The organism is Kribbella polygonati, from assembly GCF_050320105.1.
GTDB lineage: Bacteria > Actinomycetota > Actinomycetes > Propionibacteriales > Kribbellaceae > Kribbella.
On record NZ_CP190129.1, the window covers coordinates 7,034,499 to 7,147,995 of the forward strand.

108 protein-coding genes and 1 pseudogene (2 of these 109 only partly in view) are annotated in these 113,497 nt (G+C 69.9%); 57 read left to right on the forward strand and 52 right to left on the reverse strand.

Annotated elements, in window-relative coordinates:
* A protein-coding gene (locus ACQHIV_RS33605; protein WP_427888097.1) for a Gfo/Idh/MocA family protein crosses the window boundary here: on the reverse strand, positions 1-1,072 show its 5' portion. It extends 26 nt beyond the left edge of the window; the window shows 1,072 of its 1,098 coding nt (coding positions 1-1,072); it begins with the start codon at positions 1,070-1,072; its stop codon lies beyond the left edge, outside the window.
* Positions 1,069-1,818: a sugar phosphate isomerase/epimerase family protein gene (locus tag ACQHIV_RS33610; RefSeq protein ID WP_427888099.1), complete on the reverse strand. Its 750-nt coding sequence runs from the start codon at positions 1,816-1,818 to the stop codon at positions 1,069-1,071. The genes ACQHIV_RS33605 and ACQHIV_RS33610 overlap by 4 nt, the downstream gene beginning before the upstream one ends.
* Positions 1,819-2,018: 200 nt before the next feature.
* Between ACQHIV_RS33610 and ACQHIV_RS33615 the strand changes: the two genes are divergently transcribed.
* A complete protein-coding gene (locus ACQHIV_RS33615) occupies positions 2,019-3,101 on the forward strand; it encodes a LacI family DNA-binding transcriptional regulator (protein WP_427888101.1) in 1,083 nt (360 codons plus the stop codon).
* Here the strand turns inward: ACQHIV_RS33615 and ACQHIV_RS33620 are convergent.
* The 3 genes from ACQHIV_RS33620 to ACQHIV_RS33630 all read right to left on the reverse strand — a co-directional run bounded on the left by ACQHIV_RS33620 (position 3,067) and on the right by ACQHIV_RS33630 (position 6,394).
* The gene (locus ACQHIV_RS33620) at positions 3,067-5,175 is read right to left on the reverse strand and encodes a molybdopterin-dependent oxidoreductase (protein WP_427888102.1); all 2,109 of its coding nucleotides are present in this window, start codon (positions 5,173-5,175) and stop codon (positions 3,067-3,069) included. The genes ACQHIV_RS33615 and ACQHIV_RS33620 overlap by 35 nt on opposite strands.
* Positions 5,176-5,207: 32 nt before the next feature.
* A complete protein-coding gene (locus tag ACQHIV_RS33625) occupies positions 5,208-5,723 on the reverse strand; it encodes an AAA family ATPase (RefSeq protein WP_427888104.1) in 516 nt (171 codons plus the stop codon).
* Positions 5,724-5,794: 71 nt separating this feature from the next.
* The gene (locus ACQHIV_RS33630) at positions 5,795-6,394 is read right to left on the reverse strand and encodes a TetR/AcrR family transcriptional regulator (protein ID WP_427888106.1); all 600 of its coding nucleotides are present in this window, start codon (positions 6,392-6,394) and stop codon (positions 5,795-5,797) included.
* 78 nt (positions 6,395-6,472) lie between these two features.
* Between ACQHIV_RS33630 and ACQHIV_RS33635 the strand changes: the two genes are divergently transcribed.
* The 3 genes from ACQHIV_RS33635 to ACQHIV_RS33645 are packed head-to-tail and all read left to right on the forward strand — an operon-like array spanning position 6,473 to position 8,346.
* On the forward strand, positions 6,473-7,009 hold the full coding sequence (locus ACQHIV_RS33635) for a 2TM domain-containing protein (protein WP_427888108.1): 537 nt from the start codon (positions 6,473-6,475) through the stop codon (positions 7,007-7,009).
* Between the two features lie 40 nt (positions 7,010-7,049).
* The gene (locus tag ACQHIV_RS33640; RefSeq protein WP_427888109.1) at positions 7,050-7,691 is read left to right on the forward strand and encodes a Pr6Pr family membrane protein; all 642 of its coding nucleotides are present in this window, start codon (positions 7,050-7,052) and stop codon (positions 7,689-7,691) included.
* A 4-nt stretch (positions 7,692-7,695) separates the two neighbouring features.
* Positions 7,696-8,346: a class I SAM-dependent methyltransferase gene (locus ACQHIV_RS33645; protein ID WP_427888111.1), complete on the forward strand. Its 651-nt coding sequence runs from the start codon at positions 7,696-7,698 to the stop codon at positions 8,344-8,346.
* A gap of 70 nt (positions 8,347-8,416) precedes the next feature.
* Here the strand turns inward: ACQHIV_RS33645 and ACQHIV_RS33650 are convergent, their stop codons facing one another.
* Together ACQHIV_RS33650 and ACQHIV_RS33655 are read right to left on the reverse strand one after the other, a co-directional pair.
* Positions 8,417-9,040: a transglycosylase family protein gene (locus tag ACQHIV_RS33650; RefSeq protein ID WP_427888113.1), complete on the reverse strand. Its 624-nt coding sequence runs from the start codon at positions 9,038-9,040 to the stop codon at positions 8,417-8,419.
* A gap of 330 nt (positions 9,041-9,370) precedes the next feature.
* Positions 9,371-9,910: a DUF5946 family protein gene (locus ACQHIV_RS33655; RefSeq protein WP_427888115.1), complete on the reverse strand. Its 540-nt coding sequence runs from the start codon at positions 9,908-9,910 to the stop codon at positions 9,371-9,373.
* 91 nt (positions 9,911-10,001) lie between these two features.
* Here ACQHIV_RS33655 and ACQHIV_RS33660 point away from each other — a divergent pair, with 91 nt between their 5' ends.
* The gene (locus ACQHIV_RS33660) at positions 10,002-10,601 is read left to right on the forward strand and encodes a response regulator transcription factor (RefSeq protein WP_427888117.1); all 600 of its coding nucleotides are present in this window, start codon (positions 10,002-10,004) and stop codon (positions 10,599-10,601) included.
* Here ACQHIV_RS33660 and ACQHIV_RS33665 read toward each other — a convergent pair.
* From ACQHIV_RS33665 to ACQHIV_RS33705, 9 genes are all read right to left on the reverse strand, one after another.
* Positions 10,580-12,265, reverse strand: coding sequence for an ABC transporter ATP-binding protein (locus ACQHIV_RS33665; RefSeq protein ID WP_427888119.1), 1,686 nt, complete (start codon positions 12,263-12,265; stop codon positions 10,580-10,582). The two genes, ACQHIV_RS33660 and ACQHIV_RS33665, sit on opposite strands and share 22 nt — an antisense overlap.
* Positions 12,262-13,914: an ABC transporter ATP-binding protein gene (locus tag ACQHIV_RS33670; protein WP_427888121.1), complete on the reverse strand. Its 1,653-nt coding sequence runs from the start codon at positions 13,912-13,914 to the stop codon at positions 12,262-12,264. Before ACQHIV_RS33670 ends, ACQHIV_RS33665 begins: the two co-directional genes overlap by 4 nt.
* Positions 13,911-15,680 (reverse strand): prolyl oligopeptidase family serine peptidase, encoded by a 1,770-nt coding sequence (locus ACQHIV_RS33675; RefSeq protein WP_427888123.1) that lies wholly within the window; start codon positions 15,678-15,680, stop codon positions 13,911-13,913. The genes ACQHIV_RS33670 and ACQHIV_RS33675 overlap by 4 nt, the downstream gene beginning before the upstream one ends.
* A 126-nt stretch (positions 15,681-15,806) precedes the next feature.
* Positions 15,807-15,944, reverse strand: coding sequence for a SapB/AmfS family lanthipeptide (locus tag ACQHIV_RS33680; RefSeq protein WP_184839847.1), 138 nt, complete (start codon positions 15,942-15,944; stop codon positions 15,807-15,809).
* Between the two features lie 4 nt (positions 15,945-15,948).
* Positions 15,949-18,504 (reverse strand): class III lanthionine synthetase LanKC, encoded by a 2,556-nt coding sequence (gene lanKC, locus ACQHIV_RS33685; RefSeq protein ID WP_427888124.1) that lies wholly within the window; start codon positions 18,502-18,504, stop codon positions 15,949-15,951.
* Positions 18,505-18,716: 212 nt separating this feature from the next.
* The gene (locus ACQHIV_RS33690; RefSeq protein ID WP_427888125.1) at positions 18,717-19,790 is read right to left on the reverse strand and encodes an ABC transporter ATP-binding protein; all 1,074 of its coding nucleotides are present in this window, start codon (positions 19,788-19,790) and stop codon (positions 18,717-18,719) included.
* Entirely contained in the window at positions 19,787-20,593 is an 807-nt protein-coding gene (modB, locus tag ACQHIV_RS33695; protein WP_427888127.1) for a molybdate ABC transporter permease subunit, read from the reverse strand. Before modB ends, ACQHIV_RS33690 begins: the two co-directional genes overlap by 4 nt.
* Positions 20,590-21,372, reverse strand: coding sequence for a molybdate ABC transporter substrate-binding protein (gene modA / locus ACQHIV_RS33700; RefSeq protein ID WP_427888129.1), 783 nt, complete (start codon positions 21,370-21,372; stop codon positions 20,590-20,592). Before modA ends, modB begins: the two co-directional genes overlap by 4 nt.
* Positions 21,372-21,767, reverse strand: coding sequence for a TOBE domain-containing protein (locus ACQHIV_RS33705; protein ID WP_380195018.1), 396 nt, complete (start codon positions 21,765-21,767; stop codon positions 21,372-21,374). The genes modA and ACQHIV_RS33705 overlap by 1 nt, the downstream gene beginning before the upstream one ends.
* A 100-nt stretch (positions 21,768-21,867) precedes the next feature.
* Between ACQHIV_RS33705 and ACQHIV_RS33710 the strand changes: the two genes are divergently transcribed.
* Together ACQHIV_RS33710 and ACQHIV_RS33715 are read left to right on the forward strand one after the other, a co-directional pair.
* Positions 21,868-23,802 (forward strand): acyl-CoA dehydrogenase, encoded by a 1,935-nt coding sequence (locus ACQHIV_RS33710; RefSeq protein WP_427888131.1) that lies wholly within the window; start codon positions 21,868-21,870, stop codon positions 23,800-23,802.
* Positions 23,795-24,433: a hypothetical protein gene (locus tag ACQHIV_RS33715; RefSeq protein ID WP_427888133.1), complete on the forward strand. Its 639-nt coding sequence runs from the start codon at positions 23,795-23,797 to the stop codon at positions 24,431-24,433. Before ACQHIV_RS33710 ends, ACQHIV_RS33715 begins: the two co-directional genes overlap by 8 nt.
* A 451-nt stretch (positions 24,434-24,884) precedes the next feature.
* On the opposite strand, the gene ACQHIV_RS33720 is transcribed toward ACQHIV_RS33715, so the two are convergent.
* A complete protein-coding gene (locus ACQHIV_RS33720) occupies positions 24,885-25,523 on the reverse strand; it encodes a response regulator transcription factor (RefSeq protein WP_427888135.1) in 639 nt (212 codons plus the stop codon).
* On the reverse strand, positions 25,511-27,397 hold the full coding sequence (locus ACQHIV_RS33725) for a sensor histidine kinase (RefSeq protein WP_427888137.1): 1,887 nt from the start codon (positions 27,395-27,397) through the stop codon (positions 25,511-25,513). The genes ACQHIV_RS33720 and ACQHIV_RS33725 overlap by 13 nt, the downstream gene beginning before the upstream one ends.
* Before the next feature lie 148 nt (positions 27,398-27,545).
* Between ACQHIV_RS33725 and ACQHIV_RS33730 the strand changes: the two genes are divergently transcribed.
* Positions 27,546-27,851 carry a hypothetical protein gene (locus ACQHIV_RS33730; protein WP_427888139.1) on the forward strand — a complete coding sequence of 102 codons (306 nt, stop codon included), beginning with the start codon at positions 27,546-27,548 and terminating at the stop codon, positions 27,849-27,851.
* Positions 27,852-27,883: 32 nt separating this feature from the next.
* On the opposite strand, the gene ACQHIV_RS33735 is transcribed toward ACQHIV_RS33730, so the two are convergent.
* On the reverse strand, positions 27,884-30,535 hold the full coding sequence (locus ACQHIV_RS33735; RefSeq protein ID WP_427888141.1) for a bifunctional FO biosynthesis protein CofGH: 2,652 nt from the start codon (positions 30,533-30,535) through the stop codon (positions 27,884-27,886).
* Between the two features lie 91 nt (positions 30,536-30,626).
* On the opposite strand from ACQHIV_RS33735, the gene ACQHIV_RS33740 reads away from it, so the two are divergent.
* Together ACQHIV_RS33740 and ACQHIV_RS33745 are read left to right on the forward strand one after the other, a co-directional pair.
* Entirely contained in the window at positions 30,627-31,181 is a 555-nt protein-coding gene (locus ACQHIV_RS33740) for a TetR/AcrR family transcriptional regulator (protein WP_427888143.1), read from the forward strand.
* Between the two features lie 69 nt (positions 31,182-31,250).
* Positions 31,251-33,083, forward strand: a complete 1,833-nt coding sequence (locus tag ACQHIV_RS33745; protein ID WP_427888145.1) for an ABC transporter permease — start codon at positions 31,251-31,253, stop codon at positions 33,081-33,083.
* Here the strand turns inward: ACQHIV_RS33745 and ACQHIV_RS33750 are convergent.
* The 5 genes from ACQHIV_RS33750 to ACQHIV_RS33770 all read right to left on the reverse strand — a co-directional run bounded on the left by ACQHIV_RS33750 (position 33,034) and on the right by ACQHIV_RS33770 (position 38,198).
* Positions 33,034-33,531, reverse strand: a complete 498-nt coding sequence (locus ACQHIV_RS33750; RefSeq protein ID WP_427888147.1) for a DUF2867 domain-containing protein — start codon at positions 33,529-33,531, stop codon at positions 33,034-33,036. The genes ACQHIV_RS33745 and ACQHIV_RS33750 overlap by 50 nt on opposite strands.
* A 10-nt stretch (positions 33,532-33,541) precedes the next feature.
* A complete protein-coding gene (locus ACQHIV_RS33755) occupies positions 33,542-34,069 on the reverse strand; it encodes a TetR/AcrR family transcriptional regulator (RefSeq protein ID WP_427888149.1) in 528 nt (175 codons plus the stop codon).
* 30 nt (positions 34,070-34,099) lie between these two features.
* Entirely contained in the window at positions 34,100-36,475 is a 2,376-nt protein-coding gene (locus ACQHIV_RS33760; protein WP_427888151.1) for a GH116 family glycosyl-hydrolase, read from the reverse strand.
* Between the two features lie 65 nt (positions 36,476-36,540).
* Positions 36,541-37,755 carry an MFS transporter gene (locus tag ACQHIV_RS33765; RefSeq protein ID WP_427888153.1) on the reverse strand — a complete coding sequence of 405 codons (1,215 nt, stop codon included), beginning with the start codon at positions 37,753-37,755 and terminating at the stop codon, positions 36,541-36,543.
* Positions 37,752-38,198 carry a MarR family winged helix-turn-helix transcriptional regulator gene (locus ACQHIV_RS33770; protein WP_427888155.1) on the reverse strand — a complete coding sequence of 149 codons (447 nt, stop codon included), beginning with the start codon at positions 38,196-38,198 and terminating at the stop codon, positions 37,752-37,754. Before ACQHIV_RS33770 ends, ACQHIV_RS33765 begins: the two co-directional genes overlap by 4 nt.
* A gap of 148 nt (positions 38,199-38,346) precedes the next feature.
* Between ACQHIV_RS33770 and ACQHIV_RS33775 the strand changes: the two genes are divergently transcribed.
* Entirely contained in the window at positions 38,347-40,287 is a 1,941-nt protein-coding gene (locus tag ACQHIV_RS33775; protein ID WP_427888156.1) for a hypothetical protein, read from the forward strand.
* A gap of 3 nt (positions 40,288-40,290) precedes the next feature.
* On the opposite strand, the gene ACQHIV_RS33780 is transcribed toward ACQHIV_RS33775, so the two are convergent.
* From ACQHIV_RS33780 to ACQHIV_RS33790, 3 genes are read right to left on the reverse strand one after another with little or no spacing between them, the layout of a single operon-like run.
* Positions 40,291-40,650, reverse strand: a complete 360-nt coding sequence (locus ACQHIV_RS33780) for a VOC family protein (RefSeq protein ID WP_427888158.1) — start codon at positions 40,648-40,650, stop codon at positions 40,291-40,293.
* 52 nt (positions 40,651-40,702) lie between these two features.
* Positions 40,703-41,242: a hypothetical protein gene (locus ACQHIV_RS33785; protein ID WP_427888160.1), complete on the reverse strand. Its 540-nt coding sequence runs from the start codon at positions 41,240-41,242 to the stop codon at positions 40,703-40,705.
* A gap of 43 nt (positions 41,243-41,285) precedes the next feature.
* A complete protein-coding gene (locus ACQHIV_RS33790; protein WP_427888162.1) occupies positions 41,286-42,230 on the reverse strand; it encodes a winged helix-turn-helix domain-containing protein in 945 nt (314 codons plus the stop codon).
* A gap of 58 nt (positions 42,231-42,288) precedes the next feature.
* Between ACQHIV_RS33790 and ACQHIV_RS33795 the strand changes: the two genes are divergently transcribed.
* Positions 42,289-43,506, forward strand: coding sequence for an MFS transporter (locus ACQHIV_RS33795; protein ID WP_427888164.1), 1,218 nt, complete (start codon positions 42,289-42,291; stop codon positions 43,504-43,506).
* Here the strand turns inward: ACQHIV_RS33795 and ACQHIV_RS33800 are convergent.
* Together ACQHIV_RS33800 and ACQHIV_RS33805 are read right to left on the reverse strand one after the other, a co-directional pair.
* The gene (locus ACQHIV_RS33800; protein ID WP_427888166.1) at positions 43,424-44,386 is read right to left on the reverse strand and encodes a fumarylacetoacetate hydrolase family protein; all 963 of its coding nucleotides are present in this window, start codon (positions 44,384-44,386) and stop codon (positions 43,424-43,426) included. The genes ACQHIV_RS33795 and ACQHIV_RS33800 overlap by 83 nt on opposite strands.
* Positions 44,383-45,111, reverse strand: a complete 729-nt coding sequence (locus ACQHIV_RS33805; RefSeq protein ID WP_427888168.1) for a maleate cis-trans isomerase family protein — start codon at positions 45,109-45,111, stop codon at positions 44,383-44,385. The genes ACQHIV_RS33800 and ACQHIV_RS33805 overlap by 4 nt, the downstream gene beginning before the upstream one ends.
* 105 nt (positions 45,112-45,216) lie before the next feature.
* Here ACQHIV_RS33805 and ACQHIV_RS33810 point away from each other — a divergent pair, with 105 nt between their 5' ends.
* The 3 genes from ACQHIV_RS33810 (at position 45,217) to ACQHIV_RS33820 (ending at position 47,648) form a co-directional block, all read left to right on the forward strand.
* Entirely contained in the window at positions 45,217-45,924 is a 708-nt protein-coding gene (locus ACQHIV_RS33810; protein WP_427888169.1) for a GntR family transcriptional regulator, read from the forward strand.
* A gap of 96 nt (positions 45,925-46,020) precedes the next feature.
* On the forward strand, positions 46,021-46,932 hold the full coding sequence (locus ACQHIV_RS33815; protein ID WP_427888171.1) for a polysaccharide deacetylase family protein: 912 nt from the start codon (positions 46,021-46,023) through the stop codon (positions 46,930-46,932).
* Positions 46,932-47,648 (forward strand): 2,3-bisphosphoglycerate-dependent phosphoglycerate mutase, encoded by a 717-nt coding sequence (locus ACQHIV_RS33820; RefSeq protein ID WP_427888173.1) that lies wholly within the window; start codon positions 46,932-46,934, stop codon positions 47,646-47,648. The genes ACQHIV_RS33815 and ACQHIV_RS33820 overlap by 1 nt, the downstream gene beginning before the upstream one ends.
* A gap of 4 nt (positions 47,649-47,652) precedes the next feature.
* Here ACQHIV_RS33820 and uraD read toward each other — a convergent pair whose 3' ends face one another.
* On the reverse strand, positions 47,653-48,183 hold the full coding sequence (gene uraD / locus ACQHIV_RS33825; RefSeq protein ID WP_427888175.1) for a 2-oxo-4-hydroxy-4-carboxy-5-ureidoimidazoline decarboxylase: 531 nt from the start codon (positions 48,181-48,183) through the stop codon (positions 47,653-47,655).
* Positions 48,184-48,207: 24 nt separating this feature from the next.
* On the opposite strand from uraD, the gene ACQHIV_RS33830 reads away from it, so the two are divergent.
* Positions 48,208-48,840 carry a YczE/YyaS/YitT family protein gene (locus ACQHIV_RS33830; RefSeq protein WP_427888177.1) on the forward strand — a complete coding sequence of 211 codons (633 nt, stop codon included), beginning with the start codon at positions 48,208-48,210 and terminating at the stop codon, positions 48,838-48,840.
* A gap of 44 nt (positions 48,841-48,884) precedes the next feature.
* On the opposite strand, the gene ACQHIV_RS33835 is transcribed toward ACQHIV_RS33830, so the two are convergent.
* From ACQHIV_RS33835 to ACQHIV_RS33880, 10 genes are all read right to left on the reverse strand, one after another.
* Positions 48,885-50,084 (reverse strand): M24 family metallopeptidase, encoded by a 1,200-nt coding sequence (locus ACQHIV_RS33835; protein ID WP_427888179.1) that lies wholly within the window; start codon positions 50,082-50,084, stop codon positions 48,885-48,887.
* 19 nt (positions 50,085-50,103) lie between these two features.
* Entirely contained in the window at positions 50,104-51,177 is a 1,074-nt protein-coding gene (locus ACQHIV_RS33840) for a sugar phosphate isomerase/epimerase family protein (RefSeq protein WP_427888181.1), read from the reverse strand.
* A gap of 1 nt (position 51,178) precedes the next feature.
* Positions 51,179-51,991, reverse strand: a complete 813-nt coding sequence (locus tag ACQHIV_RS33845; RefSeq protein ID WP_427888183.1) for an ATP-binding cassette domain-containing protein — start codon at positions 51,989-51,991, stop codon at positions 51,179-51,181.
* Positions 51,988-52,989, reverse strand: coding sequence for an ABC transporter ATP-binding protein (locus ACQHIV_RS33850; RefSeq protein WP_427888184.1), 1,002 nt, complete (start codon positions 52,987-52,989; stop codon positions 51,988-51,990). The genes ACQHIV_RS33845 and ACQHIV_RS33850 overlap by 4 nt, the downstream gene beginning before the upstream one ends.
* A 37-nt stretch (positions 52,990-53,026) precedes the next feature.
* On the reverse strand, positions 53,027-54,307 hold the full coding sequence (locus tag ACQHIV_RS33855; RefSeq protein ID WP_427888186.1) for a hypothetical protein: 1,281 nt from the start codon (positions 54,305-54,307) through the stop codon (positions 53,027-53,029).
* Positions 54,308-54,316: 9 nt separating this feature from the next.
* Positions 54,317-55,411 (reverse strand): sugar phosphate isomerase/epimerase family protein, encoded by a 1,095-nt coding sequence (locus tag ACQHIV_RS33860; protein ID WP_427888188.1) that lies wholly within the window; start codon positions 55,409-55,411, stop codon positions 54,317-54,319.
* A 28-nt stretch (positions 55,412-55,439) separates the two neighbouring features.
* Positions 55,440-56,297, reverse strand: a complete 858-nt coding sequence (locus tag ACQHIV_RS33865) for an ABC transporter permease (protein ID WP_427888190.1) — start codon at positions 56,295-56,297, stop codon at positions 55,440-55,442.
* A 1-nt stretch (position 56,298) separates the two neighbouring features.
* Entirely contained in the window at positions 56,299-57,345 is a 1,047-nt protein-coding gene (locus tag ACQHIV_RS33870) for an ABC transporter permease (RefSeq protein WP_427888192.1), read from the reverse strand.
* On the reverse strand, positions 57,342-58,907 hold the full coding sequence (locus tag ACQHIV_RS33875; protein WP_427888194.1) for an ABC transporter substrate-binding protein: 1,566 nt from the start codon (positions 58,905-58,907) through the stop codon (positions 57,342-57,344). Before ACQHIV_RS33875 ends, ACQHIV_RS33870 begins: the two co-directional genes overlap by 4 nt.
* Positions 58,908-59,028: 121 nt before the next feature.
* A complete protein-coding gene (locus tag ACQHIV_RS33880; protein ID WP_427888196.1) occupies positions 59,029-60,015 on the reverse strand; it encodes a sugar phosphate isomerase/epimerase family protein in 987 nt (328 codons plus the stop codon).
* Between the two features lie 100 nt (positions 60,016-60,115).
* Here ACQHIV_RS33880 and ACQHIV_RS33885 point away from each other — a divergent pair, with 100 nt between their 5' ends.
* The 5 genes from ACQHIV_RS33885 to ACQHIV_RS33905 all read left to right on the forward strand — a co-directional run bounded on the left by ACQHIV_RS33885 (position 60,116) and on the right by ACQHIV_RS33905 (position 66,084).
* Complete coding sequence (locus ACQHIV_RS33885) at positions 60,116-61,204, forward strand: sugar phosphate isomerase/epimerase family protein (protein WP_427888198.1); 1,089 nt, start codon at positions 60,116-60,118, stop codon at positions 61,202-61,204.
* Positions 61,201-62,622, forward strand: a complete 1,422-nt coding sequence (locus ACQHIV_RS33890) for an amidase (protein ID WP_427888200.1) — start codon at positions 61,201-61,203, stop codon at positions 62,620-62,622. Before ACQHIV_RS33885 ends, ACQHIV_RS33890 begins: the two co-directional genes overlap by 4 nt.
* 21 nt (positions 62,623-62,643) lie before the next feature.
* Complete coding sequence (locus ACQHIV_RS33895) at positions 62,644-63,870, forward strand: amidohydrolase family protein (protein ID WP_427888202.1); 1,227 nt, start codon at positions 62,644-62,646, stop codon at positions 63,868-63,870.
* Positions 63,871-63,878: 8 nt separating this feature from the next.
* Complete coding sequence (locus ACQHIV_RS33900) at positions 63,879-65,336, forward strand: chlorohydrolase family protein (protein ID WP_427888204.1); 1,458 nt, start codon at positions 63,879-63,881, stop codon at positions 65,334-65,336.
* Between the two features lie 73 nt (positions 65,337-65,409).
* A complete protein-coding gene (locus ACQHIV_RS33905) occupies positions 65,410-66,084 on the forward strand; it encodes a GntR family transcriptional regulator (RefSeq protein ID WP_427888206.1) in 675 nt (224 codons plus the stop codon).
* A 3-nt stretch (positions 66,085-66,087) separates the two neighbouring features.
* On the opposite strand, the gene ACQHIV_RS33910 is transcribed toward ACQHIV_RS33905, so the two are convergent.
* A complete protein-coding gene (locus ACQHIV_RS33910) occupies positions 66,088-67,698 on the reverse strand; it encodes a GMC oxidoreductase (RefSeq protein ID WP_427888208.1) in 1,611 nt (536 codons plus the stop codon).
* Between the two features lie 122 nt (positions 67,699-67,820).
* Here ACQHIV_RS33910 and ACQHIV_RS33915 point away from each other — a divergent pair, with 122 nt between their 5' ends.
* Genes ACQHIV_RS33915 through ACQHIV_RS33925 form a run of 3 tightly spaced genes read left to right on the forward strand, consistent with a single transcriptional unit; the run spans position 67,821 to position 70,278 of the window.
* Positions 67,821-68,441 (forward strand): TetR family transcriptional regulator, encoded by a 621-nt coding sequence (locus ACQHIV_RS33915; protein ID WP_427888209.1) that lies wholly within the window; start codon positions 67,821-67,823, stop codon positions 68,439-68,441.
* Positions 68,438-69,982 carry an MDR family MFS transporter gene (locus ACQHIV_RS33920; protein WP_427888211.1) on the forward strand — a complete coding sequence of 515 codons (1,545 nt, stop codon included), beginning with the start codon at positions 68,438-68,440 and terminating at the stop codon, positions 69,980-69,982. The genes ACQHIV_RS33915 and ACQHIV_RS33920 overlap by 4 nt, the downstream gene beginning before the upstream one ends.
* Entirely contained in the window at positions 69,979-70,278 is a 300-nt protein-coding gene (locus tag ACQHIV_RS33925; protein ID WP_209692498.1) for a thiamine-binding protein, read from the forward strand. Before ACQHIV_RS33920 ends, ACQHIV_RS33925 begins: the two co-directional genes overlap by 4 nt.
* Here ACQHIV_RS33925 and ACQHIV_RS33930 read toward each other — a convergent pair.
* Positions 70,267-70,998, reverse strand: a complete 732-nt coding sequence (locus tag ACQHIV_RS33930; protein WP_427888213.1) for an SDR family oxidoreductase — start codon at positions 70,996-70,998, stop codon at positions 70,267-70,269. The two genes, ACQHIV_RS33925 and ACQHIV_RS33930, sit on opposite strands and share 12 nt — an antisense overlap.
* Before the next feature lie 99 nt (positions 70,999-71,097).
* Between ACQHIV_RS33930 and ACQHIV_RS33935 the strand changes: the two genes are divergently transcribed.
* The 4 genes from ACQHIV_RS33935 (at position 71,098) to ACQHIV_RS33950 (ending at position 75,573) form a co-directional block, all read left to right on the forward strand.
* Positions 71,098-71,940 carry a helix-turn-helix transcriptional regulator gene (locus ACQHIV_RS33935; RefSeq protein ID WP_427888215.1) on the forward strand — a complete coding sequence of 281 codons (843 nt, stop codon included), beginning with the start codon at positions 71,098-71,100 and terminating at the stop codon, positions 71,938-71,940.
* A 10-nt stretch (positions 71,941-71,950) separates the two neighbouring features.
* The gene (locus tag ACQHIV_RS33940) at positions 71,951-73,021 is read left to right on the forward strand and encodes a WD40/YVTN/BNR-like repeat-containing protein (RefSeq protein ID WP_427888216.1); all 1,071 of its coding nucleotides are present in this window, start codon (positions 71,951-71,953) and stop codon (positions 73,019-73,021) included.
* A 63-nt stretch (positions 73,022-73,084) separates the two neighbouring features.
* The gene (locus ACQHIV_RS33945; RefSeq protein ID WP_427888217.1) at positions 73,085-73,897 is read left to right on the forward strand and encodes an endonuclease/exonuclease/phosphatase family protein; all 813 of its coding nucleotides are present in this window, start codon (positions 73,085-73,087) and stop codon (positions 73,895-73,897) included.
* 245 nt (positions 73,898-74,142) lie between these two features.
* Positions 74,143-75,573 carry an NlpC/P60 family protein gene (locus tag ACQHIV_RS33950; RefSeq protein ID WP_427888219.1) on the forward strand — a complete coding sequence of 477 codons (1,431 nt, stop codon included), beginning with the start codon at positions 74,143-74,145 and terminating at the stop codon, positions 75,571-75,573.
* Between the two features lie 51 nt (positions 75,574-75,624).
* Here ACQHIV_RS33950 and ACQHIV_RS33955 read toward each other — a convergent pair whose 3' ends face one another.
* The gene (locus ACQHIV_RS33955; RefSeq protein ID WP_427888221.1) at positions 75,625-76,590 is read right to left on the reverse strand and encodes a quinone oxidoreductase family protein; all 966 of its coding nucleotides are present in this window, start codon (positions 76,588-76,590) and stop codon (positions 75,625-75,627) included.
* A gap of 88 nt (positions 76,591-76,678) precedes the next feature.
* On the opposite strand from ACQHIV_RS33955, the gene ACQHIV_RS33960 reads away from it, so the two are divergent.
* Entirely contained in the window at positions 76,679-77,110 is a 432-nt protein-coding gene (locus ACQHIV_RS33960; RefSeq protein ID WP_427888223.1) for a MarR family winged helix-turn-helix transcriptional regulator, read from the forward strand.
* 27 nt (positions 77,111-77,137) lie between these two features.
* Here ACQHIV_RS33960 and ACQHIV_RS33965 read toward each other — a convergent pair whose 3' ends face one another.
* Positions 77,138-77,629, reverse strand: coding sequence for an inorganic diphosphatase (locus ACQHIV_RS33965; RefSeq protein ID WP_344197419.1), 492 nt, complete (start codon positions 77,627-77,629; stop codon positions 77,138-77,140).
* A gap of 50 nt (positions 77,630-77,679) precedes the next feature.
* On the opposite strand from ACQHIV_RS33965, the gene dacB reads away from it, so the two are divergent.
* From dacB to ACQHIV_RS34035, 14 genes are all read left to right on the forward strand, one after another.
* On the forward strand, positions 77,680-79,026 hold the full coding sequence (gene dacB / locus ACQHIV_RS33970) for a D-alanyl-D-alanine carboxypeptidase/D-alanyl-D-alanine endopeptidase (protein WP_427888226.1): 1,347 nt from the start codon (positions 77,680-77,682) through the stop codon (positions 79,024-79,026).
* 29 nt (positions 79,027-79,055) lie between these two features.
* A complete protein-coding gene (locus tag ACQHIV_RS33975; protein WP_427888228.1) occupies positions 79,056-80,147 on the forward strand; it encodes a zinc-dependent metalloprotease in 1,092 nt (363 codons plus the stop codon).
* Positions 80,119-81,159 carry a tRNA lysidine(34) synthetase TilS gene (gene tilS / locus ACQHIV_RS33980; RefSeq protein WP_427888230.1) on the forward strand — a complete coding sequence of 347 codons (1,041 nt, stop codon included), beginning with the start codon at positions 80,119-80,121 and terminating at the stop codon, positions 81,157-81,159. Before ACQHIV_RS33975 ends, tilS begins: the two co-directional genes overlap by 29 nt.
* Before the next feature lie 4 nt (positions 81,160-81,163).
* On the forward strand, positions 81,164-81,718 hold the full coding sequence (gene hpt, locus ACQHIV_RS33985) for a hypoxanthine phosphoribosyltransferase (RefSeq protein ID WP_427888232.1): 555 nt from the start codon (positions 81,164-81,166) through the stop codon (positions 81,716-81,718).
* 174 nt (positions 81,719-81,892) lie between these two features.
* A complete protein-coding gene (ftsH, locus tag ACQHIV_RS33990) occupies positions 81,893-83,947 on the forward strand; it encodes an ATP-dependent zinc metalloprotease FtsH (protein WP_427888234.1) in 2,055 nt (684 codons plus the stop codon).
* A 68-nt stretch (positions 83,948-84,015) separates the two neighbouring features.
* Entirely contained in the window at positions 84,016-84,588 is a 573-nt protein-coding gene (gene folE, locus ACQHIV_RS33995; RefSeq protein WP_427888236.1) for a GTP cyclohydrolase I FolE, read from the forward strand.
* A gap of 135 nt (positions 84,589-84,723) precedes the next feature.
* Positions 84,724-85,854: a S1 family peptidase gene (locus ACQHIV_RS34000; protein WP_427888238.1), complete on the forward strand. Its 1,131-nt coding sequence runs from the start codon at positions 84,724-84,726 to the stop codon at positions 85,852-85,854.
* Between the two features lie 103 nt (positions 85,855-85,957).
* Positions 85,958-86,755 carry a dihydropteroate synthase gene (gene folP, locus ACQHIV_RS34005; protein WP_427896622.1) on the forward strand — a complete coding sequence of 266 codons (798 nt, stop codon included), beginning with the start codon at positions 85,958-85,960 and terminating at the stop codon, positions 86,753-86,755.
* A complete protein-coding gene (locus ACQHIV_RS34010; protein ID WP_427888240.1) occupies positions 86,752-87,225 on the forward strand; it encodes a nuclear transport factor 2 family protein in 474 nt (157 codons plus the stop codon). Before folP ends, ACQHIV_RS34010 begins: the two co-directional genes overlap by 4 nt.
* On the forward strand, positions 87,222-87,611 hold the full coding sequence (folB, locus tag ACQHIV_RS34015; RefSeq protein ID WP_427888242.1) for a dihydroneopterin aldolase: 390 nt from the start codon (positions 87,222-87,224) through the stop codon (positions 87,609-87,611). The genes ACQHIV_RS34010 and folB overlap by 4 nt, the downstream gene beginning before the upstream one ends.
* Positions 87,608-88,165: a 2-amino-4-hydroxy-6-hydroxymethyldihydropteridine diphosphokinase gene (gene folK, locus ACQHIV_RS34020; protein ID WP_427888244.1), complete on the forward strand. Its 558-nt coding sequence runs from the start codon at positions 87,608-87,610 to the stop codon at positions 88,163-88,165. The genes folB and folK overlap by 4 nt, the downstream gene beginning before the upstream one ends.
* A 2-nt stretch (positions 88,166-88,167) precedes the next feature.
* Complete coding sequence (locus tag ACQHIV_RS34025; protein WP_380195132.1) at positions 88,168-88,677, forward strand: DUF3180 domain-containing protein; 510 nt, start codon at positions 88,168-88,170, stop codon at positions 88,675-88,677.
* Positions 88,678-88,688: 11 nt separating this feature from the next.
* Complete coding sequence (locus ACQHIV_RS34030) at positions 88,689-89,129, forward strand: hypothetical protein (protein WP_380195133.1); 441 nt, start codon at positions 88,689-88,691, stop codon at positions 89,127-89,129.
* A 20-nt stretch (positions 89,130-89,149) separates the two neighbouring features.
* Positions 89,150-89,998: an inositol monophosphatase family protein gene (locus tag ACQHIV_RS34035; RefSeq protein ID WP_427888247.1), complete on the forward strand. Its 849-nt coding sequence runs from the start codon at positions 89,150-89,152 to the stop codon at positions 89,996-89,998.
* Here the strand turns inward: ACQHIV_RS34035 and ACQHIV_RS34040 are convergent.
* Complete coding sequence (locus ACQHIV_RS34040) at positions 89,909-91,102, reverse strand: NADH-quinone oxidoreductase subunit D (protein ID WP_427888249.1); 1,194 nt, start codon at positions 91,100-91,102, stop codon at positions 89,909-89,911. The two genes, ACQHIV_RS34035 and ACQHIV_RS34040, sit on opposite strands and share 90 nt — an antisense overlap.
* Before the next feature lie 26 nt (positions 91,103-91,128).
* On the opposite strand from ACQHIV_RS34040, the gene ACQHIV_RS34045 reads away from it, so the two are divergent.
* Together ACQHIV_RS34045 and ACQHIV_RS34050 are read left to right on the forward strand one after the other, a co-directional pair.
* Positions 91,129-91,617, forward strand: coding sequence for a PH domain-containing protein (locus ACQHIV_RS34045; protein WP_380195137.1), 489 nt, complete (start codon positions 91,129-91,131; stop codon positions 91,615-91,617).
* Positions 91,614-93,020, forward strand: a complete 1,407-nt coding sequence (locus ACQHIV_RS34050) for a PH domain-containing protein (RefSeq protein ID WP_427888252.1) — start codon at positions 91,614-91,616, stop codon at positions 93,018-93,020. The genes ACQHIV_RS34045 and ACQHIV_RS34050 overlap by 4 nt, the downstream gene beginning before the upstream one ends.
* 101 nt (positions 93,021-93,121) lie before the next feature.
* Here the strand turns inward: ACQHIV_RS34050 and ACQHIV_RS34055 are convergent.
* Both ACQHIV_RS34055 and ACQHIV_RS34060 read right to left on the reverse strand, forming a co-directional pair.
* Positions 93,122-93,784, reverse strand: a pseudogene (locus ACQHIV_RS34055) (SAM-dependent methyltransferase); the annotation flags it as partial.
* A complete protein-coding gene (locus ACQHIV_RS34060) occupies positions 93,781-94,338 on the reverse strand; it encodes a 2'-5' RNA ligase family protein (protein WP_427888254.1) in 558 nt (185 codons plus the stop codon). The pseudogene ACQHIV_RS34055 and the gene ACQHIV_RS34060, both read right to left, overlap by 4 nt.
* A gap of 82 nt (positions 94,339-94,420) precedes the next feature.
* On the opposite strand from ACQHIV_RS34060, the gene ACQHIV_RS34065 reads away from it, so the two are divergent.
* The 6 genes from ACQHIV_RS34065 to ACQHIV_RS34090 all read left to right on the forward strand — a co-directional run bounded on the left by ACQHIV_RS34065 (position 94,421) and on the right by ACQHIV_RS34090 (position 99,963).
* Positions 94,421-95,248, forward strand: coding sequence for a Rossmann-like and DUF2520 domain-containing protein (locus ACQHIV_RS34065; protein ID WP_427888255.1), 828 nt, complete (start codon positions 94,421-94,423; stop codon positions 95,246-95,248).
* Positions 95,245-96,072 (forward strand): pantoate--beta-alanine ligase, encoded by an 828-nt coding sequence (gene panC / locus ACQHIV_RS34070; protein WP_427888257.1) that lies wholly within the window; start codon positions 95,245-95,247, stop codon positions 96,070-96,072. The genes ACQHIV_RS34065 and panC overlap by 4 nt, the downstream gene beginning before the upstream one ends.
* A 123-nt stretch (positions 96,073-96,195) precedes the next feature.
* On the forward strand, positions 96,196-97,854 hold the full coding sequence (locus ACQHIV_RS34075) for an L-aspartate oxidase (protein ID WP_427888259.1): 1,659 nt from the start codon (positions 96,196-96,198) through the stop codon (positions 97,852-97,854).
* Positions 97,847-98,701, forward strand: coding sequence for a carboxylating nicotinate-nucleotide diphosphorylase (nadC, locus tag ACQHIV_RS34080; protein WP_427888262.1), 855 nt, complete (start codon positions 97,847-97,849; stop codon positions 98,699-98,701). The genes ACQHIV_RS34075 and nadC overlap by 8 nt, the downstream gene beginning before the upstream one ends.
* A complete protein-coding gene (locus ACQHIV_RS34085; protein WP_427888264.1) occupies positions 98,701-99,465 on the forward strand; it encodes a type III pantothenate kinase in 765 nt (254 codons plus the stop codon). The genes nadC and ACQHIV_RS34085 overlap by 1 nt, the downstream gene beginning before the upstream one ends.
* Before the next feature lie 60 nt (positions 99,466-99,525).
* The gene (locus ACQHIV_RS34090; RefSeq protein ID WP_427888266.1) at positions 99,526-99,963 is read left to right on the forward strand and encodes a DUF6220 domain-containing protein; all 438 of its coding nucleotides are present in this window, start codon (positions 99,526-99,528) and stop codon (positions 99,961-99,963) included.
* 186 nt (positions 99,964-100,149) lie between these two features.
* Here ACQHIV_RS34090 and ACQHIV_RS34095 read toward each other — a convergent pair whose 3' ends face one another.
* Complete coding sequence (locus ACQHIV_RS34095) at positions 100,150-100,710, reverse strand: carboxymuconolactone decarboxylase family protein (protein ID WP_427888268.1); 561 nt, start codon at positions 100,708-100,710, stop codon at positions 100,150-100,152.
* Between the two features lie 127 nt (positions 100,711-100,837).
* On the opposite strand from ACQHIV_RS34095, the gene ACQHIV_RS34100 reads away from it, so the two are divergent.
* Positions 100,838-102,136 carry a hypothetical protein gene (locus ACQHIV_RS34100; protein WP_427888270.1) on the forward strand — a complete coding sequence of 433 codons (1,299 nt, stop codon included), beginning with the start codon at positions 100,838-100,840 and terminating at the stop codon, positions 102,134-102,136.
* Here ACQHIV_RS34100 and ACQHIV_RS34105 read toward each other — a convergent pair.
* Genes ACQHIV_RS34105 through ACQHIV_RS34120 form a run of 4 tightly spaced genes read right to left on the reverse strand, consistent with a single transcriptional unit; the run spans position 102,122 to position 104,775 of the window.
* Entirely contained in the window at positions 102,122-102,784 is a 663-nt protein-coding gene (locus ACQHIV_RS34105) for a DedA family protein (protein ID WP_427888272.1), read from the reverse strand. The two genes, ACQHIV_RS34100 and ACQHIV_RS34105, sit on opposite strands and share 15 nt — an antisense overlap.
* Before the next feature lie 46 nt (positions 102,785-102,830).
* Positions 102,831-103,727: an SPFH domain-containing protein gene (locus tag ACQHIV_RS34110; RefSeq protein WP_427888275.1), complete on the reverse strand. Its 897-nt coding sequence runs from the start codon at positions 103,725-103,727 to the stop codon at positions 102,831-102,833.
* The gene (locus tag ACQHIV_RS34115) at positions 103,715-104,161 is read right to left on the reverse strand and encodes an NfeD family protein (RefSeq protein ID WP_427888277.1); all 447 of its coding nucleotides are present in this window, start codon (positions 104,159-104,161) and stop codon (positions 103,715-103,717) included. Before ACQHIV_RS34115 ends, ACQHIV_RS34110 begins: the two co-directional genes overlap by 13 nt.
* Before the next feature lie 56 nt (positions 104,162-104,217).
* Entirely contained in the window at positions 104,218-104,775 is a 558-nt protein-coding gene (locus ACQHIV_RS34120; protein WP_427888279.1) for an ArsR/SmtB family transcription factor, read from the reverse strand.
* Positions 104,776-104,833: 58 nt separating this feature from the next.
* Here ACQHIV_RS34120 and ACQHIV_RS34125 point away from each other — a divergent pair, with 58 nt between their 5' ends.
* The 5 genes from ACQHIV_RS34125 to ACQHIV_RS34145 all read left to right on the forward strand — a co-directional run.
* Complete coding sequence (locus ACQHIV_RS34125; RefSeq protein WP_427888281.1) at positions 104,834-106,045, forward strand: MFS transporter; 1,212 nt, start codon at positions 104,834-104,836, stop codon at positions 106,043-106,045.
* A gap of 9 nt (positions 106,046-106,054) precedes the next feature.
* On the forward strand, positions 106,055-107,575 hold the full coding sequence (gene lysS, locus ACQHIV_RS34130) for a lysine--tRNA ligase (RefSeq protein WP_427888283.1): 1,521 nt from the start codon (positions 106,055-106,057) through the stop codon (positions 107,573-107,575).
* Between the two features lie 189 nt (positions 107,576-107,764).
* Positions 107,765-108,097, forward strand: a complete 333-nt coding sequence (locus ACQHIV_RS34135; protein ID WP_427888285.1) for a histone-like nucleoid-structuring protein Lsr2 — start codon at positions 107,765-107,767, stop codon at positions 108,095-108,097.
* A gap of 416 nt (positions 108,098-108,513) precedes the next feature.
* Complete coding sequence (locus ACQHIV_RS34140) at positions 108,514-111,057, forward strand: ATP-dependent Clp protease ATP-binding subunit (RefSeq protein ID WP_427888288.1); 2,544 nt, start codon at positions 108,514-108,516, stop codon at positions 111,055-111,057.
* Between the two features lie 350 nt (positions 111,058-111,407).
* Positions 111,408-113,497, forward strand: the 5' portion of a protein-coding gene (locus tag ACQHIV_RS34145; RefSeq protein ID WP_427888290.1) for a kinetoplast-associated-like protein. It continues 190 nt past the right edge of the window; the window shows 2,090 of its 2,280 coding nt (coding positions 1-2,090); the start codon lies at positions 111,408-111,410; the stop codon falls past the right edge of the window.

Consider the following 113,497-nt stretch of genomic DNA (forward strand, 5'->3'; position numbering starts at 1 on the left):
AGTCGTCCGGGAGGATCGGCGCCACCTCGACGGTGCTCTGCACGTCGACGAACGCGCCGGTGTCGATCGAGTCGGTGATCGAGGCCATCACGTCGACGATGTGGAACGCCAGCGCCCCGGTCGCCCGGTGCGGCCGGCCGGCCCGGATGGCGCGCGCCATCTCGAGTACGCCGGTACCGCGCTGCGCGACCGCCTTCGTCTCCGCGATGGTCTCCCAGTCCTCGGCGCCGCGACGGCGGATCTTGATCGCACCGTCGAACCCGTTCGGGTCCGGTACGGCGAGCGTCGCCTCCGCGCCGGTGATCTCGACGAACCCGCCCCGCGACAGCGGCGAGTCGAAGCTGAAGATGCTCTGCGACGACTGGCCGGACTCGAAGCGAGCGATCGTGCTGACGTGCGTCGGCACGGTCACGTCGAAGTCGGTCCCCGCCAGCGGACCGGATCCGATCGTACGCTTCTCCTTCGACTTCGAGCCGATCCCCGCGACCGCGGCGACCGGACCGAGCAGCTGCACCAGCGTGGTCAGGTAGTACGGACCGATGTCCCAGAGCGGGCCCGCGCCCTCCTGGAACAGGAACGCCGGGTTCGGGTGCCAGGACTCCGGGCCGGGCGACTGGAACAGCGTCAGCGCGGTCAGCGGCGTACCGATGTCACCGCGCTCGATGATCCGCCGGGACTCCTGCAGCCCCGGGCCGAGGATGGTGTCCGGCGCGCAGCCGAGCCGGACGCCCGCGTCCTTCGCCGTGGCCAGCAGCTTGAGGCCGCTGTCCTGGTCCAGGGAGAACGGCTTCTCGCTCCACACGTGCTTGCCGGCGGCAACGGCTGCGAGGGCCACCTCGACGTGAGCGACCGGGATGGTCAGGTTGACCACGATCTCGACGTCGGGGTTGTCCAGCACCACCTCGGGGCCCCCGTGGGCCTCGATGCCGTACTCCTTGGCCTTCGCCTCGGCCGCCTCCGGGCGCAGGTCGCCGATCGCGACGACCTTCAGGTCCGGGAAGCTCTGCATGCTCTTGATGTAGGCGTCGGAGATCACTCCGGCGCCGATCACACCTACGCCGACCGCGGTCATTCAGGTGCACCCTCTCCGGTGAGGAAGGCGTACGAGCCCTCGACCGCGTCGAAGATCTCGCCGGTGAAGTCGTCCAGTTCGACGACCCGCAGGGCCTGCGGCGCCGCGGCCAGGATGTCCCGGACCGCGATGGTGCCGTCGCCGACCGCGACCTGCGCCTTGTTGTTCAGCGTCCCGTCGCCGTCCTTGACGTGGATCGCGGTGACCCGCTCGCCGAACTTCTTCAGCAGCGCCGGTACGTCGGCACCGCCGACCGCGGCCCAGTACGTGTCGACCTCGAGGATCACGTTGTCGGCGAGGCTGTCGGCCAGGATCTCCAGGCCGTGCGCACCACCGATCTTCGCCTCGAGCTCGAACTGGTGGTTGTGGTAGCCGACCGTGATGCCGTGGTCGGCGGCCTCGGCGGCGGCCTTGTTCAGCCCGTCGGCGATCTCCTTGATGCCGTCGGCCGTCTGCCAGCGCGCCGGGTCGGTGTGCGGGTCGATCACCGTGGTGATGCCGAGCCGCTGCGCCGCCGCGTAGATCGGGGCGCTGTCCTCGCGGAGCAGGCCGGCGTGCGTGGTCGGGGCCGAGAGACCGTGCTTGGGCAGCGCCTCGGCGAGGCGATCGGCGAAGGCCGTCACCCCGAAGGGCTCGACCTTGGTGTAGCCGATCTCCGCGATCCGGGCCAGGGTGCCGTCGAAGTCTTCCTCGAGCTTGCCCCGGACCGTGTACAGCTGGAGGGACAGGTGGTCCTTTGCGACCATGGTTTCTCCTTGTCGGCGGCGCGTCGCCCGCTGCCCTGGGGGTTTGCGCCGTCTGATAAGCCGAACCGGTTAAGTAACGAAGGAAACCGTATCCCACGGCGGCCCGTCCACACCACCCTCCGCCCAACGACTGGGCGGTCACCTGAGAGCTTCCCCAGAGGATGGGGTTTGATCAAATGATCACCTGCTGTGGTTGCTTGATGACAGAGAGTCCGATCGGCGCGCACACTGGAGGTCTGGACCGGTTCGTCCGGGCGCCCGGTGAGGAGGGTGTCGTGGCTCATGTGACGATCAAGGAGATCGCGCGCAGGTGCGGGGTCTCGCAAGGGGCGGTGTCGTACGCCCTGAACAACCGGCCCGGCGTCTCCGCGGCCACCCGGGCCCGGGTGCTGCGGGTCGCCGCCGAGCTGGAGTGGGTGCCGAACACGGCCGCCCGGCAGCTGTCCGCGGCGCGCAGCGAGACGTTCGGGCTGGTGCTCGCGCGGACCCCGCAGACGCTCGTCGAGGAGCCGTACTTCATGGGCTTTGTCGGCGGCGTCGAGTCGGTCCTCGCGGAGCACTCGTACGCGCTGTCCCTGCAGGTGGTGGCCGACCTCGGCGCGGAGCTCGCGACGTACCGGAAATGGGCCGCCGAACGGCGCGTGGACGGCGTGATCGTGGTCGATCCGCGGGTCGGCGACCCGCGGATCCCGGTACTGCGCAAACTCGGGCTGCCGGCCGTCCTGGTCGGGGATCCGGCGCTGGCGGACGGGATGCCGTGCGTGTGGACGGACAGTACGGCGGCGATGACCGCGGCGCTCGACCACGTCGCGTCGCTCGGGCACACGGTGATCGCGCGGATCGCCGGACCGCCCGAGTTCGGCGACGTGTGGATCCGCGACCAGGCCTTCGGCACCGCCGTACGCCGGCTCGGCCTGACCGCGGTCACGCGGCACACCGACTACTCGGCGGCGGCCGGAGCCGACGCGACCCGGGAGGTACTGGCCGGCCGGCCGACCGCGATCGTCTACGACAACGACCTGATGGCGGTCGCCGGACTCGCGGTCGTGCAGGCACTCGGCCTGCACATCCCGGACGACGTCACGCTGGTCGCCTGGGACGACTCGACGCTGTGCCGGATCACCCACCCGACACTGACCGCCCTCAGCCACAACGTCGTCGGCTACGGCGCCGAGGTCGCACGCCGCCTGTTCGACGTACTGGCCGGCACCCAGCCGCAGGCACACCTCTACTCGACGCCCCTCCTGATCATCCGCGAGAGCTCGGCGCGGTGCAGGGCGTGACGGTGACCGGTACGCCGTTGACCGCGGCGGTGCCGGCCGTCGGATCGATGAGCGCGCTGTCGGTGATGTCGTTGATGCTCGGGCCGGCGACCTGATTCGCAACGGTCAGCCGGGCGCCGTCGCGGTTGTGGCCGAAGCCGTGGGGCAGGCTGACCACGCCGGGCATGATGTCGTTGCTGGCGGCAACTTCTACGGAGATCGAGCCGGCGGCTGAGGTGATCGTGACGAGCTGGCCGTCGGTCAGGTCGCGGTCGGCGAGGTCGTGTGGGTGCATCAGCAGGTGGTGCCGGGGCCGGCCCTTCACCAGGCGGGCGGAGTTGTGCATCCAGGAGTTGTTGTTCCGCAGGTGGCGGCGGCCGATCAGCAGCAGCTCGTCCGCGGACAACGGCTGCAGCGCGTCCAGCCGCGGGAGGTCGTCGAGGATCATCCGCTGCGCGAGATCGATCCGCTTCGAGGTCTTGTGCAGTGCTCCGGGCAACGCGGGTTGCAACGGGCCGAGGTCGATCCCGCCCGGCGAGCGGCGCAGCTTGCCGACCGACAACCGGTAAGGGCCGATCCGCAGCCCGGCGTCGACGATCCAGCGCGGCGGGACCCGTAGCCGTGCCGTCGCCTCGGCACGACGCCGGCTCCACGGAGTACGTCGTACCAGCGCGAGCCCGAGGTCGCGGAAGATCTCCCAGTCGTGCCGCGCCGCCGCGGGCTTCGGGAGGACGGCGTCGTTCCAGCGGGCCGTGTTCCGGACCGCGAGCTGGTGGAAGACGAGGTCGTAGTGGTCGCGCTCGAGCGGCGGCGCCGGCGGGAGGATGACGTCGGCGTGCCGGGTCGTCTCGTTGATGTACGGATCGACCGCGACCATGAAGTCCAGCGACCCGAGCGCCTCGTCCAGCCGGCGCCCGTCCGGGGTCGACAGCACCGGGTTGCCGGCCACCGTCACCATGGCCCGGATCTGCCCGTCGCCTGGTGTCAGGATCTCCTCGGCCATCGTCGATACCGGCAGCTCGCCGCCGAACTCGGGCAGCCCGCGGACCCGGCTCTTCCACACGCCGACGTGCCCGCGGCCGAGGCCGAGCAGCGTGTTCACCGCCGGCCGCGGGAACATCGTGCCGCCCGGCCGGTCGAGGTTCCCGGTGATGATGTTGAGCACCTGGATCGCCCACTGGCAGATCGCCCCGAACTGCTGCGTCGACACCCCGACCCGCCCGTAGCAGGCGGCCCGTTCGGCCGTCCCGAACTCGGTCGCCACCCGCTGGATCACCGCGGCCGGGATGCCGGTGATCGCGGCGCTGCGTTCCGGCGTCCACTTCTCCACCGCGGCCTCGACCGTCGCCAGGCCGTCGACGTACGCCGCGGGCCGCGCGAATCCCTGCGCGATCACCTCGTGGACCAAAGCCAGCAGGAATGCCGCGTCGGTGCCCGGACGGACGAAATGGTGTTCGTCGGAAACCGCCGCGGTCTCGGTTCGGCGCGGGTCGACGACGACCACCTTTCCGCCGCGTTTCCGCAATTCCTTCAGGCGTTTCCCGAAACCCGGCGCGGTCATCATGCTGCCGTTCGACGCGAGCGGATTCGCGCCGAGCATCAACAGGTACGACGTACGGTCGATGTCCGGGACGGGGACCATCAACTGGTGCCCGTAGAGCAGGTACGACGACAGCATCTGCGGCAGCTGGTCGATCGACGTCGCGCTGAACTTGTTCCGGGTCCGCAGCTGCCGGACCATCGTCGGCATGTGGGTGAGCGCGCCGAGACTGTGCACGTTCGGGTTGCCCAGGTAGACGCCGACGGCGTTCCGTCCGTGCTCGCGCTGGATCCCGGTCAGCCGCTCGGCGATCAGCTCGTACGCCGCGTCCCAGCCGATCGGCTGCCACCCGTCGGCGGTCCGGCGTACCGGCGTCGTCAACCGGTCCGGGTCCTCCTGGAGGTCGCGGAGCGCGACCGCCTTCGGGCAGATGTGACCGCGGGACAGCGGATCCGCCTCGTCGCCGCGGATGTCGGTGACCCGGCCGTCCTCGACCGTCACCAGCACACCGCAGATCGCTTCGCACAGGTTGCAGGACGTCCGCCGTACGGTCATCCATTCAAACTACCCTCGGGTAGCCGCGGCCGCTACGAGTCGAAGCGTGCCTCGTCGAGCCGGCCGAGGATCGCGTCCACGGTCTCGCCGACCGACAGGTCCGAGTTGTCCAGCCACAACCCGCGCCGCGGACTGAACGCGTGCAGTTCGTAGTCGAGCTCGTCGACCAGGTGATGCGCCCCGCCGAGCCGGCTGGAGATCACCTCCGGCCGCGGCGTCAGGACGACGAGGTACCGCGGCCTGGTCCGGATCCCGTCCAGGAACTCGCGCAGCAACTCGCCGATCACCACGTCCTGCAGTACGACGGTGAACCCGGCGCGCGCGTACTCGTCGGCGGCCAGGCAGGCCAGCCGGTAGCGCAGCTGCAACTGGCGCTGCGCCGTGATCACGTCGTCGGCCATCGAGGCCTGCCCACTCACGATCATCCGCCGGAAAACGTCCCCCCGCAGATGCACGCCGTACTGGAACCTCTCGGCGAGCATCTGGGACACCGACGACTTCCCCGCCGCCATGATTCCGCTGACGACGATCACCCCCTCGGACTCCATGCGGCGATCGTGCCACGTGCCGCCGCGGTTCAGGCCCGGCGATCGGCGATTCTTGTCGAAAACAAGGGGGATCAGGCCAGCAGTGACTCGATGTGGTGCCGCATCAACTGACGGACACGAGTCGGTGTGGTCCGTTCGGGCTGGATCGCCGCGTGCAGGGCGAGCCCGTCGAGCAGGGCGTGCAACCGCTCGACCTCACGGCGTACGTCGAGACCGTCCTGCAGGAAACCCTCGTCCGCCAGCGCGCGGATCAGCGACGTGCACAGTTCGCGGAGCTGGTTGTGCACGTTCTCGGTATGGGTGTGCAGTGTGCCCGCGCCGGTCTCGGCCTGGGCCTGCGCCATGAACGCGAGCCAGATGTCGAACTCCGCGCGCCGCTCCTCGTCCAGCGGCAGCACCTCCTCGAGGTAGCGCAGCACGATGTTCGGCACGCTGCCCTTCGGCGCGATCGCGCCGATCCGCTCGGTCACCCGGCGCGACACCAGGTCCATCGCGAAGCTGAGCAGCCCGTCCTGGTCGGGGAAGTAGTAGCGCACCGCGCCCGCGGACCAGCCGGCCTCGGCCGCGATCGTGCGCACCGACGCGGCCCGGATCCCGTCCCGGCGGACCACCCGCCAGAGCGCTTCGGCGATCTCCTCGCGGCGGGCGGCGTGGTCGACCATCTTCGGCATGGAATCCTTTTTAGCACACCTGTGTTAGTCTCGTTGACAACACAGTCGTACTGAAAAAAATCTCGGGAGGGGAAGACCGTGCTGCTCGCAGTGATCGCCGCGTGTGAGATCGGCTTCTGGGTGTTGCTCGCCGCCGGCCTGGTGACGCGGTACCTGTTGCGGCTGCGGCGGACCGGGATGGTGCTGCTCGCCGCCGTACCGCTGGTCGACGTGGTGCTGCTGGTCGCGAGCGTCGTGGACATCCACCGCGGTGCGGCGCCGTCGTTCAAGCACTCGCTGGCCGCGATCTTCGTCGGCGTCAGTGTCGGCTTCGGCCACCAGACGCTGAAGTGGGCGGACAAGTGGGCGGCGCACTTCATGGCGGGTGCGCCGCGGCCGCCGAAGTTGCCGAAGAAGGGACCGGAGCGCGCGCGGCACGAACGCGCCGGCTGGCTGCGGCACCTGATCTCGTACGTCGTCGGCGTCGGCATCATGCTGCTCCTCGGCCTGCTCTCCGGCCGCGGCTGGGACGCCCTGCTCGGGCCGGCCGGACCGTGGACGCTGGTGCTGGTGATCGACGCGATCGTGTCGTTCAGCTACTCGTTCGGCCGCACCGAGGAAAAGCAGTCGGTCTGACCTCCACGGTTCGCGCGGTCACTCGTCGTACATTTCCGGCATGACAACGGTTGGGCGGATCTGGGCTGCGGTGACCGGGCTGATCGTCGTGCTGGGGATCGTCATCCAGCTGCTCGTCACCGCGAACGGGCACGAGGGGTTCTTCCCGGACAACCCGGAGCGCGTCTTCAACGTGTTCGCGTACTTCACCATCCAGTCGAACCTGCTGCTCGGCGGTACGGCGCTGACGCTCGCGGCGCAGCCGGACCGCCCGGAAAGCACGCTGTTCCGGACGCTGCGGCTGAACGGCGTGCTCTGTATCGCGGTCACCGGCATCGTCTACCACGCGGTGCTCGCCGGCCTGGGCGAGCTGCACGGGTGGGCGGAGGTCGCGAACTTCCTGCTGCACACCGCCGCCCCGGTGGCCGGCGTACTGGGCTGGTTGCTGTTCGGCCCGCGCGGCACGATCGACTGGCGGATCGTCGGCTGGTCGGTCGTGTACCCGCTGCTCTGGCTGGTGTTCACGCTGGTCCGCGGCGCGTTCGTGCACTTCTACCCGTACCCGTTCGTCGACGTCGACGAGCACGGGTACGGACGGGTACTGCTGAACTGTCTGCTGGTGGCGGTACTGTTCCTGGCTCTGGCGGCCGGGGCGAACGCCCTCGACGGCCGCCTGCACCGGAAGAGAACCGTCGAAAGGTAGACCCGTGCTGGTGACCTCGCGCTCGTACGCCGAGTACGAAGCGATGTTCGACCTGAAGGAACTCCCCGACTCCGTGCTCGACTGCTGCGCGGGAGGCGCCGGCTTCACCGCCGAGGCCGCGGCCCGCGGGGTGGACGCGATCGCCGCCGATCCGGCGTACGAGCTGGATCATCCCGAGCTCGTCGACAGCGTCCGGAAGAGCCTGCCGGCGACGTCCGGGATCGTGGACGAGCACCAGGGGAGTTTCGTCTGGCACTGGTACGGATCACCGGAGCGGAAGGACCAGTACCGGATCGAGGCCGCCGACCGGTTCCTGCAGGACGTCGCGGCGGCGCCGGAGCGGTACGTCGCCGCCGGGCTGCCGGAGCTGCCGTTCGGCGACCGCCGGTTCGAGCTGGTGCTCTGCTCGCACCTGCTGTTCACCTGGGCCGACAAGTACGACCGGGACTGGCACGAGGCCGCGTTGCGGGAGCTGATCCGGGTCAGCAATGCCGAGGTACGGATCTTCCCGCTGGTGCAGCAGGGTGCCGGCGAGCCGATCGGCTGGCTGCCGGAGCTGCTGGCGTCGCTCGAGGGCGTGACCTGCGAGATCCGCAAGGTCCCCTACGAGTTCCAGGCCGGCGCGAACGAGATGCTCGTGATCACGCGCGACTGACGCGGTTCCGGAGTGCCGGGCAGGCGGTGGGAGGACGGTCGACCTACCGCCCGCCCGGCATCACCGGGTGTCAGCGAAGGAACCGGCCGCAGACCGGCCACGGGGAGGCGCCGCGCTGCGAGTACAGCTTCTTCGCCCGCATCAGCTGCTCGGCGGCCGACGCGTTCGTCGGGTTGCCGGAGCCGCCGACGCTGCGCCACGTCTGCAGGTCGAACTGGAACAGGCCGTAGTAGCCGCCGGAGTTCACCGCGCGCGGGTTGCCGCTGGACTCACAGTTCGCGACCTTGGCCCAGGCGCCGCTGAGGTTCGCCTTGCCGCCGCCGTTGCTCGCCTGCGGGCGGTCCGCGGAACGGCTGGTCCGGTTCGAGTCGGACTTGTTCGTCTTCGAGTCGCCGGAGTCCGCCGAATTGTTCGAACGCTGCCGGGTTTCTGCCTTCGGGGTGACCCGGGGGGTCTGGTCCTCGGCGGCGGAGGGGGTGCCGTCGAGGGTCAGCGTCTGGCCGATCAGGATCAGGTTCGGGTCCTGAAGGTGGTTCAGGCGGGCCAGCTGGTGCCAGTCGGCGCCGTTGGCCTGGGCGATCTGCGAGAGCGTGTCGCCGGCCTTGACCGTGTAGTTGTCGGCCGCGAAGGCCGAGGCCGCTCCCACGGCGGTGATACCGGCTCCCAGACCGGCGATGGAGATGGTTCGGGCCACCCGGCGAGTGCTTCGCCGGGCGCGCGCATGTCGAGCCTTGGACATCAGAGAACTGCTCCTTGTTGATTGGGCATGGTGGAGCACACCAGGCCCCCCGTGCAGGGGTGGGGGCAATCGGACCCGTTTCACTGCAGGTAACAGGACAGCGTCCGAATGGTCACGCCCCGGTAACGGCGCGACCTGAGCCATCCTCGGTGAGGTTCTCCGGAAACGCAACCCCAGATCGGAATTTGGCCGAACTTTTTCCGTCCGCTGATGTTCCGAAACCCCAACAACAGAACGGCTTCCGGCCCCGACACGCCGATGCGGCAACGATCAAAACCGATCGGTTTATGGGTGTCCGAAATAGCGTTCCGGGACCAGTTCCGCGGTCAGATCGCGGACGGTTTCACGCTCGGTATCCGGCCATGAATCCCAGACCTCGCGGGCCCACCTGAGCAGGGTCGACTCAACTTCGTCGACCCCGCCGGCGGTGAGTACGTCGTACGCCGTCAGCTCGCCGGCCCGGGCCGGCGGGACGAGCCGCGGCCAGTCGTCGTACGAGTTCGCCATGATGCCGTGCGCGGTCCGGACCGCGAGGTTCCCGGAGCCGCGTTCGAGGAACATGTAGAGGCCGTTCAGGGCGAACACCGGGCCGATCGGCGGGGCGTCCGGGTGCACGTGCTGGGCGCCGTACGCGTCGATCCGGAGCTGGTGCAGGTAGCCGAGCCGGGCGGCGTTCTCGACCTCGAAGCCGAGCAGCTCGCCGGCGACCTCCGCGCACTCCGGGGTCGCGTTGTACTTCGTGGTCCCCGGCCAGCCGGAACGGGGCAGTACGGCGCGGCAGCCTGGACAAACTGTTGACGTGTGCGTGTCATCCGGGACGTTCACTCGTTGATCGAAGCACGGGCACCGCCGCCCGGCATGTGAGTTTCGTCGCTGGGGGCGGCTGAGGCAGACAGATGTGATGGGGGCAGTAGCGGTGATCCGAGTGGCGCTCGGCCATCGAGGCACGTTGGTGCGTGGCGCGCTGGCCGCGGTGCTGGCACGGGAGAACGACCTCGACGTGGTGGCGGACGTGGACCGCGCCGAGGACGTGCTCCAGGTGGCCGGCCGGCGCCCGGACGTGTTCCTGCTCGACCCGCAGCTGCCCGGCCGGATCCGGATCGAGGAGCTCTGCCGCAAGCTCGCCGGGCGCGGCGTGCTCGTGCTGATCGACCACGAGGCGATCCCGGCGACCAGCCTCGCCCTGGTCAAGCAGGCGCCGCGGATCGGGCTGATCGCCACGGACGCGACCACCGACCAGCTGGTGCAGGCGGTCCGCGACGTCGCGAAGGGGCTGCCCGTGGTCGACGTACGGCTGGCTGTGGCCGCTCTGAAGGCCGGGGACAACCCGCTGACGGATCGCGAGTGCGAGGTGCTGCGGCAGGTCACGACCGGCGCGACGGCGCAGGAGGTGGCGCGCACGCTCAGCCTGAGCACGGGCACGGTCCGCAACTACCTGTCACGGATCCTCGCCAAGACCGGTTCACGGAGCCGGATCGAGGCTATCCGGAAAGCCTACGAGGCCGGCTGGATCTGAGTGCTGGGGCTCCAGTTACCGTGCAGGTCGCGGTACATCCGGGACGTTCGCATGAGCGCGGCGTGGGTGCCGAGCGTGGCCTGGTTTCCGTCCAGGACGAGGATGCGGCGGGCACGCAGCGCGGAGCTGATCCGGTGCGCGATCACGATCAACGTACCGGGGCGCTTGGCGAACGCCTCCTCGGCCTGACGTTCCGCCTCCGGGTCGAGGAAACAGGTCGCCTCGTCGAGGACGACGAGCGGCGCCGGCGAGAGGTACGCGCGGACCAGCGCGAGCAGTTGCTTCTCACCGGCGGACAGTTCGGCCGGTTTGACCTCGGCGTGCAGTCCGCCGATCCGTTCGACGAGCTCGTCGGCGCCGACGGTCTTCGCGGCGACCTCGAGCTGGTGGTCCGTTGCGTCAGGCAACAAGTAGGACAGGTTGTCGCGGACCGTGCCGCTGAAGACGTACGCCTCCTGCGGGATCAGCACCCTGGCCTGCGCGAGTCGGTCGGTGGACACCTCGGTGGGTGCCGCGCCGCCGAGCAGCACCTGCCCGCCCGTGGGCGTGAGCATCCCGCAGACCAGCCCGGCAAGCGTCGACTTGCCGATACCGCTCGGCCCGACGACGGCGAGATGCTCGCCTTCGGGGATCGTCAGCTCGAGCTTGTCGAGCACCGGCTCGGCCTTCGGCCCGTATGCGAAGGTGAGCCCGCGGAGTCGGACCTGGTAGCCGCTCAGTTCGTGGATGTGACGCGGCTTCTCGACGGGCGCCGACGTGTCGAGGATCCGGCCGAGCGTGATGACGTACCGCAGACCGCTGTCGCCGAGCGCGTTCATCACCGTGTTCAACGCGGGCTGCAATCCGATCAGTACGTAGGTCAGCCCGCCGAGCAACGTCCCCGTACTGACACCCCGCCCGACCAGCCACGGCCCGGCCGCGAGCAGGATCAGCAACGGCAGCCACCCGCCGACCGCGAAGCACAACGTCCGCAATGCCGACACCTTCGCCAGCGCCCGCTCGGCCGCCGCGTGCGCCTGGATCGGCTGCTCCGCAAGCCATTCGGCGTACTCCTCGGTCCCGGTCGCGGTGATGTCCCGCACCCCGCCGAACACCATGCCCGCCGACGCTGCCAGCTCCTCGTCTGCCGCCAGCGAGGCCCGCACCCGGTCCGCCGCCATCCCGAGCACGGCCAGCGACAATCCGACCCCGAGCAGGAACGGCGGTACGACGAACGCCGCGACGATCGGCGCCAGCGACAACAATCCCGTGAGTACGCCGAACAGCGTCACCGCGAAGCTCCGCAGCACGAGGACCAGCCCGGCGAACGTGTCGCGGACGATCTCGACCTGCCGGTTCAGCCGCGCCACCGCGCCGTCGTCGCCGGTGCGGAGCGCGCCGCCGACGACCCGCTGGACCAGATCGTCGCGCAACGGCTCGACCAGCTCGCCGAGCCGCCCGTACACCTGCCGCGCTCCGGCCGCGCCGAGGCCGGCCGTCGCGACCAGCCCACCGAGCCACGCGATCCCCTGCCAGGCGTGCCCGGCGAGGAAGCTGTCCGTCGCCCGCGCCACCGCGATCCCGTACACCGCCGTCGGCAGGATCTCCGGAACCGACCACCCGATCAACCGGAGCGTGGCCTTCTTCCGGAGCGCGCTCGCGCCGTGCGACAGTTCTCGTTTCATCCGAAGACAGCTCGGTACGACGTGTGCTGCCAGAGGTCGGCGTGTGGGGCCAGGGCGCGGACGCGGCCGTGGTCCATCCAGAGGACCAGGTCCGCGCGGGCCGCGGTGGCGGGGCGGTGGGTGACGATCAGGCGGGTGCGGTGCCGGCGGTCCTCGGTGAGGGTGCGGCTGATCTGGCGTTCGGTCGCGGTGTCCAGGCTGGATGTGGCGTCGTCGAGGACCAGCAGCCGCCGGGCCGGCCAGGCGCGGGCCAGGCCGAGGCGCTGACGTTCGCCGCCGGACATCGGGGCCTTCCGCAACGAGGTGAAGTACCCGTCGGGCAGCCGGCTGACGAAGTCGTGCGCGTGGGTGGCGCGGGCCGCGGCCAGCGTACTGATCGGGCTCACGGCGTGCGGGTCGATCGACTCACCGACGGTACGGCCGATCAGCTGCGGGCGCTCGAACGCGCAGCCGACCGCGTGCCGCAGCACGCTCCGGCTGACGGCCTGCAGCGGTACGCCGTCCAGCGAGACCTGTCCGGTCGACGGATCCCGCAACCGGGCCGCGACCGCCGCGAGGACGGACTTGCCGGCGCCGCTCGGGCCGACGACCGCGATCGTGACGCCGCCGGGCAGGTCGAGATTCACGTTGTCCAGCAGGAGATTCCCGTTCGCGACGACGCTGACGCCGTCGAACGTCAGCTGCCCGGAACCGCGCGGCAGCGACAGGGTGCCGTGGGCGACCGGCTCGATCGCGATCACCTCGGCGGACCGCCGGACGCCTGCCTTCGCGCGGGCCAGTTCGCCGAGGACGCCGGTCAGGTTACCGAGCCCGGCGCCGAGGACGGCGTACTGCGAGGCCGCGAACAGCTCGCCCGCGGTGACGTTGCCGGCCACCAGTTGCAGGCCGCCGACGGCCAGTACGGCGACGAGGACGAGCGGGCCGACGACCGCGGCCTGGGCGCCGGAACGGGCCAGGATCCGCCAGGTGACGACGCCGTGCCGGTGCAGCTCGGGGAGCAGCCCGAGGATGCGGCGCTCCTCGCGGTCCGTCGTACCGGCGGATTGGATCGTGCGGATGCCGGTCAGCGACTCCGACAGTAGCGCGGCGATCCGGCCCTGGGTCTCCTGGTAGGCGAGGCTGACGCCCGCGGTGCGCTTCGCGAAGGTCCAGAGCACCAGGATCACCAGCAGGACGCCGCCGAAGAACGCGGCCGCGAGCCACGGGTCGATGACGGCCAGCAGGATCAGGCTGCCGAGTGGGGGAGCGATCGCGGCGATCGCCGTCACCAGGGCCGGTCCGGCCTGGGCGGCGTCGGTCGCGTTCGCCGAGACCCGGGTGACCAGGTCGCCGGTCTCGAACTCGCGGGAGCCGTCGGGGCCGCCGCGGACGACGTGCCTGACCAGGCGGTTCCGCAGCCAGGCGGTCGTTTCCGCGACACAGGCCGCGCCCGCGAACGCGTCGACGATGCTGGCCGCGATCCCGAGCCCGATCAGCGAGGCCGCGGCGATCAGCCAGCGGGCATAGCCGTCCCCGGCCACGATCGAGTCGACCGAACGGCCGAGAACCGTGGGCAGCGCCAACGTGATGCCGCTGCCGATCAGGGCATTCAACCCGATCAGCGGAAGCCACCCGCGCCCGTGCTTGGCCACCTCGTTGAAGGTGATCATGCTCGGAGCCCGGTCTGGTCGGCGACGAAGGCGAGGATGTCGGCGGCGAGGCCGATGCCGCCGGTGGTGTGGCCGGCGTCCGGCTCGAAGCGGAACAGGATCGGACGCGGGCCGGCGGTCGCGTGCTGCAGGGCCGCGGTCAGCTTCCTTGCGTGCAAGGGATCCACGCGAGTGTCGTTCCCGAACGCGGTCAGCAGCACGGCCGGATACCTCACCCCGTCGACGACCCGGTGGTACGGCGAGTACGCGAGCAGGCTCCGGAAGTCGTCGGCGTCCCGCACCGTCCCGTACTCCGCGGTCCAGCGCTCGCCGAGACCGGACAGCTCGTAGCGGACCATGTCGGTCAACGGCGCCGAGCAGACCGCGGCGGCGAACAGTTCCGGGCGCTGGGTGACCGCGGCGGCGGTGAGCAGTCCGCCGTTCGACTCGCCGCAGATCGCGAGCTGGTCCGCGGTGGTCCAGCCGTCGGCGATCAGCCGCTCGGCCGCGCCGATGAAGTCGTCGATGACGCGCTGCTTGTCGTGCCGGGTGCCCGCGGCGAGGTTCACGGTGACGAAGCAGCCGCCCGCTTCGACCCAGGCCAGCGCGAACGCGGAGTACGTCGGGGTCAGCTCCTGCCCGAAACCGCCGTACCCGTAGAGGATCGTGGGACCTGGCTTGCCGATGATGGTGAGGTCGGTCGTCAGGGCCCGGGCTTCGGTCGGCCGGTCGGTGCCGGGGTCGTAGCAGCGGACGGCCGGCGGGGTCACGCTGTCCGTGTAGGTGTACCAGGCGCGGTTGCCGTCGGCGCTGAGCGACCCGACCGACCCGTACCCCGGGAGTCCGACCGTGCCGCGGCTCTCGCCGGTCAGCCGGTCGTGCACGGTGATCTCGGCGGCCGTGCCGACCAGTACGACGTCGTCCAGGACGGCCAGGCCGGTCAGCGGCCGCTCCGGCGCGAGGTAGTCGTGCCAGACCGTCGGCGCGGCCGGGTCGCCGACGCGGATCCGCCCGGGCGTCACGACGTACAGCCGGCCGTCCGGACCCACCGACATGACCGTGGTGTCCGTGGTCGGGATGTGCTTCGGCGCCGGATCGGTCGCCAGGTCCTGGAACCACAGGCCGGTCGGCGTACAGATCGTCAGCCAGCGGCCCGCGCTGAGCTCCAGCCCGTACGTCGCCTCGTCGGCGAGGATCGTGGCGTCATCCGGATCGCCCAGCGAGTGCCGGCGTACCTGCCGGAAGCGGACGTAGTAGAAGGTGCGGTTGTCCGGGAGCCAGGCCACGGGGGAGTACCGGCAGCCGTCGATCGGGCCGTCGACCAGCTGACCGCTGCCGACGTCGAGGACGGACAGCGTCGACTCCTCGGTGCCACCTCTGGACAGCTGGAACGCGACCTTGCTGCCGTCCGGCGATGGTTGCCACCCGTCGAGCGTGGTCAGCCCGCTCGGATCCAGCTGCCGTACGTCGATCAGCGGCGTCTCGTCGGCGAACAGTACGGCGTGCCGCCCGGCCTCGCGGCGCAGCGTGAAACAGCGGTCGCCGCGGCGGACCGGTGTGGACACGCTGCTGACGGCGGACAGCGCGCGGACCCGGTTCTTCCAGCCGAACCTGGTGCTCAGCGAAGCGGCGTACGTCAGCCACAACTCGTCCTGGTCCCGCTGCCACGCCTCGGCGGCGGACGGGTCCTCGAGCCGGCGGTACGGATCCGCAACGGTAGTGCCGTGCACCTGCTCCACGAGCGTCAGACGCTCGGCGCATGGGTAGGACTGCACGGAATCGATCACCTCACTTCTCCCCTCTCCCACCAACACAACGAGCGCACCGGCCCGGAGCTACCCCGGACACAGGTCGGCCCTGGGCAGGGGTTCCCCGCCCAGGGCCTCACTACCTGGCATAACAGGTGCCGTGAATCAGTGGCAGAGCAGCAGGCTCAGGTTGCTCGGGGTCTGCGAAGCGCAGCCCAGCACGGTCAGCGTGGAGCCGCCGTGGTGGTGGCCGTGGTGGCCGTAACCCGGGGTCTCGAGGCCCTGAAGGTCGAGAAGTGCCATGTGTTTACACCTCCTTCGGTGCGGTTCGTCGGGATGTTGGCTCGGACCACTGGGGAGGTCCGAGGAACGGGAGGGACACCGGCGTGCCGTGCAGCGCCGTGCCCAGGGCCAGCAGGACGCCGGCCGATCCGGTCGCCAGGTCCATCGAGAGCCGGAGCAACTGGTTGCCCGGGTACGCGAGGCCGCCCGCGTACGGCATCGCGTGCCAGCCGAGCCCGTGCACCAGGTCGTCGACCCGATCACCTAGCGCTGCGGCGGTCAGAAGTACGCCGGCGCGCCCCATGAACAGGCCGGGCTGGACGTAGTACGAACAGTGGGTGACCCGCTGGAGCTCGGCGAGGACCGTGCCGAGCTCGGCGGACGGGCGGTGCCGCAGGTAGCGCTCGAGGACGAGCGCGATCCCGGCCGAACCTTCTTCGAGGTACGGCAGCGTCCGCCAGCCCTGGTTGACCTGCCGCATCCCGTCCTCGGTGAGCACGGTCCGCTTGAGGTCCTGCCGGAGCGCGATCTCCGCGAGGTCGAGCAACCCGGTGTCACCGAGTCGCTCGAACGCCTCCAGAAACAGCAGCGCCGGCCCGGACGACCCGTACATCAGCCCGGCCCGCGCGTACTGACCGCCGCTGATCTCCGGTACGTCGGCCTCGAGACGGTCCGCCACCAGGTCGAGGACCCGGACGGCCTGCGCCCGGAGCGCCGGCTCGGTGTCGAAGTGCAGGAGGTTCAACCCGATCCCGGCCAGGCCGGAATGCAGCCCGAGCTCGCGGGTGGTCCAGTCGTCGGCGAGCGTGCGCTCGACCAGGTCCAGCGCGTCCTGGCGGTGCCCGAGCTCGTCGAGTACGTGCGCGACACCGTGCAGCCCGTCGTACAGCCCCGGCCCGGCCGCGGTGTCGAACGCCCGCTGCCGGAGCCAGTCGTCGTACTCCGGGAACCGTCCGGCGCCGGTCTTCGCGAGCGCGTACAGCACACCGGCCGCACCGGTCGCCAGGTCGATCCCGCCGCCGTCGCGGAACTGCGCGATGTCGCCGGGGAACAATCGGTCCGTGCGTTCCGGCGTCGCGCTCGCGACGATCGAGGTGGTGAGGGCCGCCCGTACGTCGGTCCACGCGGCCTTGCCGGGCAGGGCGACGTCGTCGAGGTCGTTGGTCGTGCTGGTACCGACGATCGTCCGGACCGCGTCGTCGAGCGTCGCGCGCGGCACCGGGAAGGTCTCCGCGATCATGTCGGCGAGCTGGAACGCCTTGCCCGGATGGAGATTCAGCAGGATGGTTGCCTGCGGCGCATAAACACCGAGCGCGATACAGGCGAGCGCGTACCGGTCGACGTCGACGCCCTGCCGGTCCGGCGGCGCGGCGTACCCGGGGTGCGCCAGCGTCGAGCGGGCCTGGTCCTCCGCCTTGGTCGCGACCTCGAAGTCGATCAGCGTGAGCTTGCCGTTCACGTCGAGCAGCAGGTTGTCCGGGTGCAGGTCGCAGAACACCACGCCGCGGTCGTGCAGTTGCCCGACGGCCTCGCCGACCTTGGCGACCATCGCGGTCGCCCACTCGGCGTACTCGGCCTTCTGAGTGTCCGTCGCGTCCGGATGCGTCAGCGGGTACCGGCGGACCAGCTCACGTTGCAGCGACACCGAGTCGATGTGCTCCTGGACGAGGAAATGGTGCTCGCCGAGCTGTAGGTAGTCGTGGATCTTCGGCACCGCGTCGAGACCGTCGAGCTGCCGCAGGATGTCGCGCTCGTGGGAGATCCGCGCCACGGCGTCCCGGCCGGCCAGGTCCAGTCCGGCGTACGGGCGGCCTTCCTTGAGTACGACGCGGTCGCCGGTCTCGTTGTGGTGGCCGACGTACACGCCGCCGCCGTTCGAGAACTGGATGACGCCGTCGATCGTGTACGCCAGGTCGTTCGTGGTGACGGCGTTGCGGGCGTCCAGGTGCGGCTGCAGGAAGTCCGGGAGCTGGACCCAGGGCGGCGTGACGAACGTCGGGCCGCGATGGTCCGGGACGAGGTTGCCGTGCACGTCCTCGATCGCCAGCACGCGCTCGCCGGCCGGGGACAGGCAGTAGCGGCTGACGAAGGCGCCGTACCGGACGAACAGCGGGCCGTCGGCGTAGCGCAGATCGCTCAGGATATAAGGGCCTTCGACGCCGCGCAGTACGTCGTCGAGCTCCTTGAGGACCAGCTCGAGCTGCGCGTCGTCGGTCGGGTAGATCGTCACCAGCTTGCCGCTCGACCCGCGGGGAGCGGCCTTCGAGTTCGTCATCACCAGGACGGCCTCGTTGCGCAGGAACTTGAACGCGATGCCGCGCGGGACGCAGTAGTCCCAGACCGCGGCGAGGGTCCGCTCGACGTCCTGCAGACGCGCGGACACGTGGATCTTCCAGCCCTGCGCGGGCAGCCGGAGGCCGGCGGGTGCGTAGTGCATCCACTGCTCGCCCGGCACGTGCTGCCAGCCGTCCGGAACCGGCCGCCGCGTGATCGCGAAGTCCGGATGCGCGGCACCGCGGTTGGCCGGCGTCTCGTAGAACCGACGATCCGCAAGGCAGTAGAACTCGTAGCTCTCGTGCATGACTGTCCGCCCCCCCTTCGTGGTGCCCCACAAATCCTGAAGGTCTTTCAGTGGCGGACGTAGTGCACGATGTCATCACTCTGATGTGAAGAACGCACATACTACGAGTGAGTAAGTAAACACTCTTCGTTACGATGACGGCTCGGCTGAGCGTGAAACCGGTCGTAACAACATGTCAATCCGTCCCGAACCCGTCACGGCCCGTAACTTCGTCAGGTGTGTGTCGTGGACGGGTAAGTGCGGACCTCGGTGGCCTTGAGCGTCGCGTGCAGCGAGAGGCCTGGCTGCAGTTGGAGGTCGGCCACGGCGGCCGGAGTGATGTCCGCGAGGAGGTCGGCTGGTCCGGTAGGCGAGGCCTTCAGACGGACCCGCACGGTGTAGGCGTGCTGTTCGATGCCGGTGACAACGGCCGGCCAGGTGTTACGAGGGCTGCCGGCGGGTGCGGTGGGGTAAAGGCTCACCGCGGTCGGCGGGAAGGCGACGTGGACCTTGCCTGTTGCCGGTTCCGCGAGGGTGATCGAGCCGCCCTCAGCCAGCGTGACTGTCGTACCTGCTGCGGTGCCCTGGTAGAGGTTGAGGCCTACGAGCTGGGCCACGTAGTCGGTGCGTGGGCGGTGGGCTACCTCGGTCGGTTTACCTTCCTGGACGACCTGGCCGTTCTCGATGATGATCAGGCGGTCGGCCAGCACCATGGCGTCCAGCGGGTCGTGTGTGACCAGCAGCGTACGGCCCTCGAAGCGGGAGAGGTGCTGGCCGAGCTCCGCGCGGACGTGCAGCGTCGTACTGGCGTCAAGCGCGGCCAGGGGCTCGTCCAGCAGCAGTACTTCGGGTTCTGTGGCGAGGGCTCGCGCAAGGGCGACGCGTTGGGCCTGGCCGCCGGACAGTGCGCGGGGTTTCGTACGCGCGTACTCCGAGAGACCCACGATGTTCAGCCAGCGGCCGGCCTCGGTGCGGGCTGCTTGCTTCTCCACGCCGCGCGCACGGAGCCCGAACGCCACGTTCTCCAGGCAGCTCAGGTTGTTGAACAGCAGGTAGTCCTGGAACACCACACCGATCGGACGGTGGTCCGGCGTACGGAAGGTCCGTGGCGGCTCGTCCCAGACCGTGGAGTTCAGCGCGATGCGTCCACCGTCCAGTGCGAGCAGTCCAGAGATGGCGCGCAGCGCGGTGGTCTTACCGGCACCGTTGGGTCCGAGAAGCGCGACGACCTCGCCTGGCTCGACAGCCAGGTCCAGTGCGAGGCTGAAGGCGCCGCGGCGTACCTGCAGGTCTGCGTGCAGGGTCATCGCAGCCCACTGATCCAGCGTTCGCGCAATGAGGCCAGTACGACGACCGAGACGAGCAGGAGCACCAGACTGAGTACGACGGCGATGTCCGGGTCGGTCTCCAGCGCCAGGTAGACGGCCAGCGGCATGGTCGTCGTACGCCCCGGGAAGTTGCCCGCGAACGTGATGGTGGCGCCGAACTCGCCCAGTGCCCGCGCCCAGCACAACACCATCCCGGCCACCACGCCTGGCGCGATCGACGGCAGTGTCACGCGCCGGAACGTCGTCCAGCGACCGGCTCCGAGTGTCGCCGCCGCCTCTTCGTACCGCGGATCCGCAGCGCGCAGCGCGCCTTCCACCGAGATCACCAGGAACGGCATGGCCACGAACGCCTCCGCCACGATCACACCGGCTGTTGTGAACGGCAAGGAGATGCCGAACCACGAGTCGAGGTACTGACCGACCAGCCCGCGTCGTCCCAGTACCAGCAGGAGGGCGACGCCGCCGACCACGGGTGGCAGAACCAAGGGCACTGTTACGAAGGCTCTGATGACGCTGCGCCCCGGCAACCCGCCTCTTGCGAGCAGCCACGCCAGCGGGACGCCCAGCAGAACGCACAACACAGTGGCCGAGGTAGCGCACACAAGTGACAGCCGTAGCGCCTGCCAGACGTCAGCGCTGAACAGCCGTGCCGGGAGCGTCGACCACGGAGCCTGGGTGAGCAGGCCGATCAGCGGGACGAGAAGGAACGCCAGTCCGAGCAGTGCAGGCAGCAGGAGTACGAGGGGCAGCCGCCCGCTCGTACGCCTGCCACGGCGGCTCACGGTGCGTCGAAGCCCGCGGCGGTCAGGACCGCCTTGCCCTTGTCCGACAGCACGTAGTCGACGAACGCCTTGGCGCCGTTGGGGTTCGGCGCCTTGGTCAGTGTGGCGATCGGGTACTCGTTGACGGCCTTGCTCGCCTCCGGGAACTCGATGCCCTCGACCTTGTCCTTCGCGGACAGTACGTCGGTCTTGTAGACCAGCGCCGCGTCGACCTCATCGAGGCTGACCTTGGTGAGCGCCGCCTTCACGTCCTTCTCCAGAGTGTCCGGCTGCGCGGTGAGGCCCGCGGCCTTGAACACCTTCTGCGCGGCTGCACCGCACGGCACCTCAGGGGCGCACAGCGCGATCTTCTTGCTCTTGTCGGTGAAGTCCTTCAGGCCGGTGATGTGCCCCGGGTTGCCCTTCGGTACGGCGATCTCGAGGGTGTTCTTCACGAAGTTGGTCGGGGTGCCCTTGTCGGTCACCTGGTCCATGTTCTTCGGCGCCGCGGAGGCGAACACGTCGGCCGGCGCACCCTTGTTGATCTGCTGCGCGAGCGCCGAGCTCGCGTCGAAGTTGAAGTTCACCTTCACGCCGGGGTGCACGGCCTCGAAGTCCTTGCCCAGCTGGGTGAACGTCCCGGTCAGCGACGCCGCCGCGAACACGTTGATCTCGCCGGACAACGACGACGTACCGGAGGACGACGGCGAGCCGGAGGAGGCCGGGGTGTCACTCCCGCAGCCGGCGAGGGCGAAGGCGGCGACTGCGGCCAGGGCGGCGAACGCGGTACGGCGGAACATCAGGCCTCCGGGATCTCGACGACGACATGGGTGGACTTGATCGAGGCGACCGCGACCACGCCGGGCTCCAGCCCGAGCTCGTCGGCGGCCTCGCGGCTCATCAGCGACACCACCCGGAACGGCCCGGCCTGCATCTCGACCTGCGCCATCACGCCGTCCTTGAGGACCCGGGTGACGATCCCGCGCATCCGGTTCCGGGCCGAGGCGGCGGTGGTGTTCCCGGGCTCCGGCGAGTCCGCCAGTTCCTGGGCGAACGCGGCGAGCGCTTGCCCGGCGATCGCCATCCGGCCGTTCTCCTGCTGCGACGGCAGCCGGCCCTGATCGATCCAGCGGCGGACCGTGTCGTCGCTGACGCCCAGCAGCGCCGCCGCCTCACTTACCCGCAAACTCGGCACGGTAGACAGCATACTTCCGCACCTACGGATTGATGCCAGCTTTTCCACAGTCACGGATCGGTGACGGAAACCGGGGCCCGATCCTCGTATGTTGATGGGCATGAGCACAACGGCGATGCGTGACTACCTGGACGGGCCGCACAAGGCGGCGCGGGACGCCGTGCGGGCCGCGCTGGCCGAGCACGCCGATCTGAAGGACCTCGCGGTGGAACTGCCGCGCGACGAGTACCGGGACCGGGTTCTCGGCCTGCTGCTGGAGTCGGCCGCGGCCGGGCTGCCCGCGCGCGGCTACCCGAAGGAGTACGGCGGGGCGGCGGACCTCGGCGGCTTCATCGCGGCCTTCGAGACGCTGGCCTTCGGCGACCTCTCGGTGATGGTCAAGGCCGGCGTGCAGTTCGGGCTGTTCGCCGGCGCGATCCTGCATCTCGGCACCGAGCGGCACCACGAGCGGTATCTGGCGGACGCGATCAGCGGGCGACTGCTCGGCTGCTTCGCGATGACCGAGACCGGCCACGGGTCGAACGTGCAGGCCCTCGGCACGACCGCGACGTACGACGCTGCGACGGACGAGTTCGTCGTGCACACGCCGACCCCGGCGGCACGCAAGGACTACATCGGGAACGCGGCCCGGCACGGGCGGATGGCGGCCGTGTTCGCGCAGCTCGTGGTCGGCGGGGACAGCCACGGCGTGCACTGCCTGCTGGTGCCGATCCGGGACGCCGACGGCGCGGCGCTGCCCGGTGTGACGCTGTCGGACTGCGGGCCGAAGCTCGGGCTGAACGGCGTGGACAACGGGCGGATCGTCTTCGACCAGGTCCGGGTGCCGCGGGAGGCTCTGCTGGACAGGTATGCCCAGGTCGATGCTGACGGCAACTACACCAGCGCGATCGAGAACCCGGACCGCCGGTTCTTCACGATGCTCGGGACCCTGGTCCAGGGCCGGGTGTCGGTCGGCGGCGCGGCGATCAACGCGAGCAAGGTCGCGCTCACGATCGCGGTCCGGTACGGCGACCGACGCAGGCAGTTCGGGGCGCCCGGGAGCAGCGAGGAGACCGTGCTGCTCGACTACCGGATGCACCAGCGCCGGTTGCTGCCGCTGCTGGCCCGGACGTATGCGCTGCACTTCGCACAGGCCGAGCTGGTCGAGGAGTTCGCGCGGGTGTTCGGTGCCGAGAGAACCGACGACCGGGACGAGCACGACCGGCGGGCGCTGGAGGCACAGGCCGCCGGGACGAAGGCGCTCGGCACCTGGCACGCGACCGAGACGATCCAGCTCTGCCGCGAGGCCTGTGGTGGCGCGGGGTACCTCTCGGAGAACCGGTTGGCCACGTTGAAGGCGGACACGGACGTCTTCACCACGTTCGAGGGCGACAACACCGTCCTCCTGCAACTGGTCGCGAAGGGCCTGCTGACCGACTACCGCCGGTCGTTCGGCGAGCTGGACCCCTTGGGTACGGCGCGCTTCGTGGCGGCACAGGCAGTGGAGATCGCGGTCGAGAAGGCGGCGCTCCGCCCGCTGATCGAGCGGCTGCGCGACGTCGTACCGAACCGGAGCGACGCCGGCGACCCCGATGCCGGATTGCGGGACGACGCGTATCACTCCGGGCTGCTCCGGTACCGCGAGGAGCACATGCTGTCCGGGGTGGCGCGGCGGCTGAAGGGTGGGGTGGACGCCGGCGACGACGCGTTCGACGTGTTCAACCGGTGCCAGGACCACGTGATCGCGGCCGGGCGGGCGCACGTCGACCGGGTGGTGCTGGAGGCGTTCCAGGCCGCCGTACAGGACGCGCCGGACGAGATCCGGCCGGTGCTGCAGGACCTGTACGACCTGCACGCGCTGGTGACGATCGAAGCCGAGCGTGCCTGGTACCTCGAGCACGGGCGGTTGTCACCGGGCCGTTCGAAGGCGATCACCGCCTTGGTGAACGACCTCTGCGCGACCGTCCGCCCGGCGGCGGTCGCCCTGGTCGACGCGTTCGGCGTACCGGGCGCGGCGGTCGACGTGCCCATCGTTGTACCGTCACAGCATGAGTGAGTCGATCGAACCCGCGTCGGCCGCCGAGGCCGCCCGTGAGCTCGCCCGGGTGTTGCTGGAGCAGGCGGACGCTCTGGACCTGCACGACCTGCGGGCGACCGCCGCGATCGAGAACGTCCGGGTGCAGGCCCGGGCGCTGGCGGACGCCGTGCACGAGCGTGGCTGGGGCGACATCTTCCTCGGGATCGACTCGTACGACCCCGACGAGCTGGACGACCTGCCGCTCGGCCCGGACGACTTCGACGATCCCGCCGACTACCGGGAGATCGTCGAGGGCGGCGCGCTGGACGACCTGGACGACCTCGATGAGCCGATGCTCCCGGAGAACGGGCTGCGGCTCAGCTACCAGGCCCGCTACGACTACGTGGTCACCGACCCGGAAGCCTTCGTGCGGTACGTGCGCAGCCGGGCGGAGGACGCCCCGGACGACGCGCTGACCGACGACGCGATCGACGACATCGAGGACGCCCAGACCGCGTTCGAGCTGCTCTGCTACCTGGACGGCATGGGCTCGAAGGCGTACGAGTCGTTCGGCCTGGTCCCGGGCGGCGGCGAGGAGTCGCACAAGATCGTCCGGTTCTCGCTCTGGGACCTGGACCCGACCCGGCGCGACGACACCTACCCGTACTAGCACCCGTATCAGCACCCGTAGCAGCAAGAGACCGCCCGCCGTACTGGTCCCCAGCAGCACCAGTACCGCGGACGGCCTCCAGAAAGAAACGCCGACCGCGTCGGGTGTTGGTCGCCACCTCACTGGCGACCAACACCCCACCGACACGGCCGGCGTCCTGCTGTTGCCCCGAGAGGGCAGTGGCCCGAAGGAGGGCGGGCCCGAGACCCATTCCGCGGCCGGCAGGGGAGGTACAGTCCGGTCGCGGACGGGAGTACATCGGAACCACCTGGACCCGGTGCCGGTGACCCGTCCGTCACCGACAAGAGAAAACTGTCACGCGGCCCGGGGTACCGGGAATCCTCCGGTTCAAACATTTGCATTGCCTTTGAAGTAAGCAACGCTCAGTAAAACTTCCTTCACTTTCCGTAGAGATGTTGCCTGCTGCAACAACTATGATCTGGGCAAGTGGTCAGATTTTCAGCAGTTTGACGACCGCCAGCACCCGGCGATGGGTGTCCGGGGCGTCGTCGATCCGGAGCTTCTGGAAGATGCTCCGCATGTGACTCTCGACGGTCCGCTCGGCGAGCACCAGGTGGGCCGCGATCGCGCTGTTCGAGCGCCCCTCGGCGACCAGCGCGAGCACCTCGCGTTCCCGGGCGGACAGTGCGGACAGCGGGTCGTCGGCGCGGGTCGGCGTGACCAGCGCGGCGACGATCTCCGGATCGAGCGCCGACCCGCCGGCTTCGACCCGGCGCATCGCGTCGAGGAAGTCGCCGACCCGCAGCACCCGGTCCTTCAGCAGGTACCCGAAGCCGCCCGTACCGACCAGTCCCACCACGTGCCGGGTCTCGATGTGTTGCGACAGCATCAGGATCGGCCGGTCCGGCCGCTCGGCACGCAGCGTGACCGCGGCCCGCGCGCCGTCGTCGGTCAGCGTCGGCGGCATCCGTACGTCGATGATCGTCAGGTCCGGGTCCACCGCGCGGACGACGTCGAGCAGCACGTCCGCGGAGTCCGCCGTACCGGCGACGTCGTGACCGTTCTCGGTCAGCAGCCGGCTCAGACCCTCGCGGAACAGGGCGGAGTCCTCGCCAATCACGATGCGCACGGGATCTCCACGGTGATCGCGGTTCCCGCGCCGGGCGGGCTGTCGACCGTGAACGCGCCGCCCACCGACGCGACCCGGTCCCGCAGCGACGTCAGCCCGAACCCTTCGCGGGCCCCGCCGACGCCGTCGTCGCGGACGACGGCCCGCAGTACCTGACCGCTGACGCCGACCGAGACCGAGAGCCGGGTCGCCCGCGCGTGCTTGAGCGCGTTCGTGATCGCCTCGCCGACCGTGAAGTACACCGCGGTCGCGGCGCTCTCTCCGACCTCCAGCTCGGGTACGACGAGATCGACCGGCAACGTGCTGTCCGCGACCAGGTGCCGCAGCGCGACCGCGAGCCCGTCGTCGAGCCGGCTCGGCCGGACGCCGTGCGCGATCCGCCGGAGCTCCGCGACCGTGTGCTCGACCGTCTCCACCACCTCGTCGAGCTCCCGGTGCGCCGGGTCGCCGGGCGTGAGCTGGTACTGCACCGACCGCAGCCGCATCCCGATCGCGACCAGCCGCTGCTGCGCGCCGTCGTGCAGGTCCCGCTCGAGCCGCAGCCGTTCCGCGGTCACCTCGCCCATCAGCCGCGCCCTGCTGGTCCGTACCTCGGCCAGCACCTCGCGGAGTTCCAGCCGCAACCGGCTGACCTCGATCGGCAGCCGCGCCTCGACGGCCGCCTCGCGGGCGCGGCGGACGCGGCGCGCGGACGTCGTACCGAGGACCAGCGCGCCGACGACCGAGTCGCCGGTCCGCAACGGGATCGCGCCGGCCGGTACATCGAGCTCCGCACCCGGGCGGCGGAGCAGCACGCGGAGCGCCGGGTCGTCGAGGGCGGAACGCAGTACGGACTCGATCTGTTCGGGCTCGGCCTCGCCGTCGCGGACCCGGCGGACGAACGAGCGGATCCGTTCCAGGACAACCGTGCGGTCCGGGTCGACCAGCCGGCCGATCGCGCGGTGGATCCACTGGTACAGCGGGAGCAGCACGAGGGCGGTGCCGAAGGCGGCGGCCGTGACGCCGACGCGGTCCGGGAAGTACCCGCCGATCACAGCCACCAGGGCGGCGAACACGCCCGCGGAGATCAGCGTGGTGACGATCCAGCTGACGGTCGTGCCGAGCAGGCGGTCGATGTCGAACAGGTCGTGCCGCAGGATCGCGACTGCGATCGCGCCCGGCACCAGGACCAGCATCGCGACCAGGAACCACGTGTAGGCAAGCGTTCCGGGGACACCCAGCGCGGTGGCCACCCAGCTGGCAGCCAGCAGGATCGGTACGGCGAGAGCCGCGGCCATCAACCAGCGCAGCCTCAGCCGCGTGAGCTGATCGCCGCGCCGGTAGCGGACGACGAGGCTGGACGCGGCCGCGAGCAGGACACCGAGGAAGACCACGAACGTGACGACGACCAGCGCCACCCGCAGGGGACCCGACTGGTCCGAGGAGACCGTGAAGTTCACAAGCGCGGCCGACAGTGGTACGGCCGCCCAGAGCAGCTTCCACCGGCGGCCGGGCAGTAGACCGTCCGGGAACAGCAGGACCAACGTCACGAACCCGAGGAACAGCCACGCCCACACGCCCGCGCCGATCACGTCGACCACGCGGGCCGCCGGCCAAGGGTGGGCAGTTCGGGCCGTGGAGCCCCAGTCCTCCACGGTGAAGACGATCGCGGGCATCGTCGCCGTCAACGCGAGCGCCGGCCCGATCGGGCTTGCCGGAACGCGGACGGCCACCAGGCAGCCCAGCGCCAACGCAGGCAACAGCAGGGCGGTCGACGTCGGCCACTCGGCCGGTCCGCCGATCGACGGCGGTCCGTAGGCGAGCACCGCGCGTACGGCGGCGGCCGCGACGAACACGACCGCCGCGGCGACGACGAGACGCCGGGGCCGGACCACAACCACATGATGACCGCAGAACGTGTCGTACGCACCCGTGCCAGCACGTAGTGGCCGGCCCGGGGTCAGGACCGGCGGCAGCACCGATGCGGCGCGCCCGGCGCTGCGGCGATCGTGGAGGAGTCAGCTACTCGAGGAGGGGATTCCCGTGATCGCCATCGCCACCGTCCTGTTCGCCTTCCCGCTCGGCTTCTTCCTGCGGAACCGGCTCGTTGCCCACATCACGTACATCGCGATCTACGGCTACTGCTTCACGTTTCAGACGCTGTACCTGATGAGGTCCTGGGTCGGCGGGAGCCATGAGGCGTTCCCCGCCGACCCGAACCAGTTGCCGATCGCGTACGGCGTGGTCACCGGCGGGATCTATCTCGTCGGCAACCTGCTCGTCGCGCTCGGGTACCGCGTCGGCAGCCGGCGCCGTACCCGGGCGGTGGACCTCGACCCGGTCAAGTGACCAGTCGCCTGGCCCTCTCGGAGGGAGGAGGGTCAGGCGAGTTCCAGTTCGGTCGCCGGGCGGGCCGGGACCTCGCCGTACGTCGTGGTGCGCTGCCGCGCCGGGCGTCCGGCGGCGTCGGCCATCGCGGTCAGCTCGGCGATCGACTTGCGGCTGCCGTGCTTGGAGCCGGCCATCCGGCTGATGGTCTCCTCCATCAGCGTGCCGCCGATGTCGTTCACGCCGCCGTTCAGCACCGCGACGCAGCCGTCGACGCCGAGCTTCACCCAGGAGCACTGGATGTTGTCGATCCGGCCGTGCAGCATGATCCGCGCCATCGCGTGCACCGCCCGGTTCTCGTCGTACGTCGGGCCGGGGCGGGCGATGCCGGCCAGGTAGATCGGCGAGTTCTGGTGGATGAACGGCAGCAGCACGAACTCGGTGAAGCCGCCGGTCTCGTCCTGCACCGCGGCGATCGTGCGCAGGTGCTGGACCCAGTGGTGCGGGGCGTCGACGTGGCCGTACATCATCGTCGAGCTGGACGGCAGGCCGACCCGGTGCGCGGTGCTGATCACCTCGATCCAGCTTGCCGTCGGCAACTTTCCCTTGGTGAGGATCCAGCGCACGTCGTCGTCGAGGATCTCCGCGGCGGTGCCGGGGATGCTGTCCAGGCCGGCCTCCTTCACCGAGATCAGGAACTCCTCGATGGACAGACCGGTCCGCACCGAGCCGTTGATGATCTCCATCGGGGAGTAGGCGTGTACGTGCATGTCCGGGACCCGGTCCTTCACCGCGCGGACGAGGTCGGCGTACGCCGTACCCGGGAGGTCGGGGTGGATGCCGCCCTGCATGCACACCTCGGTCGCACCGATCACCCAGGCTTCCTCGGCCCGCTGCCCGACCTCGTCCATCGACAGCGAGTACGCGTCCGCATCACTCCGCCGCTGCGCGAACGCACAGAACCGGCAGCCGGTGTAACAGACGTTGGTGAAGTTGATGTTCCGATTCACCACATACGTGACGTCGTCCCCGACCGTCGCCTTCCGCAACCCATCGGCAATCCGGGCCAGCTCGTCCAATGCCGGCCCCGTAACCGTCATCAACGTCAACGCCTGCTCGTCGGACAACCCCGCCGGATCCCGCTCCGCGGCAGCCAGCGCCGCCTTCACCTCCGCGGAGATCCGCTCCGGCGAGGACCCGCCCGCAAGCGATCCTCCTGTGGGGGAGGAGAGGGCGTCGCCCGACCCCTCACCCCAGCCACCGGAAGCAGCCCCTGCGTCGGGGAAGGCGGCATCCCCCGTCCCACCGCCGGAGGCGGCGGCTTCTGCGGCGCGGCGGGCGGCGACCTGCTCGCGGAGGGTGTCCCAGTCGCCGTAGGCGGCGTTGAAGTCGGAGCGGGTTTCGGTGCGGCGGCCTTCGGTGTCGATGGCGGTGTGCAGGTCGGTGCGGCCGACGCTGTCCCAGCCGCCGTCGGGTTCCTGCCACGGGAGGCCGACCGGCATCGCGGACTCGTTGGCCAGCCCGGTCGCGGGATCGACGAGCGCCTCGACGTGCGAGATCAGCCGCGGGTCGAGCCACGGCTCCCGCAGGTATTCCGGATGCGCCGTCAGCCGCTCCCGCAACACGAACCCCGCATCCGCGGTCACCTTCGCCAGGTCGTCGATCTGCGGCCACGGCCGCTCCGGGTTCACGTGGTCCGGCGTCAACGGCGACACCCCACCGAAGTCGTCCACCCCGGCGTCCAGCAGCTTCCGGCACTCGTCCAGGTCGACCAGGTTCGGCGGCGCCTGCACCCGCACCCGCGGCCCGAGCACGATCCGGGTCGCGGCGATCGCCGCCAGCCACTCGTCCAGCGGTACGTCGGCGTCGTTGCGCATCGCCGTGTCCGGCTTCACCCGGAACCCCTGGATGATGATCTCCTGCAACCCGTTGTACTGCCGCGCGATCTTCCGCAGCGCGAAAACGGAGTCCGCACGCTCCGCCAGTGTCTCCCCGATCCCGATCAGCAGCCCGGTCGTGAACGGCACGTTCGACCGCCCCGCGTCCTCGAGCACCCGCAACCGAACAGCAGGGTCCTTGTCCGGCGACCCGAAGTGCGGCTGGCCCTTCTCCTCGAACAGCCGCCGCGACGTGGTCTCGAGCATCATCCCCATGCTCGGTGCGACCGGCTTCAGCCGCTGCAGGTCCTGCCACGACATCACGCCCGGGTTCAGGTGCGGCAGCAGCCCGGTCTCCTCGAGTACCCGGATCGCCATCGCCCGTACGTAGTCCAGCGTGCTGTCGTACCCGGCCTCCTCCAGCCAGGTCCGGGCCGCGTCCCACCGCTGCTCCGGCGCGTCCCCGAGCGTGAACAGCGCCTCCTTGCAGCCCATCGCCGCACCCTGCCGCGCGATCTCCAGCACCTCGTCCGGCGACAGGTACGGCGCGTGCACGCGCCCCGGCGTGGTCGCGAACGTGCAGTAGTGGCAGCGGTCCCGGCACAGCCGCGTGAGCGGGATGAAGACCTTCTTCGAGTACGTGATCACGCCGGTCCGGCCGGCGTCGGCCAGGCCCTGGTCGCGGACCCGGGCCGCGGTCGCCATCAGCGCGGTGAGGGCGTCGCCGGTCGCGCCGAGCAGCACCTCCACCTCCGCGGGGTCGAGGGTCTTGCCGTCGTCCGCACGCTTCAGTGCGCGTCGCATCGCAGTCGTCAGTTCAGTGGCCACGGAATCCGAGAATAAGTTGCCGAAAACGGTTGATCCCGCGATTCCGGGAACCAAAATCAATCCGTACGGACGTCCTGATAGTTTGCTGTTCGTGCAGGTCAAGCAGGGTGTCGACGGTCGCCGAAGGCGCGGTGAGCAGCGCCGGAGCGAGCTGCTGACGGCAACTCTGGCCGTGATAGAACGCGACGGAGTCGCAGGTGTGAGCCATCGCGCGGTGGCCGCCGAGGCCGATGTGTCGCTCGCCTCGATCACCTACCACTTCCCGACCCTGGACGCCCTGCTGGTCGCGGCGCTGCAGTCGGCCGCGGAGGATCTCGCCGTCGAGCTGGACGGCCGCGGGACCGAGCTCGGCGCCCGCCCGGCCGACGAGTTGGCTCGCCTGATCGAGCACAGCGTCGTACGCCGTCGCGGCCGGACGCTGGCGCTGTACGAGCTGTACCTGTACGCCGCCCGGCGGCCCGAGCTGCGGGAGTCGGCGCAGGCCTGGCTGGAGCCGCTGACCGAGATCGCGCGGACCTTCACGGCCGATCCAGAGAAGGCGCGGCTGCTGGTCGCGGCCCTCGACGGCCTGCTGATGCAAGCGCTGATCGGGGCGCGGAAGGTGGACCGACGGGACTTCGCCGCCCTGCTCGAGGTGCTGAGGTAGCGCGGGAGCTACCCGCGGTCGGGTGCGTAGGCCAACGTACGGCGAGGGTCCGGGCGGTTGGCTGGACGAATGCTGAGGTTGTCTGTCGGAGCGCTGCGCACCAGGTGGCAGCTGTTCGCCGGCGCGATGGTGGCCGTCGCACTCGGAGTCGGACTGGTGCAGTCGGACCTCCAGATGCTGGCGGCCACCGATCACCCGGTACTCCCGTCCGGACTGTCGGCGTACCAGCGGGCACAGGTCCGCGAGGGGTACGTCGGTGCCGCGACACTGCTCGGGATGTCGGTCATGCTCGCCGTTTTCCTGAGCGTGTTCATCGTGAGTACGACGTTCGGGTTCATGACCGTGCAGCGTCGCCGCGAGTTCGGGCTGCTCCGGCTGGTCGGGGCGCAGCGCGGCTACCTGTGCGTGATGGTGGTGGTCGAGGCCGCACTGCTCGGGGCAGCCGGCAGCGTGCTCGGCGTACCGGTCGGAGCCGTCGCGACCTGGGCGCAGGCGTGGTTGCTGGTCGAGCTGGGGATGCTGCCGTCCTGGTTCGACGCACCGTGGGACGCCGGCGCGGTGTGGGTGGCGATGATCATCGGCATCTGTACGGCGTTGGCCGGCGTACTCGCGGCGGCCTGGCGGGCGTCGCGGATCCGGCCGCTCGAGGCCATCGTCGAGGGGCGCGCGGCACGCCGGGTGATGACGGGGTGGCGCTGGTTCTGGGGGTTGTCGGCCGCGTTTTGCACCGTACTGCTGGTGGTCGCCGCGCAGGCGGCACGGGACCTCGTCGCCGGGTTGATGATCGGGCTGGTCGTGATGATCAGCGGGTCCGTCGCGCTGAGCCAGCTGAGCCCGGTCGTCGTACCGCTGGCCGGCCGGCTCCCCGCGATCGTTGTCCGCGGCAACCTGATCGCGGACCTCGCCCGGGCCGGCGTGCTGCATGCGGTCCGCCGGAGCGCGGCGACCGCGGCGCCGTTGATCGTGCTGGTCGGTCTGGTGGTCGGGATGTGGGGCACGTTCGGTTCGCTCGCGAAGGCGGTCGGCGTCGAGCAGCAACGGCTGATCACCGCCGACGTGGTCCTCGACCACCCGGTCGCGGCCGGTCCGGGGATCGCGGCCGCGTCGGTGCAGACCGCCGTACCGATCGTCGTCACGCGCGGCCGGAACACGGTGTACTCCGAGGCGATCGGGATCGATCCGGCGGCGTACCAGGCGACCCACAGGCTGCGACCGCGAAAGGGATCGCTGGACCGGCTGACCGGGAACACGATCGCGATCGGGCCGGGAATGGCGGTCGAGGGGTACAAGCTCGGGTCGACCTTCAAGGTTGCGCTCGGCAACAAACGGACGACCGTCCGGGTGGTCGCGATCATGCCGGAAACGCTGGATGTCAGCGAAAACTTCTTCATTCCGCGGACCTTGCTGCCGGCCGGCGGGCGGACCGAAACGCTGGTGAAGCTCGCCCCGGGCGGAACGCTGGACGGGCAGCCGGTGAAGAAGTGGGCGGTCGCGCGAGGGGAGGCGCAGCAGCGCAGCAACGCCGACCTGTTCGCCGCGCTGATGGGACTGGCCGGGATCTTCACGGCGGTGGCGGTCGTCAACGCGGTCGTGATGTCGACGGCCGACCGGCGGCAGGAGTTCACGCTGTCGCGGCTCGCGGGGTTGACCCGCGGACAGGTCGTCACGGTCGCGGTCGTCGAGTCGGCCACCGTTGTCGTGGTCGGCGTACTGCTCGGTTCCGTGGTCGCGGCGGCCGCGCTCGCGGGGATCGCGGCCGGGCCTTACGGCCTGGCCGTGTTGGCGATTCCGTGGCGGCTGCTCGGGCTGATCTTCGGGGTCGCGCTGGTGGTGGTCGGCGGTACGGCGGCGCTCACCGCTTCGCGCGCGACGTCTCGCCCGCTCGGCACATCCCGAGGATGATGACGTGGTGGAACGGCCGGACCAGGTTGTAGTAGAACCGCCCGGCCGGCCGTAGGAACTTCACCAGCGTGACGACCTTGAAGGTCGCGGGCCGCTCGTTGTCGGTGATGAACGCGAGGTACCCGACGAGGTGGTTGTCGGTCACCTCGAGCAGCAGGTAGCGGTCCTCCTCGCCGCGCTTCACGGTGAAGAACGCGTCCTTCTCGCCCGGCGTGAAGCTCACCGTCTCCGGCCGCAGCCGGCGCGAGTCCGGGATGCCGGTGGTTTCCAGCCGGAGTACTGCGGCGACGGCCATCCGGGCGGCGAACAACCCCTTGACCCACAAGGGGCTGTAGGTCAACGCGCCCGCGACGAACTCCCGCAGCGTGAGGTCGCCGCGCGCCGTCTTCACGTCGATCTCGTCGACGACCGGCACGAGGTCGTCGAGTTCGTGCAGTGTGGTGGTCATCGGTCCTCCACTAGTCGATGAGGCGCAGGACGAGGTCGTAGATCTCCCGCACGTCCCGCTTGCCGATCGGCGGCACGACCTGCTCGGCACCGATCAGGATCAGGTACAGCAACTGCGCGAACCGGTCCGGATCCACGTCCGTGTCCAGCCCACGACACAACTTCTTCAGGTACGCCGTCCGCGCCTTGTCCACCCGCTCCTGCGCCGCGCGTACGTCGCCATCCTGCAACGCCCAGGCCCGCACGGCGATCTCCAGCGCGGCACTGTCCGGATCCGACAACACCAGCCGCAACAGGTGCTGGAGCTTCGTCCGCGAATCGTCCGTCCCCTCCACCAGGTCGATCAACCGCGTCGTGTACCGCAGCTCGAAGTACTCCAGCAACGCCGCCTTGTACCCCGAAGCCCCTTTGAAATGGTGGTAGTACGACCCCTTCGTAATCCCCAACACCCCGGTCAACCGCTCGATCGTCACCGCCGGCGCCCCCTCCGCCGCCAACAACTCCAACCCGGCGTCCAACCACTCGCCCCGACTCACCATGCCAAAACCGTACCATACCGTTTGGTATGGTCAGCCGACGGTCACCGAGGTGATGTTTGTGGTGCCTTCGAGGACTGTTAGGTGGTGGGTGGTGGTGTTGAAGGTGCCGAAGGCGTTTCCGGTGGACCAGAAGACGGTCTCCATGCGAGGGAGGCGGGGGGTGAAGTGCAGGGCGCCGGTGTGGGCGTTGTAGGTGAAGCCGGTGAGTTGGACGACCGCGCCCCAGGACGCCATCGCGCGGGCGTAGTGGTGGCCGCATTCGGCTTCGTCGTACGGGTTGCGGCGTTCGCCGTCGTACCGTTGGCGGATGTCGGCGATCACCTTCAGGCCCTCGTCGACGAGGCCTTCGGAGATCAGGCCGACGGCGAGGATGTGCTCGAAGCCGGTCATCACCTCGGTGAAGTACGGGAACGGACGCTCCGGCCGGTTTCCGCGCGGATAGCTGCACATCAGTACGGCGGACTCGTCCGCGCCGAGCACGTAGCTGCGCATGTGGTTGAAGTGCCCGGTGAACCCCGACAACCCGTTGTACCGAACGATGCTGCGCAAGGTCGTCGCGACGTGCTCCTCGTCGAGCAGCGTCCCGAGTTGCGTGATCCGCGCCAGGTGCTGCCCGACCAACTGGTCGACCAGGCACCCGTCGCCCAGTTGCAGCACGGGATGCGTCGGATCGGGCGCGCCGGCCCGTTCGCGCAGACCGGGCGCGATGTCGTCGGCCGACGCCGGCGGCCGGATCTCGTGCCGGTAGTACTCGCCGTTGAACAGTTGCGAGTCCATCCACGCACTACCGCTTTCGAACAGCTTCCGGCACACCCCCGCGAAGTCCGGGTCGCCGAGGTACGTCGCCAGTTCCTCACATGCCCGCAGTGCCGCCAGGTACCACGACTGCATCTGCGGGTTCGGCCCGTAGTACTCGACGTCCATCGTGTTGTGCTGGCAGCCCTCCATCACGCCGTCCCGGTCCGCGTCCCACCCGCCGGGGATCCAGCAGAACTCGAGCGCCCGCCGCGCCGCCGGCCACAGCGACCGGAGCATCTCGTCGTCACCGCTCAGCCGCCAGTCCCGGAACAGCTTCACCAGGCACCCGAGCTGCCCGTCCGCGGCCGCGACGTTCCAGTCGCGAGCCTTCGTCGCGAGTGGCAGCCCGACCCGGAAGCTCATCAGCCCGTTCTCGTCGGTCGCCTGCGCGAACTCGACCTCCCGCAGCGACCGCGCGATCTCGCCGAACAGGAACGGCGTCGCCTGCTCGTAGTTCCACACGTGCGTACAACTCCCGAAGCAACTGCCCTCGTGGTCCGAGCAGCCCTCCCAGCCGAAGAAACGCCCGTCCGGCGTTCGGAAGACGGTCTGCGTCCGCAGGGTGCTGAGGTTGAACAGCGCCGCTTCCTTCACCTCGTCGGGCAGATCGCTCGACAGGAATGCGTCGACGAAACCGACCGTACGACGTTCCAGCGAGTCCAGCCGCGGCGCGAACTGCCGCAGCGCGTCCCACGCGTCGTCGTACAGCGTCGTGTAGTGGTTGCCGACGTACTCCGGGTTCTCCCAGCCGCGCCGGTTCGGGAAGTGCCACGCGAGCACGAACGTGAAGCGTTCGGTCTCTCCGGCGGCGACGGTACGTCGGTCCGCGACCGAGGCGACTGGTGTCGGCGACTCGCTCGCCCGTTCGTCGAGCCGGCCGTCCGCGGTGAAGTCGTCCCAGAAGTCGAGCAGGCTGTCGCCCCACGTCCGGTCGGCCCATCCGGTCCGCCGGGACACGTCGACTCCGTCGAGTACGCCGAGCGCGATCGACCCGAACTGCTCCGCGTCCGCCGGAACGCCGCGGCTGCGCAGCAGCACACCGGACGGCTCGACCGCCGTGTTGTAGTTGCCCGCAGCAACGTCGTACGTGCCGTCCCGCCCGATGAAGTTCTGCAGCGACCCCGCGAGCGAGACGGTCAGCGCCGACGCCGACCGGTTCGTGACCGCGAACCGCAGTACTGCGACCGGCCACGAGCTCGCCGCCACGTCGGTCGGCACGAACGGGTTGAACGCCTCCAGCTCAACCTCCACCGGTACGTCGGCATCCCGCAACGACAGCCGCCCGAACGGGTACGCCGTCGCGAACGTCGCCTCCCGGAAGCGCGGCAGCCCGTGGTTCTGCGCCCCGCTCCCGTGCGCGCCTTCGTACTCGCTGAGGTCCAGCGGTCCCTCGACCGCCCGCGTGACCACCGTCCCGTCGGTGGCCGCGGTCCGGATCGCGAAGAACGCCGTACCCGGGTGGAAGCCCTTCGCGGGACGGTTCACGATCTCCCAGTCGCGGAGGTTGCCGCGGCCGCCGAGGCTGACCGTGCCGGTGCCGATGCCGCCGAGCGGCAGGGCGATCCGGCGGAGGTTACGTCCGGCGTACGTGCGCAGGGTTGGCCACATACCTATCGACCCTAGACGCGAAAACCCGCCGGAGAAATCGTTCTCCGGCGGGTTGTGTAGACCAATCAGGCGTCGGCGACGGTGAGCGCCTCGGCCTCGACCTCGGAGTGGTTGGCCGGCACCCGCAGGTGCGACAGCGGCTTCCAGCCGGTGGCCAGTACGCCGACCGCGAGCAGGACGGCGATCGCGCCGACGTAGAACGGCAGCTGGATGTTGAACTCCTCGCCGAGCTTCCCGGCCAGCCACGGCGCGACCGCGCCGCCGGAGAACCGGACGAAGGAGTACGCCGCGGAGGCGGTGCCGCGCTCGACCGGAGCCGCACCCATCACGGCCTCGGTGATCAGCGTGTTGTTGATACCGAGGAACAGGCCGGCGACGATCACGCCGATCGCGAGCACCGGCTTGTGGTGCGCGTACACACCCATCACCGCGAGGTCGGCCGCGAACAGGAACAGGACGGTCATCGCGACCGGCAGCGTTCCGAACCGGGCCTGCAGGCGAGGTGCCACGAACACCGAGGTGAAAGCCAGGCAGAGGCCCCAGCCGAAGAAGATCAGCCCGATCTGCCGCGCCGACATCGCCAGCGGGAACGGCGTGAACGCGAGCAGCGTGAAGAACCCGAAGTTGTAGAGCAGCGCGGTGACCGCCACGGTGGCCAGCGACCGGTGCCGAAGCGCCTTCAGCGGCTCGATGACCGACGTACGGCGAGCCTGCGGGGGCGCGGCGGGCAGCAGGAACGCGGTCGCGGCGAGCGCGATCGTCATCAGGACGGCGACGCCGAAGAACGGGCCGCGCCAGGAGATCGTGCCGAGCTCGCCGCCGACCAGCGGGCCGGCCGCGATGCCGACGCCGAGGGCGGCCTCGTACAGGATGATCGCCTCGGCGACCGAGCCGGACGCCGAGTTCACGATGGTGGCGAGGGCGGTCGCGATGAACAGCGCGTTCCCGAGGCCCCAGCCGGCCCGGAAGGCGACGATCATGCCGATCGAGTTCGACAGGCCGGCCAGCGCGCTGAACACGACGATGATGGCCAGGCCGATCAGCAGGGTGCGCTTGGCGCCGATCCGGCTCGAGACGGCGCCGGTGATCAGCATCGCGACCCCGATCACCGCCATGTAGCTGGTGAACAGCAGCGAGACCTGGGACGGGCTCGCGTGCAGCTGCTCGGCGATCGGCTTGAGGATCGGGTCCACCAGGCCGATGCCCATGAAAGCGATCACGCAGGCGAACGCGACCGCCCAGACGGATTTGGGCTGCTTCAGGAACGACGAGTTGCTCACCGGGGTGTGTCCTCCAACGGTTCAAGGGTGAGAAGTCTGTGGATGACGGCGACGGCGGCCTCCAGGGTGGCGAGGTCGGCCGCGGGCAGCTGACGCAGGTGCGCCGAGAGCGCCTCACCGGCCTGCCGGCGGGCGCTGCGCAGTTCGGCCAGACCCGCGTCGGTGAGGCTGATCAGGCTGGCCCGGGAGTCGGCCGGGTCCGGCGTACGCAGCACCGACCCCTGCTCCTCGAGCCGCTGCACCAGGTTGGACATGGTCGGCTGCGACGTACGGTCCGCCTTCGCCAACTCACTGATCCGGGCCTCCCCGAGCTCGTCGAGCCGCCCCAGCACCCGCATCGCGGCGTGCGGCAGCGTGTTCACGTTCCGGGTGGCCAGCCGCGACAACCGCGTCGAGGCCACCACCATCTCCTCACCGAGCCGAGTCAGGTCAGTTGCGATCACAACCACAAATATACATAGCTTTACTATGTATATCTACCTCAAGTGCCCGTGAACCAGCTCACTGGCTCGTGTAACGCGGTGCCGTGCGGGGCGATAGAGGTAGGAGCGCGGGCCGGGTGGCGGTCGCGCCGGGAGGGCTGGGGACAGGGTGCGGATCTCGAGGATCGTGGCGGCGGCCGTGTCGGCGGTCGTGCTGGTGGCAGGGGCGCAGGTCGAGGCAGCCTGGGCCGTGGGTGAGCCGTCCGTGGCAGTGGTCAGTCCAGCAGCGAACAGTTCGCTGCCGTTGGGCGACGTACCGGTGACGGTGGCGGTCGACCTGGGTGGGGCCGCGTCCGGGCGGGTGGATGTCACGCTGGCCTGGAACATCAACGGGTCGGTCGAGATCTCGGCCGGGACCTGTGACAACGGCTGCGAGGCAACCGTCACACTCCGGATCGGCGACTGGGGCGTCCCGTTCGACGGGTCGAATTCGGTGGGAGCGAAGCTGACCACCTCCGACGGCGTCACGGTGTACGGCGGGAACGCCGTCTCGTTCCAGGCGCCGAGCCGGGTCTCGGACGTCCGGTACGTCCGGGACGGGCAGCAGTACAGCGACGCCGTGGCCGACAACAGCGGGCAGTTCCGCATCACCACGCAGTACGTGAGCAGTCCGGACGACGTCGCCGAGCTCCGCCTGGTCGACTACCGGACCGAGACGACCTTGCTGACGGCAACGACACCGTTCTCGGTCAAGTGGGGGACGGCGTACTACGGCCTCGCCGACCTCGACTTCAGCGCGGTGCCCAGCGGCAGCTACCGGCTCGACGTGAAGGGCCGGAACGCCGCCGGGTACTACGAGTCCGGTGAGTACTTCTGGGTGCAGGTGAACCACGAGAACCCGGCCGTCTTCGACACCGGTGTGGACGAGCCGAGCGTCGCTCCCGGCACCTTCGGCGGCAACCTGGTCGTGACCGGGCCGCTGCTCAGCGGCAGCAGGCCGGACCAGGTCCGGATGACCGTCGACGGTGTCGACCGGCATGTGTTCGTGACGCCCTCTGGCTGGAACCCGGGGAACTGGCAGAAGTCGATCAAGCAGAGAGTGCAGTTCACGATGGACGGGCCGGCGCTCGGCGTCGGTACCTACAAGATCAACCTGCGCCTGCTCGACACCGCCGGCCGCGTGATCGGTACGCCGACGGACAAGACGCTGGTCGTCACCGACTTCACCGCGAGCCTGACGGCGTCGAAGCTGGTTGTCGGCCGTCCAGGGACCGTGACCATGAGCGCCGACCCGCCGAAGAGCGACCCGCTCGACGACTGCGGCCTGAGCCTGCGGGAGGCGGGGCAGACCACCTGGCGGTCGGTCGGCAACTGGTGCCTGAACCCGCCGGTCCAGAGCCTGCGGAAGACGGCTGCGGTCAGCCCGCGGAACGCCGGAACCGCCACGTTCGGGCTCAACCTCGCGGCCCGTGGGTACTACAAGGGCTTCACGTTCCCCGTTCCGGTGTACGCCGAGCGGCGCGCGACCGTCTCGGCTCCGGCGGTGCCGTACGGCGGGCACGGCACCGCGAAGGTCGTCGTCCAGGATCTGCGCACGTACGGCACCTGGTCCGCGGCCCCGGCGGGCATCACCGTGTACCTGCAACGACAGACCGTCGGAACGATGCGCTGGGTGACGCTCGGGTCGGCGAAGTCCGCGACCGGCGGCGTCGCCTCGATTCCCTTCACCAGCGCGACGAACGGCGCCTTCCGGGCGGTGCTCGCGTCGAGCGTTCCCGGCGAGACCGTGATCACGAAGCCGATCGGCGCGGTGTCCAGCGCGACCGTGGGCTGGCGGATCGCCCCGCGGACCGCCGTCCGGGGACGCGCCGTGACCTACCAGGCGATCGCCACGCCGTACGACGTGGGCGCGACCGCCTGGCTTCAGGTCCGGAAGGCCGGGGCGACCAAGTGGACGACGGTCCGGACCGTCAAGGTCCTCAGCAACCGGATCGCGGTGTTCGGGTACGCGTTCCCGAGTGCTGGTTCGTGGGCGGTCCGCGTATATCGGCCGGCGACCAAGCAGCACGCGGCCGGCCTGTCCATGGCCCTCGGCGTCAAGGTCGGCTGAGCGTCAGTCGGACTCCAGGCAGAACTCGTTGTTTTCGGGGTCGGTGAGGATTACCCAGCCGCCGGGGGACTTGGTGCGGCGGTCGTCCTGGATGTGGGCGCCGAGGGACTGGAGGCGGGCGAGTTCGGCGGCTTGGGAGCCGTCTTGAGGGACGAGGTCCAGGTGGAGGCGGTTCTTGGTGGTCTTGGCTTCGGGGTCGCGGACGAAGACCAGGCGGACGCCGCCTTCGCCGCCGACCGTCCAGAACGGGTTGCCGGGCACGTCGTGGAAGCTGGCGGGATGGCGGGTGACCTGGCTCCAGAAGGCGGCCAGGCGTTGCGGATCGGTGCTGTCGAAGGTGATGTTCAGGATCGCGCTGCGCACGGTGCCTCCTTGGTGGTGGTGTCTCGAGCGTGGACCGGTACGGCGAGGTTGATCAACCGATGACGGGTTCGCCGGCCGCCGTACGGAACCACGCGACCGGGATGCTGCCGCGGTGCAGGATGTGCGGGATGTCGGCCCACGGGTAGAGCGGCTCGGTGGCGTCGAGGTTGCGGAGGCGGTGCAGGGCGCGCTCGGTGGGAGTGGACAGGCCGGCCGCCGCGGCGGGGGAGTACGGGATGAAGTCCTCGGGTGGTTGCGGCTTCAGCTCCGGGTCGTGGCGCTTCAGCAGGATGCAGGTGTCGGCCGGGTCCAGCAGGTCGGCGTCGAGGGTCCAGTAGTCGATCACCACCGGTCCGATCCGGCCGGATTCCTGCAGGGCTTCGAAGATCGGGGCGGGGTGCACCGGCGACAGGAACACCACGTCGGCCCAGCCGCACCCGAGCGGGTACACCGGGGTGGCCAGCCGGTGCGGGCGCCCCTCGTACTTGCGGACCTCGCGCTCGTACACGTCGGGGTAGCGGTGACGGAGTTGGTTGAGGGGGAGGATCTCGTCCCCGCGGATCTTGCCTGCGGCTTTGTAGAGAAGGGTCATACAAAGAAGCCTCCGCACACGGGAACGTGTCGGAGGCTGCTTGTTAATTATATGCGATCAGGTCGGCTCCGCGCACGGTCAAGCGGTAGACGACCTTGTGGCCGTCGCGGAGACCGACGATCAGCCCGGCGTCCCGCAGGATCCGCAGATGCCTGCCGACAGTGCCCAGCGAGAGCCCGAATTCGGCGGCCAGTTCGCTCGCGGTCCCGGGGCGGGAGAGGCGGTCGAGCAGCTCGGCGCGGCCGCGGCCGATCAGCCGTTCGAGCGCGACCCGTCCGTCGGCCGGCGCTTCGACAGCGGCCCGTCCGGCCGGATAGACCAGCGCGTACCCGCCCTTGCCCTCGCACAGCCACGTGCCGCTCGCCAACGTCACCGGGACGAACTGCAGCCCCTCGTCGCCGATCTGCCGATCCGCCCCGGGGCGTTGGGTGAACTGGATGCCGTCGGCACCGACCCACCGGCTCCGCCGGCTCATCCCCTCCAGCGCCGCCGGCCAGCCGAACGCTGCCAGCAGCCCCGCGCGGTACATCACCTCGCGTTCCAGTGCGGTACGCCGACGCGGCCAGTCCGGCGCCACATGTCGCGACCAGACCGCCTGCAGCGCCGCCGCCAACCTGTCACCGAGGCCGGAGGTGTCGAGCCAGCGCAGGTCCTGGTCGATCCAGCTGTGCCGCGCCGACACCTCGCAGCCGGCGCGGATCTCGGCGTCGGTCATCGCGCGGACGGGTTCCAGCTCGGACGCCAGCGACGTACCCATGCCGCCGGCGGGCGGCAGCGCGACGGCGTCCGGCAGCCATTTCGTGTGGCTGAGCAGGTTGGCCAGGCCGCGCAGGAACGGGTCGCGGGCGAGCTGCCGGTCGAAGGACCTGGCGGACTGCCGGCCGCGGCTGTGCCGGAGGCGGATCGTCGTACCGACCGTCTCGGCGAGCGGTGACAACGCGAATCTGGACCGGGACAGGGCCAGCGGACTCAGTTTGAGCAGGGTCAACTTTCGCCTCCTCGCGAAAGGCTCGCGGCTCAGGGGATCGGTTCGCATTCTTGCGCACGTGCCCGCACCGCTGCGCCGTCCGGCGTTCCGCTCGTTCGCCGCCGGCCGGCTGGTGTCGTTGCTCGGCAGTTCGATGGCGCCGGTGGCGCTCGCGTTCGCGGTCCTCGACGCGTCCGGCGATCCGTCGCAGCTCGGCATCGTGCTGACCGCGCGGATGGTCCCGATGCTGTGCTTCGTGCTGATCGGCGGCGCGGTCGCCGACCGGATTCCCCGGCGTACGGTGCTCGTTGCCTCGCATGCGGGTGCGGCGGTCGCCCAGGGCGCGGTCGCGGTGCTGCTGATCACGCACCACTACGGCCTTGTCGTGATTAGTGTGCTGAGCGCGGTCAACGGGGTCCTGGATGCCTTCACGTCGCCGGCTTTGCGCGGGATGGTTCCGGAGCTGGTCGAGAAGGAACAGCTTCGGAGAGCGAATTCGTTGCTGAGCTCGATCCGGAACGGCACCAAGATCGTCGGGCCGGCGCTGGCCGGGGTGCTGGTCGCGGCGATGGGCAGCGGGCCGACGATCGCGGTCGACGCGATCAGCTACCTGCTGGCGGCCCTTCTGCTGAGCCGCGTGCGCGTCGCCGCGCCCATGGTGCGCCGGACCGCGCCGACGAACGGTTGGCAGGAGTTCCGCAGGATCCGCTGGGTGTGGGTGGTCACGCTGTCGTTCGCGGTGATGAACTTCGCGCAGACCGGTGTCTGGCAAGTTCTGGGTCCGCCGCTCACCGGGGAGAGGCTGTGGGGCTTCACACTGAGCGCCCGCGGCATCGGCCTGCTGGTGATGAGCGCCGTCATGTACCGCCTGGTCCTCCGGCACCTGCTGCGCACCGGTCAGCTCCTCGGCGTCCTGGGCGCGTTGCCGCTCGTCGCGCTCGGCCTCGGTGCCGCGCCGGCGTGGGTACTCGTCGCGGCGTTCGCGGCCGGCGTCGGCTTCTCGATCTCCGGGATCAGCTGGGACACGTCACTGCAGGAGCACGTCGACCGCGGCGTTCTGTCGCGGCTCGCGTCGATCGACGACCTGCTGTCGTTCGTCGCGATTCCTGCCGGCACGCTGGCGGCCGGGCCCCTCGCCGATCGGTTCGGAGCCCGGCCCGTCACGCTGGTCGCGGCGGTCGTGTACGCGGTCGCCGCGTGGAGTTCGTTGCTGGTCAGGGATGTGCGGGACTTGCCGCACGGTGCCGCGCGGGTGCCACCTCGACGACGGGGTTGGTCATTCGGCCGATCCCGGTGACCTCCATGACGACCGTGTCGCCGGGGACGAGGTACCGCGTGGGCACCATCTGGTACGCGCAGCCGCCGGGGGTGCCGAGGCTGATGATGTCCCCGGGTTCGAGCGTGATGCCGCGGGAGAGCTCCGCGACAACGGTCTCCGGATCGAAGATCATGTTCCCGGCCGGCTCCTCCTGCCGTACGTCGTCGTTGACGAGCAACCGCAGTACGACGTCGTCCAGCGCGGGCATCGCGTCCGCGGTGGTGATCGCCGGGCCGACGGGGCAGTAGCTGTCCTGGCCCTTCCCGTACAGGAACTGGCTCGTCCGCCATTGAAGCTCGCGGGCGCTGACGTCGTTCACGACCGTGTAGCCGAAGATGTGCTCGGCCGCCTGCTCGCGCGGGATCCAGGTGCCGCCCTTGCCGATCACGATCGCCAGCTCGATCTCGTAGTCCAGCGTCGCGGTCAGCCGGCTGTCGTGCCGGATCGGCTGGTCCGGGCCGATCACCGACGTGACCGGCTTGCTGAAGAACAGCGGTACGTCGGGGATGTCGGGCGCGAGGCCCAGCGCGGTGGCGTTCTGCTCGACGTGCGACCGGAAGTTCAGGCCGACGCAGTACACGCTCTTCACCGGGCGCGGGATCGGTGCCCGGAGCTGGACCGTGTCGAGCGGGCGGACGAACTCGGTCCGGTCGAGCAGGTCGCGGGCGATCTTCAGCCCGTCCTCGCCGGACGCGATCAGGGCCGGCATCGACCGCAGCCGCGGGTCGTCCGCCGCGGCCGCGGTGAGGTCGAGGACGCTGTCGTCGGTGATCAGCGCGCCGAGCCGGTCGGCGCCGTCGGTGCCGTCGGTGCCGTCGGTGCCGTCGGTATCGCCGGGCGCGAACGTGACAAGTCTCATGAGGCTCTCCGATTCAGAAGGACGGTCCCGTATCCGGACAGTGGCAGGGGGCGATCGGCCAGCCGGAGCGCGTGCCACAGCGTGATCGCGACGCTGTCGAACACCGGTACGCCGAGCTCGGCCTCGAGCGGTTCCGCGAGCGCGGCGCCGTACACGTTGGTGCACAGCACCGCGACGCCGTCGACACCGGCGCCGACTTCGCGCAGCTGCGCCGCGACATCGGACGGAGGGACCCGGGCGAACGCCTCGTTGTCGCTGATCCCCAGCGCGGAGTCGTGGACGACGTCGACGCCCTCGGACCGGTAGACCGCCGCGATCCGCTCGTTGACGTCCGGTGTGTACGGCGTGGCCAGGCCGAGCCGGCGTACGCCGTACGCGTCGAAGGCGGCGAGCATCGCCAGTGTCGAGGTGGTCGCCGGTACGCCGGTCGCGGCCGCGATCTCCGCGGTCAGCCGGTGGTCGTGGTCGACGCCGAGCCAGGAACCGGCCGTCCCGTTCCAGACCACCACGTCGACGCGGGCGTCGGCGAGCTGGCGGGCCGCGGCGACCATCGCGTCGGACGCGAACTGCCTGTCCGAGCCGGCGTCGACCGCGATCCGGGTCACCGGGACGCGCGCGAAGTGCACGGTGGCCTCGGGGCGCGGGCCGAGGATCCGGTACGTCGTCGGCTCCAGGCAGGTGTTCGACGAGGGCGTGATCATGCCGATGCGGGCAGCGGGAGACATCCGGCTCCTTGGAATCCGGTATACCAATTTCTGTCACTGTAAGGCGACCCGGAAGGTGCGTCAAGACCTGCCGGTGCGGCCCGGAAGTGGGCTACCGTATCCCGTGTGAACACTTCTGCGGATGCCGGCCGCGCCTCAGGCCGGCGGGTGAACCTGAACTCCGACTACCGGCCGCTCCGGGAGCGTGTCCGGGACGAGATCCGGGAACGGATCATCAACGGTGATTATGCCCCTGGGGCCCGGATCATCGAACGCGAGATCGCCGACGAGCTCGGGGTGTCCCGGATCCCGATCCGGGAGTCGCTGCGGATGCTCGAGATCGAGGGCTTCGTCGCCGTGCTGCCGCGCAAGGGCGTGGTCGTCAAGGCGCTGTCGGAGAGCGACGTGCGGAAGCTCTTCGAGGTCCGCGAGGCCCTCGAGGTGTGCGCGACCCGGCTGGCCGCGTCGAACGCGTCGGACGCCGACATCACCCGGCTGCGGAAGCTGCTCGAGCGGGCCGAGCAGGCCGACGCGAAGGGTGCCGTCGACAAGGTCCAGCAGGCGAACGTCGGCTTCCACGACGAGCTGATCAAGATCTGCGGGAACGAGATCCTCGGTGGGCTGCTCGAGCCGCTGCAGGGCCGGCTGCACTGGCTGTTCCGCCAGCACGCGCATCCCGGCGACCTGGTCGCCGAGCACCGCGCGCTGCTCGAGGCGGTCGCGTCGCGCGACCCGGAGCAGGCCACGGAGGCCGCGATGGCGCACGTCCAGACCAATCGCGAACGCGCCCTCAAGTGGCTGTTCCACACCGAGGAGCAGGCCGGAGAAGCCTAGTCCACAAGGCTTTTCGGGATTCCTCCATTGACGTCCGGAATTCTGTCGATCTAACCTCATTTGGTATACGGCATCCCAGATGAGAGGACCCCGGTGATGGCCAAGGACATCAAGATCTGTATCGGCGTCGACGTGGACGCGGTGGCCGGCTGGTTGGGTTCGTACGGCGGGGAGGACTCGCCGAACGACATCCAGCGCGGCGTTTTCGCCGGTGAGGTGGGCTCTCCCCGGCTGCTCAGGCTGTTCGAGCGGTACGACATCCCGACCACCTGGTTCATCCCGGGGCACTCGATCGAGACGTTCCCCGCGCAGATGCAGGCGGTCGCCGATGCCGGCCACGAGATCGGTGCCCACGGCTACTGTCACGAGAACCCGGTGGCGATGACGCCGGAGCAGGAGCGCGAGGTGCTGCTGCACAGCATCGACCTGGTCGAGAAGCTCAGCGGCCGCCGCCCACGCGGGTACGTCGCGCCGTGGTGGGAGATGAGCGAGTCGACGTCGGCCCTGCTGCTGGAGAACGGATTCTCCTACGACCACTCGCAGAACTACAACGACTTCGTGCCGTTCTACGCCCGGGTCGGCGACGCCTGGACGAAGATCGACTTCGGCAAGCAGGCCGCCGACTGGATGAAGCCGCTGCAGCACGGCCACGAGGTGGACCTGGTCGAGTTCTGCGGCAACTGGTACGTGGACGACCTGCCGCCGATGATGTTCAACAAGCACGCCGCGAACAGCCATGGCTACGTGTCGCCGCGCGACATCGAGCAGCTCTGGAACGACCAGTTCGACTGGGTCGTCCGCGAGCTGGACTACGGCGTCTTCGGCGTCACGCTGCACCCGGACGTGTCCGGCCGGCCGCAGGTCCTGCTGATGCTCGAACGTCTGCTGGACTACTGGAAGTCCCACGAGGGCGTGACGTTCAGTACCTTCGAGAACGCCGCCGACGACTTCCGCGCACGCTTCCCGTTCCGCGGTGCGGAGCGCCCGACCGGCGTCGGCGACCACTGATGGGCACCAGCACCCTGCTGCTGGTCCGCAACGGCCAGACGCCCTGGAACGTCGAGCACCGCTTCCTCGGCTGGTGCGACGTCGGCCTCACCGACGCCGGACGGGCCGAGGCCGCCCAGGGCGGACGGCTGCTGCGGGAGCGGAACGCCGTACCGGACGTGGTGCACACATCCCTGCAGCAGCGGGGGATCCGGACCGCGGAGCTGATGCTGGAGCACGCGGAGCGGTCGTGGATCCCGGTACGCCGGGACTGGCGGCTGAACGAGCGGCACTACGGAATCCTCCAGGGCCGCGAGGAAACCGTCGCCCGGAGCGCCTACGGGGACGCCGAGGTGACCGCGTGGCGGACCGAGCCCGACAACGCACCGCCACCGATCGCGGACGACGACGAACACAGCCAAGCGCGGGATCCACGCTACAAAGAGATCCGTGTACCGAGGACCGAATCCCTCAACGCCGCAAGGGATCGTGTCCTGGCGTACTTCGAGCAGGCGGTTGTTCCGGATCTCCGCCAGGGCACGGTGTTGATCGCGACCCACGGAAACCCACTCCGAGCGCTGGTCGCGCACCTGGCCGGCGTCGACCACGCCGAGATCCGGGACCTGAACGTCCCCGGCGGTACGGCGATCGCGTACCGGCTGGACGTGGACACGCTGAAGCCGGTCGAACCGCCGTACCTGGTCGACGCGCGGTCGTCGCCGCTCACCCTGCCGTGACGGATCAGTCGACGACCAGCCGGGCGAGCCGCATCCGGGTGATCTTCGCGATCTCGCCCAGCGCGGTCTCGAACTCGGCCGCGGTCTCCCGCCCGGCCCGGTCCGCGAGCTGTTCCAGGATGTCCGCGGTCGTCAGGCCGCGGACAGCCAGGATGAACGGATACCCGTGCCGGGCGCGATACGCACCGGTCAGCTCGGCGAGGTGCGCGGAATCCGTTGCGGACAAGGAGTTCAGGCCTGCGTCGGCCTGCTCCTCGTCCGAGTTCCGCGTGACCTCCGAGCGATGCGCCCGCCCGGCCAGCTCCGGGTGCGCGTTCAGGAACGCCACCTGCCGCTCGCGGGTGGCCGCGAGTACGACGTCCATCATCCGCCCGTGCAACTCCTCGACGGACGCGAACGGCCGCGCCGCCCACGCGCCGTCGGCGACCCAGGGCGAGTTCTCGAAGACGCCGCCGAGCAGTTCGGCGAACCCGGCGGCGTCGAGCTCGTTGACCGCGGCCAGCCGGTACGGCGCCGCGGAAGCAATGTCAGTCACTGATCCTCCAGCTTGGGAAACAGAATGAATTATCTGGAACGTCGCACCGGCCGGATCGCCCAACTGCTGGCCGGGCTCACCGTGCTGGCGCTGGGCGAGGTGATGATCATCAAGGCGCACCTCGGGGTGATCCCGTGGGACGTCCTCGCACAGGGCATGCTGCACCAGTTCGGGCTGACCATCGGCCAGTGGTCGATGATCATCGGCGGCGTGGTGCTGCTGCTCTGGATCCCGATGCGGGAACGCCCGGGCCTCGGCACGGTCACCAACGTCGCGCTGACCGGGTTCGGCCTGGACTTCTTCACCCGGGTGCTGCCCGCACCGCACGGACCGGTGGCCGCCGGCCTCTTCCTCGTCGTCGGCGTGGTCCTGAACGGCATCGGTACGGCGGCGTACATCGGCTCCCGGCTGGGATCCGGGCCACGGGACGGGCTGATGACCGGGCTGGTCCGGCTGACCGGCGGATCGGTCCGCCTGGTCCGGACCTGCATCGAGATCGCGGTGGTGACGGCCGGCGCGCTCCTCGGCGGCAACCTCGGCGCCGGCACGTTCGTGTTCGCGCTCAGCATCGGGATGATCGTGCACGTCGCGCTGCCGTACTTCTCCCGCGCGAAGGCCGTCGTACCGCGCCCCGAACCCTGCCCGGAAGCCGCCTGAACACCAACGCGGCCCGGGTGCTCCCGGGCCGCGTCGCGGTGCGCTCAGAGCTGGAACAGGCCGCGGGGGAACTTCGTCAGCCATTCCGCACCTGTGCTGGTGACCAGGGCCATGTCGCCGGCGCAGACGTGGCCGACCTCGGGGGTGGTGAAGTTCGGGTGCACCTCGATCACCATGCCCTCGACGATCGTCACGCCGTCGTCGCCGTCGCGGGACCTGTCCCGGCGGGCGTTCAGGTCGCGGGCCATCCCGGGCTCGACGTAGTTCAGCCCGAGGCCGTGGCAGGACTGGAACCGGAACGGATCCTTGTCCCGCTCGTACGGGCAGAACTTGTCGATCCCGCTCTCGATCGCGTCGCTGACCGTGTGCAGCTTCGCGCCCGGCACCATCGCCGCCAGCCCGGCGTCCTGGATCTCGATCAGGTGCTCGGCGTACTCGCGGAGCTTGGCCGACGGCTTGCCCCGGACGCCGATCCGCAGGCCCTGCGCGAAGTACCCCTGGTAGCTCAGGTTGGTGCCGAGCTGGACCCGGTCGTTCGGGCCGACCGGCTTGGCGATCTCCATCGCCTCCATGTACGTCGTCACCGGGTGCTCGTCCAGCGTGAGCCAGGTGCCCGGCGTGCCGGCGCCGAGCAGCCGGCCGGTGTTCTCGATGGTCGCCATCAGCCGGTCGCCGGTCATCCCGTCGGCGACCGCGCCCTCCATCGCGGCCTGGATCATCGCGTCCGAGATGCCGGCGCCGATCCGGTGCATCTCGATCTCTTCCGGGTCCCGGACCAGGCGGAGCGCGTCCAGCGCGGGCTCGGCGTCGACCAGCGGGTGCCCGTCGAGGGCGGCGTACAGGTCGACGGCCAGCGGGTACGGGACCTCGCCGAAGCCGAACGTCGCGACCCGGCCCGGGGCGAGCCGGCGAACGTGTTCCGCAACGGTCTTCCCCCAGCCGGTGGCCGCGCCCGCACGCTCGACGTCGCCGAACCAGCTCGACCGGAGCTCGAACGCGCGGGTGTCGTGCGGGCCCATCGTGATGATCGACGCGGTGCCCTCGCGGGGCAGTACGACCATCGCCGGCAGGCCGGAGGACGTCCAACCGGTCAGGTAGCGCACGTACCCCGCGGTGAGGGTCCGCGAGCCCATCCAGCCCGGCGCGCCGTACCCGATCAGGACGTCGGTGTCCTGCTCGGCCATCCACGCGCGCACCCGGTCCAGCCGCTTGCGCAGCACGTCCACGGGAATCTCTCGGTTCATCGGTGTCTGCTCCTCTCAGTTATCCGGCGTGGGCAAGCTCGGCCGACGCCTCGACGACGGCGATGTACGCCGCACTCGCGATCGCCACGGAGTTCCACTGCTCGAGCCCGAACGGGCGGCGCGAGTGCTCCTCGAAGCTCTCGACCTCGCCGCGCCGGACCCGGTCCTCGTGCGCGTCGACGAGCCGCGAGTAGGCCCGGAACTCGGTCACGCCGAGGTCCGGATGTCCGTGGAAATACAGGGGATTCGAGAGCTCGGTCAGCATCGACATCGGTGGCTCGCCGGGACGCCGTACGTCGTCGCACTCCAGCGTCAGCCGCAGGTCGGGGTTGTGCTCGAGCAGCAGCGGCACGATCGTGGCGAAGTCGACCACGCCCGCGCCGCACGGCCGCAGCTGGTACTCGACACCGTCGGGCACCCAGCGCAGCGCGGCGTCCTTGAGATGGGTCTGCCGGACGTACGGCGCGACCCGGCGCGCGGTGTGCAGCGGGTGCTCTGCGCGGTGCAGCATGTTCGCGGTGTCGTACACGATGCCGACCACGTCCGGGCCGACCTCCTCGACGATCCGGACCAGCTCGAACGAGGTGATCTCCTCGTGCGTCTCCAGGTTCAGGTGCACGCCGAGGTCGCGCACGATCGGGGACAGCCTGGTCAGGAATCCGGAGATCGCGGACAGCTGCCGGCTCCACGCGACATCGGTGCGGAACCGGTCGAACCCGAGGATCCCGGCGTACTGCGGCTTGTAGTTCGCGGTCCCGGCCCACAGGTCGGTGAGCCCGATCGCCGCGGCCGCCTCGACCGTACGGCGGATCCCGAGTACGACGTCACCGTTGCCGAAGGCCCGTAGTTCCGGGGTTTCCGCGGCGGCGAACGGGTTGACCTTGCCGAGCCCGCCCTCCAGGTACAGGCCGGTCGCGTCCGCGTGCGAGCGGACCTCCCGGAGCAGGCCTGGGTCGAGCGCCGGGCTGATGTCGAAGAGTGTCCGGAAGAACACGCCGCCGGCGCCGAGCGCGGCGGCGTGGTCGAGGACAGCATGCGGCCCTCGCCGGGTGATCTGCGGCGGGAAGTGGCGCGCGTCGAGGCCAACGGTCATCTCAACCGGCCACCCGCTCCGCGGCCCGCTGCCGCGCGACCACCGGATCCGGGATCGGGATCGCCGCGACCAGAGCCTTCGTGTACTCGTGTTCGGGCGCCGCGAGCACCTGCTCGGACGGCCCGCGCTCGACGATCTGCCCGGTCTTGATCACCGCGACGGTCGAGCAGATCTGCCGGACCACGGCGAGGTCGTGGGCGATGAACAGGATGGTCAGCCCGAGCTCCTCCTGCATGTCGTGCAGGACGTTCAGCACCTGGGCCTGGACCGACACGTCGAGCGCCGACACCGGCTCGTCGCAGACCAGCAGCTTCGGGCTGACCGCGAGGGCGCGGGCGATCGCGATGCGTTGCCGCTGGCCACCGGAGAACGACTTCGGACGCCGGTCCAGGTCGCGCTCCCCGAGCCCGACCATCTCCAGCAGCTCGATCACCTTCGATTTCTTCTCCGCCTCGGTGCGGGCCAGGTTGTGGATCACGAGGCCTTCGGAGATCAGCTGGTACGCCGTCATCCGCGGGTTCAGGCTCGCGGTCGGGTCCTGGAACACGAGCTGGATCTCGCGGTGGATCCGGCGCTGCTGCGCGCGCGTCGGTTTCGTCAGGTCGATGCCGTCGTACCTGATCGACCCCGAGTCGGGCTTCTCGATGCCCATCACGCAGCGGATGAACGTCGTCTTGCCGGAACCCGACTCGCCGACCAGGCCGCTGATCGTGCCGCCCGGGACGGTCAGCGACACGTTGTCGAGCGCCTTCACCGGCTCCCGGCCGACGGCCTGGTAGGTCTTGCAGACGTTGACGAGTTCGAGGTCGCTCATGACAGTTCTCCGTCGTACAGGTGGCAGGCGACCAGTCCGCCGGCCGGCGCGGGCGCCAGTACCGGGATGTCGACCTTGCACTTGTCCATGGCCTTCGGGCAGCGCGGGTGGAACGCGCACCCGGCCGGTCGGGCGCCCGGGTGCGGCGGCGCGCCCGGGATCGTGGTCAGCCGGTGCACCACCCGGTCCATCCGCGGTACGGCGTCCAGCAGCCCGCGGGTGTACGGGTGCGCCGGGTCGCCGAACAGCCGGTCGACGGAGTCCTCCTGCACCTTGCGGCCTGCGTACATCACCGCGACCCGGTTCGCGAAGCCCGCGACCGTGCCGAGGTCGTGCGTGATCAGCAGGACGGCGAGACCGCGGTCGCACGACACCCGGTCGAGCAGCGACAGCACCTGCTCCTGGACCCGTACGTCGAGCGCCGTGGTCGGCTCGTCCGCGATCAGCAGCGCCGGGTCCGCGATCAGTGCCATCGCCAGGACGACGCGCTGGCGCATACCGCCGGAGAACTCGTGCGGGTAGGCCTTCATCCGCTGCGCGGCGTTCACCACGCCCAGCTCGTCCAGCACGGACTCGGCGCGCCGCTGCGCCTCCTTCTTGCCGACTCCGTTGATCAGCAGCGGCTCCATCACCTGCGCGCCGATCGTCATCAACGGGTTCAGCGAGCTCAGCGGGTCCTGGAAGACCATGCCGACCTTGCGGCCGCGGATCCGGGTCAGCTCGTTGGGCTTGAGCTGCAGGACCTCCTGCCCGGCCAGCCGGATCGAGCCGTTCAGCCGGAACCCGGGGTCGAGCCGCAGTACGGCCCGGGCCGTGACGGACTTGCCGGAGCCGGACTCGCCGACCAGCGCGACCCGTTCGCCGGCGCCGACCTCGAGGCTGAACCCGTCGACCAGCCGCAGCGGCTCGTCCAGCGGGCCGGCGTCGATGGTCAGGTCCTTGATCGACAGCACCGTGCCGTTCGTCTCCGGCGTATCCGCGGGCGCCTTGCGTGTCATAGACGTTGTCGCATTCATGGTCTCGGCTTTCGGCGGGCTAGAGCTGGCCGCTGACCACGGCGGCGAAGATCGTCTCGACCTCGTCCCGTTCCAGCCAGCGCGGGTACGTCGACTTCGCGTTGACGGCCCGGTCCAGGGCCTCCAGCACGTCGTCGACCTGATCGGGCTTCAGCTCGGTGCCGAGCAGGACACCGAGCTGCCGGACCATGGCCCGGGTGTTGAGGCTGTCCCACACCCACTTCACCTCGGCGCCGGTGACACTGGCGTGCAGGCAGCCCGAGATCGGCGGGAAAGCGTTGGCGCCGTCGCGCAGACAGGCCAGCACGTCGCCGGGCGTGTGCTTCAGGTACGCGTACGTCCCGCTGATCGGTTTGAGCTGAGGCAGCGGTACGCCGGTCTCGTACGCGACCAGCTCCGACAACCCCTGCAGCTGGTCGAGCTCGATGCCGGTGTCCACGCCGTACAGCACCTCGAGCGACGTCGCGACCTCTTCCAGGGGCGGGAAGCCGCAGCGGTACGACGTACCGTTGACCGACACGTCCGGGCCGGCGCCGGCGATGGCGGCGGCGATCGCGCCCGCCGTACCGAGGCCGAAGTCGTCGTGGACGTGCATCGTCAACGGCACCTGGGACTTCAGGCCCGCCTTGAAGCGGCGGACGAACACCTTCATCGCCTCGGGCGAGAGGCTGCTGGTCGAGTCCATCAGGTCCAGCCGCCGGGCGCCGAGCTCGACCGCGACGTTCGCCGCGCGGAGCAGCGCGTCCCAGTCGCGGCGGCCGCACTGCGCGAGCGTGATCGTGTAGCCGAGACCGCATTCGGTGGCGTAGGACAACGTGTTCTCGAGCTGCTCGAACTGCCGTGCCTCGGCCTCCGCCGACGGTGCCTGAACGATGCCTGGGGCAATCACTGTCGCGCCGAGTCCGGCCAGCAGGTCGACGACGGCGCGCGGGTCGATCTCGGGTTCGGGTTCGCCCTGGCCGAGCAGCCGGTCGGCGTACACGTTGGTGGTGAACGCGAACCCGCCGGCCAGGATCTCCCGGACCAGTTCGAGCTCACGCCGGTTCGGTTGCGGGTCGCCCCACCAGTCCAGGTTCAGGCTCTCGTCCTTGATCCCGGCCTGCTCCAGCGCGGCCGCGACCCGGAGGAAGCCGTCGACGGACGTGGTGGCGCCGGCGGTGTAGCGGATCTTCCGCAGCGTGCTGTCGATCAGGCCGAGCGGCTTCGGGAAGTCGAAGTCGCCGGTCACCTCGGCGTCGAAGTTGACCGGGCTGACCCAGTGACTGCCCTCGACGCGGAACTCCTTGTCCGGGTTGATCATCAGTTCTCCTCAGAGCGCGGCGGTGGTCGGCGTGAGCGGGATGCCCTGTGCGGCACACAACGAGCGGACGTGGTCGCGGGACCGGTTGATGAACACGATCGCCTCGTCGAACCCGTACGGCTGGGCCCGGTACTCGTCCAGCGTCGGCACCTCGCCGTCGCGGACCCGCCGCTCGTAGTCGCGGACCATCCGCAGGTACTCGGACAGTTCGCTGACGGTCAGGTCCGGGTGCCCGTCGAGGAAACCCTGGTCGTCGAGCTCGATCAGCATGTTGAGCTCCGGCGTACCGGGTGGGTTGTCCGCGTGCGAGCGGTCGGTCTCCAGCGTCAGGTTCAGGTTCGGGTTCGCGGCGTTCAGGATCGGCAGGATCGACGCGAAGTCGATCGCGCCGGTGCCGACCGGCCGCATCTGGTAGCCGATGCCGCCCGGCACGTGCACCAGCGCCGCGTCCTTGACGTGCGTCTGCCGGACGTACGGCGCGACCCGCTCGGCGGCCCGGACCGGGTGCTCGATCCGCTGCAGCACGTTGCCGGTGTCGAACGTGATGCCGACCGCTTCCGGCCCGACCGTCTCGACCAGCCGGACCACCTCGAACGAGGTGATCTCCTCGTGCGTCTCGACGTTCAGGTGCAGGCCGAGGTCGATCGCGATCGGCGCCAGGATCTTCAGGAAGTCCGCGGTCGCCTTGAGCTGCTCCGTCCACGACACGTCGGTGCGGAACCGGTCGTAGGCGAGCTTGCCGCGGTACGCGCGCTTGTAGTTCGCCGTACCGACCCAGAGTTCGGTGCAGCCGATCGCCGCGCAGGCCTCCATCATCCGGCGGAACCCGAGCACGATGTCACCGTTGCCGAGGGCCCGTAGTTCGGGCGTCTCGGGGTTCGCGAACGGGTTCACCTTGCCCAGGCCGGTCTCCAGGTAGAGGTCCGCCCGGTCGGCCTGCTGCCGGATCTCGGCCAGCAGGCCGGGGTCCAGGTCGGGGCTGAGGTCGAGCACGGTCCGGAAGAAGATCCCGTCCATGCCGAGTTCGGCCGCGTGCTGCAGGCTGCCGATCGGTCCGCGTTTGTCCGCCTCGGGGATCTTCTTGCCGTCGATGCCAAGTCGCATGGTCTGCTGGCTCCTGTAGTCCGTTGTCTTAAACGAGGTCCGCGTTGAAGTGCCGCTGCAGCGAGTCGCCGAGCAGCCCGAACGCGATCGCGGTGACGGCGATCGCCACCCCGGGGGCGAGGGCCGGCCACCAGGCGACCGAGAGATCGCCCTTCGCCGCGGTGATCGCGGCGCCCCACTCGGCGCTGGGCGGCTGCGCGCCGACACCGACGAAGGACAGTGCGCCGAGCACCAGGATCGTGTTGCCCATGTCGCCGGCCCACTTGACCACCATCACGTCGAGCGAGTTCGGCAGTACGTGCCGGGCCATCACGCGGAACCGGGACGAACCGAGCAGCCGGGCGCCTTCGACGAAGTCCGACGCCGCGGTCTGCCGCATGATCCCGCGCAGCAGCCGGGCGGTGTACGGCCAGCCGGTCAGCGTCTGGGCGATGATCGCGGACTTCAGGCTCGGGCCGAGGGCCGCCGCGACGCCGAGCGCGAAGATGATCGGCGGGATCGACATCACGCTGTCGACGACCCGCATGACCACCTCGTCGACCGCCCGGCCGAACGCGGTCGCGAGCGTCGCGACCAGCACGCCGATCAGCGAGAAGCCGATCACGATCAGTACGGCGGACGCGACCGAGGCGCGGGCGCCGACGACCACCCGCCAGAGCACGTCACGTCCTTGCTGGTCGGTGCCGAGCCAGTGCTGTGCGCTCGGCGGTTGGAGCGCCTCGAGGATGTTGGAGGTGTTCACCGAGGCCGGCGCGACCAGCGGGCCGAAGATCACGGTGAGCAGGATCAGGAACAGTACTGCGTAGATGACCAGCGCGACCTTGGGGTGCTTGGCGATCTGACGGCGGCGGGTACGCACCCAGCCGGCTGTTGCCACTGTCGTCATGTCAGGAGACTCCTGTCTGGGACGCCCGGATGCGCGGGTCGCGGAGCAGTTGCAGGATGTCGACCACGAGGTTGGTGAGGACGACGATCACGCCGATCACCAGCACGCAGCCGAGCACCGCGAACGTGTCCTTGTTGGCCACCGCGGTCGTCATGTACGAACCGACGCCGTTGATGCCGAAGATCGCCTCGACCAGGACGGCGGCGCCGATCATGTAGCCGAACTCGATGCCGAGGATGGTCAGCGCCGGCCCGAGCGCGTTCGGCACCACGTGCTGCCGGATCAGCAGCCGGCGCGGCAGGCCCTTGGCCCGCGCCACCGTGATGTGGTCGCGGGCGAACACCGAGATCAGCTCGGCCCGGAAGGCCCGGTAGAGCGAACTGGCGAACGGGATCATCAGCACGAACGCCGGCAGCAGGAAGTGCTGGAACGCGTTCGAGAACGCCGCGAAGTTGCCCGCCAGCAACGAGTCCAGCATCACCGACCCGGTCCGCTGCGGCACCGCGATGCCGCGCGACAGCACACCGGAGATCGGGAACACGTGCCACTTGGCGGCGAGTACGTTCTGCAGCTCGAGGGCCAGCCAGAACGTCGGGATCGCGGCCAGCGTGAGCACCGAGAACCGGGTGACCAGGTCCCGGGGGCGGTCCCGGTGGGCGGCCGAGACGACCGCCGCCGGGAACGCGAACAGCACCATCAGGAGCATCGCCAGGACGACCAGTTCCAGGGTCGGCGGCAGGGCCGCGGCGACGCCGCTGGCGACGGTCGTGTGGGTGGCGATCGACGTCCCGAGGTCACCGTGCAGCAGGTGTTCGACGAACACCAGCAGCTGGCCGATCACCGGCTTGTCGAGGCCCAGTTGGTGGCGGACGGCCGCGACCTGCTCGGGCGACGCCGACTCACCGGCGGCCACCTTCGCCTCGTCGCCCGGGATCGCCTTGATCATCAGGAACACGACGATCACCAGGACGAAGACGGTCACCGCCGACGCGCCGATCCGGCGGGTCAGGAACCACAGGCTGCCTCTGACGGCACTGGGTTTGCTCATCCCACTCGCACCCCCCGCAGGGACACCGGGTACACGGTCTGGCTGGCGACGATGCCGGTGAGATCGGACCGGTACGCGACCGGAGCGCTCAGCGTGTACATGTCGATCGCCGGTACGTCGGTGTTGATCTGGGTCTGGATCTGCTTGTAGAGCGCGCAGCGGGCGTTCTCGTCACTCGTCGCGTCGGCCTGCTTGAGCAGCGCGTCGACCTTCGCGTTCTTGTAACCGGCCCGGTTGGTCGTGCCGATCGCGTGCGAGTCGTACGACTTCGCCAGGTACACACCGGCGTCCGGGGACGGCGCGGTGTCCTGCACCAACGTCAGCTCGGGGATCGTCTTGACGCTGCTCAGCGAGGACAGGTAGTCCGGGAACGCGATCGGCTGCAGCTGCAGGTCGACCCCGATCTTGCGCAGGTCCGACTGGAACAGCGTCGACTCCCGCACCATGTCGGTGATCGACGGCTGGAACCGCAGTACCAGCTTGAGGTTGCTGATCCCGGCCTGCTGGAGCAGGGTCTTCGCCTGGTCGAGGTTCTGCGAGAACTGCGGCGACTCCACCAGGCACGACATCGTCTGCGGCAGCGGCCCGTTCTCGATCTTGCCCTTGCCGGCGCGGATCTCGGACAGCCCGGCCGAGTAGTTGTACGCGAGCGCGAGGGCCTTGCGGACCACGGGATTCGCGGTCGGGCCCTGCGCGGCGTTCATGAACATGTACGCCGTGTTCGGCACGTTCAGGTAGTCGACCTTGACCCCGTCGGCGGTCTCCAGCGCCTTCGCGTCGGGCGCCTGCAGGGTCAGCGCGACGTCGAGGTTGCCGGCCTTGAGCTCGTCGCGCTTGGTCGGGCTCTCGGCGATCTGCTTGAACACGATGGCGGTCGGCCGGCTCGCGTCGTACTGCCAGTACTTGTCGAACCGGGTGACCTTCACCGGGTCCTTGCCCTGGTCGATCGCGAACGGGCCGGAGCCGGCGTCGTGCGAGTGCAGCCAGGTCTGGCCGTCGTCGTTGCCGGCGTTGCGGCTGACCAGCTTCTTCTCCAGCAGGTAGAACTTCGACAGCCAGCTGACGAACCGCGAGTTCGGCTCGGTCAGGTTGATGGTCAGGTGTGTCGGGTCCTTGACCGTGGTCGACTTGTACACGTCGAGTGCCGAGGCGATGCCTTGGCCGACCCGCTTGTAGCGGTCGAGGGTGTACTGGACGTCGTCGGCGGTCAGCGTCGAGCCGTCGTGGAACTTGACGTCGTCGCGCAGCGTCAGGCTGATCGACGTCGCGTCCTTGGCGAGCGCGAACTCCTTCGCGACACTCGGCACCAGCTTGGAGTCGGTGTCGTAGGCGAGCAACGTGTCGTACACGGTGTCGTCGATGGTGTTGGTTTGGTTCTGGTCGGCCCGGATCGGGTCGAGGGTGTTCAACGGCTGCGAGTACGCGACGTCGATCTCCTTCGACCCGCCCTGGCCCTTGGCGGCGGCCTGGTCCTGGCTCGCGGCGCACGCCGGAAGCAGACCGACCGCCGAGACCGCGGCCAGACAGGTCAGGACGCGGGTGCGTCGGCGAAACGTGGACATGCGGGGATACACCCCATTTCTGCGTGGATTCTGACGAGGGAAGTGCCGGCAGAACGACGGCCGCGAAGACGGTGGACCGCGAGCCATTTAGGTATTCGGTATCCCAAGCATGTGACGCATTTCAGCGCCAAGTCAAGGAGTAACCCGACATTGTTCGGACGGCCGGGAGGAACCGGCTGTGCACGTCGGTCTGCGCCGCGGTCAGGCTCTCTGCCTCGGCGGCCGTGAACGACCGCGCCGCGGTGGCTGCCGCGTCCACCACGCGTCCGTACTCGTACAGGCCGAGGTCCGGGTGAGCCGTGGTCCACGCGCTGTCGTAGGGGTTGATCCCGTACTGGCCCTTGTGCAGGTCGATCCACAGCTCGGGGGCCGAATCCGCAAGCCTGGCAAGGATTGCGGACCAGTCCAGCAATCCGTTGCCGAGTGGGCACAACCGTCGCGCAAGCGATTTTCCTGTACTGACAAAGGTCGCGTCGTCGACGTACACGTGCCCGACGTACGGCGCGACCCGGTCGAGGGCGAGCAGCGGGTCCTCCATCCGCAGGTACACGTTCACCGGGTCGAAGCCGACGCTCAGTACGTCGTCGCCGACCGCCTCGATCATCCGGACGATCTCGAACGTGGTGATCTCCTCGTGCGTCTTGATGCACAGCCGGAGCCCGAGGTCGCGCAGTACCGGCGCGAGCTTGCCGAGCAGTTGGGTCGACAGCCGGAGCTGGTCCTCCCACGGCACCACGGTGCTGAACCGGTCCTCGACGTACCCGAGGACGAACGGGACGTCGCGGCCGCCGAGCGGCTGCACGGCTTCGAGGGCCCGTCGTACGCCGGCCACCGGGTCGCCGTCGCCCGCCTGCATCAAGTGCTTGTCCTGGTCCAGCCGGAAGGGGTGCAGATACGGGACGCCGGCCGCGAGCCGGACGCCGCGGGACTTGGCGGCGTCGGCGAGTTCGGCCAGCAGCCGGGTGTCGAGGGTATCGGTCAAGTCGAAGACCGACGGGGTCAGGACACCCGCCAGGCCGAGGTCGGCGACCGCCTCGACGACGTCGGTGATCGGGGCGGGACTCGGTAGCACCCAGCGGGCGCCGGCGCCGAACGGAAGTGTGCTCATGATCGGTCGAACCTCCTTGTGGACAAGGGCCGGACCCTTGACACCGGCCTCGGGAAACGCGTATACCGTATCCCAATTATCGGCGTTGAAGGAGGGCCTCGTGAAGGTTGGAATCGACGGCCGGAAGATCCCCGAGGCGACCGCCCGCGGCCCGGTCGGGACCCTCGACCACGCCCACGAGCTCGGCCTCGACGGGGTGTTCTTCCGCAGCGTCCTGGACATCACGCCGACGCTCGACAGCGGCGTACTGCGGGACGTCCGGAGCCGCGCGGACGAACTCGGACTGTACCTCGAAGCCGGCCTCGGCAAGGTGAATCCGTACGCGATGCCCGAGGCGCCGGAGCTGCGCCGGGTCGGGGACGGCGACACGTTGCTCGGGTTCGAGCGGATGATCGCCGCGTGCGCGCGGATCGGCGTCCGCGAGCTGTGGGCCGCGACCGCGAACCGGCAGCCGTACCCGGGGTTCCGCAGCTACGACAGGTTCCGCACCGACGCACCGTGGCGGCGGCAGCTGGAGGCGACCGCGGCGTTCCTGCGCAAGCTCCGTCCGGTTGCCCTTGACAACGATGTCCACGTCAACCTGGAGACCCACGAGGAGATCACCAGCCACGAGGTCGTCCGGCTGGTCGAGGCGGTCGGGCCGGACGTGCTCGGCATCGTCTACGACACGTCGAACGGCCTGCACCGGGCCGAGGATCCGGTCGCGGTCGCGCGCCGGGTCGCGCCGTACGTCCGGCAGACGCATCTGAAGGACGCGGCGCTGGTGCTCGCCGAGGGCGGGGTGATCATGCAGAGCCGGCCCGTCGGCGACGGCGTGGTCGACTTCGGTGCGATCCTGCCGATCGTCGCGGCGGCGAACCCGAAGGTGCACCTGACCATCGAGTGCCGGCAGCCGGACGTCGAGGGGCAGAAGACCTATCCGACGTTCAAGACCGAGAAGCGGCCGAACGTCTACGGCACGCTGGTCGAGGTGTACGACCCCGAGTGGCAGGCCGGGCACCCGGACCTGACCGTCGGCGAGTTCTCGGCGTACCTCGCGCTGGCCCAGGACTTCACCGCCCGGATCGACTCCGGCCAGGAGCCGACCGTGCGGGAGATCGCCGAGGCCAAGTTCGGGTACGACGAGGCGGTGGAGGCGATCCAGGTCAGCGCCCGGCACATCCGGCAGGTCCTCGCGGACGCCGCGTGACCGAGCTCTGGCGATCGGCCGCGGCCGAGATCGCCGGCGCGGTCAACCGCCGGGAGGTGTCGCCGACCGAGGTCGTGGAGAGCTTCCTGGACCGGATCGCCGCGACCGATCCGGTGCTGCACGCGTACTGCCTGCTCGACGCCGACGGTGCGCTGGCCGCCGCCGAACGACTGACCCGCAAGCTGGTCTCGGGTACGCCGCTCGGTCCGCTGGCCGGCGTACCGATCGCGGTCAAGGACCTGATCCCGGCCGCGGGCCTGCGGACGACCGGCGGCAGCCTGGCGTACCGCGACCACGTCTCGGCCGAGGACGACGTCTGCGTCGAGCGGCTGCGCGCGGCCGACGCGATCGTGATCGGCAAGACCAACGTCTCGGAGCTCGGGTACGGCGGTGTCGGCCACAACCCGGTCCACCCGGCGACGCGGAACCCGTGGAACCCGTCGTTGACGTCGGGCGGCTCCAGCGCCGGATCCGCCGCGGCCGTCGCGGTCGGCGCCGCGCCGGTCGCACTCGGCAGCGACGGCGGGGGCTCGATCCGGATCCCGTCCGCGTTCTGCGGGGTGGTCGGGGTGAAGGCCTCGATGGGCCGGGTGCCGCTGTACCCGGGCTGCCGCGACGACCGCGAGCCCGGGATGTCGAGCTGGGAGAGTCTCGAACACATCGGCCCGCTGGCGCGCACGGTGTCCGACGCGGCGCTGCTGCTGTCGGTGATCGCCGGCCCGGACCCGCGCGACCGGCACTCGATCCCGACGGCCGACGTCGACTGGCGCGGCTGCCTCGACCGTCCGACGCCCGGCCTGCGGGTTGGCTTCACCGAGGACTGGGGGTACGCCGCGGTCGACCCGGAGGTACGCCGTCTGGTGCGGGCCGCCGCGCACGTGTTCGAGGACGACCTCCGCTGCCGAGTGACGGAGTTCGCCGCGCCATGGCCGGACACGTCCGCCGTCCACACTGCGATCGTTGCCCTGGACACCGACCTGACCGGGATGCGGCGGTTGCCGCGGCCGTTGGTGCCCGGGTCGTCGCCCGGGTTGACGGCGATCCTGGCGCGGGACTGGACGGCGACCGAGTTCACCGACGCGCTGAACCGGCGCAAGGAGATCTGCCGGTTGATGGCCGGCCTGATGTCCGGGTACGACCTGCTGATCACGCCGACAACGGCGGTGCCCGCGTTCCCGGCCGGCCAGGATGGCGTACCGGTGATCGACGGCCGCCCGGTCGGCCTGGACGGCTGGACCCCGTTCGCCGCGATCGCCAACCTGACCGGTCAGCCGGCCGCCTCGATCCCGTGCGGCCTGACCGAGTCTGGTCTACCAGTCGGCCTGCAGCTGATCGGCCGGCACCTGGGTGACGAGACCGTTCTCTCCGCCGCAGCGGCCTATCTCGCGGCGGCCGGACACACAGGTGCGCCGATCTGAGCCATCTGGTATACCAGGTGGATGCGTGCTCTTGAAGGAACCCTGACCGTCCGAAACGTCCGGCCGTGGGGCGGCCCACCGAGCGACGTCGTCCTGCGCGACGCGAAGATCGCCGAGGTGCTGCCGTACGACGCGACGCGGGCCGTCGACGGTGACGTGGTCGACGGTCGCGGACGGCTGCTGGTGCCGTCGTTCTCGGACGTGCATGTGCATCTGGACTCGACGCGGATCGGGCTGCCGTTCCGGGCGCACACCGGGGCGCCGGGGGTGTGGGGGATGATGCTGAACGACCGCAACAACTGGCGTACGGCGGAGGCGTCGATCACCGAGCGGGTGCGGAACACGCTCGGGGCGATGATCGCCCGCGGAACCACGCGGGTGCGGAGCTACGCGCAGATCGACGTGGACTGCGGGCTCGAACGGTTCGAGGCGGTGCTGGCCGCGAAGGAGTACTTCAAGGACGCCGCCGACGTGGAGATCATCGCGTTTCCGCAGGCGGGGCTGCTGCGGGAGGAGGGCTCGGCCGAGCTGATCGAGGAGGCGCTGAAGGCGGGCGCGTCCGTGGTCGGCGGGATCGACCCGTGCATGCTCGATCGCGATCCGGTGCGGCACCTGGACATCGTTTTCGGACTGGCCGAGAAGTACCAGGTCGCGGTGGACGTCCACCTGCACGAGCCGGGGGAGCTCGGCGTGTTCAGCACCGACCTCATTCTGGAGCGGACGCGGGCGCTCGGGATGCGGGGCAAGGTGACGTTGTCGCACGCGTACCAGCTCGGCAGCGTGAACGAGGCGACCACGCGGCGGCTGATCGACGAGTTCGCGGAGCTGGACGTGTCGATGGCGTCGATCGCGCCGTCGGCGTCGGGGCAGCTGCCGCTGACCGCGCTGACCGAGGCCGGCGTACGGTTCGGGCTCGGCGAGGACGGGCAGCGCGACTACTGGTCGCCGTACGGGAACTGCGACATGCTCGACCGGACGTGGCAGCTCGCGTTCACGAACGGGTACCGGCAGGACGAGCTGATCGAGCACTGCCTGGCGGTCGCGACCGTTGGTGGTGCCAGCGTTCTCGATCCGTCGTCGCGGCGGCTCCAGGGGGTGGCGGACCGGCCCGGCGTCGCGGCCGGTGACGTGGCGGATCTGGTGCTGGTGGACGGCGAGACGCCGACGTCCGCGGTGATGGACCGCAGTACGGACCGGACCGTCATCCACGCCGGCAAGGTCGTCGCCGACGGCCTCGCGCTGCGCTAGGAAAACGTGTGATTACAAGACTTTCCGCCCGCTATGTTCTTGCCCATCGCAACGGTCGGCACGTGCTGCTGCGGGACGCGCACGTGGTGTACGAAGGCGACCGCATCACGTACGTCGGCACCGGCGACCCGGGCCCGGTCGACGAGCTGATCGACGCGGGCGAGGCGCTGGTGATGCCGGGGCTGATCGACCTGGACGCCCTGTGCGACGTCGACCATCTGCAGCTCGACTCGTGGGCCTCGCCCGGGAACGCGACCGGTCTGCAGTGGTCCGAGGACTACTTCCGGAACCGCCGGCACGACGTGTTCACGGCCGAGGAGCGGGCCGCCGTCCGCGAGTACGCGCTGATCCAGCTCGCCTTGCACGGCGTCACGACGTACATGCCGATCGCCGCGGAGACGCACAGCGGCTGGGCGGAGACCTGCGACGACTTCGTGGCGGTGGCCGAGGCCGGGCGGCGGATCGGGTTGCGCGGGTACCTCGGGCCGTCGTTCCGATCCGGGGTGAACGTGGTCCGCGCGGACGGGTCGCGGGCCGTGCTGTTCGACGAGGAACAGGGTGAGCGGGGACTGCGGCAGGCCGCCGCGTTCCTGGACTGGGCGGAGGCGCAGCAGGATCCGCTGATCACCGGCGTACTGCTGCCGTGCCGGGTCGAGACACTGACGCCGGACCTCCTCCGGGCGGTGGCCGAGCTGTCCGCGCGGCGCGACGTACGAGTCCGGATCCACGCCCTGCAAGGGCTTGCGGAGCGGCAGGTGATCGGCGAGCTGTACGGCTGTACGCCGCTGGAGCTGCTCGACCGGAGCGGGCTGATCGGGCCGCGGACCCTGATCCCGCACGGGATCTACATCGACCGGCGGGTGCTCGGCGCCGACCACGGCGACCTCGCCCGGCTCGCGGCCGCGGGGGTGTCGATCGTCCACTGCCCGTTGACCTCGTTCCGGTACGGCTCGGCGCTGCGGTCGTTGCCGGCGTACGTCGAGGCCGGCGTCAACGTTGCCCTGGGCACCGACTCGTTCCCGCCGGACCTGATCCGCGGGATGGACACCGGCGTACAGCTGGCCAAGCTGCTCGAAGGACGGGCCGACGCGGCGCCGGCCGAGCGGTACGTCGAGGCCGCCACGCTCGGCGGTGCGAAGGCGCTCGGCCGCGCGGACCTCGGCCGGATCGAGGCGGGCGCGCAGGCGGACCTGGTCGCGTTCGCGCTCGACGACCTCCGTGACGGCGCGGTCGACGACCCGGTCCGGACGTTGCTGCTGTCCGGTACGGCGCGGCAGCTGCGGCACTCGGTGGTCGCCGGGCGGACCGTCGTACGGAATGGTGAGCTGCCCGGCGTGGACCTGGCCGCGGTACGGCGGCGTGGGCAGGAGCTGTTCGGGAAGCTGAAGGCGGCGTACTCCGAGCGCGACCACCGGCGGCGGACGGCCGACGAGTTGTTTCCGCCGACGTTCCCGGCCGTGGACTGATCCGGGCACGGGCGGTGACCGCGCAGTACGATGCCAGCTTCACCGAGCGGCCGACCGGAGGGAGCAGGTCCTGATGATGGCGCCCGCCCCCGACGGCGAGGACCTCTCGATGGCGGATCGCGCGTACCTGGCGCTCCGCGAGGGGATCATCGGCGGCCGGTACCCGATCGGCAGCCGGATGCGCGAACGCGAGCTGTCCGCCGAGCTGGAGGTGTCCCGCGTCCCGGTCCGGGAGGCGATCGCGCAGCTCGAGTCCGAAGGCCTCGTGGTCACCCAGCCCCGGCGTGGTGCGGTGGTCCGGCAGCTGACGCTGGAGGACATCGACGAGCTGTTCGACGTACGGCTGAGCCTGGAGGGCCTGGCCACCCGGCTGGCGGCCGAGCGGGTCCGGGCCGGTGCGTCGACCGATCGGCTGCGCGAGCTGATGGCGACCGCCGACGAGGTGACCCGCGCCGGTGACGTGCAGGCGATCCGGGAGACGAACACCGCGCTGCACCTCGAGATCGTCACACTGTCCGGCAACCGGCTGCTCGGCGAGACGATGGCACCGCTGGTCGGCCGGATCCGCTGGCTGTTCGCGCTCACCAGCGACCGCGACCCGGCCGTCCAGTGCCGCGAGCACCACGAACTCTGCGCCGCCATCGAAGCCGGCAACGCCCCCCTCGCCGAGGCACTCGCCTACGCCCACATCGAACTCGGCCGCGCCCCGTCCCTCACCGCCCTCACCGACCGCCTGCCGCGGAACTGATCCTCAGCTCCCCTTCACATCGGTCGCGAGCACCCGGGCGATGTTGCGTTCGGCGAGGGCGGTGATCGTGACGAACGGGTTGACGCCGAGTGAGCCCGGGATCAGCGAGCCGTCGGTGACGTAGAGGTTCGGGGCGACCCGGCCGTAGGGGTCGGTCGCCTCGCCGAGGAGGCAGCCGCCCAGCGGGTGGTAGCAGAAGTCCGCGGCGAACGCCCGGTTGCCGGCGAACAGGTCGTAGCGGTACGTCGTACCGGCCGCGCGGTTGATCCGGTCGAAGAGCGCCTTCGCCGACCGGATCGACGGCGCGCTCTGCCCGGCCGACCAGTGCAGGTCGGCGCGGTCGGTGCTGTGGTTGTACGTGAACCGGCCGCGCTCGGGGTTGACCGTGATCGCGAGGTACAGGCTTGCCCAGGTCTCGAGGCCGACCGGGAGCGGCGCGATCTCGGCGAACGCCGGGTGCACCGGGTCGTCCCAGTTGTCGATCGCGAGCGTCGGGATCGTGGACTGCAGCGCGCCGGTCGGGTCCCACAGCTGGTTGGCCCGCGCGGTCATCACGTTGCCGTTGCCGCCCCAGCCGGTGCCGATCGCGTCCGGGAGGTCCGGCAGCGTTCCGGTTTCCCTTGCCCTGAGCAACAGTTCGGTGGTGCCGACGCTGCCGGCGCCGAGGAACAGGTACCGGCAGGCGAGCTCGCTGCGCCTCAGCACCGTGCCGGTCGCGTCGATCTGCTCGAGCCCGACCAGGTAGCCGGCGCCCTGCCGGTGGATCGTGGTCACCCGGGTGAGCGTCCGGATCGTCACGTTCCCGGTCCCGAGCGCGTCGGCGAGGTAGGTCTTGTCGAGCGACTTCTTGCCGTGGTTGTTCCCGTAGATCACCTCACCCGCCAGCGCCGACCGCGGTACGGCGTTCCGCTCCTCCTGCTCGAGGTACGCGAAGTCGTACACGTTCGGTACGACGGCGGTCCGGAAGCCGGCCTGGTGCGCGAGCTTCCGGGACACCCGCGCGTACTGGTACACCGGGCTCCGCTCCAGGTACCGCGGGTCGATCGTGTTCACGCCGAGCATCCGCCGGGCGAGCGGGAAGTACCGCCCGTACATGGCGTCCGCGTCGACGTTCGGCAGCACCTTCTCGAAGTACGCGCGCTGCGGTGTCGGAGCCATGCCGCCGTTGACGAGCGAGCCGCCGCCGACCCCACGGCCGACGTACACGTCCATGTTCGGGTAGTCGATCCGGTCCAGCACACCGGCGTACGGCGTACCGAGGTCGCGGTTGACCACGTCCAGCCAGAGGAACGTGTCGAGCGGGGCCTCGGTCCGGCGGTGGAACCACATCGACCGGCGGTCCGGGTTCAGCGTCGAGCAGAACACCTTCCCGTCCGGACCGGGGATGTTCCACTGCTGCCCCATCTCGATCATCGTGGTCGGGACCCCGGCCTCCCCGAGCCGGAGTGCGGTGACCGCGGCGCCGTAGCCGGTACCGACGACGAGCGCGGTGGTGTACGGCGTGGCGGCGGCCGGGCCGATCCGGGTCAGGCCGGTGGCGGCCGCGGCGGTCAGGGCGGTCAGGCCGGCGAACCGGCGGCGAGTCATTGCGGACGGAAGATTCTCGGAAATCACCTGACGCACGGTAGCTGGCCGATCACGTTGATGGCGTGGGTTCGCGTGTCGCAGCTGCAGCGGTGCAAAGTTGCACGGTTAATTGTTTGCAGTGAGTGCAAGATTCTGCCTAGCCTGGTGTGGTGGGGGCAGAGGGTGGGTTGCGGGAGCGCAAGAAGCTCCAGACGCGGGCGGCGCTGGCCGAGGCCGCGTTGCGGCTCGCGCTGGACAAGGGCGCGGAGCACGTCACGGTCGAGGAGATCGCCGAGGCGGCCGACGTGTCGGTGCGGACCTTCTTCAACTACTTCCCGCACAAGGAGCACGCGATCCTCGCGCGCAACCCGGAGCACCTCGAGCGCGCGCTCGAGCGGATCCGGACCGCGCCGCCGGGCGAGTCGCCGCTGACCACGATGTGGTTGATCGTGCACGACGTACTGCGTGACCTGGAGAGCGACGGCCAGCTGTCCCGGCGGGGCGAGCTGATCATGCGGACGCCGACCCTGTTCTACCAGTTGATGTTGACGAGCATCGACGACGAGCGGCAGCTGACCGCCGCGCTCACCGAGCGGATGGGCGAACCGGCCGGGGCTGTCCTGCCCGGGCTGATCGTCAGCACCGCCGGCACCGCCTGCCGGGTGGCGATGGAGCTGCACAAGACCGCTCCGGACCGCCCGGTCACCGAACTGCTCGACGAAGCGTTCCAGCTACTTGCCCAAGGCATCGACACCGCCTTCGGCACGGACCAGAAGAAAGGCAACTCATGACGACGACCTCGGGTGAGGTCACCGCCACACTCACCCCGCGGCAGACGATCCAGGCCATGTCCGGCCTGATGATGGGTCTGTTCGTCGCGATCCTCGCCGGCACCGTGGTGTCCACCGCGCTGCCGAGAATCATCCACGACCTGGGTGCGAGCCAGTCGTCGTACACCTGGGTCGTCACGCTCGAGCTGCTGACCATGACGGCCACCGTGCCGCTGTGGGGCAAGCTCGCCGACCTCTACAACAACAAGCTGCTGATCCAGCTGTCGCTGAGCTTCTTCGTGATCGGCTCGCTGGTCGCCGGGTTCGCGCCGAACATCGAGGTGCTGCTCGGCAGCCGGGTCCTCCAGGGCCTCGGCGGCGGCGGCCTGACCGCGCTGGTGCAGATCGTGATGGCCGCGATCATCCCGCCGCGCGAGCTCGGCCGGTACTCCGGTGTGTTCGGCGCGATCTTCGCGTCCGCGACCGTCGGCGGCCCGCTGCTCGGCGGCTTCCTGGTCGACTCGCCGCTCGGCTGGCGGGCCTGCTTCCTGATCGGCGTGCCGTTCGTGATCGCCGCGATGATCCTGCTGCAGCGCACGCTGAACCTGCCGACGGTCAGACGCGACGTCAAGATCGACTGGTGGGGCGCGGTGCTGATCATGGGTGGCGTCAGCACGCTGCTGGTCTGGTCGTCGTTCGCCGGCAACAAGTTCGACTGGGTCTCCGGCTGGAGCTTCGCGCTGGTCGGGGCCGCCGCGGTGCTGCTGCTGGCCGCCGTACTGGTCGAGCGCCGGCACCCGGAGCCGATCATCCCGATGGACCTGTTCCGGAACCGCACCGTGACGCTGGCGATCATCGCCAGCGCGCTGGTCGGTGTCGCGATGTTCGCCGGGTCGGTGTTCCTCGCGCAGTACTTCCAGATCGCCCAGGGGTACACGCCGACCAAGGCCGGGCTGATGAGCCTGCCGATGATCCTCGGCATGATGACCGCGTCCACGATCGCCGGTGCACTGATCACGAAGTACGGCCGCTGGAAGATCTACCTGGTCGTCGGCAGCGTGCTGCTGCCGATCGGGCTCGGGCTGTTCGGCACGATCGACGCGCAGACGTCGAAGTGGATGCTGTGGGGCTTCATGCTGGTGCTCGGCGTCGGCATCGGCCTGGTGATGCAGAACCTGGTGCTCGCGGCGCAGAACGACGTACCGGCCCGGGAGCTCGGCGCGGCGACGTCGGCGGTCAGCTTCTTCCGGAGCATGGGCGGCACCATCGGCGTCAGCGTCCTCGGCGCGATCCTCGCGAACAAGGTCACCCAGACCCTGAACCCGGGCGGCGCCTCGTCCGGCGGCGGGAGCGCCGTACCGAACATCAAGGACCTGCCGGAGCAGGTGCGGGTCGTCGTCGAGAACGCGTACGGCGACGCGACCGCGCAACTGTTCATGATGTCGGTGCCGTTCGCGGTCCTGGCCCTGATCGCGGTCCTGTTCATCAAGGAGAAGGCACTCCTCACCACCTCCGGCGCCGAGCGCCGCGCACAGGAGGAGCCTGACATCCTGGACGCATGATCGTTGCATTCAGTATCAGTCCGGCGGCAGGTGACGAGACCGGGGGCGTGAGCGAGGCGGTGGCCGAGGCCATCCGCGTGGTTCGCGCCTCCGGTCTTCCCAACGAGACCAACGCGATGTTCACCAACCTCGAGGGCGAGTGGGACGAGGTGATGGCGGTCGTGAAGCAGGCCGTGGACGCGGTCGCCGCCGTGTCGCCCCGGGTCAGTCTGGTGCTGAAGGCCGACATCCGGCCGGGGTACACGGGGCAGCTGACCGCCAAGGTGGAGCGGATCGAGCAGGCGTTAGGCGACTGAGTTCAGGACGCCGATGACCTGCTCGTAGCGGTTCTCCTTCTCGGCGTCGCGGAGGAAGCGGACGCGGTTGACGAGGATCTCCTCGGCGTCCGGGGTGTCCTGCAGCAGCTGGATGGTCTCGTCGGCGTACTCGGCCAGTGGCATCGCGTGCGGGTCGTTCTCCTGGTTGAGCATCGTGGTCTGCACCGCCGGCGGGACCAGTTCGATCACCTGGAGGTCGAGCTGGTGGCGGAGGCTCTGGGTGTAGCTGTGCACGGCGGCCTTGGTGGCTGAGTACGTCGGCGTCATGACCAGGGGGACGAATGCCAGACCTGAGGAGACCGTCATGATCACCCCGTCCTGTTGCTGGAGGAGGTGGGGCGTGAAGGTTGTGACGGTGCGGATGGTGCCGAGCAGGTTGATCGTGATGATCTGTTCGGACAGTGCCAGGTCGTGGCTGCGGAGGTCCTCGGGCTGCATGATGCCGGCCATCGTGATCAGCACGTTGAGGTCCGGGTACTTCGTCGTGACGGTCTCGTAGGCCGCGGTGATCGAGGCGGGGTCGGCGACGTCCAGCTCGACGCCGTCGATGTGGTCCTCGGCGGCGATCTTCTCGAGCAGGTCCTTGCGGCGGCCGCTGATGATCACGGTGTTGCCGAGGTCGCGGAAACGGCGGGCGAGCTCGAGGCCGATGCCCGACGTACCGCCGGTCAGGAAGATCGTGTTTCCGGTCGTTTTCATGGCTCCAGCCTGTGACTGGATGCCGTCGGCAACCAGGCTGAGGTCAGCCTCTGCTCGGCAAGCAGTGGATAACGGCCGGGGCCCGTGGACACTGGACGTATGGAGTACTCCGAGCTGTCCGACTTCCTGCGCAAGCGCCGCGAGGCCCTGCAGCCCGAAGACGTCGGCATGCCGCGCGGGCGCCGCCGCCGTACGCCGGGTCTGCGGCGCGAGGAGGTCGCCGCGCTGGCGTCCATGTCGGCCGACTACTACAGCCGGCTCGAGGGCGGGCGCGGGCCGCAGCCGTCGGTGGAGATGCTCGGCGCGATCGCGCGGGCGCTGCGGCTGACGCTCGAGGAGCGCGACCACCTGTACCTGCTCGCCGGCCACGGTACGCCGCCGCGCACGACGCGGGCGTGCCACATCGATCCCGGCATGCTGCGGATCCTGGACCGGCTGCACGACACGCCCGCGCTGCTGCTGAACCGGTGCGGCGAGGTGGTCGCGCAGACGCCGACGCACGTCGCGTTCGCGGGCGAGCTGACGAATTTCCAGGGCATGGAGCGCGCCGAGGCCTACCGCTGGTTCGCACATCCGGAGACCCGCGCGCTGTACGCCGAGCCCGAGGTGTCGACGCACAGCAAGATCCTCGTCTCGAACCTGCGGACGGTCGCGACCATCGACGGGCCGAAGTCGTACGCGGCCTCGCTCGTCCGGGCGCTGCAGAAACTCAGCCCGGAGTTCCAGGAGATCTGGGACGCGCACGAGGTGGTCGTCGCGCACAGCCGGACCAAGCGCTTCCGGCACCACTCGGTCGGCGAGCTGGAGCTGTACTGCGAACTCATCGACAACCGCGACCAGCAGCAGACCCTGATCGTCTTCACCGCCGAACCGGGCAGCGAGAGCGCCGAGAAGCTGCAGTTGCTGAGCGTCCTGGGCAGTCAGGTGCTGACCGCGGGTTAGATTGCCGCGCATGAGAATCCTGCGTGTGGCCGCTCTCGCGGCAGGAGGTCTGTTGTTGATGAGTAACGTCGTACCGGCTCAGGCGCACGGCGGGCCGTCGTACCGGTGGGAACTGACGCCGACCGGGACGACGGCGCAGTTCCGTGGGCTGGCGGCGGTCAGTAAGGACGTCGCCTGGGTCGGCGGTACGGCGGGGACCGTGTTGCGGACCGTCGACGGCGGGAAGCACTGGCAGAACGTCAGCCCGGCCGGGGCCGAGGCGCTGCAGTTCCGGGACGTCGAGGCGTTCGACGCGGAACGCGCGGTGGCGTTGACGATCGGCGAGGGTGAGGACTCGCGGGTGTACCGCACCGCCGACGGCGGGAAGACCTGGTCGGAGACTTTCCGGAACACCGACCCGAAGGCTTTCTACGACTGCATCGCGTTCAACGACGCCAAGCACGGGCTGGCGATGAGCGACCCGGTGGACGGGAAGTTCCGGATCGCGGCGACGGCGGACGGCGGGAAGTCGTGGCAGGTGCAGCCGACCGACGGGATGCCGGCGGCGCTGCCGGGCGAGGCCGGGTTCGCCGCGAGCGGTACCTGTCTGGTCGCGGGCGCCGGGCGTACGGCGTGGTTCGCGACCGGCGGCGGGGACCGGCCGCGGGTGTTCCGGACCGTCGACGGCGGGCGGCGGTGGACGGTGGCGGACTCGCCGATGGCGAGCGGGGCCGCGGCCGGAATCTTCAGCCTGGCGTTTCGGAACACGTTGTTCGGAGTTGCCGTCGGCGGTGACTTCACCAAGCCGACCGAGGCGGTGAATGCGGCCTCGGTGACGTACGACGGCGGCCGCACCTGGCAGCTGGTCCCCGCGGACAAGGCCCCGAAGGGCTACCGCAGCGGCTCGCACTTCGTCCCGTGGTCGCCGTTCACGGTCATCGCCGTCGGCCCCTCCGGCAGCGACGTAAGCCTCGACGGCGGCCGCAGCTGGACCCAGTTCTACGACGGCAGCTTCGACAGCATCGAATGCGCCGGCCACGGCGTGAACGCCGGCTGCTGGGCCTCCGGCGCCAAGGGCGCAGTCGCCCGCCTGGTGCGCTGACGTTCAGACCGGCGACACCCACTCGTCGCGCGGGTGTCGCCGGTTTTCCGGAAAGATGAGCGCATGCGTAAATTGCTGACCGTTCTGGTGGGGTTCCTGATGGTGGTGCCTACTGTTGCCGCGGCTCAGCCCGACGCGGGGCGTCCGGGCCGGCCGTTGACCGTGATGACCTACAACATCCACCACGGCGCCGGGATCGACGGCGTCCTCGATCTCGAGCGGATCGCCGTACTGATCGAGCAGTCCGACGCCGACGTGATCGGGCTGCAGGAGGTCGACCGGCACTGGGACGTCCGGAGCAACTGGGTCGACCAGCCGGCGTGGTTCGCGCAGCGGCTGAAGATGCACTACGCGTACGCCGCCAACCTCGACCTGCCGCCGAAGAACCCGGGCGAGCCGCGCCGCCAGTACGGGACCGCGATCCTGTCGAAGTACCCGATCCAGGACTTCCGGAACACGCTGTTGCCGCTCTACCCGACCGGTGAACAGCGCGGACTCGCGGTGGCGAACCTCACAGTGCGCGGTGCCAAACTGCGGTTCGCGAACACCCATCTGACCAGCAACAACAACGCCGAGCGGCTCGAGCAGGCACAGAAGGTGGTCGAACTGCTCAGCGGTTCGAAGACCCCGACCCTGCTCGTCGGGGACCTGAACGCGATCCCGACGGCGCCCGAGGTCAAGACCCTGACCGCCGTGTACGACGACACCTGGGCACAGGTCGGCGATGGTCCCGGGTACACGATCGAGGCGGACAACCCGACCAAGCGGATCGACTTCCAGCTGCACAGCGCGGGCCTGCGGCCGGTGCGGGCCGCCGTACCGGTGACGCCGGCGTCGGATCACCTGCCGGTGCTCGCCGCGTTCGTCCTCAGCTGAATCCGGCTCCGCGAAACGCCCCTCCGGCACCGGCCGGAGGGGCGTTTTCGTGCGCCCACCTGCAGCTTCGCGGAATTACAAGCTTGTAGTTTGTCAAGTCGACACACGGGTGAAACAAAGTTACTTGTGTGAAAGCTGTTCCCAATGGGGCTGCAGGCAACTAGTGTCGCGTATGTGGTCCAGGAGGACCAAAAGTTCACGAACCCTGGGGAAGGGGTTCGTGACCGGCGGAAGGAACGATCCCGATGCGGACGCCCTCAAGGGCCACGTCCGGCGAACGGGTCGCGAGTGCTGGGAAGACCGGACGGGCAGGCAAGCTGCTGCTCTCCGGGGTGCTCGCGATCTGCTTGGCCGGCTCCATGGCCGTGCCCACGCTCCCGGCCGAGGCTGCCAAGCCGAAGCCGCCGGTGATCCCGTCCAAGGCCGCGGTCGCGCGGGCCAAGCAGGCAGCTGCCTCCAAGGCCGCCCAGGTCGCCAAGATCGAGCGCGAGCTCGCCGCCGCGAACACGCGGCTCGAGCAGCTCGGCGTCCAGTCCGGGATCGCGGACGAGGCGTACAACGGGGCCGTCTACCGGCTCCAGCAGGCCAAGACCGCGGCGGCCGCCGCCGCGGCCCGGGCCGCCGACGCGGAGAAGACGCTGGCCACCCAGCGGCAGCAGATCGGCCGGTTCGCCGCCGCGTCGTACCAAGGTGGTGGCGACGTCGCGAAGCTCGCGCCGCTGTTCACCGCGGACGGGCCGCAGCAGCTGCTCGACTCCGCCGGTGCGGCGCACTCGGTGTCGGCCGCGATGCAGGGTTCGTACCTGCGCTTCTCGGCGACGCAGGTGATGACCAACCTGTTCAAGGTGCAGGCCGACCAGGCGGTCGTGAAGGTCAAGAAGGCAGCCGACGAGGCGGCCGCGGCGAAGAAGGCCGCCGAGGACGCGGAGGCGGCGCAGGCGGCCGCGGTGACCGCGATCGGGGTCCAGCGGAAGAACTCGATCGCTCAGCTCGCCGTACTGCAGAACATCTCGGTGAAGGTCGCTGCGCAGCGGCAGCGCGGGCTGGAGGAACTCGCCCGGATCAAGGCGGCGGAGGAGGCGGCCCGGAAGGCCGCCGAGCTGAAGCGGCGGATCGCCGCCCAGGAGGCCGCGGAGCGCCGAGCCGCGGCGGCCGAGCAGGCTCGCGAGGAGCAGGAAGCCCGCGAGGAGGCCAAGAAGAACCACGGCAAGAAGCCGAAGCACCACAGGCCGTCGAACGACGGCAACAGCGGCAACGGCGGTGGCGGTGGTGGCGGCAATGACAACGGCGGTGGTGGCAGCTCGTCGGGGGGCGGTGGCTCGGCGGCGGTCAGGTTCGCGATGCGGCAGCTGGGTGACATGTACCTGTGGGGCGCCACCGGGCCGAACCGGTGGGACTGCTCCGGGTTGACGATGGGCGCCTGGGAGAACGCCGGCGTACAGCTCCCGCACTACAGCGCCGCGCAGTACGAGCAGATCCAGCACATCCAGGAGAACGACCTTCGCCCCGGCGACCTGATCTTCTGGGCCCAGGACCCGAACGACCCGGCCACCATCCACCACGTCGCCATGTACATCGGCGGCGGCATGATGATCCACGCCCCCCGCACCGGCAAGCCGGTCCAGATCGACAGCGTCTACTACTGGATCCCGCCGAACTTCTTCGGCCGCCCGTAGCCGTGTAGTTGTCCCCGGCAACAGTCAGCTGTTGCCGGGGACTTCCGCGGTTCAGGGGATGGCGACCAGGCGGCCGAGGCTCGTTCGGGCGTCCAGCGTTTCGTGGATCTTGGTGACGTCGGCGAGTGGGTGGGTGGCGTGGACGTACGGGCGGAGTTCGCCGGACTGCCAGCGCCGCGTGACCTCGGCGATGTCGGCGCGGGCCGCGTCCGGGCGGGCGCCGCGCCAGCCCATGATGGCCACGCCGGTGACGGTCTTGAAGCCGAACAGGGCACCCGCGGGTACTGCGGGCAGTTCGGTGGTGATCGCGCCGTACGTCACCATCGTGCCGAGCGGCCGGAGTAGTCCGAGCCCTTCCTCGAAGACCTTCCCGCCGACCGCGTCGAGGACGGCGTCGACGCCCTCGGGTGCGAGTTCGCGGACCCTGGCCGCCCAGTCCGGGTCGGTGAGGTCGACCGCCTCCGCGCCGAGCGAGCGGATGAAGTCCAGCCGGTGCGGGGAGGACGCCGTACCGATGATGGTCTTCGGGTCGTACGAACGGGCGAGCTGGACGGCGAGGTGGCCGATGGTGCCGGCCGCGGAGTGGATCACCACTGTGCCGCCGGCCGGCAGTTGGGCGGTCTCGAGCAGCCGGTAGGCGAGTGGTCCGGTCATCGGCATCATCGTTGCCTCGGCGACATCGGCGTCGTCCGGGATCGCGGCCAGGAACGCGGCGTCCGCGAGTACCTCGTCCGCGAACGCGTCCTCGGCCAGCGACCCGACGCGTTGGCCGATCGCGACGCCCGGCGGTACGTCGGGGCCGATCGCGGTGATCCGGCCGATCACCTCGCCGGTCAGCAGGCCCGGGAGCGGCCGGTCCCAGGGTGTCCCGCCGCGCCGCAGGACGGTGTCGATCGCGTTCGCGCCGATCGCCTCCGCCCGGATCCGGACCTGGCCGGGGCCGGGCTCGGGGACGGCGACCTCGTCGAGCTGGAGGACGTCGGGACCGCCGTGGCGGTGGTAACGCACTGCACGCATCGTGGGTTCTCCATATAGTGGGGGTTATAAATAATGGGAGGTTCCCACGATAACTCCGTGCGGAGGCGTTGCCAATAGAGTTGGTGAGGTGAAGAAGTCGCCGAACCATCGGCTGTCCGACCAGGTGCTGTTCGCGCTCGGGCGGGCGAGTCAGCATGCCCAGCGGCTGGTCCGGCAGCACATGACCGAGGGCGGCGTACGCACGCTGCACTACCACGTGCTGGCGAGCCTGGCCGACGACGGTGAGTCGGTGCAGGCGGCGCTTGCGGACCGGATCGGGATGGATCGCAGCGACCTGGTCACGGTGCTCGACGAGCTGGAGGAGCTGAAGCTGCTGGCGCGGCGGGTCGACGCCGCGGACCGGCGCCGGAAGATCGTCGCGATCACGCCCGCCGGGGAGAAACACCTGGCGGACATGGACCAGCTGATCTACGCCGCGGAGGCGGACCTGCTGGCACCACTGACCGCGGCGGAGCGCAAGACCCTGCTGAGCCTGCTCCGCCGCGTCTCAGGGGACTGAGGTCCTGTCTGGTGGTCCAGGCAGGACCTAGTGGCCGCCTTCGGCCTTCAGGCGGTTGAAGGAGGCGGTGATCTCCTCCTCGGCGGCGGTGCGGCCGACCCAGGTGGCGCCCTCGACGGACTTGCCGGGCTCGAGGTCCTTGTAGACCTCGAAGAAGTGCTGGATCTCCAGCCGGTCGAACTCCGGCAGGTGGTGGATGTCGCGCAGGTGCTCCTGGCGCGGGTCGCCGGCCGGGACGCAGACGACCTTGTCGTCCGGGCCCTTCTCGTCGGTCATCCGGAACATGCCGATCGCCCGGGCGCGGATCAGGCAGCCCGGGAACGTCGGCTCCGGCAGCAGCACGAGCGCGTCCAGCGGGTCGCCGTCCTGACCGAGGGTGTCCTCGATGAAGCCGTAGTCGGACGGGTACTGCGTCGCCGTGAACAGCGTGCGGTCGAGGCGCAGCCGGTTCGTCTTGTGGTCCAGCTCGTACTTGTTGCGGGTGCCCTTGGGGATCTCGATGAAGACGTCGAACTCCATACGGCAGATACTGTCACGGTTCCGACCGACCGAATGACAGGAGCAGCCCGGTGGCCCGACCTGCCCGTGCGGCATTCGTCACGCTTCTCAGTACGGCGCTGTGCGCCGGCCTGTGTACGAGCAGCGCACGCGCCGTGCCCCAGGCGGTGACGCTCACCCAGCAGGCTCCCGCCGTACTGGCACCGGTGACCACGCAGGGTGCCGCTCCGACCGCGGCGGGTGTCGCGGCCGCGCTCGCGCCGATCCTCAAGGACCCGTCGCTCGGCCCGCACCACGGCATCTACGTGTACGACGCCTCCCGCGGGAAGGCTGTGTTCTCGGTCGGCGCCGGTACGTCGTACACGCCTGCCTCCACGCTCAAGCTGCTGACGACCGTGTCGGCGCTGGAGACGCTCGGCCCGGACCACACGTTCGCGACCAACGTGGTGAGCCTCGGCAAGGGGTCGATCGCCCTGGTCGGCGGCGGCGACCCCCTGCTCGCGGTGAAGCCCGCCGCTGACTACCCGGCCCGTGCGACCCTCCAGACGTTGGCCGCGAGTACGGCGAAGGCTCTCAAGGCGCAAGGCGTCGCCGCCGTCACCCTCGGGTACGACGCCACGCTGTTCACCGGGCCCGCCGTGAACGCGCACTGGGAGGCCAAGTACGTCCCCGAGGGCATTGCGGCGCCTACGTCGGCGCTCTGGGTCAACGAGGGCCGTATCGCTCCCGGTATGGCGAAGCGGTCGGCCTCACCGTCCCTTGCCGCGGCCCAGTCGTTCCAGAAGCTCCTGCAGCAGTACGGCATCAAGGTGGCCGCCGCCAAGCCGGTCGACGCGCCCCCCAACGCTGCGCTACTGGCTCAGGTGAAGTCGCCCACGCTCGGCCAGATCGTGGAGTACATCAACCTGCACAGCGACAACGACGGTGCAGAGACGCTGCTGCGGCACGTGGGGCTGGCTACCGGCAACGGCGGCACGTACATCGGTGGTGTGGAGGGCGTACGCGCAACACTGACCAAGCTGGGCCTGGACGTGTCCAAGGCGACTATCTACGACGGCAGCGGACTGACACGGGCGAACACGGTCCCGCTGGAACTGCTGGCCGGTGCGGTGCAGGTTGCGGCGTCCAAGGACCACCCGGAGCTGCGGCACCTCCTGACCGGACTGCCGATCGCAGGGTTCGACGGAAGCCTCCGAGGGCGGTTCACCACGGCCGGCACAAGCTTCGGGACCGGGCTGGTCCATGCGAAGACCGGGACGCTCACCAGCGTGCACAGCCTCGCTGGGTACGCCCTTGACCGCACGGGCACGCTCCTGGTGTTCGCGATCGCCAGCGACAGCGTTCCGGTGCCCAAGACGCTCGACGCGCGGGCAGCGCTCGACCGCGCCACGTCGGCGCTCGCCAACTGCGGCTGCTGATTGTTGGGACATACCACTAGGGTCGTTGTATGAGTACGGCGGAAGGCGGGACCACGACCGAGATGGTCGACTGGCAGCTGGCGACCGGCGTGGCGCGGAAGCTGGTGCGCCCCGGCCCGGCCGTCAGCCGCGCGGAGGCAGACCAGGTGGTCGCCGACCTGCGGCAGTTCGCTGCCGAGTCCGAGGGACACGTCCGGGAGTTCACCGGGCTGCAGGCCACGTCGGCCACCGCGCCCGTGGTGATCGTGGACCGGCCCGGGTGGGTGCAGGCGAACGCGGACGGGTTCCGGACCGTCCTGCAGCCGCTGGCGGACAAGCTCCGTGAGAAGGCGGACCGGGCGGCCCTGGCGTCCGCGGTCGGCTCCCGGGTGACCGGGATCGAGGCCGGCGCGCTGCTGGCGTTCCTGTCGTCACGGGTGCTCGGCCAGTTCGACCCGTTCTACCCGGCGGTGCCGGACCCGGACAGGCCCGGTGTGACGGGGCGGCTGCTGCTGGTTGCGCCCAACGTCGTACACGTGGAGTCCGAGCTGGACGTCGTACCGCGGGACTTCCGGTTGTGGGTCTGCCTGCACGAGGAGACGCACCGGGTGCAGTTCACCGCCGTACCGTGGCTGCGGGACCACCTGCGGTCGGAGATCGCCCTGTTCCTGGACCAGGCCGAGCTGGACGCTTCGGCGTACGCCGCGATGTTCCGGGAGGCCGTGCAGCGGCTGGGCCGGTCGGTGCGTGGTGAGGCCGAGCTGAGCCTGGTGGACCTCATGCAGTCCCCGGAGCAGCGTGCGGTGCTGGACCGGCTGACCGCGGTCATGTCGTTGCTGGAGGGCCACGCGGACTTCGTGATGGACGGGGTCGGGCCGTCGGTGATCCCGACCGTGGACAAGATCCGGGCCAAGTTCACGTCGCGGCGGGCCAGCGGGAACCCGGTGGACCAGCTGCTGAAGCGGCTGCTCGGGCTGGACGCGAAGCTGCGGCAGTACAAGGACGGTGCGGCGTTCGTACGCCGGGTCGTGGAGCGGGTCGGCATGGAGGGCTTCAACCGGGTCTGGACCGGTCCGAACACGCTGCCGACCAAGAACGAGATCGCGAACCCCGATGCCTGGGTCTCCCGACTCCACGGCTGAGGGCCTGATCGCGCAACGGCGCGGGAAACTGCACCCTGCCGTCGCCCGGACCCGGGAGGCCGTGCGGGCAACGCTGAGCGAGCTGCCGAAGGGCACGACGGTGCTCGTTGCCTGCTCGGGCGGCACCGACTCGCTGGCGCTGGCGGCCGCCACCGCGTTCGAGGCGCCCAAGCTCGGGTTGCGGGCAGGGGCGGTCGTGGTGGACCACGGGCTGCAGGCCGACTCCGCCCACGTGGCGGAGGTCGCTGCTGACCAGTGCCGCTCGCTCGGGCTCGACCCTGTCCGGGTGTGGGTGGTCGAGGTCGGCACGGAGGGTGGGCCGGAGGGCGCTGCGCGCACAGCGCGGTACGACGCTCTGCGGGATGCGGCGGATGAGCTGGCCGCGGACGTCGTGCTGTTGGCTCACACGCGTGACGACCAGGCGGAGACTGTTCTACTGGGGCTAGGGCGTGGTTCAGGGGCCCGGTCGCTGGCTGGGATGGCTCCGGCGGTCGGGTTGTTGCGGCGACCGTTCCTGGAAGTGCCGCGGGCTACTACGGCGGCTGCTTGTATCGCTTCGGGGCTGCGACCGTGGCACGACCCGCACAACGACGACCCGCAGTACACACGCGTCCGGGTGCGTCACGAGGTGCTCCCGGTGCTGGAGGAGGCGCTTGGGCCTGGTGTGGTCGAAGCACTCGCCCGTACGGCGGGCCTGCTGCGGGCGGACGCCGACGCGCTCGACCAGCTCGCCGCGGACGTAGCCGAGACCGCACTGAGCCGTACGGAGGGCCAGGTCGTCTGCGACGCCGGCGTACTGCTGGACGAGCCGGCCGCGATCAGAACGCGCGTACTGCGCCAGGCCGCGCTGGAGGCCGGCTGCCGGGCCACGGACCTCACCGCAGGGCACGTGGCGGCCGTCGACGCGCTCGTCACGGACTGGCGTGGGCAGCGCTGGATCGATCTACCACAAGGGATTCGCGCCGTCCGCCGGGGCGGATTCATCGCATTGGGCTCCGATGTGACAGGCTGACGCCGTGGATGCTGCGGACATCGAGAAGGACCTGAGCACGATCCATTACACCGAGGACCAGATCCTGGCGAAGCTGCGGGAACTGGCCGGGCGGATCGAGCAGGACTACGAGGGCAAGGACCTCCTCATCGTCGGCGTTCTCAAGGGCGCCGTGATGGTGATGGCGGACCTCGCCCGGTCGCTCACCCGGCACGTCGAGATGGACTGGATGGCGGTCTCGTCGTACGGCTCCGGGACCAAGTCGTCCGGCGTGGTCCGGATCCTGAAGGACCTGGACACCGACATCAGCGGCCGGCACGTGCTGATCGTCGAGGACATCATCGACACCGGCCTGACGCTCACCTGGCTGGTCAGCAACCTGCAGTCCCGCGGCCCGGCGTCGGTGGAGATCTGCACCGCGTTCCGGAAGCCGGACGCGGCCGCGAAGATGGCGGTCCCGGTGAAGTACGTCGGGTTCGACCTGCCGGACGAGTTCGTCGTCGGCTACGGGCTGGACTACGCGGAGAAGTACCGGAACCTGCGCTGCGTGGCGACACTGGCGCCGCACGTCTACTCCTGACGGCCTCCGGCAGGCACACTTGGCGGCAGCCTGTACAACGGGTCGCACCCGTCCTTTCGTGACCCTCGTGGTGTGTTGTCTTGTGCGACACGAGACACTTGGACTGGTGTTACCGTCACAAGCCCGCATACCCGGGCCTGCCGAGCTAGGAGGGACGGGGCCTCGGCCCCGATCATGGACGTGAAGCGCATCTTCCGCGGACCCCTGTTCTGGATCGTCGTCGCCTTCCTGGGCGTACTGGTGATCGGGCAGCTCCTGACCGGCTCGTCCGGGTACAAGACCGAGTCCACCGGCCAGGTCGTCCAGCTGATCCAGCAGGCCAAGTCGTCGAGCGACAAGACGATCAAAACCGTGACGCTGAACAACCCGGACGAACAGATCCAGATCGAGAAGACCGACGGCACCAAGATCCAGGCGCACTACGTCGACGGTCAGGGCGAGGGTCTGGGCAGCGACATCCAGAGCCTGTACCAGGACGGCAAGATCGAGAAGTACGACGTGCAGAACCCGAAGCCGAGCTTCATCGGCCAGGTGTTCTCCACGCTGATCCCGTTCCTGCTGATCGCGGTCGTGTTCATCTTCCTGATGAACTCGATGCAGGGTGGCGGCTCCCGGGTGATGAGCTTCGCCAAGTCGAAGGCCAAGCTGGTCACCAAGGACACTCCGAAGACCACGTTCGCCGACGTCGCCGGTGTCGACGAGGCGATCGAGGAGCTCGGCGAGATCAAGGAGTTCCTGCAGGAGCCGGGCAAGTTCCAGGCGGTCGGCGCGAAGATCCCGAAGGGCGTGCTGCTCTACGGCCAGCCCGGTACCGGTAAGACCCTGCTGGCCCGTGCGGTCGCGGGTGAGGCCGGGGTGCCGTTCTACTCGATCTCCGGTTCGGACTTCGTCGAGATGTTCGTGGGTGTCGGTGCCTCCCGGGTCCGCGACCTGTTCGAGCAGGCCAAGACGAACGCCCCGGCGATCGTGTTCATCGACGAGATCGACGCCGTCGGCCGGCACCGCGGTGCGGGTCTCGGCGGCGGCCACGACGAGCGCGAGCAGACCCTGAACCAGCTGCTGGTCGAGATGGACGGCTTCGACGTCCGCGGCGGTGTGATCCTGATCGCGGCCACCAACCGGCCTGACGTCCTCGACCCGGCGCTGCTGCGGCCCGGCCGCTTCGACCGGCAGATCGCCGTCGACGCGCCGGACCTGCCCGGCCGGCAGCAGATCCTCAAGGTGCACTCCCGCGGCAAGCCGATGGCGCAGGACGTCGACCTCACCGCGGTCGCCCGCCGGACGCCGGGGATGACCGGTGCCGACCTGGCGAACGTGCTGAACGAGGCGGCCCTGCTGACCGCCCGGTCGAACGCGCAGCTGATCGACAACCGCGCGCTGGACGAGGCCATCGACCGCGTGATCGCCGGCCCGCAGCGCCGGACCCGGCTGATGTCGGACAAGGAGAAGGTGCTCACGGCGTACCACGAGGGCGGGCACGCCCTGGTCGCCGCGGCGCTGCCGCACTCCGACCCGGTGCAGAAGGTGACGATCCTGCCGCGGGGCCGGGCGCTCGGCTACACGATGGTGATGCCGGACGAGGACAAGTACTCGACCACCCGCTCGGAGATGCTGGACAAGCTGGCCTACATGCTCGGCGGCCGGGCCGCCGAGGAGATGGTCTTCCACGACCCGACCACGGGTGCGTCCAACGACATCGAGAAGGCGACGGCGCTGGCCCGCGCGATGGTCACCCAGTACGGCATGACCGAGCGGCTGGGCGCGATCAAGTTCGGCCAGGACAGCAGCGAGCCGTTCCTGGGCCGCGACATCGGCAGCCAGCGGAACTACTCCGAGGAGATCGCCGCCGCGGTCGACGAGGAGGTCGGCAAGCTGATCCTGAACGCGCACCAGGAGGCCTTCGACATCCTGGTCGAGAACCGCGCGGTCCTGGACCACCTGGTCGAGGAGCTGCTGGAGAAGGAGACGCTGGACAAGCACCAGATCGCCAGTGTGTTCGAGCCGGTGATCAAGCGCGAGCGGCGGCCGGCCTGGACCGGGTCGTCCACCCGGATCCCGTCCGACCAGCCGCCGGTGATGCCGACCCCCGCCGAGCAGAACGGGCAGAACGGGCAGCACGGCCACGAGGGCTCGCTCTCGGACGTGCTCCCGGGCGGCTCGGTCGGCCCGGACGAGGCGATCCGCCCGCCGGACTACGGCAGCGGCCCCACCCCGCCGAACCACCAGTAACGCCGCGAACGCCGCCACCCGGACCGGGTGGCGGCGTTTTCGTGTTCCCGCCGGGTAGCGTTCCACGCGTGACGTCACCGAAGTTCGACCATGCGCGGGCGGAGCGGGCGGTCCGCGAGTTGCTGCTCGCGATCGGCGAGGACCCGGACCGCGAGGGGCTGCGGGACACGCCGGCCCGGGTGGCCCGGTCGTACGCCGAGATGACCGCCGGGCTCGGCCAGGGCGCCGAGGACGTGCTGACCACCACGTTCGCGCTCGAGCACGACGAGATGGTGCTGGTGAAGGACATCGAGGTGTGGAGCCTGTGCGAGCACCACCTGGTGCCGTTCACGGGCGTCGCGCACGTCGGGTACATCCCGAGCCGGGACGGACGGGTCACCGGGCTGTCGAAGCTCGCCCGGCTGGTCGACGTGTACGCGAAGCGCCCGCAGGTCCAGGAGCGGCTGACCACGCAGATCGCCGAGTCCCTGGTGGAGATCCTCGAGCCGCGCGGCGTGATCGTCGTGATCGAGTGCGAGCACCTGTGCATGACCATGCGCGGCGTCCGGAAACCGGGCGCCAAGACCATCACCTCCGCCGTCCGCGGCCAGCTCCGCAACCCCAGCACCCGCGCCGAGGCGATGAGCCTGATCGTGGGGTGAACCACCCGTAGCCCACCAGCCCCTGGCCTCGTTGAAGTTTGAGAGTCCGAGACTATGGACATTCTGTCGCTGAGCGTTTACTTTCCGTAGTGGTGCTTGGCCAACGGGGACCAGGTGCCGGGTGAGGAGGACAGGATGTCGGGGCGTTTCCGGATCGGCGCCGCACTGGCCGGGGTCGTCGTCCTGACGGCGGGCGGACTGGCGGCAGCGAACTGGGCCACCGCGGACACGCGGCCCACGCCGAAGACAGGCGTGAAGACGCCCGTCGACCCGCTGGTCGCGGAGACCCTGGAGTCGGAGCTCGGCGCGGACTCGGGTGTCGTCGGCAGCTACTACGACGACGCCGGTGAGCTGATCGTCGCGGTCTCGAACCTGTCGACCGCGGCGCTGGTCCGGCAGATCGGCGCGATCCCGCGGCTGGTCAAGTACACGGCCCACCAGTTGAACGCCGTACAGGACGAGCTGAACCACGTCGCCACCACGTCCAGCGCCGGCAAGGTGCGCTCGTGGTACGTCGACCCGATCAGCGGGACCGTGGTCGTGTCGGTGCCGAAGAACGCGCACGACTCGATCACCGAGCGGTTCCTGTCCCGCGCGGAGGCGAACGGCGACCAGGTCACGGTCCGCCGGGTCTCCGGGACGATCCGCACCACCGCGGACGACTTCAGCCTGCGCGGCGGGGTCCAGGTCGACAAGAACACCGGGTACGTCTGCTCGCTCGGCTTCAACGCCACGACCCGCCAGGGCACCCGGATCTTCCTGACCGCCGGGCACTGCACGTCCGGCAAGCCGTCGTTCTCCCGCAACGGGTACGTCCTCGGCGACACCTACACCTCGACGTTCCCGGGCAGCGACTTCGGCTCGGTCGGCGTCATCGAGGGCTGGGACCAGCAGGGGTACGTCGAGGGCTGGGGCAACGGCAACGTCGCGGTCAAGGGCATCGCGGACGCCACCGTCGGCTCCACGCTCTGCAAGTCCGGGAAGAGCACCGGCTGGACCTGCGGCCGGATCGTCGCCCGGAACGTGACCGTCAACTACGGCAACAACCGCGTGGTCCGCGGCCTGTTCCAGCACACCGCCTGCGTCGAGGCCGGCGACTCCGGCGGCGCCAACATGACCGGCAACTACGCCCAGGGCATCACCAGCGGCGCGGCGCTGATCGACGGCCAGTGCCTGGAGAAGTACGGCCAGACGAACGAGTCGTACTCGCAGCCGATCGGCGTGGTCCTGCAGTCCACGAAGTCCCGCTTGATCCTCGCCAACTGACCTCTCTGTAGGCCTTGGGGGTGCGGGCTACTACGGTGTGTGGGTGAGAACTGAGCCATGGGGTCACGTCGACGGGTTGCCGGTGCTGGACCGGTGCCTCGTCATGGGCGTGGTGAACGTGACACCGGACTCGTTCTCGGACGGCGGCGAGTGGTTCGAGCCGGCCGCCGCGATCAAGCACGGCCGGGAGCTGCTGGCCGAGGGCGCTGACCTGCTCGACGTCGGCGGCGAGTCGACCCGCCCGCGGGCCGTCCGGCCGTCGCAGGAGGAGGAGATCCGCCGGGTGATCCCGGTCGTCGAGGCGCTCGCCGCGGACGGCGCGATCATCTCGGTCGACACCATGCGGGCCCGGGTCGCGGAGCTGGTGCTGGACGCCGGCGCCACGATGATCAACGACGTGTCCGGCGGGCTCGCCGACCCGGACATGCTGCCGCTGGTCGCGGAGCGCGCAGCGCCGTACCTGTGCATGCATTGGCGTGGGCACTCGCTCGACATGCAGAACAAGGCGGAGTACGGCGACGTGGTCGCGGAGGTGGTCGCCGAGCTCGCCGAGCGCCTCGACGTCCTGCGGGCGGCCGGCATCGACCTGAAGCGGGTCGCGCTCGATCCCGGGCTCGGGTTCGCGAAGAACGCCGAGCACAACTGGGAGATTCTTCGCCGGTTGCGGGAATTCGCCGTACTGGAAAGACCGTTGCTGATCGGTGCGTCCCGGAAGACGTTCCTCGGTAGGCTGCTCGCCGACGAGCAGACCGGCGAACCCAGACCGGCCGTACGACGAGACGACGCGAGCGTGGCCGTATCCGCCCTGGCCGCCGCCGCCGGTGCCTGGTGTGTCCGGGCGCACGCGGTGGCACCGAACGTGGACGCGGTCCGGGTGGCACAGAGATGGGGAACGGTATGACGGATGCACCACGGCAGGGCACGGGAGGCGATGCTGCACGTGGGGCTACCGTCGAGGACGCCGTACTGAACGCGAACACCGCGTTCTACAACGCCTTCGAGGCCGGCGACCTGGATCTGATGGCGGCGGTCTGGCTGCCGGACCCGGACCCGGTGTGCATCCACCCGGGCAATGCGGCGATCTCCGGGTATCCGGAGCTGATGCGGGCCTGGGCGATGATCTTCGCGAACACGCCGTACATCCAGTTCTTTCTCACCGACGTGCAGGTGCGGGTGGATGAAGACGTGGCATACGTCACGTGTACGGAGAATGTCCTGTCGTCCGGTGAGGGGGCGCCGGAGGACGGGTTCGCGGGCGGAAAGGCGCTCGCGACCAACGTTTTCCGCAGAACTTCCGCCGGCTGGCGGTTGTGGATCCACCATGCCTCCCCGGTACTGTCGTCTGGGGGCCGACAGGAGGAGGCGGAATGAACGGTCCCGTATCTCCGCCTGATGTGATCGAGATCCGGGGCATCCGCGGGTTCGGGCGCCACGGGGTGTTCGAGCACGAGCGGGCCGACGGGCAGGAGTTCGTCGTGGACGTCCGGCTGGAGCTGGACACCCGGCCCGCCGCCGCCTCCGACGACCTGGCCGACACCGTGAACTACGGGGTGGTGGCCGAGCGGGTGCACCAGGCGATCGAGAACGACCCGGTGGACCTGATCGAGACCCTCGCCCAGCGCATCGCCGATCTCTGTCTTGCCGACGAACGGGTGACAGCGACGGCCGTGACCATCCACAAACCCTCGGCGCCGATCACGGTGCCGTTCGACGACGTTGTCCTGACCGTGCAGCGCAGAGCCGGAGAATCCTCGTGACTGAGACCCCTAGTCCCCACGTCATCGACGCGGACACCCTGAGCGGAGGCCTGAAGCCGATCCGCCAGCTCATCCTGTCGCTCGGCAGCAACCTCGGCGACCGGGAGGCCAACCTGCAGGGCGCGGTCGACGCGCTGCGGGACACCCCGGACGTCGTCGTGGTCGAGGTCTCGCCGGTGTACGAGACCGAGCCGGTCGGCGGCCCGGACGAGTCGGGCCCGTACCTGAACATCGTGCTGCTGGCCGACACCACCCTCGGCGTGGACCTGCTGCTGGAGCGCGCGCACGCGGTCGAGGAGGCGTTCGGCCGGGAGCGCAGCGTGCCGGGCGCGCCGCGGACCCTGGACATCGATCTGATCACCTACGGGCAGAAGACGATCGAGACCGAGGAACTGACCATCCCGCACCCGCGGGCGCACGAGCGGGCGTTCGTGCTGGCGCCGTGGCTCGACATCGAGCGGGACGCCGTACTGCCGGGCCACGGCCCGGTCGCGGACCTGCTCGCGAAGGTCGGTACCGACGGTGTGACCAAGCTCGACATCGAGCTGCAGTAGTGGTGTCCGGCGGTACCGAGCCCGGCCGGGCGCCTCAGAAGGAGCCGCCCGAGGGCTCGGTGCGGCCGACCTCGCGACGGCTGCTGGTCGCGATCGCCGTCCTGGGCCTCGCGATCGGCGTCACGCTGGTCAAGGTCGTCGAGTCCGGCGGCGGGGTGGCGCCCGGGGTGTCCTGGCTGACGTTGGTCGCCTGGCTGTTCCTCGCCGCGCTGCTGTTCGTGGCGGCGCGCAACACCCATCAGCGGATCCAGGTACGCCGGGAACGGATGGAACCGTCGCGCGCCGTGTTCCTGTTGATGATCGGGAAGGCAAGCGCGTTTGTCGGCGCGTTGTGCACCGGTGTTTACGCAGGGTTCGCGTTAAGCTTCGTGCAGGCGCTGGGCTTCTCAGGGCCTCGTAACAGAGTGATCATGGCCGGAGCCGCGGCGGTGATCTCGGTGCTGGTCGTCACGGCCGGATTGTTGCTCGAACGTGCGTGTCGCATTCCCGAGGACCCCGACGAGACCCCTTAACATGGCGACCCATGGGGTCAAGGGGTAGCCGCCGTCGAACCAGGACCACAGTTCTCACCGTCGCCAACGGTCTGCTGATCGTCGGCTGTCTGGGCGCGAGTATCGCGCTCTTCTCGCAGAACGCCTGGATCCTCCGGGCCGCCGCGGGCGGGGCTGTGCTGGTCGCGATCGCTGCTGCCGTCCTGTTCCGTCACCAGTTGCTGGTGGAACGGCTGGCCCACTCCGACGAGCGCGCACAGGTCGCGCAGGAGTACTCGCGGATCACCAGCGCGCGCGTGGTGGAGAACGCCGAGTTCGTCGACCTCATGCAGCGCCGGCTGGACAAGATCGACCAGCGCCTGGACAAGATCGACGAGGAGGTCGCCACGGTCGTCGCGGCCGGCGACAAGCACTCCCAGGCCGACGCCCCAACCGTCGTGGACCTCAAACTCCGGGGCCTCGCCGCGTCCTGACCACCCTGTAGGTTCGGCGTGTGGATCTTGCCGAACTGCTGAAGGTTGCCGAAGCCGCCGTCGCTCGTGGGCGGGCCGTCACCGAGTCGATGGCGCCGGGGGTGCTGACCTCGAAGGGCGACCGGGACATGGCGTCCGAGGTCGACTTCGCCGTCGAGCGGGAGGTCCGGGCGTTCCTCGAACGCGAGACGCCGGACCTCGGCGTACTCGGCGAGGAGGAGGGCGGCGCGACCGACGGGACCCGCTGGGTGCTGGACCCGATCGACGGCACGGTCAACTTCGTCCACGGCGTACCGCTGTGGGCGATCTCGCTGGGCCTGATCCACGAGGGGCGGGCGGTCGCGGGCGTGATCGACCACCCGGCGCTGAACACGACGTACGTCGCCGCCGAGGGGCTGGGCGCGACCTGCAACGGGAAGCCGATCCGCGGCAGCGAGTGCACCGAGCTGTCCGAGGCGTTGGTTGCCGTGGGCGACTATGCGGTCGGGCCGGACGCCGAGCGGGTGAACGCCGACCGGGTCGCGCTGACCCGGCGGCTGTTCCCGCGGGTGCAGCGGCTGCGGATGATCGGTACGGCGGCCACCGCGCTGACCTGGACCGCGAACGGGTACTTCGACGCGCTGATCATGTTCTCGAACAAGCCCTGGGACACGATGGCCGGCGTGGCGATCTGCCGCGAGGCGGGCGTGACCGTGCTGGATCTGGACGGTACCGAGCACGCGCCGGAGTCACGCGGGGTGTTCGCGGTCAGCCCGCACCTGAAGGACCAGTTGCTCGAGCTACTTGTCGATGTCGCCGACCACGAAGAACATGCTGCCGAGGATCGCGATCATGTCCGGGATCATGGTGCCGGGGAGCAGCGCGGGTAGTGCGGAGATGTTGTTGAAGCTGGCCGAGCGGAGCTTCAGCCGCCAGGGGGTCTTGTCGCCGCGGGAGACCAGGTAGTACCCGTTGATGCCGAGCGGGCTCTCGGTCCACGCGTACGTCTGCCCCTCGGGGACCTTGAGGATCTTCGGCAGTCGTACGTTCACCGGTCCGGCCGGCATCGTGCGGAGCTTGTCCAGGCAGGCGTCGACCAGGTCGAGCGACACCTTCACCTGTTCGAGCAGTACGGCGAACCGGGCGAAGCAGTCGCCCTCCGGCCGCGTCACGACCCGCAGTACGTCCTGCAGGTCGCCGTACGCCAGGTAGGGCTCGTCGCGGCGGAGGTCGGCGTCGACGCCGGAGGCGCGGGCGATCGGGCCGGAAACGCCGTACTGCGCGATCAGTTCGGGGGCGAGTTTGCCGACACCGACCGTGCGGGCGCGGAAGATCTCGTTGCCGAGGACGATCTCCTCGATGTCGGGCAGCCGCCTGCGGACCGCGGCGGCGGCGTCCGACGCGCGGCCGAGCCAGCCGTACGGGAGGTCCTCCTTCAGGCCGCCGACGCGGTTGAACATGTAGTGCATCCGGCCGCCGGACAGCTCCTCCATCACGGCCTGGATGGTCTCGCGCTCGCGGAACGCGTAGAACACCGGCGTGATGGCGCCCAGCTCGAGCGGGTAGGAGCCGAGGAACATCAGGTGGTTCAGGATCCGGTTCAGCTCGGCCAGCAGGGTGCGCAGCCAGACGGCGCGCTCCGGGACCTCGAGGTTCATCATCCGCTCGACCGCGATCACCACGCCCAGCTCGTTGGCGAACGCGGACAGCCAGTCGTGCCGGTTCGCCAGCACGATGATCTGCCGGTAGTCACGGACCTCGAACAGCTTCTCGGCGCCGCGGTGCATGTAGCCGATGATCGGCTCGCAGCCGACGATCCGCTCACCGTCCAGCGTCAGCCGCAACCGCAGGACGCCGTGCGTCGCCGGGTGCTGCGGCCCGATGTTGAGCACCATGTCCGTGGTCGGCAGGTCCGAGCCGGCCCCGCCACGCTCGTACGCAGGGTCGAATCCAGCGGCTCCTGCCCCGACTCCGACCACTTTTTCCGTGCTCATGCCTCCTATCGTGACAGGCTGGGGGCGTGGATGACCTCTTCGCACCCTCCGATGTCAGTTGGACGCCGGTCTCGCCGAAGCTGGCCACGCTGCGCCGGCTGAACGCGGGGATCATGGCCGGGCTGGCCGCGATCGCCGCGCTGCTGGCGCTCGGGCTGACCGTGGGCTGGCTGTACGGCGTGCTCGCGGTGGTGGTGATCGCGCTCGTACTCGGCTGGGCGTGGATCCTGATCGGGCGCAACCAGCGGTCCTGGAAGTACGCCGAACGCGAGGACGAGCTGCTGGTCAGCCACGGGATCATGTTCCGCGAGCTGGTCGTCGTACCGTACGGCCGGATGCAGTTCGTGGACGTCACCGCCGGGCCGCTGGAGCGGGCGTACGGGATGGCCACGGTCGAGCTGCACACGGCGACCCCGGCCACCGACGCGAAGATCCCCGGACTGCACCCGGACGAGGCCGGGCGGCTGCGTGACCGGTTGTCCGCCCTCGGCCAGTCGCAGGCGTGGGGCCTGTGAGCCAGCAGGCCGTGGAGACCGTCGGACAGCGGCTCCACCCACTGACTCCGTTCGTGAAGGGCTGGGGGTACTTCGTCGTCGCGGCCGTCGCGCTGGTCAACAACGAGGGCCTGCGGCAGAACCTGACGTTCGCCGGGATCGGCCTCGGCGCCGTCCTCGTCGGCGGGATCCTGCTCGGCGCGCTGTCGTGGTGGTTCACCAAGTGGCAGCTCACCGACGACGCGATCCGGGTGGACAGCGGGTTCCTGTTCCGGCGGACGCGGATCATCCGGTTCGACCGGATCCAGGCGATCGATGTCGCGCAGCCGTTCGTGGCGCGGCTGTTCGGGATGGCCGAGCTGCGGATGGACGTGGCCGGCGGCGGCAAGAGCGACGGCAAGCTGAGCTACTTCCAGTACGCGCAGGCACAGGAGTTGCGTACGACGCTGCTGGTCCGTGCGAAAGGCCTGCAGGCGGCCGAGGCGCAAGAGGCGGAGCAGCAGACCGAGGAGGTCGCACCGCCGCTGCTGACCGTGCAGACCGGGCGCCTGCTCGGTGCGACGTTGCTGTCGTCGACCGTGGTCGGTAGCGCGGGTGGTCTGATCTGGCTGATCGTCGCGACGACCGTGCTGAACTTCCACGTCGGGCTGGTCGCCGGTATCCCGCTGCTGCTCGGTGTCGTGCAGCCGATCTGGAAGCAGGTCGTGGGGAACCACGGGTTCACGCTGTCCGCGACCACCCACGGTCTACGGACCAAGCGCGGGCTGTTCGACGTACAGCGGCAGACGATTCCGCCCGGTCGGGTCCAGGGACTACTGATCACGGAGCCGTTGATCTGGCGGCTGCTGCGCTGGTCGCGGGTCGAGCTGGACATCGCCGGTGTGGCCGGCAAACAGGACGACGCCGACGACCACATGGAGGGTGCGCAGCTCCTGCCGGTCGGCGACCGTGCCGAGGTGGCCTACGTGCTGGCGCGGGTCCTTCCTGGATTCGACCTGAGTGCGATTGAGATGCACCCGGCCCCGGCGCGGGCCAAGTGGCTGCGGCCGATCGGCTGGCGGTACCTGGCGTACGGCGTGGACGAGCAGGTCATGGTCACCACCCGCGGATGGGTCAGCCGGCGTACGTCGATCGTGCTGCATCACAAGACGCAGTCCGTGCGGTTGGAGCAGGGGCCGATCCAGCGGCGGCTGGGGCTGGCCGACGTACACGTGGACACTCCCGTCGGTCCAACGGACGCGGTGGCGTTGCACCAGGATCAGCTGGTCGCGGCGGCGCTGGTGGAGGCTCAGGCGGACAGGGCACGCGCTGCGCGCCGTACGGTGTCTGCTCCGGTCGCTGTCCAGACCCAGCCGAAGCCGCCGAGCCCGGAGGGGTCCAGCAGCTCGGCTGCTTCGCCGGCTGAGGACAGCTCGGACAGGTAGCGCATCGGATCTGTTTGGGCGAGGTCCAGCGGTGGCCGGCGCCCGGAGACGCCCAGGGCCGTCAAAGCGTCGCGCTGGGACGTGAGGTGTCCGTCGACGGCTGATGCGAGTGCGTCCAGCGCTACGTGGGCGGTGATGTCGCAGCTGCCGTCGGGTGTTGGGTCGCACTCCCGGCCGTTGCGGAAGCCAGTGAGGGTGCCGTACGGCGGCCTGCTCGCTTTCACATGACCGTAGTCGATCGCAAGCGCGAAACTCCCTACCTCGAGCCGACTGACAACGTCGGCCCAGCACTGTTCGCGAGGGAGTCCCACCTCAGGCCGCTGCCCGGGAACTCCACCGTCCCCGCCTGGCCACCAGCGCTGTAGCCAGCGTAGGTCGTTGCCGTACACAACCGGCCCTGGGCTCTCGTCGGCGAGTAGATAGCGGGGAACACATTCGTCGTCCCACTCGACGACCTCGCACGGGATGTTGTCGAGCCACTCGTTCGCGATCACCAGCCCGGACAACCGGTCGGGCAGTTCGTCGTCGAGTTCGATCTCGACGACCTGCAAGCCCTCGGCGCGCAGAACCTTCCCCAGCTCACCGGAACCCGCACCGATGTCCACCACCACGTCCAGTTCCAGTTCCGCGGCCAGCCGTGCGATCGCCCGCCCGAACAGCGGCGACGCGTGCACCGACGTACGGAAATGAGCGGCCGGACGCTCCCGCCGGTAGAACCCGCCGGGACCGTACAAGGCCTGCTCCCAGGCCTCCCGGAAGGTCATGACCCCAGTTGTACGGCGCCGAACTGGCGCCACACGCCCTCCGCGTCCTCCCGCCACAGGCCCAGCTCGGTCAGCTGGACTGCGGGTGCCGGTGTGGTGGCCAGTACGGCGTTGGCCTCGGCCACGACGTCCGGGCCGCCCTGGGTGGACGAGGAGATGGTCAGGTGCGGGTGCGGGTCGGGGAAGTCGCCACCGTACGGCGGGCACTCCGGGAAGGCCTCGAAGACCGTCAGGAGCAGTGCGCGGACCTGGTCGAACGGCTCCGGCTTCAACCACGCCGTACCGTTCGGGAACTGGCCCGCCGTCGGAAAGCTCAGCTCGAACGGCCGCACGGTGGACATGGCGGTCTGTAGGCGGGCTATGTCGTCGTTTGTGGGCTCGGTGACCCAAGGGACCAGCACGGTCACGTGTGGCGGGATCAGCTCGGTCAGCGGGACGTGAGGGCGTGCGGAGGACCGGGACACCGAGCGCCAGCGGTCCGTGTACGCCGCCAGTTCCGGCACTGTGATGAGGATCGCCGTCAATTCGGTCCGGGCAGCCCATGCTTCGGTCACCGCGCCATCCTCCCATCGCCTACGCTGACAAGTAGATCGTCTGGTACCCCGCCGTGGGACTGGAACGAGAAGAGAGTGAGTGATGGAACGGATCGGCTTGATCGGAGCCGGCCGGGCCGGGACCGCCGTGGGAGCAGCCTTGGCGGCAGCCGGACATCCCCTGGTCGGAGTGACCGCGCGGTCGGACGCGTCGTTGGAACGCGCCGCCCGCCTTCTGCCTGCTGTGCCGGTACTGACCGCCGACGAGGTCACGGCCCGCGCTGACGTCGTACTGGTCGCCGTACCGGACGACCGGATCCAGGACGTCGCGCAGACGCTCCCGCTGACCAGTGCGCAGTACGTCGTACACCTGTCCGGGGCGCACGGGCTGGCGCCGCTGGCCGGGCTGGCCGCGACACCTGTGGCGCTGCACCCGGCCATGACCTTCCCAGGCGAGCCAGTGTCGCTGGACGGCGTCATGTTCACGGCCACCGCGCCCGATGCGGCCAGGGACCTGGTAGAGCGCCTGGTGAAGGCTGTCGGTGCACAGGTGCAGTGGGTGGCCGATGACCAGCGCACGGCGTACCACGCGGGCCTCGTGCACGGCGCGAACCACCTGACGACCCTCGTCTGCCAAGCGGTCGCCGTACTGCGGGAAGCGGGCGTGGCCGACCCGGCGGCGACGCTCCGGCCATTGCTGACCGCAACTCTCGACAACACGCTCCGATCCGGTCATCATGCGCTCACCGGGCCGATCGCCCGGGGCGATGTCGACACGGTGGCAGCACATCTCGGCGTACTGCGGGGCAGCACGCGCGACACCTACACCGCGCTGGCCAGGGCCACCGTGGAGCTGGCCGACTGGCTCGAGGCAGAACAAGCCGCCGGCTTCGGCGAAGTACTGAACCGGACAGGGGAGGCACCGCGATGAGACTCACCCAGACCAAGGCCGAACTGCGGGCGGCGGCCGCGATCCGGCCGCGGGCGGTCGTGATGACCATGGGCGCCCTGCACGACGGCCACGCCGCGCTGCTGAGCGAGGCCCGGGAGCGGGTCGGGCCGGAGGGCAGCGTCGTACTGACGATCTTCGTGAACCCGCTGCAGTTCGGGCCGACCGAGGACTTCGACCGGTACCCGCGGACGCTGGCCAGCGACCTGGCGATCGCCAAGAACGCCGGCGTCGACCTGGTGTTCAACCCGTCCCGGGACGAGCTGTACCCGAACGAGCCGTCGGTCACCGTGCACCCCGGGCCGCTCGCCGACGAACTCGAAGGCGTGTTCCGGCCGGGGCACTTCTCCGGCGTACTCACGGTGGTGTCGAAGCTGCTGCACCTGACCGCGCCGGACATCGCGCTGTTCGGCGAGAAGGACTACCAGCAGCTGACGCTGATCCGCGAGATGGTGTGCGACCTGGACATGGACGTCGACATCGTGCCGGTGCCGACCGTACGGGAATCCGACGGGCTCGCGCTGTCCTCACGCAACCGCTACCTGAGCGAGACCGAGCGTGACGAGGCGCTGGTGCTGCACCGGGCGCTGAGCGCGGGCGCGAAGGCTGGGATGAACGGCCCGGACGCCGTCCTCGCCGCGGCGCAGGCGGAGCTGGAGGCGGTGCCGTCGGTGAAGATCGACTACCTCGCCCTGCGCGCCCCCGACCTCGGCCCGGTGATCGGCCCCGGCGAGGCCCGCATGCTGATCGCCGCCCGCGTGGGCCTGACCCGTCTCATTGACAACATTTCCATCACCCTTCGATGAAATCGGTTGATACGGTCGCCGGATGACTGTGCTGATGCCGCGCCTCCGGCGCGGCGGGTCACGGGGCTCTTGCTCCCGTCCTTCCCTCGTCGCTCCGCTCCTCAGTCCAGGACGGGAGGCCCCGTGACCGCTCCTGCCGTCCCGCGACGGCTGTCCGCGCCGGAGCCTGGCTGGACCGACGCCGTCGACGTGGTGGTGGTCGGCTCGGGTGTTGCCGGGCTGACCGCCGCGCTGAAGGCCCGTGAACTCGGCTCCGTGCTGGTGGTGACCAAGGACGTCGTCGCGTCCGGCTCCACCCAGTGGGCCCAGGGCGGGATCGCCGCCGCGCTCGACCCGGAGGACTCGCCGGAGGACCACCTCCAGGACACGCTCGTCGCGGGTGCCGGGCTGAGCGACCCCGAGGCGGTCCGGGTCCTGGTCACCGAAGGACCGGATGCGGTCCGGGATCTGATCGAGCTGGGCGCCCGGTTCGACACGCTGGCCGACGGCGAGATCTCGCTCGGCCGCGAGGGCGGCCACCACCGGAACCGGATCGCGCACGCCGGCGGCGACGCGACCGGCGCGGAGATCGAGCGCGCGCTGGTCGCCGCGGTCAGGCGCGCCAAGGACATCCGCATCATCGAGCACGCGCTGGTGCTGGACCTGCTGAAGGCCGCGGACGGCGCGATCGCCGGCGTCACCCTGCACGTGATGGGCGAGGGTCAACTGGACGGCGTCGGCGCGATCCGTGCCCGGGTGGTGATCCTGGCCTCCGGCGGGATCGGGCAGTTGTACGCGGCAACGACCAACCCGAGCGTCTCGACCGGCGACGGGATGGCGCTCGCGCTGCGCGCCGGTGCGAAGGTCCGGGACCTGGAGTTCGTGCAGTTCCACCCGACCGTGCTGTGGCTGGGAAAGAGCGCGAAAGGCCAGCAGCCGCTGGTTTCCGAGGCGGTCCGCGGCGAGGGCGCGTTCCTCGTCGACCACACCGGACAGCGTTTCATGCAAGGGCAGCACGAGCTGGCCGACCTGGCCCCGCGGGACATCGTGGCGAAGGCGATCATGCGCCAGATGCTTGCCACCGGCAAGGATCACGTCTACCTGGACGCCCGGCACTTCGGCGACGAGTTGTGGCGGGTCCGGTTCCCGACCATCCTGGCGTCCTGCCGGTCGCACGGGATCGACCCGGTCTGCGAGCTGATCCCGGTCGCCCCGGCCTGCCACTACTCGTCCGGCGGCGTCCGGACCGACCTGAACGGCGAGACCTCGGTCCCCGGGCTGTACGCCTGCGGCGAGGTCGCCTGCACCGGCGTGCACGGCGCGAACCGGCTCGCCTCGAACTCCCTGCTCGAAGGACTCGTCTTCGCCCGCCGGATCGCCGCGCACCTCGCGGACGGTCTGCCGGAGCAGAGCGAGCCGGTCGCGGACCGCCGTACGCCGGGACTCGTCGACGCGGACGCCGTACCGGAGCTGCAGCGGGCGATGACTGTCGGCGCCGGAGTGATCCGGAGTGCCGCCGGACTGGCGGAGGCCGGAGCGACCATCGGCAAGCTGACCGAGCAGCCGGCCGCCGAGCCCGGGACGCCCGGCTGGGAGGCGACCAACCTCGTGACGGTCGCCTCCGCGCTGATCGCCGCGGCCACCGCCCGCGAAGAGAGCCGCGGCGCGCACTGGCGCGAGGACCATCCGGACCGCGATGATCTGCACTGGTTCGGCAGCCTGGACGTCACCCTCGACCAGCACGCTGTGCCGCAAGCCACGTTTGTTCCGCGCAGAACCGAGGAGAATGAGCGGCATGGATGAAGCAGTCGACCGGCAGTGGGTCGGGGACCTGGTGCGGGCGACCATCGAGGAGGACCTGGCCGGGGGCGTCGACGTGACCACCACGGCCACGGTCGACCCGGACCAGGTGTCGATCGCCGAGCTGGTCGCCCGGGCCGACGGTGTGGTCGCCGGGCTGGAGATCGCCGAGCTGGTGCTCCGCCAGGTCGCGGCGCCGGACGAGCTCGAGATCGAGTACGCCGTCCGCGACGGGGCCACCGTGCGGGCGGGCGACGTACTGCTCACGGCGCGCGGCAAGACCCGGCAGCTGCTGACCGCCGAGCGGACCACGCTGAACCTGCTCTGCCACCTGAGCGGCGTCGCCACGCTGACCCGGCGCTGGGTGGACGCGGTCGAGGGTACCGGCGCGGTCGTCCGCGACACCCGCAAGACGATGCCGCTGCTGCGGTCGCTGGAGAAGTACGCCGTCCGCTGCGGCGGCGGCAAGAACCACCGGATGGGGCTGTCCGACGCCGCGCTGATCAAGGACAACCACGTGGTCGCGGCCGGCGGGGTCGCCGAGGCGTTCCGGCTGGTCCGCAAGGCGTTCCCGGACATCTCGATCGAGGTTGAGGTGGACTCGGTCGAGGACGCGGTGATCGCGGTCGAGTCCGGCGCGGAGCTGATCCTGCTGGACAACATGGACGTCCCCGTGCTGCGCGAGGCCGTCGAGAAGGTCGCCGGCCGGGCCCGCCTGGAGGCCTCCGGCGGGCTCACCCTGGACAAGGCCCGCGCCGTCGCCGAGACCGGCGTCGACTTCCTCGCCGTCGGTGCCCTCACACACTCCGCCCCGGTGCTCGACATCGGCCTGGACCTGCGCGAGATCTGATGCTGCTCACCGTTGCTGTCGAGAACACCAGGACGTTGGTCGGCCTGGTGTTCGAGGGGACGGTCAAGCGGCACTGGTGGGTCGGGACGGACGACCGGCGGACGGCGGACGAGTGGGCCGTGCTGTTGCAGGGCCTGCTCGCCGGTGAGGCGCCGGTGAGTGGGATCGCCGTGTGTTCCGCCGTACCGCATGTGCTGCACGAGCTGCGGGACGTGGTCGCGCGGTACTACCACGACGTACCGAGTGTCGTCGTCGAGCCCGGGGTGAAGACCGGCCTGCCGGTGCTGGTGGACAACCCGCGCGAGGTCGGCACCGACCGGATCGCGAACGCGCTCGGGGCGCTGACGCTGGCCGGTGCGCCCTGCCTGGTGGTCGACGTCGGTACGGCGATCACGATCGACGTGGTCAACCCGGCCGGCGCGTTCATCGGCGGGGTGATTGCCCCCGGCATCGAAACCGCGACCGACGCGCTCGGCCGCGCCGCCGCCCAGCTGCGCCGGGTGGAGCTGGTCCGCCCGCGCTCGGTGGTCGCGAAGAACACCGTCGAGGCGCTGCAGTCCGGCGCGATCCACGGTTTCGCCGCCCTCGTCGACGGCCTGATCGCCCGGATCCGGACCGAACAGTCGCTTTCCGACGACACCCCGGTCGTCCTCACCGGAGCCCTCGCTCCACTGCTCGACGGCCAGCTGCACACCGCGACCCGTAACGAACCGCTACTGCCGCTGCGCGGCCTGTATCAGGCCTTCGCCCGCAACCACAGCTGAACCTCTTGTGCCCTTGAGATGATCGGGATCACCATGTAGGCAGCTGCATTGGGGGGAACCATGAAAGCTGCCTATCGAGTGCTGGCCGGTCTCGTGGCGATCGGCGTGGTGTTGCAGGCGATGTTCATCGCCTGGGGATTCTTCACGGTGGGAAAGAACGTCGACGGCGGAGCGGTGTTCGACAAGAACTCCAGTGACCCGGCCGGCCTGGCGCTGCACGGGATCTTCGGGTCGATGGTAATCCCGCTGATCGCGTTGCTGCTGCTGATCGTCTCGTTCTTCGCGAAGGTCGACGGCGGGATCCGGTGGGCGCTGTACGTCGTCGGCCTGGTGGTGCTGCAGATCGCGCTGGCCTTCGGGGCGTTCGCCGCTCCGGTCGTCGGCGCCCTGCACGGAGCGAACGCGCTCGCGCTGCTGGCCGTCGCCGGGCTGGCGGCCCGCCGGGCCGCGGGCGCGTCGGCCGCGACCGGTGCCGAGTCGACGAAGACGACCGCGTAGATGCCCTTGGCAACTGTTCGGCGGCGGCCGTGACGGTACGACCGCCGCCGCGCCGCGTCCTGCCCGACCCCGCCGCGACCGACGCGCTGCTGGCCCCGATCGCATTCCTGTGGCAGCGCAGCCTGATCCCGGCCGGACCGCAGCCCACGGACCGGGGCGACCTGCTGAGTTTCGGGTCGCCGGGAATCAGCCGGAGTGGATCGGTCGTCCGACCGTGAGTGCGGTCCGCAGTACGTCGGGTAGTGCGTTGAAGATCGAGTCGGGCTGTGTTCCGGTGGCGTCTAGCGTCTTCGAGAAGAACGCGCGCGCTGCCGCGGCGAGGGCGACATCGAGTACGTCGCTGTCGGTGAGGCCGAGCGCCTTCAGTTGATCGACGTCCTTCTGCGTGACGGTGTCCGCGCCGAGCGCGACCTGGCGCGCGAACTCCATCACCGCCCGGTCCACCGGGTCGTTCGGTGGTTCTTCGGTCAGGGCCGCAACCTCCTCCGCGGTGTAGAACTTGTCCGCGAGCACCTGCCCGTGCGCGAGGCTGCAGTAGCTGGACTTCAGCGCGGTCGCAGCGGCCAGCGTGGCGAGCTCGTAGCGGCGCAGGTCCATCGACTCCTTGATCGCGCCGTTCAGCTGTTTCCACGCTTCGTACACGGCAGGTCGCGCAGCGAACGTGCGGACGAAGTTGGGTACGTGCCCGGCGGCCGCCCGGTTCGCGTCGAAGAACGCGGGTTCCTCGGGCGTGCTGATGAAAGCCATGGTGGTCCCCCCTCTGTGGCTTCTCTCACGGTAGGTGCGGCATACCGATCCGGCAACGGCCGTGGGGAGACGGCACCGTCGACTGGGTATGGTTCACCCGGTCAGTCGTGAGGCGGAGGTGGTCGGAGTGCGGCGAGCGTTCGCCGTAGCGCTGGCGGTGCTGGTGGGGGCTTCCTGCCTGACTGCCTGTGCCTCGGACCCGGCGCCGACCGACGTCGGGGTGGCCTGGGCGCCCAACGGCCGCCCGGCGGTCGTGGTGACCTGGAAGGACACCGGACAGCCGAACCGGATCACGATCGAGGGCGTGCTCAGCGAGAGCCCGTCGTACGTGAAGTACATCCCGGCCGGCGACCCGAACCGGTGGGAGATCCCGACCGCGGAGTTCCCGCCGGACGGGAACTACAAGATCGTCGTCGCCACCGGTACGTCGCAGGGCGGCGTGACCAGCAAGCCGTCCAAGTCGCCGGTCTTCGACACCGACGGCCCGGTCCGCCCCAGCGCGGCAACGGTCGCGCAGCAGGGCCGCGGTGTGCTGATCCGCTGGTCGGTGCCGGTCGCGCCGCAGGACTTCACCCCGAACGACCCGCTGGACGTGACGGGCAAGAAGACCCAGCGGTACGTACCGATGATCGGCCGGCCGGGGGAGATGCTGAAGGCGATCGGCCCGGCGACCACGGCGAACCAGCAGCTGATCAAGAGCATCAAACCGCCGTACGTCTTCCAGCTTCGCGCGCAGAACGAGTGGAGCACCCGGGCCGGCGGTGACGTCCTCGGGCTGACCAGCACGATCAGCGGCGTCGTCCCGCCGAAGGCGCAGTACGGCCTGCCGATCCGGGCCCGCGGACGGGTCATCCTGCACCAGGTCTCGTGCGACCTCGACGCACCCTGCATCACCCGGCGCGCGACCCCGGCCGGCGTACCGGTCGTGGTGCTGACGCAGGTCACGCCCGGCGCCCGCTGGACCCCGGCGGCACGGGGCGCGACGACCGGCGGCGGGTACTACGACATCGCCGTACCGACGTCCGGGAGCCGGCCGTACAAGATCAGCGTGCCGGTGAGCGCGAAGGGCGGCTCGTTCACGGGTACGTCGACCAGCCGGCCGGGGTACACCAAGACCGTGGTGCGGATCGCGTCCGCCGGGTTCGTCGGCGGGGACACCGCGAAGGCCAAGGGCTCGACGGTGACCGTGTCGGTGGCGGTGCTGCCGGCCATGAACACGACCGTGATGCTGCAGGCCTGGAACCGGCAGACCCGGCGGTGGATGCCCGCGAAGGCGCTGGCGATGCGGAACGGGAAGGCCGCGCTGGCGTTCAAGGCCGCGCAGCCCGGCGACTTCGTCTACCGGATCGTGGTGCCGGGCGGGATGATGTTCGGCCGCCCGATGGACGGGATCGTCACCCCGCAGTTGCAGCTACGCGTCCGCTGACTCGACCGCCGCGGCCGGGGCCGACTCGGCCTGCTCGCGGCGGCGCTTGCGGACCTTGTGCACGACGTACAAGCCGACCGCGAGCACCGCGATAGCGATCAGCGCGCCGACCGAGACCCGGCCGAAGATCTTGTCGGCGTTGTCGCCGATCTTGTACGCGACCACGCCGATCGTGGTCGCCCAGGCGATCCCGCCGGCCGCGTTCGCGGCCAGGAACCGCGGGTAGTGCATCCGCAGCATGCCGGCCATCGGGCCCGCGAAGATCCGCAGCAGCGCGACGAACCGGCCGAAGAACACCGTCCAGACGCCGTACTTGTGGAAGTACTTCTCGGCCCTGACGATCCGTTCCTCGGAGAAGTGGTGGAACCGGCGGCCGAGCCGCTCGAACAGGCCGCGGCCCGCCTTCCGGCCGATGAAGTACCCGATCGAGTCGCCGACGATCGCGCCGAGCGCGGCCGCCACGATCACGAACTCGATCTTCAGGTGGTGCTGCGAGGCGAGCAGCGCGGCCGCGATCAGCGTGGTCTCACCGGGCAGCGGCACCCCCATGCTCTCCACGCCGATGACGAGTCCGACCACCAGGTACGCCAGTACGGCGACACCGGTCGGGATGGCGATGGCCTGAGCGATCAGCAGAGGTTCCCCCATGCACCCATAGTGACATCGAGAGACAACCTCTTGGGTGCGGGGGCAACTATCTGGGGGTGATTTCAGGGTCGTGCCCGTTCTCGGAGGGCACCTCCAGCGGAATCTTCGGCGTCTCGCCGGTGAACGCCTTCGTGACGCTCTGCAGCGCGGACGTGACCTCGGACGGGATCACCCAGAACGTGTTGCCGGGGCCTTTGGCCAGCTCAGGCAGCATCTGCAGGTACTGGTACGCGAGCAGCTTCGGGTCCGGGTCGTTGCGGTGGATCGCGTCGAACACCGTGTCGATCGCCTTCGCCTGGCCCTCGGCCCGCAGGATCGCCGCCTGCCGGTCGCCCTCGGCGGTCAGGATCCGGGACTGCCGCTGCCCCTCGGCGGCCAGGATCGTGGCCCGCTTCTCGCGCTCGGCCCGCATCTGCTTCTCCATCGACTCCTTGATCGACGTCGGCGGCTCGATCGCCTTCAGCTCGACCCGGTTCACCCGGATGCCCCACTTGCCGGACGCCTCGTCCAGGACGCCGCGGAGGATCGAGTTGATGTGCTCGCGCGAGGTCAGCGTCTTCTCCAGGTCGAGCGCGCCGATCACGTTCCGGAGCGTGGTGACGGTGAGCTGTTCGATCGCCTGGATGTAGTTGGCGATCTCGTACGCCGCCGCGCGCGGGTCGGTGACCTGGAAGTACAGCACGGTGTCGATGTGCACGACCAGGTTGTCCTCGGTGATCACCGAGTTCGGCTCGAAGGACACCACCTGTTCGCGCAGGTCGATCAGCTGCCGGGGGCGGTCGACGAACGGGATCACCACGTTCAGGCCGGGTTCCAGCGTGCGCAGGTACCGGCCCAGGCGCTCGACGTTGCTGGCCCGGGCCTGCGGGACGATCCGCACGGTCCGCAGTACCAGCACCACGGCGAGCAACGCGACGACGATTCCGATGATCAGTTCGGCCATGGTTCCTCCTGGGGATGGACGAGGGCGGTTGCCCCCTCGATGGCGAACACGTCGACCCGGGTGCCCGCGGGGATGTGCAGGTCGGGGTCGTAGGACCGGGCACTCCATTCCTCGCCGCCGATCCGGACCCGGCCGGCGTCGCGGTCGCAGGCGGCCAGTACGACGGCCTCCCGCCCGACCAGTGCGGCGACGCCCGTACGCAGGCCCGGGTGGCCGGTCAGGTGCCGGCGCGCGACCGGGCGGACCAGCGTGATCATGGCGGTCGCGGTGAGCGCGAACGCGACCACCTGGAAGCCGATCCCGAGCCCGAGCGCGGCCACCCCGGCCGCGGACACCGCCGCGACGGCGAGCAGGAGCAGGTCGAAGGTCGCTGTCATCAACTCGGCCGTGCCGAGGACGGCGGCGACAATCGACCACAGGATCCACGACTGCATGCGAAGTACCTCTACTTCGAAGGTACTCCGAGATACGCAACCAAGCAGCTAACGGTTCAGCTCTGCTCCGGGCCGGGCACCACGGCGATCAGAGTGCTGACCTGCCGCGACCCCGGCACCGGCCCCCGCGACGACCGCTTCTTCTCGAACCGGCTGATCACCTCGGCCAGTTCCTTGCCGAGTTCCCTCGCCTCGTCGTGGTTCAGCCACAGCCGGGAGCGGCTCAGCGAGCTGACGTCGTCCCACGGGTCGTCCGCGTCGATCTCCGCGAACATGTTGATGACGGCGTCCGCCGTACTGCGGACCATCGCCTGACCGGCGGCCCGGCCGGCGCCGGTCGACTGTGACGAGATGACCAAGCTCCGGGCCGGGGCTTTCCAGGGGCGTTCGCGGCCGTCGGTCGACTCGTCGGCGCGCTGGATGATGCCCCACTTCTCCAGCGCCCGGAGGTGGTAGCTCATCGCGGACGGGGTCAGCCCGGCCAGCTCCGCGCATTCGGTCGCGGTCAGCACCTTGCCGTTGAACAGCTCGTCGATGACCCGTTGCCGGGCCGGATGCGCGAGTGCGCGGATCGCCCGCGGATCGGTGATCACCAGCCGCTTCTTGGTACCCACGAGGTCAGCGTAGCGAACCGCTTGACGACGTCAAGTCTGAAGTGTTTACTTCACAACTATGAAGCAATCACTTCAGACCTCGATCTGGTCGTACCGCGACATCCGGCTCGTGCTGCCGGCCCGCGCGCTGTCCTACGCCGGCGACTCGATCGCGATGATCGCGCTGATGCTGCGGGTCTCCGACAGTCACGGTCCGGCCGGGGTGACCGCGCTGCTGCTCGCGTTCGCCGTACCGACGGTCGCGATGATCCCGTTCGCGGGGCGGATCGTGGACGGGTACGACTCGCGGACCGTCCTGGTCTGGTCCGGGTTGCTGCAGGTCGCCGCGGGCGTCGGGCTGGCGTTCGTCCACGACCTGGTGCACACGCTCGCGCTGGTCTGCGTACTGCAGATCGGCCAGGCCGTCGCCGGTCCCGCCTGGGGTGCGTTGATCCCGCGGATCGTCGGCGAGGAGCTGGTCGGCCGTACCACCGGGGCCAGCCAGGCGCTGATCGGCGTCGCGACCCTGGCCGGCTCGGCCGCGGGTGGCCTCCTGGTCGGCTGGACCGGCAGCCGCGGCGCGCTGCTGGTCGACGCCTCCACCTTCCTGGTCCTTGTTTTCGTCGCGCAGCTCGTCCGCACGCGCCGCCGCCCCGAGCCCGGGAGCGACGTCGAGAAGGGTGGCGTGACGGCCGGCCTGCGGGCGATCTTCGGCGACACCATCCTGCGGATCCTGGTCCCGGCGCTCTGGCTGTTCGTGGTGGTCGGCGAGGCGGTCAACGTGGTCGAGGTCTTCCTGATCACCGGCGAACTGGGCCTCGGCCCCGCCCTGTACGGCGCCGCGGGCGCGGCAACCGGCCTCGGCGCCATCGCCGGCTCCGCCTACACCGGCCGTCTGCGTACCGACCGAACACGGTCCCGGGCCGTCATCGCAGGTATGGCTGCCATCGGCGGTTCGTGCGTCCTGATGGGCGTGGCCGGCAACATCGTCACGCTGATGATCGGCGCCACCACGATCGGTGTCGGCAGCGGAATGCTGAACGCCGCAACCAGCTCGCTCGTCGTGACCCGGGTGGCCGAAGCGGTCCGCGGCCGCGTGATCGCCGCCCTGAACGGGACGGTCCGCACGTTCAGCATCCTGGCCCTGCTGCTCGGCGGTACGGCGGGCCTGCTGCTCGGCCCGCGCTGGACGTTCGTGACCTGCGGCCTGGCCTGCGCGCTCGCGGCGGCGGTCGCCGGCGTACTCGTCGTACGAACAAAGGATTCGGAGCTGGAGGCGGTCAGTCACTAGCCTTAAGGCATGACTGATACACACGTGGACCCGGTGAACCCCGACAGCGGGCAGGACGACCTGCCCGAGCAGATGCGGGTCCGCCGGGAGAAGCGTGACCGCCTGCTGGCGGAAGGAGTGCCGCCGTACCCGATCTCGGTGCGGCGGACGCACCTGCTGAAGGACCTGCGGGCGAAGTACGACGCGCAGGAGCTGGCGGCCGACACCAGGACCGGCGAACAGGTCTCGGTGAGCGGCCGGGTGATCTTCCTGCGCAACACCGGCAAGCTGTGCTTCGTCCGGCTCCGCGAGGGCGACGGGACCGAGCTCCAGGTGATGCTGTCGCTGGCCGACCTCGGCGAGGAGGAGCTGGCCCGGTTCAAGCAGCTCGTCGACATCGGCGACCTGCTGGCGGTCCAGGGCGAGGTGATCACCAGCCGGCGCGGCGAGCTGTCCGTGCAGGCCACCGCCTGGCAGATGGCCGCGAAGACCCTCCGCCCGCTGCCGAACGAGCACAAGCCGCTCAGCGAGGAAGCCCGGGTCCGGATGCGGTACGTCGACCTGATCGTGCGCCCGGAGGCCCGGGAGATGGTCCGCGCGAAGGCCGCCGTACTGAAGGCGCTGCGGCAGACGTACGACGACCACGGCTTCGTCGAGGTCGAGACGCCGGTGCTGCAGCTGACCAACGGCGGTGCCGCGGCGCGCCCGTTCTCGACCCACCTGAACGCGTTCGACCAGGAGATGAAGCTCCGGATCGCGCTCGAGCTGGACCTGAAGCGGGCGATGATCGGCGGCGTCGACCGGGTCTACGAGATCGGCCGCACGTTCCGCAACGAGGGCCTGGACTCCACCCACTCGGCGGAATTCTCGATGATCGAGGCGTATCAGGCGTACGGCGATTACGACACGATGGCCGAGCTGATCCAGGAGCTGATCCGGAACTCCGGCCGCGCGATCGGCCGGACGACGGTCACCGGGCGCGACGGGCAGACCATCGACGTCGAGCAGCCGTTCCGGCACGCGACGCTTTTCGGGCTGCTGTCCGAAGCGGTCGGCGAGAGTGTCGACGTGACCACCGACCTGGCCACGCTGCTGAAGTTGGCCGAGCAGCACGACGTCGAGCTCCAGCCCGGCCGGAATGCCGGTGAGATCGCCGTCGACTTGTTCGAGAAGCTCTGCGAGCACACGCTGATCCAGCCCACGTTTGTCCGCGACTATCCGGAGTCGGCGCGGCCGCTGGCGAAGCCGCACCGGGAAATTCCGGGCCTGGTCGAGGCCTGGGACCTGTTCTTCAACGGCGTCGAGCTCGGGGTCGCGTACTCGGAGCTGAACGACCCGGTGATCCAGCGCGATCGCCTGGAGGCGCAGTCGATCCAGGCCGCGGCCGGCGACCCGGAGGCGATGGAACTCGACGAGGACTTCCTCCGCGCAATGGAATTCGGCATGCCGCCGGCCGGTGGTATGGGGATGGGTCTCGACCGGTTGGTGATGCTGCTCACCGGGACCGGTATCCGGGAGACGATTCTGTTCCCGTTGCTCCGGCCGGAGTGATTCCGGTAGTTGCATAGCACAACGGACCGGATCGGCAAATTCCGGGTCGAATTGATTCCGGTCCAGCCGGTTTCAGAACCCATGAATACTCTTGGTCACGACGCTTGCGCAGTGTTGATGAATGACACGGGCCCGGTTTGTGCGGTACAAATCAGGTGCTAACAATTCGGCGCGGAAAGGTTGTCATCGATGGCGCAAAGGGTGCAGGTGGTTCTCGAGGACGATCTCGACGGCGGTAAGGCCGACGAGACCGTCACTTTCGGGCTGGACGGAACGACTTACGAGATCGACCTGTCCAAGAAGAACGCCGCAAAACTGCGCGACGCGCTGGCCGCGTACGTCGGCAACGGCCGCCGGGTGGCCGGCCGCCGGGGCGCGACGGGCCGGGCCCGCGGGCGCGGCGGCCGTTCGGCCTCGGACTCCGCGGACATCCGGGCCTGGGCCAAGGAGAACGGGTACGACGTCAGCGAGCGCGGCCGGATCTCGGCCGAGGTGCGCGCGGCGTACAACGACGCGAAATAACGTCCCGCCTCGCTCCGCTCGGCGGGGTGGGTGGGTTTCACACTCCCCGCCTCTCTCCGCTCGGCGGGGTGGTGTGGGTTTTCAGTTGTCGCGGTCCTGGCGCCCAAAGGGTGCCGGGACCGTCCGCATTCCGGTTGTTTCACAGAGTGGGACGCGGGCGTGTCGCATCCGGTGGCTGACCGGACAGGTAGTTCGGGGAATTCGCTGGTGGCGAACAAGCTGTCCTGGCGCGGTCACACGGGAACACGCTGGTCATCCGGTCGGTTGTCCCCTTGTGATGCCTACCGGGCAGCCGCCGGAAGCGTGATCGGGTGTTCGCCCAGAGCGAGCCTGTCGGTGCCGGGGACTAGCATGCATGTACGGGGGTCGGCCACCACGGCACGTCCGACTCCTCTGAGGCAAGGAGCGCTTTGGCGATGTTTGAACGATTTACGGACCGCGCCCGTCGGGTAGTCGTCCTGGCTCAGGAAGAGGCCAGGATGCTCAGCCACAACTACATCGGGACCGAGCACATCCTGCTCGGCCTGATCCACGAGGGTGAAGGGGTCGCCGCCAAGGCTCTCGAGAGCCTGGGTATCTCGCTCGAGGCCGTTCGCTCCCAGGTCGAGGAGATCATCGGCCAGGGGCAGCAGGCACCGAGCGGGCACATCCCGTTCACCCCCCGCGCCAAGAAGGTGCTGGAGCTCTCCCTGCGTGAGGCCCTGCAGTTGGGCCACAACTACATCGGCACCGAGCACATCCTGCTCGGCCTCATCCGTGAGGGTGAGGGTGTCGCCGCGCAGGTCCTGGTCAAGCTGGGAGCGGACCTGAACAAGGTCCGGCAGCAGGTCATCCAGCTGCTCAGCGGGTACCAGGGCAAGGAGACCACCGCGCCCGGCACCGGGAACCAGGGCGACGCCCCGAGCAGTTCCCTGGTGCTCGACCAGTTCGGCCGGAACTACACCCAGTCGGCCCGCGAGGCGAAGCTCGACCCGGTGATCGGCCGGGAGACCGAGATCGAGCGGGTCATGCAGGTGCTGTCCCGGCGTACCAAGAACAACCCTGTCCTGATCGGTGAGCCGGGTGTCGGCAAGACCGCCATCGTGGAAGGTCTGGCCCAGCAGATCGTCCGTGGTGACGTCCCGGAGACGCTGAAGGACAAGCAGATCTACTCCCTCGACCTGGGCGCCCTGGTGGCCGGTTCGCGCTACCGCGGTGACTTCGAGGAGCGCCTCAAGAAGGTGCTGAAGGAGATCCGCACCCGCGGCGACATCGTGCTGTTCATCGACGAGATCCACACCCTCGTCGGGGCCGGCGCGGCCGAGGGCGCGATCGACGCGGCGAGCATCCTGAAGCCGATGCTGGCCCGCGGCGAGCTGCAGACGATCGGCGCCACCACCCTCGACGAGTACCGTAAGTACGTCGAGAAGGACGCCGCGCTGGAGCGCCGGTTCCAGCCGATCCAGGTGGCCGAGCCCTCGATCGCGCACACGATCGAGATCCTCAAGGGCCTCCGCGACCGGTACGAGGCGCACCACCGGGTGACGATCACCGACGCCGCGCTGGTGAACGCCGCCCAGATGGCCGACCGGTACATCTCGGACCGGTTCCTGCCGGACAAGGCGATCGACCTGATCGACGAGGCCGGTGCCCGGCTCCGGATCCGCCGGATGACCGCTCCGCCGGACCTGCGCGAGTTCGACGAGAAGATCGCGACGGTCCGCCGGGAGAAGGAGTCGGCGATCGACGCGCAGGACTTCGAGCGCGCCGCCCGGCTGCGGGACGACGAGAAGAAGCTGATCAACGCCAAGTCCGAGCGTGAGAAGCAGTGGAAGGCCGGCGACATGGACGTCGTCGCCGAGGTCGACGAGGAGCTGATCGCCGAGGTGCTCAGCACCGCGACCGGCATCCCCGTCTTCAAGCTGACGGAGGAGGAGTCCTCGCGGCTGCTGGACATGGAGAAGGAGCTGGCCAAGCGGTACATCGGCCAGGTCGACGCGGTCAAGGCACTGTCCCGTTCGATCCGGCGTACTCGCGCCGGCCTGAAGGACCCGCGGCGCCCGAGCGGCTCGTTCATCTTCGCCGGCCCGTCCGGTGTCGGTAAGACCGAGCTGTCCAAGGCGCTCACCGAGTTCCTGTTCGGCGACGAGAACGCGCTGATCAGCCTCGACATGTCGGAGTACTCGGAGAAGCACACGGCCTCCCGGCTGTTCGGCTCGCCTCCCGGGTACGTCGGCTACGAAGAGGGTGGCCAGCTGACCGAGAAGGTCCGCCGCAAGCCGTTCAGCGTGGTGCTGTTCGACGAGGTGGAGAAGGCCCACCCGGACATCTTCAACTCGCTGCTGCAGATCCTGGACGAAGGTCGCCTGACCGACGCCCAGGGCCGCGTGGTCGACTTCAAGAACACCGTGATCATCATGACCACGAACCTCGGTACCAAGGACATCGCGAAGGCGGTCTCCCTGGGCTTCTCGCAGGCGAGCGACACCACGTCGTCGTACGAGAAGATGAAGTCGAAGGTGACCGAGGAGCTGAAGCAGCACTTCCGTCCCGAGTTCCTGAACCGCGTCGACGAGATCGTGGTCTTCCACCAGCACACGATGGAAGACATCGTCAAGATCGTCGACCTGATGGTGGCTCAGATCGAGCTGCGGCTGAAGGACAAGGACATGGGCATCGAGCTCACGCCGGCGGCGAAGGAACTGGCCGCGAAGCGTGGTTTCGACCCCGTCCTGGGGGCCCGGCCACTGCGCCGCGCACTGCAGCGCGACGTGGAGGACGTGCTGGCCGAGAAGATCCTGTTCGGGGAACTCCGCCCCGGCCAGATCGTCCTGGTCGACGCGGCACCGGAAGGCACGGTCGACGCCGACGGCCTGACCCAGTACTTCACCTTCACCGGGAACCAGAAGTCGTCGACCTCCGACCTGGAGCTCACCGACCTGACCACCGGCGGCGGCAGCACCGGCGTTCAGGACTCCTGACCGGCTGACCCACACCAGGGCCCCACGCTTCGGCGTGGGGCCCTGCTGGTGTTTGGAGTGGTACAGGCCGGATCGGGCTCTTGACGAGTGGCCAGTACTGCGGGGTGGTTCGGCGTACCGGGAAGACACGCGGGATTTGCGCGGAGGCTACTGATTGGTCGTATCGTCCTGCGGAGCGTGATCATTCCGATGGCACAACGACTCGCGCTGACCGAGGTTTCGATGGGAAGATCGCGCGACTGCTGCCGAAGCAGTTACCTACCGCCTGTCTACCGCGTTGTAACCCTGTGACCACGCTGTTCGGACCCGGACTGTCGGAAAGGGGGCCGGTGATGGAATCATCTCGTCGCATGGACGCTCCGCGTCTGCCGCTGACCCAGGAACCGGTCGCCGACACCGGTTCCTTTGGCGTGCGGCAGGCGGGCGGGGTGCTCGAACGGGCCCAGCGGATCGCCGACACGCTCCGCGAGCAGGCCGAGCGGGAGAACGACCTCGCCCGCGACGAGGCGAGCCGGATCCGGGCCGCGAACGAGCGCCTGAAGGCCGACGCCGACGCCGCCGCGAAGAAGCTCCGCGCCGACGCCATGACCGCCGCCCAGCGGGTCCTGAACGACGCCGAGCGGGCCGCCGAGCAACTCCGTACCGAGTCCGAGACCGACGCCGCCCGGGTCCGCTCCGAGGCCACCGAAGCCGCCGCCCGCCTCCGCGCCGAGTCGACGGCCGAAGCCGACCGTCTCCGGTCCGAAGCCGCCGCGGCCGCCGCCCAACTCCGGTCCGAGTCCACCGCCGCCGCCGACCAACTCATCTCCGAGTCCACCGCCGAGGCCGAGCGGGTACGCCGAGATGCTGCCGCTGCCGCGGAGCAACTGACCTCCGAGTCCACCGCCGGGGCCGAGCGCGTACGCCAGGACGCTGCCGTCGCTGCCGAGCAGCTCACCTACGAGTCCACCACCGAGGCCGAGCGGGTACGCCGGGACGCTGCCGCCGCCGCCGAGCAACTGACCTCCGAATCCACCGCCGAGGCCGAGCGTGTTCGCTCCGAGGCCGCTGTCGTCGCGGAACGGATGACCGCCGACGCCGAGGCGCTCGCCGAGCGGCTGCGGTCCGAGAGCGAAGCCGCCGCGGCAGCGCTCAAGGCGGAAAGTGAAGCCGCGGCAGCCGCGGTGACCGCCGAGGCACAGACCGCGGCGACGGCATTGAAGGAGAAGAGCGAGGCGGAGGCGGCCGCGCTGACCGCCGCGAGCGAAGCCGCTGCCGAGAAGCTGCGGGCCGAGTCGCAGGCAGCAGCCGACCGCCGGATCAAGGAGGCCGAGCTCGCGGCCGAGCGGATCAAGGACGAGGCCGACGAGCTGCTCGAGGATGCGCGGATGGCGCGCGAGTCCGCGCAGACCGCCGTCGACCGGGCCGGCAAACAAGCACAGCAACTGGTCGCGGACGCGGGCGAGCAGGCCGCGCTGGTGTCGCAGGCCGCCGTACGCAACGAGGCCGAGCTGATCGCGCGCGCCGAGTCCGAGGCGAGCGAGCTCCGCGCCGCGGCCGAACGCGAGACCGAGGCCGCCCGGGAGAAGTCCCGCGTCGAGATCGCCGAGGCGCACGCCGAGATCGAGCGGCTGCGCGGCGAGAACCGGACCGAGCTGGAGCGCCGTACGGCGGAACTCGAGGAGACCGAACGCGCCAAGCTGGCCGCGATCAAGCTGGAGATCGACAAGCTCCGGGCCGAGGCGGTCGCGGAGATCGCCGAACGCAAGGCCGAGACCGAGGCCGGCAACGAGCGGCTGATGGCCGACGCCCGCGCCCAGGCGAAGCTGGTCGTCGACTCGATCGAGGCGGACCGGCGCGCGGCGACCGGCGAGGCACAGCGGATCGTCGACGAGGCGAACCAGACCGCCGAGGCCGCACTCGCCGAGGCAGAGCAGCAGACCGCGTGGAGCAAGCAGACCGTCGACGGCCTGATCGCCGCCGCGGAGGCCGAGGCGCAGTCGATCCGCGACCAGGCCGCCGCCGACGCGGCCCAGCTGCTGAAGCAGAAGCGCGCGCACCTGCGCCGCGTGGTCGGCCGTTCGACCAGCCGGCTGAAGCAGACCCAGGAGTCGATCGCCAAGGAGAACGCCGAGCTGACCCAGCTCGCCGAGACCACGCTGTACTCGGCCGGCGAGCAGGCGGAGGCGAAGCTGGCCGACGCCGAGAAGCAGGCCGCGAAGGTGACCGCCCAGGCACAGGCCCGCGCGGACCGGCTGAAGACGACCGCCGCCGACGACGCCCGGGAGATCATCGAGCGCGCGAACCGCCGCGAGGCCGAGGCCGAGGCGAGTACGCAGGTACTGCGGGAACGCGCCGCGAACGACCTGTCCGAGGCGCAGCGCCAGTCGCACGAGCTGATCCGGAGGTCCCGCGCCGAGGCCCAGCAGCTCGAGGCCCAGGCCCGCGAGCACTCCGACGA

Bases quoted from the DNA above. Each gene is read 5' to 3' on its own strand.
- lysS (WP_427888283.1), top strand. From the start codon at position 106,055: ATGACTGATACACACGTGGACCCGGTGAACCCCGACAGCGGGCAGGAC.
- ACQHIV_RS33630 (WP_427888106.1), bottom strand. From the start codon at position 6,394: ATGCCGAAGATGGTCGACCACGCCGCCCGCCGCGAGGAGATCGCCGAA.
- ACQHIV_RS34110 (WP_427888275.1), bottom strand. From the start codon at position 103,727: ATGGCCGAACTGATCATCGGAATCGTCGTCGCGTTGCTCGCCGTGGTG.
- ACQHIV_RS34040 (WP_427888249.1), bottom strand. From the start codon at position 91,102: ATGAGCACGGAAAAAGTGGTCGGAGTCGGGGCAGGAGCCGCTGGATTC.
- folB (WP_427888242.1), top strand. From the start codon at position 87,222: ATGAACGGTCCCGTATCTCCGCCTGATGTGATCGAGATCCGGGGCATC.
- modA (WP_427888129.1), bottom strand. From the start codon at position 21,372: ATGTTCCGCCGTACCGCGTTCGCCGCCCTGGCCGCAGTCGCCGCCTTC.
- ACQHIV_RS33870 (WP_427888192.1), bottom strand. From the start codon at position 57,345: ATGAGCAAACCCAGTGCCGTCAGAGGCAGCCTGTGGTTCCTGACCCGC.
- ACQHIV_RS33690 (WP_427888125.1), bottom strand. From the start codon at position 19,790: ATGACCCTGCACGCAGACCTGCAGGTACGCCGCGGCGCCTTCAGCCTC.
- ACQHIV_RS34085 (WP_427888264.1), top strand. From the start codon at position 98,701: ATGCTGCTCACCGTTGCTGTCGAGAACACCAGGACGTTGGTCGGCCTG.
- ACQHIV_RS33640 (WP_427888109.1), top strand. From the start codon at position 7,050: ATGACAACGGTTGGGCGGATCTGGGCTGCGGTGACCGGGCTGATCGTC.
- ACQHIV_RS33625 (WP_427888104.1), bottom strand. From the start codon at position 5,723: ATGGAGTCCGAGGGGGTGATCGTCGTCAGCGGAATCATGGCGGCGGGG.
- ACQHIV_RS34135 (WP_427888285.1), top strand. From the start codon at position 107,765: ATGGCGCAAAGGGTGCAGGTGGTTCTCGAGGACGATCTCGACGGCGGT.
- tilS (WP_427888230.1), top strand. From the start codon at position 80,119: ATGCCTGGGTCTCCCGACTCCACGGCTGAGGGCCTGATCGCGCAACGG.
- ACQHIV_RS33805 (WP_427888168.1), bottom strand. From the start codon at position 45,111: ATGTCTCCCGCTGCCCGCATCGGCATGATCACGCCCTCGTCGAACACC.
- ACQHIV_RS33670 (WP_427888121.1), bottom strand. From the start codon at position 13,914: ATGATCACCTTCAACGAGGTGGCCAAGCACGGGCGCGGGTGGCTTCCG.
- ACQHIV_RS34065 (WP_427888255.1), top strand. From the start codon at position 94,421: ATGGAACGGATCGGCTTGATCGGAGCCGGCCGGGCCGGGACCGCCGTG.
- ACQHIV_RS33905 (WP_427888206.1), top strand. From the start codon at position 65,410: ATGATGGCGCCCGCCCCCGACGGCGAGGACCTCTCGATGGCGGATCGC.
- ACQHIV_RS33665 (WP_427888119.1), bottom strand. From the start codon at position 12,265: ATGAAACGAGAACTGTCGCACGGCGCGAGCGCGCTCCGGAAGAAGGCC.
- ACQHIV_RS33920 (WP_427888211.1), top strand. From the start codon at position 68,438: ATGACGACGACCTCGGGTGAGGTCACCGCCACACTCACCCCGCGGCAG.
- ACQHIV_RS34095 (WP_427888268.1), bottom strand. From the start codon at position 100,710: ATGGCTTTCATCAGCACGCCCGAGGAACCCGCGTTCTTCGACGCGAAC.
- ACQHIV_RS33755 (WP_427888149.1), bottom strand. From the start codon at position 34,069: ATGGTGAGTCGGGGCGAGTGGTTGGACGCCGGGTTGGAGTTGTTGGCG.
- ACQHIV_RS33860 (WP_427888188.1), bottom strand. From the start codon at position 55,411: ATGCGACTTGGCATCGACGGCAAGAAGATCCCCGAGGCGGACAAACGC.
- ACQHIV_RS33850 (WP_427888184.1), bottom strand. From the start codon at position 52,989: ATGACACGCAAGGCGCCCGCGGATACGCCGGAGACGAACGGCACGGTG.
- ACQHIV_RS33820 (WP_427888173.1), top strand. From the start codon at position 46,932: ATGGGCACCAGCACCCTGCTGCTGGTCCGCAACGGCCAGACGCCCTGG.
- ACQHIV_RS34105 (WP_427888272.1), bottom strand. From the start codon at position 102,784: ATGGGGGAACCTCTGCTGATCGCTCAGGCCATCGCCATCCCGACCGGT.
- ACQHIV_RS34090 (WP_427888266.1), top strand. From the start codon at position 99,526: ATGAAAGCTGCCTATCGAGTGCTGGCCGGTCTCGTGGCGATCGGCGTG.
- ACQHIV_RS33680 (WP_184839847.1), bottom strand. From the start codon at position 15,944: ATGGCACTTCTCGACCTTCAGGGCCTCGAGACCCCGGGTTACGGCCAC.
- ACQHIV_RS34010 (WP_427888240.1), top strand. From the start codon at position 86,752: ATGACGGATGCACCACGGCAGGGCACGGGAGGCGATGCTGCACGTGGG.
- ACQHIV_RS33955 (WP_427888221.1), bottom strand. From the start codon at position 76,590: ATGCGTGCAGTGCGTTACCACCGCCACGGCGGTCCCGACGTCCTCCAG.
- ACQHIV_RS33835 (WP_427888179.1), bottom strand. From the start codon at position 50,084: ATGAACCGAGAGATTCCCGTGGACGTGCTGCGCAAGCGGCTGGACCGG.
- ACQHIV_RS33875 (WP_427888194.1), bottom strand. From the start codon at position 58,907: ATGTCCACGTTTCGCCGACGCACCCGCGTCCTGACCTGTCTGGCCGCG.
- folP (WP_427896622.1), top strand. From the start codon at position 85,958: ATGGGCGTGGTGAACGTGACACCGGACTCGTTCTCGGACGGCGGCGAG.
- ACQHIV_RS33865 (WP_427888190.1), bottom strand. From the start codon at position 56,297: ATGACGACAGTGGCAACAGCCGGCTGGGTGCGTACCCGCCGCCGTCAG.
- ACQHIV_RS33845 (WP_427888183.1), bottom strand. From the start codon at position 51,991: ATGAGCGACCTCGAACTCGTCAACGTCTGCAAGACCTACCAGGCCGTC.
- ACQHIV_RS33610 (WP_427888099.1), bottom strand. From the start codon at position 1,818: ATGGTCGCAAAGGACCACCTGTCCCTCCAGCTGTACACGGTCCGGGGC.
- ACQHIV_RS33800 (WP_427888166.1), bottom strand. From the start codon at position 44,386: ATGAGACTTGTCACGTTCGCGCCCGGCGATACCGACGGCACCGACGGC.
- ACQHIV_RS33715 (WP_427888133.1), top strand. From the start codon at position 23,795: ATGAGTGAGTCGATCGAACCCGCGTCGGCCGCCGAGGCCGCCCGTGAG.
- ACQHIV_RS33935 (WP_427888215.1), top strand. From the start codon at position 71,098: ATGGAGTACTCCGAGCTGTCCGACTTCCTGCGCAAGCGCCGCGAGGCC.
- ACQHIV_RS33785 (WP_427888160.1), bottom strand. From the start codon at position 41,242: ATGACCCTTCTCTACAAAGCCGCAGGCAAGATCCGCGGGGACGAGATC.
- ACQHIV_RS33895 (WP_427888202.1), top strand. From the start codon at position 62,644: ATGCGTGCTCTTGAAGGAACCCTGACCGTCCGAAACGTCCGGCCGTGG.
- ACQHIV_RS33710 (WP_427888131.1), top strand. From the start codon at position 21,868: ATGAGCACAACGGCGATGCGTGACTACCTGGACGGGCCGCACAAGGCG.
- ACQHIV_RS33615 (WP_427888101.1), top strand. From the start codon at position 2,019: ATGACAGAGAGTCCGATCGGCGCGCACACTGGAGGTCTGGACCGGTTC.
- ACQHIV_RS33945 (WP_427888217.1), top strand. From the start codon at position 73,085: ATGCGTAAATTGCTGACCGTTCTGGTGGGGTTCCTGATGGTGGTGCCT.
- lanKC (WP_427888124.1), bottom strand. From the start codon at position 18,504: ATGCACGAGAGCTACGAGTTCTACTGCCTTGCGGATCGTCGGTTCTAC.
- ACQHIV_RS34125 (WP_427888281.1), top strand. From the start codon at position 104,834: ATGAAGCAATCACTTCAGACCTCGATCTGGTCGTACCGCGACATCCGG.
- ftsH (WP_427888234.1), top strand. From the start codon at position 81,893: ATGGACGTGAAGCGCATCTTCCGCGGACCCCTGTTCTGGATCGTCGTC.
- ACQHIV_RS33925 (WP_209692498.1), top strand. From the start codon at position 69,979: ATGATCGTTGCATTCAGTATCAGTCCGGCGGCAGGTGACGAGACCGGG.
- ACQHIV_RS33830 (WP_427888177.1), top strand. From the start codon at position 48,208: ATGAATTATCTGGAACGTCGCACCGGCCGGATCGCCCAACTGCTGGCC.
- ACQHIV_RS33880 (WP_427888196.1), bottom strand. From the start codon at position 60,015: ATGAGCACACTTCCGTTCGGCGCCGGCGCCCGCTGGGTGCTACCGAGT.
- nadC (WP_427888262.1), top strand. From the start codon at position 97,847: ATGGATGAAGCAGTCGACCGGCAGTGGGTCGGGGACCTGGTGCGGGCG.
- ACQHIV_RS33940 (WP_427888216.1), top strand. From the start codon at position 71,951: ATGAGAATCCTGCGTGTGGCCGCTCTCGCGGCAGGAGGTCTGTTGTTG.
- ACQHIV_RS33930 (WP_427888213.1), bottom strand. From the start codon at position 70,998: ATGAAAACGACCGGAAACACGATCTTCCTGACCGGCGGTACGTCGGGC.
- ACQHIV_RS33815 (WP_427888171.1), top strand. From the start codon at position 46,021: ATGGCCAAGGACATCAAGATCTGTATCGGCGTCGACGTGGACGCGGTG.
- ACQHIV_RS33840 (WP_427888181.1), bottom strand. From the start codon at position 51,177: ATGACCGTTGGCCTCGACGCGCGCCACTTCCCGCCGCAGATCACCCGG.
- ACQHIV_RS33750 (WP_427888147.1), bottom strand. From the start codon at position 33,531: ATGACCACCACACTGCACGAACTCGACGACCTCGTGCCGGTCGTCGAC.
- ACQHIV_RS33965 (WP_344197419.1), bottom strand. From the start codon at position 77,629: ATGGAGTTCGACGTCTTCATCGAGATCCCCAAGGGCACCCGCAACAAG.
- ACQHIV_RS33745 (WP_427888145.1), top strand. From the start codon at position 31,251: ATGCTGAGGTTGTCTGTCGGAGCGCTGCGCACCAGGTGGCAGCTGTTC.
- panC (WP_427888257.1), top strand. From the start codon at position 95,245: ATGAGACTCACCCAGACCAAGGCCGAACTGCGGGCGGCGGCCGCGATC.
- ACQHIV_RS34140 (WP_427888288.1), top strand. From the start codon at position 108,514: ATGTTTGAACGATTTACGGACCGCGCCCGTCGGGTAGTCGTCCTGGCT.
- ACQHIV_RS33620 (WP_427888102.1), bottom strand. From the start codon at position 5,175: ATGACCGTACGGCGGACGTCCTGCAACCTGTGCGAAGCGATCTGCGGT.
- ACQHIV_RS33855 (WP_427888186.1), bottom strand. From the start codon at position 54,307: ATGATCAACCCGGACAAGGAGTTCCGCGTCGAGGGCAGTCACTGGGTC.
- ACQHIV_RS34030 (WP_380195133.1), top strand. From the start codon at position 88,689: ATGGGGTCAAGGGGTAGCCGCCGTCGAACCAGGACCACAGTTCTCACC.
- ACQHIV_RS33760 (WP_427888151.1), bottom strand. From the start codon at position 36,475: ATGTGGCCAACCCTGCGCACGTACGCCGGACGTAACCTCCGCCGGATC.
- ACQHIV_RS33975 (WP_427888228.1), top strand. From the start codon at position 79,056: ATGAGTACGGCGGAAGGCGGGACCACGACCGAGATGGTCGACTGGCAG.
- ACQHIV_RS33950 (WP_427888219.1), top strand. From the start codon at position 74,143: ATGCGGACGCCCTCAAGGGCCACGTCCGGCGAACGGGTCGCGAGTGCT.
- ACQHIV_RS34000 (WP_427888238.1), top strand. From the start codon at position 84,724: ATGTCGGGGCGTTTCCGGATCGGCGCCGCACTGGCCGGGGTCGTCGTC.
- ACQHIV_RS34115 (WP_427888277.1), bottom strand. From the start codon at position 104,161: ATGCAGTCGTGGATCCTGTGGTCGATTGTCGCCGCCGTCCTCGGCACG.